The 115343-nt window shown below is 34.8% G+C and carries 114 protein-coding genes, 9 pseudogenes and 2 riboswitches (2 of these 125 only partly in view); of the genes and pseudogenes, 52 read left to right on the top strand and 71 right to left on the bottom strand.

The genetic code is table 11. The features are described 5' to 3' along the window. Positions 1 to 421, bottom strand: the start of a protein-coding gene (locus BLQ56_RS08380; protein WP_090852215.1) for an MFS transporter. The gene continues 836 nt to the left of window position 1, outside the view; the window shows 421 of its 1257 coding nt (coding positions 1–421); it begins with the start codon at positions 419 to 421; its stop codon lies off the left edge, out of view. A 78-nt stretch (positions 422 to 499) separates the two neighbouring features. Beyond that, positions 500 to 1006, bottom strand: coding sequence for a hypothetical protein (locus tag BLQ56_RS08375; RefSeq protein ID WP_090852212.1), 507 nt, complete (start codon positions 1004 to 1006; stop codon positions 500 to 502). A gap of 103 nt (positions 1007 to 1109) precedes the next feature. On the opposite strand from BLQ56_RS08375, the gene BLQ56_RS08370 reads away from it, so the two are divergent. Then, a complete protein-coding gene (locus BLQ56_RS08370) occupies positions 1110 to 1694 on the top strand; it encodes a vWA domain-containing protein (protein ID WP_090852208.1) in 585 nt (194 codons plus the stop codon). 90 nt (positions 1695 to 1784) lie between these two features. On the opposite strand, the gene BLQ56_RS08365 is transcribed toward BLQ56_RS08370, so the two are convergent. Then, entirely contained in the window at positions 1785 to 2039 is a 255-nt protein-coding gene (locus BLQ56_RS08365) for a transcriptional regulator SplA domain-containing protein (protein ID WP_090852205.1), read from the bottom strand. 163 nt (positions 2040 to 2202) lie between these two features. On the opposite strand from BLQ56_RS08365, the gene BLQ56_RS08360 reads away from it, so the two are divergent. The 3 genes from BLQ56_RS08360 (at position 2203) to BLQ56_RS08350 (ending at position 9152) form a co-directional block, all read left to right on the top strand. Continuing rightward, positions 2203 to 5187: a PD-(D/E)XK nuclease family protein gene (locus tag BLQ56_RS08360; protein ID WP_090852202.1), complete on the top strand. Its 2985-nt coding sequence runs from the start codon at positions 2203 to 2205 to the stop codon at positions 5185 to 5187. Beyond that, positions 5180 to 8389 carry a UvrD-helicase domain-containing protein gene (locus BLQ56_RS08355; RefSeq protein ID WP_090852200.1) on the top strand — a complete coding sequence of 1070 codons (3210 nt, stop codon included), beginning with the start codon at positions 5180 to 5182 and terminating at the stop codon, positions 8387 to 8389. Before BLQ56_RS08360 ends, BLQ56_RS08355 begins: the two co-directional genes overlap by 8 nt. A gap of 442 nt (positions 8390 to 8831) precedes the next feature. After that, positions 8832 to 9152: a hypothetical protein gene (locus BLQ56_RS08350; protein WP_090852197.1), complete on the top strand. Its 321-nt coding sequence runs from the start codon at positions 8832 to 8834 to the stop codon at positions 9150 to 9152. 501 nt (positions 9153 to 9653) lie between these two features. Here BLQ56_RS08350 and BLQ56_RS08340 read toward each other — a convergent pair. Continuing rightward, positions 9654 to 10583: an FkbM family methyltransferase gene (locus tag BLQ56_RS08340; RefSeq protein ID WP_090852191.1), complete on the bottom strand. Its 930-nt coding sequence runs from the start codon at positions 10581 to 10583 to the stop codon at positions 9654 to 9656. Between the two features lie 197 nt (positions 10584 to 10780). Between BLQ56_RS08340 and BLQ56_RS08335 the strand changes: the two genes are divergently transcribed. The 10 genes from BLQ56_RS08335 (at position 10781) to BLQ56_RS08290 (ending at position 22097) form a co-directional block, all read left to right on the top strand. Continuing rightward, positions 10781 to 11629 carry an EAL domain-containing protein gene (locus BLQ56_RS08335; RefSeq protein WP_090852189.1) on the top strand — a complete coding sequence of 283 codons (849 nt, stop codon included), beginning with the start codon at positions 10781 to 10783 and terminating at the stop codon, positions 11627 to 11629. Positions 11630 to 11680: 51 nt separating this feature from the next. Then, a complete protein-coding gene (locus tag BLQ56_RS08330) occupies positions 11681 to 12631 on the top strand; it encodes a GGDEF domain-containing protein (RefSeq protein ID WP_090852186.1) in 951 nt (316 codons plus the stop codon). Positions 12632 to 12742: 111 nt separating this feature from the next. Continuing rightward, complete coding sequence (locus tag BLQ56_RS08325; protein ID WP_090852183.1) at positions 12743 to 13516, top strand: sporulation protein; 774 nt, start codon at positions 12743 to 12745, stop codon at positions 13514 to 13516. A gap of 232 nt (positions 13517 to 13748) precedes the next feature. Continuing rightward, positions 13749 to 15290 carry an ABC transporter ATP-binding protein gene (locus tag BLQ56_RS08320; RefSeq protein ID WP_090852180.1) on the top strand — a complete coding sequence of 514 codons (1542 nt, stop codon included), beginning with the start codon at positions 13749 to 13751 and terminating at the stop codon, positions 15288 to 15290. Next, positions 15287 to 16414, top strand: a complete 1128-nt coding sequence (locus BLQ56_RS08315) for an ABC transporter permease (protein WP_090852177.1) — start codon at positions 15287 to 15289, stop codon at positions 16412 to 16414. Before BLQ56_RS08320 ends, BLQ56_RS08315 begins: the two co-directional genes overlap by 4 nt. A gap of 34 nt (positions 16415 to 16448) precedes the next feature. Further along, complete coding sequence (locus BLQ56_RS08310) at positions 16449 to 17378, top strand: ABC transporter permease (RefSeq protein ID WP_090852174.1); 930 nt, start codon at positions 16449 to 16451, stop codon at positions 17376 to 17378. A gap of 77 nt (positions 17379 to 17455) precedes the next feature. Continuing rightward, a complete protein-coding gene (locus BLQ56_RS08305; protein ID WP_090852172.1) occupies positions 17456 to 18604 on the top strand; it encodes a BMP family ABC transporter substrate-binding protein in 1149 nt (382 codons plus the stop codon). Between the two features lie 21 nt (positions 18605 to 18625). Beyond that, positions 18626 to 19609 (top strand): aromatic ring-hydroxylating oxygenase subunit alpha, encoded by a 984-nt coding sequence (locus BLQ56_RS08300; RefSeq protein ID WP_175490235.1) that lies wholly within the window; start codon positions 18626 to 18628, stop codon positions 19607 to 19609. A 189-nt stretch (positions 19610 to 19798) separates the two neighbouring features. Then, positions 19799 to 21373 (top strand): alkaline phosphatase family protein, encoded by a 1575-nt coding sequence (locus BLQ56_RS08295; RefSeq protein WP_238457219.1) that lies wholly within the window; start codon positions 19799 to 19801, stop codon positions 21371 to 21373. Beyond that, entirely contained in the window at positions 21366 to 22097 is a 732-nt protein-coding gene (locus tag BLQ56_RS08290) for an endonuclease/exonuclease/phosphatase family protein (protein WP_090852169.1), read from the top strand. The genes BLQ56_RS08295 and BLQ56_RS08290 overlap by 8 nt, the downstream gene beginning before the upstream one ends. 33 nt (positions 22098 to 22130) lie before the next feature. On the opposite strand, the gene BLQ56_RS08285 is transcribed toward BLQ56_RS08290, so the two are convergent. Then, positions 22131 to 22919 (bottom strand): hypothetical protein, encoded by a 789-nt coding sequence (locus tag BLQ56_RS08285; protein ID WP_090852167.1) that lies wholly within the window; start codon positions 22917 to 22919, stop codon positions 22131 to 22133. Positions 22920 to 23088: 169 nt separating this feature from the next. Between BLQ56_RS08285 and pepF the strand changes: the two genes are divergently transcribed. The 11 genes from pepF to BLQ56_RS23415 all read left to right on the top strand — a co-directional run bounded on the left by pepF (position 23089) and on the right by BLQ56_RS23415 (position 35407). Then, complete coding sequence (gene pepF, locus BLQ56_RS08280) at positions 23089 to 24876, top strand: oligoendopeptidase F (RefSeq protein ID WP_090852164.1); 1788 nt, start codon at positions 23089 to 23091, stop codon at positions 24874 to 24876. A gap of 139 nt (positions 24877 to 25015) precedes the next feature. Next, positions 25016 to 25095, top strand: a riboswitch (glycine riboswitch). Positions 25096 to 25205: 110 nt separating this feature from the next. Beyond that, the gene (locus BLQ56_RS08275; RefSeq protein WP_090852162.1) at positions 25206 to 25481 is read left to right on the top strand and encodes an ACT domain-containing protein; all 276 of its coding nucleotides are present in this window, start codon (positions 25206 to 25208) and stop codon (positions 25479 to 25481) included. 18 nt (positions 25482 to 25499) lie between these two features. Next, on the top strand, positions 25500 to 26861 hold the full coding sequence (locus BLQ56_RS08270; protein ID WP_090852156.1) for a PFL family protein: 1362 nt from the start codon (positions 25500 to 25502) through the stop codon (positions 26859 to 26861). Between the two features lie 158 nt (positions 26862 to 27019). Next, positions 27020 to 28015 (top strand): DUF3231 family protein, encoded by a 996-nt coding sequence (locus tag BLQ56_RS08265; RefSeq protein ID WP_090852153.1) that lies wholly within the window; start codon positions 27020 to 27022, stop codon positions 28013 to 28015. 146 nt (positions 28016 to 28161) lie between these two features. Continuing rightward, a complete protein-coding gene (ybaK, locus tag BLQ56_RS08260; RefSeq protein WP_090852150.1) occupies positions 28162 to 28632 on the top strand; it encodes a Cys-tRNA(Pro) deacylase in 471 nt (156 codons plus the stop codon). Positions 28633 to 28792: 160 nt separating this feature from the next. Next, positions 28793 to 30670 (top strand): molecular chaperone HtpG, encoded by a 1878-nt coding sequence (gene htpG, locus BLQ56_RS08255; RefSeq protein WP_090852146.1) that lies wholly within the window; start codon positions 28793 to 28795, stop codon positions 30668 to 30670. Positions 30671 to 30880: 210 nt separating this feature from the next. Beyond that, positions 30881 to 31594, top strand: coding sequence for a glucosaminidase domain-containing protein (locus tag BLQ56_RS08250; RefSeq protein ID WP_090852143.1), 714 nt, complete (start codon positions 30881 to 30883; stop codon positions 31592 to 31594). Between the two features lie 100 nt (positions 31595 to 31694). Then, a complete protein-coding gene (locus BLQ56_RS08245; RefSeq protein WP_090852140.1) occupies positions 31695 to 32450 on the top strand; it encodes an AAA family ATPase in 756 nt (251 codons plus the stop codon). Positions 32451 to 32804: 354 nt separating this feature from the next. Beyond that, the gene (locus BLQ56_RS08240) at positions 32805 to 34016 is read left to right on the top strand and encodes a sensor histidine kinase (protein WP_090852138.1); all 1212 of its coding nucleotides are present in this window, start codon (positions 32805 to 32807) and stop codon (positions 34014 to 34016) included. A 31-nt stretch (positions 34017 to 34047) separates the two neighbouring features. After that, positions 34048 to 35244: a hypothetical protein gene (locus BLQ56_RS08235; RefSeq protein ID WP_090852135.1), complete on the top strand. Its 1197-nt coding sequence runs from the start codon at positions 34048 to 34050 to the stop codon at positions 35242 to 35244. Further along, positions 35237 to 35407 carry a hypothetical protein gene (locus tag BLQ56_RS23415; protein ID WP_175490234.1) on the top strand — a complete coding sequence of 57 codons (171 nt, stop codon included), beginning with the start codon at positions 35237 to 35239 and terminating at the stop codon, positions 35405 to 35407. The genes BLQ56_RS08235 and BLQ56_RS23415 overlap by 8 nt, the downstream gene beginning before the upstream one ends. Before the next feature lie 39 nt (positions 35408 to 35446). On the opposite strand, the gene BLQ56_RS23410 is transcribed toward BLQ56_RS23415, so the two are convergent. Then, a complete protein-coding gene (locus tag BLQ56_RS23410) occupies positions 35447 to 35590 on the bottom strand; it encodes a hypothetical protein (RefSeq protein WP_175490233.1) in 144 nt (47 codons plus the stop codon). A gap of 278 nt (positions 35591 to 35868) precedes the next feature. On the opposite strand from BLQ56_RS23410, the gene BLQ56_RS08230 reads away from it, so the two are divergent. The 4 genes from BLQ56_RS08230 (at position 35869) to BLQ56_RS08215 (ending at position 39959) form a co-directional block, all read left to right on the top strand. Then, on the top strand, positions 35869 to 36252 hold the full coding sequence (locus BLQ56_RS08230) for a hypothetical protein (protein ID WP_338011845.1): 384 nt from the start codon (positions 35869 to 35871) through the stop codon (positions 36250 to 36252). Next, complete coding sequence (locus BLQ56_RS08225) at positions 36242 to 36718, top strand: hypothetical protein (RefSeq protein WP_090852133.1); 477 nt, start codon at positions 36242 to 36244, stop codon at positions 36716 to 36718. The genes BLQ56_RS08230 and BLQ56_RS08225 overlap by 11 nt, the downstream gene beginning before the upstream one ends. A 299-nt stretch (positions 36719 to 37017) precedes the next feature. Further along, positions 37018 to 38457 (top strand): MDR family MFS transporter, encoded by a 1440-nt coding sequence (locus tag BLQ56_RS08220; protein ID WP_090852130.1) that lies wholly within the window; start codon positions 37018 to 37020, stop codon positions 38455 to 38457. A gap of 200 nt (positions 38458 to 38657) precedes the next feature. Beyond that, complete coding sequence (locus tag BLQ56_RS08215; protein WP_090852127.1) at positions 38658 to 39959, top strand: voltage-gated chloride channel family protein; 1302 nt, start codon at positions 38658 to 38660, stop codon at positions 39957 to 39959. A 2-nt stretch (positions 39960 to 39961) separates the two neighbouring features. On the opposite strand, the gene BLQ56_RS08210 is transcribed toward BLQ56_RS08215, so the two are convergent. Both BLQ56_RS08210 and BLQ56_RS08205 read right to left on the bottom strand, forming a co-directional pair. Beyond that, the gene (locus tag BLQ56_RS08210) at positions 39962 to 40780 is read right to left on the bottom strand and encodes a DUF2935 domain-containing protein (RefSeq protein ID WP_090852125.1); all 819 of its coding nucleotides are present in this window, start codon (positions 40778 to 40780) and stop codon (positions 39962 to 39964) included. Between the two features lie 140 nt (positions 40781 to 40920). Beyond that, positions 40921 to 41403 (bottom strand): hypothetical protein, encoded by a 483-nt coding sequence (locus BLQ56_RS08205; protein WP_090852122.1) that lies wholly within the window; start codon positions 41401 to 41403, stop codon positions 40921 to 40923. A 142-nt stretch (positions 41404 to 41545) separates the two neighbouring features. Here BLQ56_RS08205 and BLQ56_RS08200 point away from each other — a divergent pair, with 142 nt between their 5' ends. The 3 genes from BLQ56_RS08200 to BLQ56_RS08190 all read left to right on the top strand — a co-directional run bounded on the left by BLQ56_RS08200 (position 41546) and on the right by BLQ56_RS08190 (position 44016). Continuing rightward, on the top strand, positions 41546 to 41860 hold the full coding sequence (locus BLQ56_RS08200; protein ID WP_090852119.1) for a DUF3892 domain-containing protein: 315 nt from the start codon (positions 41546 to 41548) through the stop codon (positions 41858 to 41860). A gap of 97 nt (positions 41861 to 41957) precedes the next feature. Continuing rightward, positions 41958 to 42923 (top strand): DMT family transporter, encoded by a 966-nt coding sequence (locus tag BLQ56_RS08195; protein WP_175490232.1) that lies wholly within the window; start codon positions 41958 to 41960, stop codon positions 42921 to 42923. Positions 42924 to 43047: 124 nt separating this feature from the next. Next, a complete protein-coding gene (locus BLQ56_RS08190; protein ID WP_238457218.1) occupies positions 43048 to 44016 on the top strand; it encodes a CAP domain-containing protein in 969 nt (322 codons plus the stop codon). A gap of 130 nt (positions 44017 to 44146) precedes the next feature. Here BLQ56_RS08190 and gdhA read toward each other — a convergent pair whose 3' ends face one another. Beyond that, positions 44147 to 45529, bottom strand: coding sequence for an NADP-specific glutamate dehydrogenase (gene gdhA, locus BLQ56_RS08185; protein ID WP_090852113.1), 1383 nt, complete (start codon positions 45527 to 45529; stop codon positions 44147 to 44149). Positions 45530 to 45706: 177 nt separating this feature from the next. On the opposite strand from gdhA, the gene gltC reads away from it, so the two are divergent. The 6 genes from gltC (at position 45707) to xerS (ending at position 50566) form a co-directional block, all read left to right on the top strand. Then, complete coding sequence (gene gltC, locus BLQ56_RS08180; RefSeq protein ID WP_090852110.1) at positions 45707 to 46612, top strand: glutamate biosynthesis transcriptional regulator GltC; 906 nt, start codon at positions 45707 to 45709, stop codon at positions 46610 to 46612. 45 nt (positions 46613 to 46657) lie between these two features. Continuing rightward, entirely contained in the window at positions 46658 to 47554 is an 897-nt protein-coding gene (locus BLQ56_RS08175) for a PhzF family phenazine biosynthesis protein (protein WP_090852108.1), read from the top strand. Between the two features lie 194 nt (positions 47555 to 47748). Next, the gene (locus tag BLQ56_RS08170; protein ID WP_090852105.1) at positions 47749 to 48180 is read left to right on the top strand and encodes a terpene synthase; all 432 of its coding nucleotides are present in this window, start codon (positions 47749 to 47751) and stop codon (positions 48178 to 48180) included. Between the two features lie 182 nt (positions 48181 to 48362). Beyond that, positions 48363 to 48536 carry a hypothetical protein gene (locus tag BLQ56_RS23405; protein WP_175490231.1) on the top strand — a complete coding sequence of 58 codons (174 nt, stop codon included), beginning with the start codon at positions 48363 to 48365 and terminating at the stop codon, positions 48534 to 48536. Between the two features lie 565 nt (positions 48537 to 49101). Then, a complete protein-coding gene (locus tag BLQ56_RS08165) occupies positions 49102 to 49266 on the top strand; it encodes an NUDIX hydrolase (RefSeq protein ID WP_175490230.1) in 165 nt (54 codons plus the stop codon). A 220-nt stretch (positions 49267 to 49486) separates the two neighbouring features. Next, positions 49487 to 50566 (top strand): tyrosine recombinase XerS, encoded by a 1080-nt coding sequence (gene xerS, locus BLQ56_RS08160; RefSeq protein ID WP_090852103.1) that lies wholly within the window; start codon positions 49487 to 49489, stop codon positions 50564 to 50566. Between the two features lie 9 nt (positions 50567 to 50575). Here the strand turns inward: xerS and BLQ56_RS08155 are convergent, their stop codons facing one another. The 7 genes and pseudogenes from BLQ56_RS08155 to BLQ56_RS08120 all read right to left on the bottom strand — a co-directional run bounded on the left by BLQ56_RS08155 (position 50576) and on the right by BLQ56_RS08120 (position 55499). Then, positions 50576 to 50794: a hypothetical protein gene (locus BLQ56_RS08155; protein ID WP_090852100.1), complete on the bottom strand. Its 219-nt coding sequence runs from the start codon at positions 50792 to 50794 to the stop codon at positions 50576 to 50578. A gap of 416 nt (positions 50795 to 51210) precedes the next feature. Next, complete coding sequence (locus tag BLQ56_RS08150; protein ID WP_090852097.1) at positions 51211 to 51408, bottom strand: hypothetical protein; 198 nt, start codon at positions 51406 to 51408, stop codon at positions 51211 to 51213. A gap of 389 nt (positions 51409 to 51797) precedes the next feature. Continuing rightward, positions 51798 to 52144 (bottom strand): annotated as a pseudogene (locus BLQ56_RS08145) (lysine 2,3-aminomutase); the annotation flags it as partial. Positions 52145 to 52851: 707 nt separating this feature from the next. Further along, on the bottom strand, positions 52852 to 53292 hold the full coding sequence (locus tag BLQ56_RS08135; RefSeq protein WP_090852091.1) for an OsmC family protein: 441 nt from the start codon (positions 53290 to 53292) through the stop codon (positions 52852 to 52854). A gap of 40 nt (positions 53293 to 53332) precedes the next feature. Then, entirely contained in the window at positions 53333 to 54463 is a 1131-nt protein-coding gene (locus BLQ56_RS08130) for an NADH:flavin oxidoreductase (RefSeq protein ID WP_090852088.1), read from the bottom strand. Positions 54464 to 54565: 102 nt separating this feature from the next. Then, positions 54566 to 55219: pseudogene (locus BLQ56_RS08125) on the bottom strand (DsbA family oxidoreductase). 1 nt (position 55220) lies between these two features. Continuing rightward, complete coding sequence (locus BLQ56_RS08120) at positions 55221 to 55499, bottom strand: hypothetical protein (RefSeq protein ID WP_090852085.1); 279 nt, start codon at positions 55497 to 55499, stop codon at positions 55221 to 55223. Positions 55500 to 55959: 460 nt separating this feature from the next. Between BLQ56_RS08120 and BLQ56_RS24245 the strand changes: the two are divergent. Further along, positions 55960 to 56061, top strand: a pseudogene (locus BLQ56_RS24245) (hypothetical protein); the annotation flags it as partial. Between the two features lie 195 nt (positions 56062 to 56256). After that, positions 56257 to 56874 carry a nitroreductase family protein gene (locus BLQ56_RS08110; protein WP_090852083.1) on the top strand — a complete coding sequence of 206 codons (618 nt, stop codon included), beginning with the start codon at positions 56257 to 56259 and terminating at the stop codon, positions 56872 to 56874. Between the two features lie 43 nt (positions 56875 to 56917). Here the strand turns inward: BLQ56_RS08110 and BLQ56_RS08105 are convergent, their stop codons facing one another. The 3 genes from BLQ56_RS08105 to BLQ56_RS23845 form a co-directional block, all read right to left on the bottom strand. Further along, complete coding sequence (locus tag BLQ56_RS08105) at positions 56918 to 57898, bottom strand: oxidoreductase (RefSeq protein WP_090852080.1); 981 nt, start codon at positions 57896 to 57898, stop codon at positions 56918 to 56920. 37 nt (positions 57899 to 57935) lie between these two features. Further along, positions 57936 to 58097 (bottom strand): hypothetical protein, encoded by a 162-nt coding sequence (locus tag BLQ56_RS23850; protein ID WP_238457217.1) that lies wholly within the window; start codon positions 58095 to 58097, stop codon positions 57936 to 57938. 131 nt (positions 58098 to 58228) lie between these two features. Next, the gene (locus tag BLQ56_RS23845; RefSeq protein ID WP_238457216.1) at positions 58229 to 58582 is read right to left on the bottom strand and encodes a pirin family protein; all 354 of its coding nucleotides are present in this window, start codon (positions 58580 to 58582) and stop codon (positions 58229 to 58231) included. A gap of 226 nt (positions 58583 to 58808) precedes the next feature. Here BLQ56_RS23845 and cysK point away from each other — a divergent pair. The 3 genes and pseudogenes from cysK to BLQ56_RS08085 form a co-directional block, all read left to right on the top strand. After that, positions 58809 to 59761, top strand: a pseudogene (cysK, locus tag BLQ56_RS08095) (cysteine synthase A). Between the two features lie 140 nt (positions 59762 to 59901). Then, positions 59902 to 60096 carry a hypothetical protein gene (locus BLQ56_RS08090; RefSeq protein WP_090852077.1) on the top strand — a complete coding sequence of 65 codons (195 nt, stop codon included), beginning with the start codon at positions 59902 to 59904 and terminating at the stop codon, positions 60094 to 60096. 21 nt (positions 60097 to 60117) lie between these two features. Continuing rightward, positions 60118 to 60369: pseudogene (locus BLQ56_RS08085) on the top strand (OsmC family protein); the annotation flags it as partial. A 650-nt stretch (positions 60370 to 61019) separates the two neighbouring features. Here the strand turns inward: BLQ56_RS08085 and BLQ56_RS24040 are convergent. The 14 genes and pseudogenes from BLQ56_RS24040 to BLQ56_RS08020 all read right to left on the bottom strand — a co-directional run bounded on the left by BLQ56_RS24040 (position 61020) and on the right by BLQ56_RS08020 (position 67912). Continuing rightward, entirely contained in the window at positions 61020 to 61142 is a 123-nt protein-coding gene (locus BLQ56_RS24040; protein WP_274380213.1) for a hypothetical protein, read from the bottom strand. 252 nt (positions 61143 to 61394) lie between these two features. Continuing rightward, positions 61395 to 62174, bottom strand: a complete 780-nt coding sequence (locus tag BLQ56_RS08075; RefSeq protein ID WP_090852070.1) for a sulfite exporter TauE/SafE family protein — start codon at positions 62172 to 62174, stop codon at positions 61395 to 61397. A 56-nt stretch (positions 62175 to 62230) separates the two neighbouring features. Beyond that, a complete protein-coding gene (locus tag BLQ56_RS08070; protein ID WP_090852067.1) occupies positions 62231 to 62458 on the bottom strand; it encodes a sulfurtransferase TusA family protein in 228 nt (75 codons plus the stop codon). A gap of 112 nt (positions 62459 to 62570) precedes the next feature. Then, positions 62571 to 63683 carry an MBL fold metallo-hydrolase gene (locus BLQ56_RS08065; RefSeq protein WP_175490253.1) on the bottom strand — a complete coding sequence of 371 codons (1113 nt, stop codon included), beginning with the start codon at positions 63681 to 63683 and terminating at the stop codon, positions 62571 to 62573. 66 nt (positions 63684 to 63749) lie between these two features. Next, a pseudogene (locus BLQ56_RS08060) lies at positions 63750 to 63863 on the bottom strand (DsrE/DsrF/DrsH-like family protein); the annotation flags it as partial. A 6-nt stretch (positions 63864 to 63869) separates the two neighbouring features. After that, on the bottom strand, positions 63870 to 64445 hold the full coding sequence (locus BLQ56_RS08055; protein ID WP_090852061.1) for a sulfurtransferase TusA family protein: 576 nt from the start codon (positions 64443 to 64445) through the stop codon (positions 63870 to 63872). Between the two features lie 56 nt (positions 64446 to 64501). After that, positions 64502 to 64792, bottom strand: a complete 291-nt coding sequence (locus BLQ56_RS08050) for a rhodanese-like domain-containing protein (RefSeq protein ID WP_090852058.1) — start codon at positions 64790 to 64792, stop codon at positions 64502 to 64504. 12 nt (positions 64793 to 64804) lie between these two features. Next, positions 64805 to 65170 carry a rhodanese-like domain-containing protein gene (locus tag BLQ56_RS08045; RefSeq protein ID WP_090852055.1) on the bottom strand — a complete coding sequence of 122 codons (366 nt, stop codon included), beginning with the start codon at positions 65168 to 65170 and terminating at the stop codon, positions 64805 to 64807. A gap of 32 nt (positions 65171 to 65202) precedes the next feature. Beyond that, positions 65203 to 65682 (bottom strand): DsrE/DsrF/DrsH-like family protein, encoded by a 480-nt coding sequence (locus tag BLQ56_RS08040; RefSeq protein ID WP_090852052.1) that lies wholly within the window; start codon positions 65680 to 65682, stop codon positions 65203 to 65205. Positions 65683 to 65736: 54 nt separating this feature from the next. Further along, positions 65737 to 65964 (bottom strand): sulfurtransferase TusA family protein, encoded by a 228-nt coding sequence (locus BLQ56_RS08035; protein ID WP_090852049.1) that lies wholly within the window; start codon positions 65962 to 65964, stop codon positions 65737 to 65739. A gap of 90 nt (positions 65965 to 66054) precedes the next feature. After that, complete coding sequence (locus BLQ56_RS08030; RefSeq protein ID WP_090852047.1) at positions 66055 to 66315, bottom strand: metal-sensitive transcriptional regulator; 261 nt, start codon at positions 66313 to 66315, stop codon at positions 66055 to 66057. Between the two features lie 629 nt (positions 66316 to 66944). Continuing rightward, positions 66945 to 67334: a DUF302 domain-containing protein gene (locus tag BLQ56_RS08025; RefSeq protein ID WP_090852044.1), complete on the bottom strand. Its 390-nt coding sequence runs from the start codon at positions 67332 to 67334 to the stop codon at positions 66945 to 66947. 12 nt (positions 67335 to 67346) lie between these two features. Beyond that, complete coding sequence (locus tag BLQ56_RS24035; RefSeq protein WP_274380212.1) at positions 67347 to 67478, bottom strand: hypothetical protein; 132 nt, start codon at positions 67476 to 67478, stop codon at positions 67347 to 67349. Positions 67479 to 67522: 44 nt separating this feature from the next. Further along, the gene (locus BLQ56_RS08020; protein ID WP_175490228.1) at positions 67523 to 67912 is read right to left on the bottom strand and encodes a class I SAM-dependent methyltransferase; all 390 of its coding nucleotides are present in this window, start codon (positions 67910 to 67912) and stop codon (positions 67523 to 67525) included. 116 nt (positions 67913 to 68028) lie between these two features. Here BLQ56_RS08020 and BLQ56_RS23395 point away from each other — a divergent pair, with 116 nt between their 5' ends. Further along, positions 68029 to 68205 (top strand): hypothetical protein, encoded by a 177-nt coding sequence (locus BLQ56_RS23395; RefSeq protein ID WP_175490227.1) that lies wholly within the window; start codon positions 68029 to 68031, stop codon positions 68203 to 68205. Here BLQ56_RS23395 and BLQ56_RS08015 read toward each other — a convergent pair. From BLQ56_RS08015 to BLQ56_RS24205, 3 genes and pseudogenes are all read right to left on the bottom strand, one after another. Beyond that, positions 68202 to 68977, bottom strand: a pseudogene (locus BLQ56_RS08015) (sulfite exporter TauE/SafE family protein). The gene BLQ56_RS23395 and the pseudogene BLQ56_RS08015 overlap by 4 nt on opposite strands. A gap of 40 nt (positions 68978 to 69017) precedes the next feature. Then, the gene (locus BLQ56_RS08010; RefSeq protein ID WP_090852038.1) at positions 69018 to 70142 is read right to left on the bottom strand and encodes an MBL fold metallo-hydrolase; all 1125 of its coding nucleotides are present in this window, start codon (positions 70140 to 70142) and stop codon (positions 69018 to 69020) included. A 30-nt stretch (positions 70143 to 70172) separates the two neighbouring features. Then, the gene (locus BLQ56_RS24205; RefSeq protein ID WP_338011849.1) at positions 70173 to 70370 is read right to left on the bottom strand and encodes a rhodanese-like domain-containing protein; all 198 of its coding nucleotides are present in this window, start codon (positions 70368 to 70370) and stop codon (positions 70173 to 70175) included. A gap of 229 nt (positions 70371 to 70599) precedes the next feature. Here BLQ56_RS24205 and BLQ56_RS08000 point away from each other — a divergent pair, with 229 nt between their 5' ends. Together BLQ56_RS08000 and BLQ56_RS07995 are read left to right on the top strand one after the other, a co-directional pair. After that, a complete protein-coding gene (locus BLQ56_RS08000) occupies positions 70600 to 70815 on the top strand; it encodes a hypothetical protein (RefSeq protein ID WP_090852035.1) in 216 nt (71 codons plus the stop codon). 260 nt (positions 70816 to 71075) lie between these two features. After that, complete coding sequence (locus tag BLQ56_RS07995; protein ID WP_090852032.1) at positions 71076 to 72095, top strand: zinc-binding alcohol dehydrogenase family protein; 1020 nt, start codon at positions 71076 to 71078, stop codon at positions 72093 to 72095. Between the two features lie 747 nt (positions 72096 to 72842). Here BLQ56_RS07995 and BLQ56_RS07990 read toward each other — a convergent pair. The 12 genes from BLQ56_RS07990 to BLQ56_RS07935 all read right to left on the bottom strand — a co-directional run bounded on the left by BLQ56_RS07990 (position 72843) and on the right by BLQ56_RS07935 (position 86743). Next, positions 72843 to 74711, bottom strand: a complete 1869-nt coding sequence (locus BLQ56_RS07990; RefSeq protein WP_090852029.1) for an alpha/beta hydrolase family protein — start codon at positions 74709 to 74711, stop codon at positions 72843 to 72845. Positions 74712 to 75170: 459 nt separating this feature from the next. After that, positions 75171 to 76154 carry a glycoside hydrolase family 43 protein gene (locus BLQ56_RS07985; RefSeq protein WP_090852026.1) on the bottom strand — a complete coding sequence of 328 codons (984 nt, stop codon included), beginning with the start codon at positions 76152 to 76154 and terminating at the stop codon, positions 75171 to 75173. Between the two features lie 831 nt (positions 76155 to 76985). Beyond that, a complete protein-coding gene (locus BLQ56_RS07980; RefSeq protein ID WP_090852023.1) occupies positions 76986 to 77792 on the bottom strand; it encodes a methyltransferase domain-containing protein in 807 nt (268 codons plus the stop codon). Between the two features lie 72 nt (positions 77793 to 77864). Then, a complete protein-coding gene (locus tag BLQ56_RS07975; RefSeq protein WP_090852929.1) occupies positions 77865 to 78302 on the bottom strand; it encodes a VOC family protein in 438 nt (145 codons plus the stop codon). A 100-nt stretch (positions 78303 to 78402) separates the two neighbouring features. Next, positions 78403 to 79386: a ketoacyl-ACP synthase III gene (locus BLQ56_RS07970; RefSeq protein ID WP_090852020.1), complete on the bottom strand. Its 984-nt coding sequence runs from the start codon at positions 79384 to 79386 to the stop codon at positions 78403 to 78405. 206 nt (positions 79387 to 79592) lie between these two features. Beyond that, complete coding sequence (locus BLQ56_RS07965; RefSeq protein WP_090852015.1) at positions 79593 to 80375, bottom strand: PhzF family phenazine biosynthesis protein; 783 nt, start codon at positions 80373 to 80375, stop codon at positions 79593 to 79595. Between the two features lie 107 nt (positions 80376 to 80482). Next, entirely contained in the window at positions 80483 to 80932 is a 450-nt protein-coding gene (locus BLQ56_RS07960) for a hypothetical protein (RefSeq protein ID WP_090852012.1), read from the bottom strand. 97 nt (positions 80933 to 81029) lie between these two features. Further along, positions 81030 to 81659, bottom strand: coding sequence for a lysozyme inhibitor LprI family protein (locus tag BLQ56_RS07955; protein WP_090852009.1), 630 nt, complete (start codon positions 81657 to 81659; stop codon positions 81030 to 81032). Between the two features lie 205 nt (positions 81660 to 81864). Further along, positions 81865 to 82317, bottom strand: a complete 453-nt coding sequence (locus BLQ56_RS07950; RefSeq protein WP_090852006.1) for a GNAT family N-acetyltransferase — start codon at positions 82315 to 82317, stop codon at positions 81865 to 81867. Between the two features lie 117 nt (positions 82318 to 82434). Further along, positions 82435 to 82629 (bottom strand): hypothetical protein, encoded by a 195-nt coding sequence (locus BLQ56_RS07945; protein WP_238457215.1) that lies wholly within the window; start codon positions 82627 to 82629, stop codon positions 82435 to 82437. Between the two features lie 279 nt (positions 82630 to 82908). Next, positions 82909 to 84303, bottom strand: coding sequence for an MFS transporter (locus BLQ56_RS07940; RefSeq protein WP_090852001.1), 1395 nt, complete (start codon positions 84301 to 84303; stop codon positions 82909 to 82911). A gap of 139 nt (positions 84304 to 84442) precedes the next feature. Beyond that, positions 84443 to 86743 carry a beta-glucosidase gene (locus BLQ56_RS07935; protein WP_090851998.1) on the bottom strand — a complete coding sequence of 767 codons (2301 nt, stop codon included), beginning with the start codon at positions 86741 to 86743 and terminating at the stop codon, positions 84443 to 84445. 172 nt (positions 86744 to 86915) lie between these two features. On the opposite strand from BLQ56_RS07935, the gene BLQ56_RS07930 reads away from it, so the two are divergent. After that, on the top strand, positions 86916 to 88163 hold the full coding sequence (locus tag BLQ56_RS07930; protein ID WP_090851995.1) for a helix-turn-helix domain-containing protein: 1248 nt from the start codon (positions 86916 to 86918) through the stop codon (positions 88161 to 88163). A gap of 166 nt (positions 88164 to 88329) precedes the next feature. On the opposite strand, the gene BLQ56_RS07925 is transcribed toward BLQ56_RS07930, so the two are convergent. The 6 genes and pseudogenes from BLQ56_RS07925 to BLQ56_RS07900 form a co-directional block, all read right to left on the bottom strand. Continuing rightward, positions 88330 to 88860: a DinB family protein gene (locus tag BLQ56_RS07925; protein ID WP_090852926.1), complete on the bottom strand. Its 531-nt coding sequence runs from the start codon at positions 88858 to 88860 to the stop codon at positions 88330 to 88332. Positions 88861 to 88968: 108 nt separating this feature from the next. Then, entirely contained in the window at positions 88969 to 89559 is a 591-nt protein-coding gene (locus BLQ56_RS07920) for a GNAT family N-acetyltransferase (protein ID WP_090851992.1), read from the bottom strand. A gap of 68 nt (positions 89560 to 89627) precedes the next feature. Further along, a complete protein-coding gene (locus BLQ56_RS07915) occupies positions 89628 to 90398 on the bottom strand; it encodes an acetamidase/formamidase family protein (RefSeq protein WP_338011848.1) in 771 nt (256 codons plus the stop codon). A gap of 188 nt (positions 90399 to 90586) precedes the next feature. After that, positions 90587 to 91194 (bottom strand): annotated as a pseudogene (locus BLQ56_RS07910) (transglutaminase-like domain-containing protein). A 210-nt stretch (positions 91195 to 91404) separates the two neighbouring features. Next, a pseudogene (locus BLQ56_RS07905) lies at positions 91405 to 93034 on the bottom strand (putative polysaccharide biosynthesis protein). Positions 93035 to 93143: 109 nt separating this feature from the next. Then, positions 93144 to 93905, bottom strand: coding sequence for a DUF2087 domain-containing protein (locus BLQ56_RS07900; protein ID WP_090851990.1), 762 nt, complete (start codon positions 93903 to 93905; stop codon positions 93144 to 93146). Between the two features lie 224 nt (positions 93906 to 94129). On the opposite strand from BLQ56_RS07900, the gene BLQ56_RS07895 reads away from it, so the two are divergent. Continuing rightward, positions 94130 to 94384: a hypothetical protein gene (locus tag BLQ56_RS07895; protein ID WP_090851987.1), complete on the top strand. Its 255-nt coding sequence runs from the start codon at positions 94130 to 94132 to the stop codon at positions 94382 to 94384. A 282-nt stretch (positions 94385 to 94666) separates the two neighbouring features. On the opposite strand, the gene BLQ56_RS24200 is transcribed toward BLQ56_RS07895, so the two are convergent. The 16 genes from BLQ56_RS24200 to BLQ56_RS07820 form a co-directional block, all read right to left on the bottom strand. After that, the gene (locus tag BLQ56_RS24200; protein WP_338011844.1) at positions 94667 to 94900 is read right to left on the bottom strand and encodes a GNAT family N-acetyltransferase; all 234 of its coding nucleotides are present in this window, start codon (positions 94898 to 94900) and stop codon (positions 94667 to 94669) included. After that, positions 94849 to 95133 carry a hypothetical protein gene (locus tag BLQ56_RS24195; RefSeq protein ID WP_338011843.1) on the bottom strand — a complete coding sequence of 95 codons (285 nt, stop codon included), beginning with the start codon at positions 95131 to 95133 and terminating at the stop codon, positions 94849 to 94851. The genes BLQ56_RS24200 and BLQ56_RS24195 overlap by 52 nt, the downstream gene beginning before the upstream one ends. Continuing rightward, positions 95133 to 95675, bottom strand: coding sequence for a hypothetical protein (locus BLQ56_RS07885; RefSeq protein ID WP_090851985.1), 543 nt, complete (start codon positions 95673 to 95675; stop codon positions 95133 to 95135). Before BLQ56_RS07885 ends, BLQ56_RS24195 begins: the two co-directional genes overlap by 1 nt. A 126-nt stretch (positions 95676 to 95801) precedes the next feature. Continuing rightward, positions 95802 to 96329 carry a streptothricin N-acetyltransferase SatA gene (satA, locus tag BLQ56_RS07880; RefSeq protein ID WP_090852923.1) on the bottom strand — a complete coding sequence of 176 codons (528 nt, stop codon included), beginning with the start codon at positions 96327 to 96329 and terminating at the stop codon, positions 95802 to 95804. 143 nt (positions 96330 to 96472) lie between these two features. Then, positions 96473 to 96832 (bottom strand): hypothetical protein, encoded by a 360-nt coding sequence (locus BLQ56_RS07875; RefSeq protein WP_090851982.1) that lies wholly within the window; start codon positions 96830 to 96832, stop codon positions 96473 to 96475. A 74-nt stretch (positions 96833 to 96906) separates the two neighbouring features. Continuing rightward, complete coding sequence (locus BLQ56_RS07870) at positions 96907 to 97266, bottom strand: VOC family protein (RefSeq protein ID WP_090851980.1); 360 nt, start codon at positions 97264 to 97266, stop codon at positions 96907 to 96909. 81 nt (positions 97267 to 97347) lie between these two features. After that, complete coding sequence (locus BLQ56_RS07865) at positions 97348 to 97977, bottom strand: histidine phosphatase family protein (RefSeq protein WP_090851977.1); 630 nt, start codon at positions 97975 to 97977, stop codon at positions 97348 to 97350. Between the two features lie 121 nt (positions 97978 to 98098). Further along, the gene (locus BLQ56_RS07860) at positions 98099 to 98533 is read right to left on the bottom strand and encodes an NUDIX hydrolase (protein ID WP_090851974.1); all 435 of its coding nucleotides are present in this window, start codon (positions 98531 to 98533) and stop codon (positions 98099 to 98101) included. A gap of 284 nt (positions 98534 to 98817) precedes the next feature. Then, complete coding sequence (locus BLQ56_RS07855) at positions 98818 to 99225, bottom strand: DUF3888 domain-containing protein (RefSeq protein WP_090851971.1); 408 nt, start codon at positions 99223 to 99225, stop codon at positions 98818 to 98820. 1295 nt (positions 99226 to 100520) lie between these two features. Further along, positions 100521 to 101513 carry a glycoside hydrolase family 43 protein gene (locus BLQ56_RS07850; protein WP_238457214.1) on the bottom strand — a complete coding sequence of 331 codons (993 nt, stop codon included), beginning with the start codon at positions 101511 to 101513 and terminating at the stop codon, positions 100521 to 100523. A gap of 78 nt (positions 101514 to 101591) precedes the next feature. Further along, complete coding sequence (locus BLQ56_RS07845) at positions 101592 to 103961, bottom strand: glycoside hydrolase family 2 TIM barrel-domain containing protein (RefSeq protein WP_090851966.1); 2370 nt, start codon at positions 103959 to 103961, stop codon at positions 101592 to 101594. Between the two features lie 102 nt (positions 103962 to 104063). Next, a complete protein-coding gene (locus BLQ56_RS07840) occupies positions 104064 to 105638 on the bottom strand; it encodes an ABC transporter substrate-binding protein (protein WP_175490226.1) in 1575 nt (524 codons plus the stop codon). Between the two features lie 68 nt (positions 105639 to 105706). Continuing rightward, positions 105707 to 106609, bottom strand: a complete 903-nt coding sequence (locus BLQ56_RS07835) for a carbohydrate ABC transporter permease (RefSeq protein ID WP_090851963.1) — start codon at positions 106607 to 106609, stop codon at positions 105707 to 105709. Between the two features lie 17 nt (positions 106610 to 106626). Continuing rightward, entirely contained in the window at positions 106627 to 107496 is an 870-nt protein-coding gene (locus BLQ56_RS07830) for an ABC transporter permease (RefSeq protein ID WP_386756487.1), read from the bottom strand. Positions 107497 to 108036: 540 nt separating this feature from the next. Then, a complete protein-coding gene (gene lacZ, locus BLQ56_RS07825; protein WP_090851957.1) occupies positions 108037 to 111180 on the bottom strand; it encodes a beta-galactosidase, LacZ type in 3144 nt (1047 codons plus the stop codon). A gap of 177 nt (positions 111181 to 111357) precedes the next feature. Then, positions 111358 to 112395, bottom strand: coding sequence for a LacI family DNA-binding transcriptional regulator (locus BLQ56_RS07820; protein WP_090851954.1), 1038 nt, complete (start codon positions 112393 to 112395; stop codon positions 111358 to 111360). A gap of 162 nt (positions 112396 to 112557) precedes the next feature. On the opposite strand from BLQ56_RS07820, the gene BLQ56_RS07815 reads away from it, so the two are divergent. The 4 genes from BLQ56_RS07815 to BLQ56_RS07800 all read left to right on the top strand — a co-directional run bounded on the left by BLQ56_RS07815 (position 112558) and on the right by BLQ56_RS07800 (position 114436). Further along, positions 112558 to 112962, top strand: coding sequence for a GNAT family N-acetyltransferase (locus tag BLQ56_RS07815; protein WP_090851951.1), 405 nt, complete (start codon positions 112558 to 112560; stop codon positions 112960 to 112962). A 37-nt stretch (positions 112963 to 112999) separates the two neighbouring features. After that, the gene (locus BLQ56_RS07810; protein ID WP_090851948.1) at positions 113000 to 113485 is read left to right on the top strand and encodes a GNAT family N-acetyltransferase; all 486 of its coding nucleotides are present in this window, start codon (positions 113000 to 113002) and stop codon (positions 113483 to 113485) included. Between the two features lie 129 nt (positions 113486 to 113614). Continuing rightward, positions 113615 to 113712, top strand: a riboswitch (guanidine-I (ykkC/yxkD leader). Between the two features lie 68 nt (positions 113713 to 113780). Then, on the top strand, positions 113781 to 114122 hold the full coding sequence (locus BLQ56_RS07805; RefSeq protein ID WP_090851946.1) for a DMT family transporter: 342 nt from the start codon (positions 113781 to 113783) through the stop codon (positions 114120 to 114122). Further along, positions 114122 to 114436: a DMT family transporter gene (locus BLQ56_RS07800; protein ID WP_090851943.1), complete on the top strand. Its 315-nt coding sequence runs from the start codon at positions 114122 to 114124 to the stop codon at positions 114434 to 114436. Before BLQ56_RS07805 ends, BLQ56_RS07800 begins: the two co-directional genes overlap by 1 nt. 111 nt (positions 114437 to 114547) lie before the next feature. Here BLQ56_RS07800 and BLQ56_RS07795 read toward each other — a convergent pair whose 3' ends face one another. Beyond that, positions 114548 to 115343, bottom strand: partial view of a GNAT family N-acetyltransferase gene (locus BLQ56_RS07795; protein ID WP_090851940.1) — the 3' portion only. It continues 86 nt past the right edge of the window; only the last 796 of its 882 coding nucleotides appear in the window; its start codon lies off the right edge, out of view; its stop codon occupies positions 114548 to 114550.

The following is a 115343-nucleotide window of genomic DNA, read 5'->3' as shown; positions in this document are numbered from 1 at the left end:
CAGATGCTGAAGCCATATAGGCTACACGTGAACCCTCAGGATGAAAAGTTGCAGAGCCTAATCCAATAAGAATGACAGAAAGAATGATCATCCAAAAGGAAGGAGCAAGTGCTAAACCAATTACACCTACAAATGTGAAACAAAGACCTATTGGTAAAGCGTAAGGTGATGGCTTTTTATCGGTATATACACCTATCATTGGTTGAATGATGGACGCCGTTAAATTAAGTGCAAAAGCAATCAAACCTAATTGTGTAAAAGAAAGACCCATTGACTGTTCCAATATTGGGAACATAGCAGGAACAACAGCCTGAATTGAGTCGTTAAGTAAATGCACAAATCCAATCATAAATAGAATTTTGTACATCGTTTGTTGTTCTGGAATTTCCTCAGATGCTATCTGTTTTTTTGCAATTCCCATACTCACACTCCTTCCATACTCGAAATAATAGTACATCATAAATCAAAACTTGTTAAGGATTACTTGGCTCCCTACCAATTAAAGAACATTACCTAACGGTTGCAAGCTAAAATACTCTAACGCTTCATTAATGTCTTGAAGACCATAGATCCCTTTATCAATACAAAACTTGATCACTAAATCTGTTGTATCACTTTCCGATAAGGAATATCCTGCAGAACTTAAAAGTAGTTCGGTTTCTGTTTGGTTCAGTTCAAGTGCTAAGGCAAGAGAAATGACTGTGTTTTTTCGAGGGGAGTAGTTTTCACTTGTTCTTATTTTTGAGAAATGTTTTCGGTCAATCCCAGCTTTTTTATAAATTTCTGGATCAGTGGCCCCTTTTTGATCAATGAAGCTAAACAATAACTCTTTAAGAGTGGGCTGACGATTCGTATTTATAAATTCCTCCAACTCATTTTGAAAACGGATGTCTTCCAGAACATACCGCTCTAAAGATTCCGTATACTTTATTTCTTCTAATTCAACAATGTTTAGATGTAGATTGATGTATTCCTGTATCTCATCTAATATCTTTTGATCAATCATAAAATTCCCTCCTAATAAATGTCGCTTTAAAGGCGACCATTACATGGGTTTAAATTGCTACTATTATAACATGAACAATAATCATTAGAGGGGAATGAACATTATGAATAAGAATATTACAGAAATTATTTTTTTACTTGATCGAAGCGGTTCTATGAGTGGGCTTGAAAGAGATACAATTGGTGGATTTAATTCTTTTGTAAATAATCAGAGCAAGTTAGAAGGGGAAACGTTGCTTACAACTGTTCTATTTGATGATGACTATGAGGTACTATGGAATGGTGTGAATGCAAGAAATGTAAAGCTAACTAACAAGGAATACTATGTACGAGGCTGTACTGCACTTCTTGATTCAGTCGGAAAAACCATCTTAGAAGTGGGAAATAGACTAGCTAGGACTATTGAACAGGATAGACCCGGGAAAATAATCTTTGTGATCACTACTGACGGCGAGGAGAATTCTAGTAAAGAATTTACTTATCAAAAAGTAAAAGAACTGATTAAACATCAGCAAGAGAAATACAACTGGGAGTTTATCTTCATGGGAGCCAATATTGATGTTGCGAAAGAAGCTGACAACCTTGGAATAGAAATAGACAATGCATACAGTTTTGAAGCTTCTGAAAAAGGTGTCGATATTATGTATAACGAAATATGCGAGGCCGTGATGGAGAAAAGACATAAGTAAAGTGATTGTATCTAATAATGCCCCGATATAGAAAGAATGCAAGATCGGGGCAAACAAATTTTAATTTATGGAAATGCGGATTATTTCTGCTTAGTGATAAAAATCTTCTCTATCATACATCTCACTATAAGCCCGCTCTGCCGACTCCTCCGAAGAAAAAAATGCATCATCATCCTCAATCGTATGAAATGTTTCATGTAAAAATAGTGCAGATTTGTTTGGATCCTTAGGGTGCTGCACTATTTCTGCCGACATAATGTTGGAAACGGTCGGGGTATGAGGGTTATTATAGATTACATACACTTCATCTCCAGGCTTTACATCTTTTGGATCAATTGTATCCATGCAGGTACCTACTTTCTTTTCAATTTAGTTACTAGTGTTATCCATTTTTCATTCAATTATCAACTATTAGATTTCCTATTATTCCCTTAAGGTTAAAGTAGAATTATAATGAAGGTAAGACAAGAGTATGAAGATTATTGTATCGAGGAGTGACTAAACGAACATGGAATTATTGATTAAAGCGTTACATCAAACTTGTCAAACGAACTTATTAAACGAGAAGATCCTCGTTGTTGATTCTTATTCAATAGGAGAACAAATCATTTCACACTATATGAAGGAAGGTTACAATGCTGTTAACTTGAAGGTGAAAACGGTGCGCGATTTAGCACTGGGATTTATTCATACAAATGATGATTTTTGTAACACTGCAATTGGTTCACATCTTGTCTATTCACTGTTAAAACAGCTTAAGTTTAATAACAGCCTTCGTTATTTTCATAATCTCGAAATCACTCCGAACCTAAGTCATGGTATGTATGAGGTAATCCAAGAACTACGTCTTGCTGGTTATACAAGTAATACCATAAATGATCGTCAATTTGTCATAACTGAAAAAGGACAAGACATTATACATATTCTTAAAAGCTATGAAGAAACATTAAAAGTAAAAAACCTTAAAGATAACTGTAATCTTTATCAAGAAGCCCTCAAAGTAGGGACGAAATTAGATTGTATTTTTTTATTGCAGAGTAATCTAAATCTTAGCCACTTAGAAGAGCAATTCATAGGTAAGATCATATCAGACTATATTGTTCATTTACCATTAACACCCGTATATGGTGTGGTAAAACCTCAAAGTTCAAAATACTCAATGATCATAGAGGGTGAACCAACACCACATAGCTATCTCTATCACCTAGATGCTTCAGAAAATATCAAAGGAAATTTGAGTCTATTTACCACGAAAACAGAAGAGCATGAATTAAAAGAAGTCCTAAAACGAATTGCAAAGAAACAACTTCCTTTTGATCATTGTGCCGTTTACTATAGTCAGAGCAACCCATATATTACGACTATGTATCATCTCTCTGAAGAGCAGAATTTCCCTGTCACTTTTAATGAAGGAATACCTATTCAGTTTACTAAACCTGGCAAACTTATGACAGGTCTACTCAAGTGGATCAAAAGTGCCTACAGTGTGACTGTATTTGTGAATATTCTACAAGAAGGACTGTTGAATATAGAAGGTGATGGCCCTTCAAATTCAACATGGATAACATTATTAAGAAAAGCAAATATTGGCTGGGATGCAACTCGTTATAAGATGATCTTCCAAAACGAAATTAAAAGTGTTGAAACGAAATTAAAGCATGTTGAAGATCAACAAAAACGATTATATCTTAGAGAACTTCGAGAACATCTTTCTTGGTTATCCCATTGGTATCAAACTGTTTTTGAAAAATTACCACCTATCAGCATGCAAAGTAGCATCACTTATGAAACACTTTTACTTGGATTACAAGATATGATACGAAACTATAGTAAGGTTTCTTCTAGCTACGATCTTGCTGCGAAGGAAAGTTTAATTGATACAATAGACAATATCCTGCCATATGTGAATGAAAGCCTTACCGTTCAAGAGGGGATTGAACGACTAGAAGAACTAGTATTACAACTTAAAATAGGTGCTTCGAAACCAAAGCCAGGCTATCTACATTTTTGCTCATTTGAAAATGGGTTATATATTTCTAGAGATCATGTGTTTATTGTTGGTCTAGACAATCAACGTTTTCCTGGGGGAAGTGGAGAAAATCCTTTGCTATTGGATATAGAACGAAAGCGTTTAGGACGATGTATACCACTCTTACAAGAAAAGTCCAAAACCCGATTGTATAAAATGCTTCAAGTTTTAGCTTCATCAAGCAGGAATGTTACTTTAAGCTATTGTCAATTTGATGTAAATGAAAACCGCGCAACGAGCCCAGCACATTTGTTTTTACAGAGCTATCGTCTTCAATCAGGTAATAAAAGTGCAAATTTTAAAGACTTAAAACAATCAATACCCGTAATTGAAGAGAGCATTATCCATTCAAGGGATTGGTGGGCAGATAAATTGAATTCAGCTACTCTTAACCAATTAGAACAACCATTATTAAGTCAATTTGAACACATTTGTCGGGGACTAATAGCAGATGAAGCAAGGCAGAGTGATTCATTTACTGTTTATGATGGAAAAATAATAAGTAATACAAGTAAGTTTGATCCAAGATTAAACAAAAATACAACGATTTCTGCAGGGAAATTAGAAATGTTAGCAACTTGCCCATATTCGTACTTTCTACAGGTAGTCCTAAATATTAAGCCGATTGAGGACACAGTTTATACACAAGAAAGATGGTTAGACCCTGTAGCAAGAGGAACCTTATTACATGAGGTTTTCGAATTATTTTACCGTAAGTTACAAGAACTTAATGAAAAACCATCTTTTGAAAACCATCATTCTCTAATTGTGGAAGTTGCTCAGAATAGTCTTGCTAAAATTAAAGAAATCTTACCACCACCAAGCGAAAATGTAGAATTACAGGAAATTACAGAGGTCTTGGAATCTTGTGAAACGTTTCTGAAACTAGAAGAAGAGAACAGCATCCATGGTTCTCCTAAGTATTTTGAATATTCTTTTGGTGTAGATGGGATTGAACCAGCAATTATTACTTTACCATCAGGAACGTTTCATGTATCAGGGAAAATAGACCGTGTAGATCTACAACCTGATGGAACCTATCATATAATAGATTATAAGACAGGGAGTACATGGGGATACGACGGCAATATTGCCTTTAGAGGTGGTAGACAACTACAACATCTATTGTATACATTAGCAATTGAAAATCACTTATCATTGAATGAGGGAGCTGTTCAAAAAAGCTCTTATCTATTCCCAACGAAAAAAGGTTTAGGACGAGCATATGAACGAAAGCAATTAGAGTCGATTCGGACAAACGGACGAAACATTCTTGAAAATCTATTAACTGTGATTGAACATGGACATTTTACAATGACAGACGACGAAAATGATTGTAAATATTGTCAGTTAAAAGACGTTTGCAGACGTTCTACCTATGACAAAGATCAAGTGGACATCAAACATCAAGATATAGACTCAATTGGTGTGCGAAGCTTTAAGGGGGTAAGAGCTTATGACTAAAAGAGTGGTTGATCAAGAAGCACGAGATAAAATTAAACATTGTTTAAATCAAAACTTTCTAGTCGAAGCTGGAGCAGGCTCGGGTAAGACATCAAGTTTAGTGGATCGAATGGTTAATTTAATATATACGGGAACATGTCAAATCGAAGAAATTGTTGCGATAACCTTTACAAGGAAGGCAGCAGATGAATTAAAGACTCGCTTTCAAAATGAACTTGAGAAAACCTGGAAAAGCGAAAAAAATTTCGAGGTAAAAGAACGACTTGAATTTGCTATCCAAAATATGGAGCAGTGCTTTCTCGGAACGGTTCATTCCTTTTGTGCTCGTTTATTACGTGAACGACCAGTTGAAGCAAAGCTAGATATTTCCTTTAAAGAGCTTGAGGAGGAAGATGATAGACTAATTGCAATAGAAGCTTGGCATAGATATCTTGCAACACTTCAGACACTAGATGTTAAAAGGTTACATACATTAAGAGAGCTTGGTATCGACGATCATATCTTGTTGGATCGGTTTCAGATGCTGAAATCCTATCCTGATGTCGAATGGGCTAAGACCTATACTTCCAAACCAGAGCTTACAGACACATACCAAGCATTTATCAATTTACTTAAGGAAGCAAACCGTTGTATTCCAGAAGAAATAGAGAATGGTCCTGATAACCTACAGAAGTGTATAAGAGAAGCAATACGAATGGATCGTCTGTTACAACTAAATGATCCACTACGAATTTCCGTTTTTGAATTATTTGATAAGAAATCTGCTTATAACATTACACAGAAAAAGTGGACTACGAAAGAGGATAGTAAGGATTACCAAGCAAGAATTCAGGACTTTTTCGAAGGTCGAATTTTACCTTTATTAATGAATTGGCGTCAATTTTGTCATCCAATTATCATTGAATTTTCACAAGGCGCATTAGGTGTTTATGAAGGGATCAAACAGCAACGTTCATTACTCAATTTTCAAGACTTATTAATTAACACCACTCATTTATTGAGGTTTAACCCTGAAGTACGTTCCTATTTTCAAGAAAAATATCGTTTTCTTTTAGTGGATGAATATCAAGATACAGACCCAATCCAAGCAGAGATGATGTTTTATTTAACAAGTGATGATGTAAGTGAAGAAGATTGGAGCAAATGTAAGCCAAGACCTGGTTCATTATTTGTTGTAGGTGATCCTAAACAAGCGATATATCGGTTTCGCCGAGCTGATATTGATATTTACAATAAAGTGAAAGAGTTAATTAAGAACTATGGAGGGGATGTCCTTCAACTTACGATGAACTTTCGAACAGTTGACACGATTACAACTCAATTAAATGATGTATTTCGTTTTCAGTTGCCTGAGGTCGAGACGAGGTATCAAGCTGCATATCGTCCGTTGAACTCCTATCATGAGGAGCAAGAAGAAGGAGTTTCAGGGATTAAAGTTCTTATGGTCCAAGCGGAGTTTACTAAAAATCAAAAAATGATTCTCGAAAAAGACGCTGAAAATATCACATTGTATCTTAAGAAACTGTTACATACAGGCTATGAACCGAAGGAATTTATGATTCTAACTCGATATAATGATGGAATTGATGTATATGCCCGGACATTAGAAGCAGCAGGTATTCCTGTTAGTGTAAGTGGTGAGATGCACATTGGTGCCACTCAACCTTTTAATGAATTGCTCCTATTGTTAAAAACCTTTCTGGATTCAACCGACTCACTCGCTACAGTCGCTACCCTTAGGAGTGTTTGGTTTGGAATAAATGATGAAGAGTTGTTTCAATGGAAGCGAGGAGGAGGCACTTTTTCGATATATGGAGCTAAGATAAAAGAAGTAGATGAACCTGTTACGAATCCAGTACAAAACGCATTAAGTAAACTTAGAATGTATTCAAAATGGGTAGGAACGTATTCACCAGTTGTAGCCATTGTCAAGATTACAGAAGATATTGGTTTTTACCCTTTATTACTAACACTTGGATATGGAAAAAGAGAGTATACTCAATTTTTACAGTTAATTGAAGCAAGTCGTAGGAAAGAAAACGAAGGAACGACATTGTATCATGAAATTGTTACATTTCTTTCTAAAATAATTAAAGAGAAAACGAAGGTCCTCAATCTTGATGAAGATGCTAATTCTGTACAAATTTTAAATGTTCATAAAGCAAAAGGCTTAGAAGCACCGATTGTTTTTTTAGCACATCCTGGTAAGAAGACCGACATCAGTGAACGCATCTTAACTCACATTAGGAGAGAAGATAAGACATCTCAAGGATACTTCAAATTTGTAAAAAAGAATGGTTTCTCATCAAAAACGATTGCAGAACCCATTGAATGGGAGCTTTATAAAGATGAAGAAGAGGCATACCTACTTCAAGAGGAACTCCGAATACTTTATGTTGCTGCTACACGAGCAGAAAAAGCTATGATTATTAGTAGTTGTCAAAAGAAAAATACGAACAATCCATGGAGCATTCTTATTGATGGCTTGAAATATATTGAAGAAATAGTTTTAGAAGAGATTGAGTTAGTCGAAAAACCTCAAATCATTGATACAATCACGCACGAAGAATATCAAAATGAAACTGGTAAACTAACAGATTGGATTGAAATTAGCTCATTGCCTTCATTCGAAAAAATGACTCCTACAGACGATAAAGAAGAAATATACACACTAGAAATTGAACGTGAAAAGGGTGGAGGAAAAGATTGGGGCCTTGTTATTCATGAAGTATTCGAAAAGTTTATTCGAACGCCACTTTCCGGTCATGACATTATGTATATTTTACAAAAGCATGGATTGTCAATCGATAGAGAAAATGAGGTTAAATCTCTAATTCAACAACTCCAACAAACAGAGATCTGGAAAGAAATTCAAGAAGCTGAAAATGTTTTAACGGAAGTTCCTTTCTCAATACCTATTAAGAAAGGGGAGGAATTATATACCCAACTTGAACCTCGAACGATAGCAAATACGATTTTTCTTTCAGGAATCATTGATCTTGTCTATAAGGTCAATGGAAAATGGAAAATCGTAGACTATAAAACTGACCGACCAAAAGATATAGAAGACATCCCTGAACTTACAAACTATTATCGGAAACAAATTGGACTTTATAAAAATGTTTGGAAAAAAATCACTGGTGAAGAGGTTGAAGAAGCAAAACTATACTTTGTTACTCCTGATATTATTAGGTCATGTTGAGTTTAAACAGTAATGATGCATAATACATTCAGAAGAAACATTGTGCGGAAAGTCTTAAAGTTACTGATGCATGACAAGAGCGTTGTACTTATCGGCATGAAGATCAGATTAAGCACCAATTTGATAATTAGACGTAAAAATTCCGCTTAATACAGTAAGGCATGTTAAATAAGCTTGAATAAACGGAGAAACTTCGCCTATTGATTCGAAAAAATCAAAAACGGGAGATTTTGTATTGGATAAACGGAAAATCTCCCGTTATTCACATCAAAACGAATCGCATTCTGCATCTATCCGGAGTATCTCCGCTTATTTTGCTTATCCTAGTTGTTGGATTAAGGACAAGCTACGGTTAGTCTATGTTTAACAATCGTTTCCTATGGTGAGCATGTTAGTATAGGTTTATTCAACTTTTTTTAACAAAGGGGATTACTGTTTCATCATGAGCTTATTTACAGCATTTCTAAATACTTTACTACTTAGCTTTTTTGAATTGATCTATCTTGTTGGTATACTCGTTGCTGTTGGAATGGTGATTGGTGTGATTGAAAGGTATTCTAATCGCTACTTGATTAAGGCATTTGGTCCAAGAGGATTGTATTTAACTGCCTGGATTGGGACACCTATTCATGAAATTGGACATCTAATTCAATGTTTCATATGGGGTCATCGTGTTACAAGAGTGAAATTATTGCAATTTGGTCATCCAAACGGTGTGCTTGGTTATGTTGAACATCAATACAACAAAAATAGCATTTATTAGCAAATAGGGAACTTTTTTATTGGAATCGGGCCAATATTTAGTGGAATTGGTTCTTTAATATTTTTCATGTACTTATTAATACCAGAATCCTATCAAGTAGTTACAATTTATATAAAACAACACGCTTCCTTTGAAACGTTTGGAGTAGATTTCTTAAAAATAGCTATAGGATCTGTTATTACTCTTTGCAAAACTATATTTACAATAAAAAACCTTACTAATCCTCTATTTTTGATGTTTTTAGTGATTGTTATTTGTGTTTCGTCTCATACAGCACTAAGTAAAGAGGATATCAAAGGTTCTGTAAGAGGCCTCATAAACATCTTCTTCCTACTTTTTATGATTAACATCATTTCCGGTATATTCGGTTTTAACAGTCATCAATTCATCGTAAAACTAGCAGAGATTAATACATATGTTCTCGCCTTTTCGAGTATTGCTGTATTTTTTTCTTTATTGACCCTTCTTATAAGTTTTATATTATATATGATAACAGAAGGTTCAACTTAAGAAGTAGGCAATGCTTTCTGACTTTACGAGTATAAGGTCTGTATGAATTTCTCTTGATTTGAACATGTCTTGAAGGCTAGTCATCGTGGGATCTGCGATTAAATGTAGTTCTCCAAAGTTATCAAACATGTAAATCTTAAAGTTAACTGATAACTTCTTCAAAAATAAATCTATATTTGTCCCAGATCTTTTGATATATGTACTATCAAATTCAATAATACCTAGAACTTCTGCACTCTTTTTAATAACACTCTTCATTCCTTCAAGTACAAACGGTTCATACCCCTCAACATCAATTTTAAATAGAATTCTTTCTTTAAATAATTTTTCTTCTTTTAACAAAGAATCCACCGTTATCGTTTTAACTAAATGCTTTTCTACCATTCCTGAATAAATCTCTTTCCCAGAAGAAGTGCCTGACCAGTTTTTATCAACGTAAAAAGCCTGAGTTTTCTGCTCTTTGTTCGAAGCAAAAGCATTTATAATTTTTATTTGTTTTTGATTAGGATGAGTAGATTTCGATTTATTTATAAACGATAGTAGTTGCTTATTAGCCTCAATCCCATATATTTTTGCTTTAGACGGGTACTCCACTGAAAATAAACATTCTCCATAGTTAACCCCAATATCCAACACCGTAGTGGGAGAAAATGCTTTAACTGATTCTTCCCAGAACTTTACGACATGTTTTTGAGTAATACCATTACTAATCAGCAATGCACGACCCCTATTTTCGTTAGGATCAATATGTAAATTAAAAGAAGATCGTAACCTAATATAAGTAGGCAATTCTTCTAATTTGATCGTTTTATACTTCATTAAGAGACCTATATTAAGAATATATTTCCAAGTGCGCGGGTACTTTAACCATAGCTTTGAAATAACAGGACTACTTATTATTGGTCTAGCAAAAGGACTCATTTAATCACTCCTAAAATGAATTGTTTGCCTTAAATGATACATTTTTCATATTAATAGCTTGTTAATCTAAGATAATATTTCGGTAAAATTGGATGGAGAGAGATAGTTTTACATAAAATTAACACTCAATTTACAGTTAAGGAATATAATGAAAAAAAAGTAACATTCTACATAAAAAGACAAGAAGGGACTTAATAATGCAAAATACTTCATATACTTCATTCCTATCAAATTTAAGTATTTTCGACCTCTTTTCATACTTAAATCATGCTCAAGAAAAAAAGATGTCTCATACTAATGACTTTACAAAATTTATAGAACTAAAAAAAATAATGAGAAATAGATCTCTTACTACATTTTTTCAACCCATTTTTAATTTAGAGACTAACAATATAATAGGATATGAGGCTTTAAACCGTCCAACATCATCTAATGCATTTCCAACAACCGAGAATTTTTATGACTACATTGGGCAAACGAATCAAGTATTTCAATTTGAATTATTTAGCAGGAATTTATCCTTTAAACAATTCCACAGTGAGGTCAAAAAATCCCCTCAACAAAAGGATCATTTACTATTTGTTAATATACATCCTCAAGTTTTAGTAGATTCTAACTATAAAAGTGGTGAAACATTGGAATTATTAGAATACTATGAAATATCACCAAAACAAGTGGTTTTTGAATTAACAGAAAAAAAAGCTGTAACAGACTTTAAGATGTTTGAGAGAATTCTGTCCAATTATCGTGACCAAGGATTTAGGATTGCCATTGATGATGCTGGTAGTGGATACAATAGTTTAAAAACTTTAGTACATCTAAAACCTGAGTTTATTAAGTTTGACCGGTCACTCATTCACAATATATCCAGTAATCAGGCACAGCAAAAGATGATCTGTTTGCTTGTAGAATTTGCAAGGGAATCAAATACACAAGTCCTTGCAGAGGGAATAGAGAAGATTGAGGATTTAAATTATTTGAAAGATAAACAAGTTCATTTAGGACAAGGTTATTCTCTAGGGAGGCCAAGTCAATCCTTCTTTTAGAATTTTCCAGAGTTTGTAAATATCTAAATAAAAGATACTAAGGAGCCGACCATGAACCTTCTTATTGGAGAAATATCAGAAGTTGTTCCCGAAGTACAGGCGACAACTAGTAATCAAATAATCAATCAACTATTTACTGAGCTTTCTAAAATACAAGGGATTGTTGTGACTGAAAAAAAGATACCAATTGCAATTGTAACAAAAACTGGCTTTTATCAACAGTTAGGAACATTATACGGATATAATCTATATATTGGCCGATCGGTAGGACTTTTAATGAAAAAAGAAATTCTTTCGGTAGATTATTTTACACCGATTTTGAGTGTTAGTGAGAAAGCAATGAATAGAGAAGAAGAACATTTGTATGACTATGTAATTGTAACGAAGGACGAACAATACTATGGTGTAGTCAGCATACGAACATTAATGATCACATTAGCTACTATCCAATCAAAAATGGCTACCTATATGAACCCACTTACTGAATTACCAGGAAACCAAATTATTTACGAAAAATTAAACCAAGTGTTAGTACGAGAAGCGTACACTCTTTTGTATATTGATTTAGATAATTTCAAAACTTATAACGATGTTTATGGCTTCTCGAAAGGTGATCATGTACTCCAAGAAACAGCCTCTTTGTTAAAAAAGTATATTAATAGTTCTATAGACTTTCTAGGGCATATTGGAGGAGACGATTTTGTTGCCATCTTGTATCATCATGATTATGATCCTATCTGTAGAACGGTAATTAACGAATTTGACCAAAAAATAAAAAAGTTTTACTCGGATAAGCACCACTCACAAGGTTATGTAACTTCAGAAAATCGTTCTGGAATAAAGGAGAAAATCCCTTTAGTGTCTATATCAATTGCAGTTATTACCAATCAAGAGAGAACATTTGATACTGTTGAAGAAATAGTATCACTTGCAACTAAAACAAAAAAAAGTTGTAAGAGTGTTACTTATAGTTGTTATATAAAAAATACATGTTGTTCCTAATCATGAATCTACATAGCTCACCCAATTTTTGAGGTTTTTGAAACTTATTTTCATTATAAACGTACAAATAAATGTGGTCATTGTGTTTAAATTCGAATGGAGGAAAATTAGATGTCGTCGTTTTTTAATAAAGCATTAGCAAGTATTGGGATTGGTGCAGCAAAAGTAGATACGAAACTTTTCCAAGATAAATTTATTCCAGGTGAAATGGTTAAAGGAATAATTGAAATTAAAGGTGGAGCAACAGAACAGAGAATTGATGAAATATATCTAACAATCGCAACTACTTATATTAAGGAATCGAATGATAATAAAGTAAAAAAACAAGGCACGATTGATAAAGTTAAAGTTGTAGATTCTTTCACAATAGGACCGAGTGAATTGAAGGAATTCCCATTTTCCATTACCCTACCTATTAATACACCAATTAGTTTGGGGCAATCAAAAGTATGGATTCAAACTGGCCTAGATATCAAAAACGCTATCGATCCTTCAGATAAGGATTTTATCCATGTTTCGCCAACACCGATTGTCTCTGCAATTATAAATGAAGCATATGACTTGGGGTTTAGCTTACGAAAGGTAGAATGTGAAGAAGCTCCGTATCGTTTTAGGACTCAGTTCCCTTTTATTCAAGAATTTGAGCTTATTCCGACAACAGGTCCGTTTCGCGGTAAATTAGATGAAATAGAATTTATATTCTTGACTCAAACGGAAGATCAGGTAGATGTCCATATGCAAATTGACCGACGTGCAAGAGGGCTAGGAAGCTTATTTGCTGAAGCACTAGACATGGATGAATCATTTGTAAACTTTACGGTTACGAAGAATGACATCCCACAGCTTAAAAAGAAATTAGGAGACATTATTAGTCGGTATTGTTAAATAAGAAACAAGTACTTTATATATTTCCAACATGCTAAAAGCAGCTTTTGCTTTTAGCTTTTTTTATGAAAAAATATTTAATTCTGCTGATATCGCTACTCCTTTCTAAAACTGTATTTGATAATATTATGTTAGCTTATCTAACATGTTTATGGACCGCATATGACAGTTGGTATATAATTTAGAAAATTCATAACCTTATGATTTATTCGTTGAGAGAGGTGAAACACTCGTGTCACAACCACATTATGCAATTGAAGTGGAAGATATTGTAAAAAAGTTCGGAGAAGTACTTGCCAGTAATCATGTGAATTTTTATGTTAAAAAAGGGGAAATACACGCTTTGTTAGGTGAAAATGGAGCAGGGAAAAGTACCATTATGAGTATGCTTTCTGGAATTTACAAAGCAGATTCTGGTGTTATTAGGATTCATGGGAACATTTGTCGATTTCGTTCACCAAAAGAAGCGACGGAATTAGGAATTGGGATGGTTCATCAAAATTTCAGACTTGTACAAACACTCACAGCCATCGAAAACATAATATTAGGTGAAAAAAATAATAGATGGCGAGGTTCTTCTTGGATGAAGAAAAAGAAAGAGGAAATAGAAGAAATTGCAGAACGGTACGGACTTCGATTTCCAACTACTGTTCCCATTTGGCAGCTATCAGTTGGTGAACAACAGAGAGTTGAAATTGTTAAAACCTTATATCGCGGTGCAGATATTATCATCTTCGATGAACCTACATCTGTTCTAACTCCTGGTGAAGCAGTCCAACTGTTTAAAACCATGAAGGAACTTAAGCGAAATGGGAAAACGATGATTATCACTACTCACAAATTAAAGGAAGTTATGTCTGTTGCAGATCATATCTCAGTAATGAGAAAAGGGGAGATGATTGCCCATTTAAAACGAGAAGATACCACTGTACACGAAATAGCTAAGTTAATGGTTGGTCGTGAGTTAACAAATGGGAATGAGGTTATGTCACATAAAAATATAGGAAAACCAATTCTTGAAGTAAACAACCTTTTTGTTCGCTCTAACCATGGGATGAATGCATTAAATAACATTGATTTCGATATTCACGAGCATGAAATTGTCGGGGTAGCGGGGGTGGCAGGAAATGGACAGAAGGAACTAGCCGAAGTGTTAACCGGTCTTATTCCTTGGAACAGTGGGAGCGTTATATATAATCAAGAGTTCTTATCATCACCAACTGTTCAAGAGTTAATTGATAAAGGGATTTCTCACATTCCAGAAGATCGTATGAAAAGCGGTCTTGCAGGAAGTCTTGGGATTGTTGATAACTTACTCATCAAGACATACCGAACGAATAAACGATCAAAATTTGGGTTATTGAATAAGAAATCAAATCAAGAATGGGCAAAAAAGCTAATTGAATTATTTGATGTACGAACAAATGACTTACAAAGTCCTGTAAGGCAACTATCTGGAGGAAATCAACAAAAACTTTTGTTTGCGAGAGAAGTTGAGCAAAATCCCAAATTAATGATTGCTGTACATCCCACACAGGGATTAGATGTTGGAGCCACAGAAGCTGTACATCAAATGGTAGTAACCTTGCGTAATTCTGGAAGTGGAATTCTCTTAATCTCAGAAGACTTGGATGAAATCATGAAATTGTCTGATAAAATCCTTGTTCTATTCAATGGAAGAATTAATGGAGTCGTAACTCGAGAGGAAGCAGATAAAGACTACATTGGGCAATTAATGGCTGGATTAACTGAGAAGGAAGGAGCCGTTTTATGACTCAAAGGACATCGGTGGAACAAACACCTTTAAGGATAAAGAGAGGCTCTAGTAAAAAAGGGTTCTTTCCTTATCGATTTGAATATGATCCACACAAAAGATCGAGTAGCTTTATGGTATCTACCGTTTCGGTTGTAATAGCACTAATCATATGTGCGATTTTTATTGGACTAAACGGCTTGAATCCACTAACAGTGTATTTAAAAATGGTACAAGGAGCGTTTGGCTCAGCCTTTGGAATTAGTGAAACCTTAGTGAAAGCTACTCCACTTTTACTTTGTGGTCTTGGTGTAGCAATTGCATATCGTATTTCTATTTGGAATATTGGAGCGGAAGGTCAATTTTTACTTGGCGCAATTGGAGCAACTGCAGTAACTATTTATCTACCAAATTTACCGGGAGCTCTTTTTATTCCGATTATGATGCTGGTTGGAGTTGTCTCTGGAGCTGTTTGGGGCTTATTTACTGCGATACCTCGGACATACTTTCAAGTAAATGAATTGATAACCTCTCTCATGTTGAATTATGTTGCACTTTTACTATTAGATTACTTCGTTTTTGAACCATGGAGAGATCCACAGGGATTTAATTTTCCTGGAACACCCCTCTTTTCACCTTTTCAAATGCTTGCAACGATAGGTAATACAAGACTTAACCACGGATTAATTTATGCCTTAGTTGCAGTCCTAGTATTTGCTTTTTTACTTTCAAAAACGAAATGGGGCTACGAACTCAGAATCCTTGGGGCAAACCCCACTGCTGCCATTTATTCAGGCATAAAAGTAAACAAACATATCCTTCTAGTGATGATGATTAGTGGAGGTCTTGCTGGATTAGCTGGTGCAATTGAAGTCTCTGGTGTTGCACATCGACTCATGTACGGGATTTCACCTGGTTATGGTTACACCGCAATTATTGTTGCATGGCTTGCAAAGCTTAATCCTTGGGCAATGATTTTCACTTCTGTTTTTATAGGTGGATTAATTGTTGGGGGATATAGTGTCCAGACCATCGGATTACCATCTTCTATTTCACTTATGCTACAAGGAGCCATTCTATTATGTTTAATAGGGGGTGAAATGATTAGTAAATATCGAATAAAACGTGTTAGTGAGGAAGCCTAATTGGCTACTTGTTAACAGGGAAGGGGGATAATAGATGGATTTAATGATCTTACTAGTCTCAGCAGCTATATCTTCAGGAACACCTCTACTTTTTGCTGTATTAGGTGGAATTATTAGTGAAAAAGCCGGGGTTATTAATTTAGGGACAGAAGGCATTATGCTAATGGGTGCTGTGATGTCCTGTATTATTTTTTTACAAACAGAGAATTTATTGTTTACGTTGATTATTGCCTTATTAGCAAGTGCTGGTCTCGGGCTCATCCATTCATATGTTTGTATTACCTTAAGAGCGAATCAAATAGTCAGCGGCTTAGCCATCACTTTATTTGGTACAGGTCTTAGTGCATATCTTGGCAAATCAGTAGCAGGGGTTGCTTTACCAGTTTCTATTCCCAAGGTTAACCTATCGTGGATTGAGCCCATTCCTTTCATCGGTAGAGTATTTTCGAATTTGGATATCTTTAGTTGGCTTTGTATAGTGATAGCGTTCGTTTTATATCTATACATGTATAAAACATCTTGGGGACTACATTTGAAAGCAGTCGGAGATAGCCCATCCACTTCTGATGTAATGGGGATATCAGTTATTGGCTTCCGTTACTTTCATGTCATTTTAGGTTCAATGTTAATGGGATTATCAGGCTTTTACTTAATCATGATTTATTCACCAAACTGGATTGAAGGAATGACAGCAGGGAGAGGTTGGATTGCGATTGCACTAATTATTTTTGCACGGTGGAATCCACTATATGCGCTGTTCTGTGCGTACTTCTTTGGTGGTCTAGATGCACTAGGATTCAGGATTCAGTTGCTTAATATCGGCATCCCTTCTTACTTTCTTAAAATGCTTCCCTATGTTGCAACGATTCTAGTATTAATGTTTGTTGGTTGGAAAAATCGAAATAAACCGCCAATAGAGCCAAAAGCTCTAGGAGTTCCTTATTTTCGTGAACAACGATATTAAACAATATCTATTGTATTTAAGGAGGTGAAAATGAAGTATTTTGTATAATCTTAACAGATAAATAAGGGGGAAATAAAATGAAGAAGAAACTATTTGGCTCATTATTTTTACTTATTTTTTTAGCATTAACTGCATGTTCTCAAGCAACATCAGAACCAACTGAACCTGCAAAAGAAGAATCAGAGAATACTAGTGGAGAAACAAAAGATACTGCTGGTAAGGAAGAGTCAACAGAATTACCAAAGGTTGCATTTGTATATATTGGTGTTCCAGGAGATGGAGGCTGGACATATGAGCATGACCAAGCTAGAAAAATGGTAGATGAATCATTTGGTATAGAATCCACAACAGTGGAGAACGTGCCTGAAGGTCCTGATGCAGAGCGTGTCATTGAAGAGCTTGCTCAAGATCATGATATTATTTTCACTACAAGCTTTGGATATATGGATCCCACCTTTAATGTTGCACAGAAGTATCCGGATGTTGTTTTCATGCATGCGACTGGATATAAAACAGCAGAAAATATGGGTACTTATCAGAGTAGAGGATATGAACCTGGATATTTAGCTGGTATAGCAGCTGGAATGTTATCAGAAAACAATAAAATTGGATATGTTGGGGCCTTTCCAATCCCTGAAGTTATTTATACAATCAATGCCTTCACCTTAGGTGCGCAAAGTGTAAATCCTGATGTTGAAGTATCTGTTATTTGGAGTAACACTTGGTTTGATCCTGCAACAGAAAGACAAGCGGCAATCAGTTTGTTAGATGAAGGTGTAGATGTACTAGCAAACTATCAAGATTCTCCTGCGGGAATCCAAGCGGCTGCTGAACGTGGAGTTTGGGGTATGGGAAATGACTCTGATATGAACCGCTTTGCCCCTGAAACCTATGTTACCAATCCTGTATTGAACTGGGGCCCTTATTATGTGGATATCGTTCAAAGCGTGATTGATGGCACTTGGGAAACACAGGCTGTCTTTCATGGTTTTAAAGAAGAAATGACAGAGCTTGCACCATTTGGTAAAAATGTACCACAAGAGGTTCAAGATGCAGTAGAAGCTAAGAAACAAGAAATTATTGCAGGTAGTTTTCATGTATTCTCTGGCCCAATCTATGACCAAGAAGGTGCTTTGAAAGTTGAAGAAGGAAAGAAAATGGAAGATGAGGATATCCTTAGTATGAGCTGGTTTGTTAAAGGAGTAAAAGGAACAATTCCACAATAATAGGAAAGGATGACGCTACCCATGCTAATTCAAGACCATGTATTATTACACCAATGGCATCCCGTCCTATTATCGAGGGATTTGACCGAGGTTCCCAGATCTGTCGAGGTTCTAGGTGAAAAGTTAGTTGTATTCAGAACATCAAAAGGTGTGCATGCCTTTAAAGATTTGTGTATCCATCGAGGAGTACCCCTTTCTTTAGGGAAAATTGTTGAAGATCAAATCGTCTGCCCATATCATGGGTGGACTTACAACTCTTGTGGAACCTGTACACGCATTCCATCAATGCCAAAAGAAAGAGCAATTCCTTCCAAAGCAAAAACGGTTACTTATTCTTGTGCTGAAGAGTTCGGATTCATTTGGGTTTGTATAGGAGAACCTAACCTTACCAACCCTACCATCGGTGATGGAACATTCGATGATCCTAGCTATTCTACAGTAATCATGGGACCTTATGAGATTAATGCTGCAGGTCCAAGATTAATAGAGAACTTTTTAGATGTCTCTCACCTAATGTATGTCCATGAGGGACTATTAGGTGACAGTGAATACTCAGAAATTAGCGATTATCAGGTTCATCAAGTTAATGGGACACTTGTCACTGATGAAATAGAAGTGTACCAGCCAGATCCAGACGGAAGAGGTCATGGTGTAAACTCCTTATATACATATAAAGTGTTTAATCCACTTTGTTGTTCCTTTACAAAGAAAATTATAGGATCTGATGATTACTTTGATTTGTATTTAATTGTATTGCCAGTAAATGAACAACAAAGCAATGCATTTATGATGATGGAACGGAATTATGCACTAAATGATCCAGACAAAATCTTCATAGACTTTCAGGATTTATTAATTGAACAAGACAAAGTCATAGTCGAAAATCAAAAACCAGAGTTATTACCGCTAGATCTTCAAGCAGAATTACATCTTAAATGTGACCGATTAAGTATCGCATACCGGAAGATGTTGCAAGACAAAGGACTCTCGTTTGGGACAGCATAACTAAATACGGTTTAACAAGAAATAGGAGTGTACAAAATGTACACTCCTATTTTATCTGCCTATCATAAAACCCTACCATTGAATTTTATGTGAAGAAGCAACTTCAATAAAAAGAGGATAAATATCAAATGTTAGTGGAAATTAAAAAAGAATAATAATGCCTAAGTAAAAACTAGGAGCTGAAAATGCTTGTATAAATTTCTACTTATTCTTCTCATCATCGTTATTATTATAATTGTTCTATATATGGTTGCCATAAAAAATGAAGGTACTACCAGTCACCAATTAGAACAATCTGTTAGTAATCCATCTAAACGAGTTGTTATGATCATCATAGATTCTTTGATGAATGAGGCACTTCAGGCAAAGATTAATGAGGGAAAAGCCCCTGCTTTTAAATATTTAATAAACAATGGTCGTTATTATCCGCATATGGTGACCAGCTATCCAACAATGTCGGTTGTAATTGACAGTACCTTATTAACAGGCACTTATGCGGATCAACATAAAGTACCTGCACTTGTTTGGTATGATACGAAAGAACAAAAATTCGTAAGCTATGGAAGCGCAGCAAAAGAGATTATGAAATTAGGTGGCAAAAGAGTTCTTCATGAGAGTGTATTCAATTTAAATCAAAAGCATTTAAGTCAAGATGTTAAGACCATCCATGAAGAAGTAACTGGCGAATCTGCCTCTATTAATACATTAGTGTATAGAGGGAACCATACGAAACCATTAAATATTCCAAAACTCTTAAATGTATTTGGCTTATTCGATAAAAATGAAACCGTCCAGGCTCCAACCTACTTTTCTTATGGGCTATTATCCCTGCTCGATCCTAGTAATAAGAATTTTCAGCTTTGGCAAGCGTTCGGTTTCAATGACCAATTTGCTACTCAAGAACTTAGATATTTGATTCAACATAATCGTCTCCCGGCCTTTTCTTTAGTGTATCTATCAGACAACGATAAGGAAGTACACAAGAATGGATCTAATGAAGCGAAAGGAATTGAAGCTGCAGATCGTCAATTACAATCAATTCTGAATATGTATGATTCTTGGGAAGAAGCCATACAAGAAAATGTCTGGATTGTCATGGGAGACAGTGGACAAACCGATATCTCCAGTAAGAAAGAAGAAGCATTAATTGATCTAAGGGAACTTCTTCAGGATTTTAAAATTCACGAAATCAACAAACCTGTTCAGAAAGATGACCAGATTGTCCTTGGATTAAATGAGCGAATGACGTTTATCTATCTGTTAGATGAACAAGTAACAATAGAAAACATTACGAAACGATTAATAAATGATAAACGAATCGATCATTTGGCTTGGAAAGCAGGAGAGTTCATCCATGTTGTATCTGGGAACCACGAAGGATTACTTTCATTCAAGCCTAGTGGATCATATACAGACCAATATGAGCAAACCTGGACGATTGAAGGGAATACGAGTATATTAGATCTTTCCGTTAGTCAGGATAACCAAATCTCGTACGACGATTATCCTGATGGCTTGGCTCGTTTGTATAGCTCTTTTCATTCTCATTCAGGCACTTACATCGTTGCAAATGCAAAGCCAGGATATGAATTCATCGGAGAAGGCTCACCGAGACATGTTGGAGGCGCTAGCCATGGTTCACTCCACAAGCAAGATACGTTTTTCCCAATGATTGTTGTTGGAACAGATGAGCAACTAAAACATGAACGAATGGTTGATTTGAAGGAATGGATTCTTCGAATTTTAGGAGAGAACAATGAATAAAAACAAACAGAATATCAAGGTGATGACATTTAATATTCATCATGGGAAAGGAACAGATAAAAGGGTTGATTTGAAGAGAATATCCGAAGTGATTGCAAAAAGCAATGCTGATATTATTGGTCTTAATGAAGTGGATCGTCACTTTTCAGCTCGGAGTCAGTTCCTTGATCAAATTAAGATACTGGCGAGTGAGATTAATTTTTATTATGTATTCTGTCCTTCTATTACTAAGTATCGAAAAAAGAAGAAAATGGTTTCTCAATATGGAAATGCGTTGCTTTCTCGTTTTCCGATAAGTACATATAAGACTTATTCATTTAACCTAAAATCCAAATTTACTGAAGGACGGTCCATTCTTGATGTCACTCTAGATGTAAAAGGAAAGATGCTATCATGTTTTGTAAGTCATTTGAGCTTACATCCTGTTCTTCATAAAAAGCAAAGTCAGTTCATTTTTAATCAAGCTAATGAACCTGCGATTATTCTCGGGGATTGGAATATGAAATACAGGTCATCTAAATGGAGAAGAATTACTCAAAGATACACAGATGTTTGGGATATGAAGGGTAAAGGGAATGGAAACACATTTCCTTCCACAAATCCACGGACAAGGTTAGATTATATTTTTGTTTCAAAAAGTATTAAAATACATGAGATAATGGTGTTCGACGATATTCCATTAGCATCAGATCATTTACCTGTTGTAGCAACAATAACTATTTAAATTAGAAAAAAGCTAAAGAGCATTATTCGTTCTTTAGCTTTTCTGTATTTTAGATGGATTATTAATTTTATATGGTACAGGGTCTTCAACAATGAATTCATCCTCAACGTCTTTTCCTTTTGGAAGTTTCTTTTTAACGATTTTTCCGTCAAATTCAAGCTTTTCACCAGGTGTAAGCTCATACTTCTTCAATGTTTTGGAGTGTGAACACCAAGCTAGTCCAACTTCCAGTGGTTCCTCTTGATCAACCACGACGTTTTCAAGAACAACTACTTCGTCATGCTCCTCATTAAAGTGGTTCCAACTTAGTGCAAATTGTTTCACCGTAGCTGTAAAATGAACCTTATCTTCAGGCAACTCAAGCTTAGGAGCTTTTTCTTTCGTTGCTTTTTTCTCTTTCTTTGCTGTAACCTTCTGTTCAGAAGTAGGAGATTTTAATTCTTTTGTCGTCACCTTTTTTTCTTCTGATGGTACAGGTGCTTCTGAGGTTTCTGACAGAAGGGCTTTACCAAAGCTTGCAGCCTGCATTTCCTTCAAATAAGCAGGGTGAATACAACTCAAATTTCCATCCTGAAACTCAACAATCACTGTATTGAATTCAGTCGATACTCCGTAAACTTCATAGCCTTTTATCGTTACAAGACGTTGATGAGTTTTGTCTTTATACCAAAATTGAGTTTTAACTTCCTTTGTTGTTGATAATCCCCATTCTCTTACTTTTTCAGCATAGTGGTCTTCATCAACAAATGTTTCATAATCTCCAGCGGGAGTTATATAATTTGTTTGGTTTAGATCTTCCTTATGAGGTAGTGTCACTGCCATACTTCCACATCCTTTCCGTTTTTATTTTACACTATTTGATTGAAACAAAGAATAAAATAGCCTAAAATCTTCATTCTAAGTTAGAAATGGGCAATGATAAGGGCTAATACAGGAAATGAAAGAATATATTTAGTATGATGGTTTTATAAGGAAATAAAGGAGTGTTTTGATGACTACATACAAGACAAGAAATGAAGTTCCTCTACATGAAAAATGGGACCTAACGGATCTTTATACTGATCAAGAAAAATGGGATGAGGATTATCAACATATTCAACAAATAGCGCAGCAACTTAAAGCTTTTGATGGTGAGATTCATGATGGCCATAGCTTATACCAATTTCTTAAGCTAAATGAGGAGCTCTCATTTGTGTTTAACAAGTTATATGCATATGCCATGTTAAGTGTTGATGAAGACACAAGGGAAACGAAGACACAGTCATTAATCGATCGTGCAAAACACTTAAGTGTAAAGGTAAGCTCGTCTACCTCTTTCTTCATGCCATTTCTACTGAGCCTTGAAGAAACAACATTAAACCACTATATTGAATCAGAAAAAGGATTAGATTATTTCAAAGAAGACTTGTTGGAGTCATTCCGTTACAAAGCACATGTACTAAGTAAGGAGCAAGAAGAAGTTCTATCAGAACTAGGTGAGGCTCTCTCTGTTCCAGGTCATACATTCGGGATGATTAACAATGCAGACATCAAATTTGGCGAAGTGACAAACGATAATGGTGAACGTGTTGAACTTACAAGAGGCATGTATTCTAAATTAATTGAAGATGAAAATCGTGACAAACGAAAAGAAGCCTATAAAGCATATTATCAACCTTATGTGCAGTTGAAAAATTCGATTGCATCTACACTATCTGCAGCAATCAAAAATAATGTAACAATGGCTAAAATTCGAAAATATCCTTCTGCATTAGAAAAAGCACTATTTGGTGACCGAGTTCCAAAAGAAGTATACGAAAACTTAATATCAACAACAAAAAACAATATAGAATCCATGCACAAATATACAAGACTTCGTAAAGAAAAACTAAAACTAGACGAGTTGAGACAATATGATTTAAATGTCCCTCTTGTTAGCGGAGTAAAGCAGGAGATTTCTTATGACGAAGCCTATGGTACAATGTGCAAAGCATTAGCACCTCTTGGGGAGGAATATGTCAGCATACTAAAAGAGTTTAAAGAAGCAAGATATATAGATGTTCGTGAAACTCCAGGCAAGAGATCTGGTGCTTATAACCTCGGGGTATATGGCGTTCATCCATTTATTTTGTTAAACCATCAGGATGATTTAGATAGCTTGTTTACCCTTGCTCATGAGTGTGGTCACGGGGCACATAGCAAATTAAGCTCACAACACCAACCACAGATCACTGCAAGATACAGCATCTTTGTTGCTGAGGTAGCGTCAACTGTTAACGAAGTATTGTTGATAAACTATTTATTAAATAATGAAAAGAATACAGAGATTCGCAAACATCTCTTAAATCATTTCATTGATCAATTTAAAGGGACTTTTTTCACTCAAGTTATGTTTGCTGAATTTGAAATGAAAACACATGAGATGGCTGAAAAAGGGATGCCTCTAAATGTAGAAGTGTTCAATGAGATATATGAAACATTATTCAGAGAATACAATGGGGAGGATGTTGTATTTGATGAAGAAGTAAAATATGGATGGTCCCGTATTCCACACTTTTACCGCCCATTCTATGTGTACAAATATGCAACAGGATTTGCTTCAGCCATCCATTTAGCGACAAAAATTCTTGAAGGAGATCAAGAGACCCTGGAATCATATATCGAATTCTTAAAAAGTGGTAGCTCGGATTATCCACTAGAGCTGTTGAAAAAGACAGGTGTCGATTTAACAACACCATATCCTATCGAAAATTCGCTAAACAAGTTTAACGAGCTTGTTAAAGAGCTTTCTGAACTATAAGAGATCAAAGGGCATCAAAGTGATGCTCTTTTTTTCATTGACACATTTTTTTCATTTGACGTACAAGGAATAAATTGCTACTATCACTATTATATCTTTTTTAATACATGCGATGAATGTTATGGATCAAACTATAACAGGAGCTGCTTCTGGAGATACCACAATCCAATGTGGAGCCGAAGGATTCACAATCTCAGGCAAAAGGACAGAAGAGTAACTAATACTTTATTTGTATGCACGTTATTCTACTACCTACCCGAGATTGGATGATACTCCAATCTTTTTTTATTACAATTTTTTAACAACTATTATTAGAGGAGAGATGATTTATGAAACAAAGAAGAGCAGTTGTAAGTGTTGTTGGTAAAGATCAAGTTGGAATTATTGCGAAAGTAACGACGATCCTTTCAGACAACCAAGTCAATATCCTAGATATTAGTCAAACAATCTTACAGGATTTCTTCACAATGATGATGATTGTTGATGTCACATCAATTGAAAATCTTGATGGTTTACAAGCTAAATTTGATGACATTAGTGAAGAACTTGGACTTAAAATTAATGTGCAGCTTGATGAAATCTTCAAAGCAATGCACCGAGTATAAAAAGGGGAGGGACCAAAAATGAAAGTAGCATTAGATGAAATGATGGAAACAGTCCGCATGATTCAGATGGAAAACCTAGATATACGAACGGTTACAATGGGGATTAGCTTGTCTGATTGTGCAGATTCAGATTTTGAAAAAATGAACAAAATGGTTTATGACAAAATAATTCGTTATGCTAGCCGATTAAAGGAAGTAGCAGAAGATGTTGAAAAAGAATATGGAATTCCAATCATAAATAAAAGAGTTTCGATTACTCCGGTTGCAGAAATACTAGGTAAAGCATCCGTTCAACAAGCGGTTGAACTTGCTAAGACATTAGACAAGGCTGCAATTGAACTTGGTATTGATTTTATAGGTGGGTATTCAGCTCTTGTACATAAAGGAATTACAACAGGAGAACAGACCCTACTTGATGCTTTACCGGAGGCATTAAGTGTAACAGAAAGAGTGTGCTCGTCCATTTCTGTCGGTACAACGAGAGCTGGAATTAATATGGACGCCGTACGAAAAGTCGGGGAAATTATTAAAGAAGCTGCAGAAAGAACGAAGAATCAAAACGGAATTGCTTGTGCAAAGCTTGTTGTTTTTTGTAATCCGGTTGAGGACAATCCTTTTATGGCCGGTGCTTTTCATGGTTCTGGAGAGGGAGAGGTTGTTCTAAATGTTGGGGTAAGTGGACCAGGAGTTGTATTAAGTGCACTAAAAAGGCAACCAGAAGCAGACCTTGGTGAGGTCTCTGATATCATTAAAAAAACGGCCTTTAAAATTACCCGAGCAGGTGAATTAATAGGACGAGTTGTGGCAGAACGATTAGATGTCCCTTTTGGTATTCTAGATTTATCACTTGCACCAACAAATGCTATGAACGATAGTGTTGCAGAAATCCTAGAGGAAATTGGACTAGAACGTGTTGGAACACATGGAACGATTGCAGCACTCGCACTCATGAATGATGCAGTTAAAAAAGGCGGTGCTATGGCAAGTTCTTATGTTGGTGGTTTAAGTGGTGCTTTTATCCCAGTTAGTGAAGATAACGGAATGATAAAAGGAATACTTGATGATTCACTTACACTTTCAAAACTTGAGGCAATGACATGTGTTTGTTCAGTAGGTCTTGATATGATTGCTCTCTCTGGGGACGTTACTGCTGCGACATTGTCGGCAATCATTGCGGATGAGGCAGCGATTGGTATGATCAACAAAAAAACAACAGCAGTCCGCGTCATTCCTGTTCCAGGAAAATCTGAAGGAGATATGGTTGAATTCGGAGGACTTCTTGGACGTGCACCTGTCTTAGGTGTAAACTCATTCAGTTCAGATAAGTTAATTAGAAGAGGTGGACGTATACCTGCTCCGCTTCAGTCACTTATTAATTAAGTTTATTAGAGGATGTTACATAGTGGTGCCTAGCGCTCCAATGTAACATCTTTTTTTATATAATAGAAGTGGTTTTGGCTGCTCTAAATAAATAGGGAATAATTTCTCAAGCTTCAATAAACACTATATAGAGCAATTATAAGTATTGGAGGACTTTTATGAATGAAATGAGCCATAATGTGAAATTAACCTCTTCTGAAATAGGCAATCTATGGTCCCAATATATAAATGATAGCATGTCATTATGTATATTAAGTCACTATTTAAAACACGTCCAAGACAATGAAATACGCTCTATACTTGAGTTTGCAGATCAACTCTCAAAAACCCATGTAAATAAGATAAAGACATTTCTAAAAGAAGACGAGTATCCAATTCCAGTTGGCTTTACAAAAGATGATGTCAATTTGGACGCCCCCCCCATATTTACTGATACTTTTATGCTGATTTATATTCGTATCATGACGGTTCATGGGCTAACTGGGTATGCTGGCGCATTAGCTACCTCTATTCGAAGTGACCAGATTGATTATTTTAGTCAGTGTATTTCCGAAACGACCGAACTTTATAGAAGAATTATGGATGTGTTGATTAAGAAAGGGATCGAGAGTAGGCCACCAAACATTAATCCACCATCAGAAATTGATTTCGTACAAAAGCAAAGCTTTTTAACAGGATGGTTTGGAGAACGTAGACCTCTGAATGCCATCGAGGTAAGTGGTATTTTCTTTAATATGAAAAAAAATGTAGTAAAGATTGTTCTAGAAATTGGATTCGCTCAAGTAGCTAAATCAAAGGAAATAAGCGAGTATATTCGAAGAGGAGAAAAAATATGTGATAAGCATTATAGTATTTTTGAATCAATGTTGTCTGAAAATAATTTACCATCACCTCAAAAGCATGGTGATGAAGTTACAAGCTCTAAAATCTCCCCTTTTTCAGATAAGCTAATGCTCTTTCATATTGTCACATTAATATCAACTGCTTCTGGCTACTATGGGGCTGCATTTTCCTTATCTCAAAGACGAGATTTAGCCTTGAAATATCCTCTACTTATTGCTGAAATCGTAAAATATGCTGAAGATGGAGTTAACATTCTAATAGATAGAGGATGGCTTGAACAACCACCAACATTTGATGATCGTGGAGAATGAATTACAAAATAAATAGTTGTTGAAATAGAGATCGAGTGTAAGGAAAATTACACTCGATTTTTATACGTAATGATTTTTGAAATTCTAATTCATTGTTATAATAGAAGAGAATAAATTAGGCTTTAAGACTTAAGGATGGATGACAAATGAAAAAGAATAAAACAAACGCAATGCGCATCTTAGACAAAGAAAAAATCAAATATAGTATCCATACATACCCTTTTGAAGATGACAAAATTGATGGACTTTCGGTTGCTAATAAAATCGGCCGAGCTCCTGCAGAGGTTTATAAAACTCTAGTGTCACAAGGAAACAGCAACTCTTATTTTGTATTTGTTGTTCCTGTCGATGTAGAACTAGACTTAAAGAAGGCTGCAAAGGCAGTAGGTGAAAAACGAATAGAAATGATACCAGTAAAAGATATACAAAAAGTTACTGGCTATATTCGTGGAGGCTGTTCTCCTATCGGGATGAAAAAACCACTTCCAACTTATATCGCTAACAAGGCCGAGGAATTAGACACTATTATTGTTAGTGGTGGAATGATCGGTATACAAATAGAGATTGAGATACTGGACTTAATTAAGGTGACACATGGAGGATTTGCTAATCTCTAATGTGAATCATTCTCTTTAATGTTGACAATCCACATCAAAATATGATATTTAAAAATAGAGGTTAGCACTCGCAGATCGAGAGTGCTATTAAAGACTAGCCTGCACACTGTGGAGAACCATTATATCATTATTGTATTGCACTGTTAAAGGAGAGAGTGACATGGAGAAAAAAGAATTTAAAGCAGAATCCAAGAGGTTGTTAGAAATGATGATTAACTCTATTTATTCTCAACGCGAGGTATTCTTAAGAGAGTTAATTTCTAATTCTAGCGATGCCATTGACAAAATTTATTACCGAGCACTTACAGATGAGCAATTAGAATTTAAGCAAGAAAATTATTTTATTAAATTAGCTGCTGACAAAGAGAATCGAACTTTAACCATTTCAGATACTGGAATTGGGATGACAAAAGAAGACCTTGAGAACAACCTAGGTATTATTGCAAAAAGTGGTTCTCTAGCATTTAAAAATGAAAATGAATTAAAAGACGATCATAATATCATCGGTCAGTTTGGTGTAGGTTTCTATGCAGCATTTATGGTAGCAGATGTTGTCACAGTTATTAGTAAGGCCTTGGGTAGTGAAGAAGCTTACAAATGGGAATCAACAGGTGCTGATGGGTATACCATAACTTCAGTAAAAAAAGAAACCGTTGGTACTGATATCATCTTAAAAATTAAGGAAAATAATGAAGATGAACAATATGATGAATATTTAGAAGACTACCGATTAAAAGCGATTGTAAAGAAATACTCTGACTTTATTCGCTATCCAATTAAAATGGATCTAACAAGTAGGAAGCCTAAAGAAGGAAACGACAATGAGTTTGAAGAATATACTGAAGAACAAGTTGTCAATAGCATGATACCTATTTGGAAAAAGAACAAAAGTGAATTAACTGATGAAGATTATGAAAATTTCTATGCTGAAAAGCACTATGGATTTGATAAGCCAACAAAACATATACATATTAGTGTAGACGGTACAGTTAGATATAACGCTATTTTATTTATTCCTGAGAAAACTCCTTATGATTATTACTCAAAAGAATTTGAAAAAGGGTTAGAACTTTATTCAAATGGAGTTTTAATTATGAGCAAATGTTCGGATTTACTTCCGGATTATTTTAGCTTTGTCAAAGGAATGGTTGATTCAGAGGATTTATCTCTTAATATATCAAGGGAAATGTTACAACATGACAGACAATTAAAACTTATAGCTAAAAACATTAATAAGAAAATTAAAGGTCAATTGCAAAGTTTACTTAAGGATGAAAGAGAAAAGTATGAGGAGTTTTATAAATCATTTGGCAGACAGCTAAAGTACGGTGTATACAGTGAATATGGGAGCAATAAAGAAGTTTTACAAGACTTGTTAATGTTCCATTCTTCTAAAGAAAAAGCACTTGTTACATTAGATGAATATGTATCAAGAATGCCAGAGGATCAAAAATATATTTATTATGCGTCTGGAGAATCAATTGAAAGAATTGAGAAATTACCACAAGCTGAACTAGTAGCTGAAAAAGGGTATGAAATTCTCTATTTCACAGAGGATATTGATGAGTTTGCAATTAAAATGATTATGAGCTATAAGGAGAAAGAATTTAAATCTGTATCAAGTGGAGACTTGGGTATTGAGGAAGAAAATAATCAAAATGATTCCACTGATCCTTCAGAGCATAAAGAATTGTTCGACTATATGACAAGCATCCTTTCAAGCAAAGTCAAGGAAGTTAGAGCATCCAAAAGATTACGGTCACATCCCGTATGTTTATCAACTGAGGGTGATCTGACCATTGAAATGGAAAAAATACTGAATGCGATGCCTGATAATCAGAATATTAAAGCTGATAAAATTTTAGAAATAAATACAAATCACGAAGTATTTTCTTCATTAAGAGATTCTTTTGAAAAAGATAAGGAAAAACTTCAATTATTTACAAACCTATTATACAATCAAGCTCTTTTAATAGAAGGATTACCAATTCAAGATCCGGTTGAATTTACAAATGATATTTGCAAGGTAATGGTTTAAGCTTAAAAAGTCCCTTTTTCAAGTTGAAAAAGGGACTTTTTAATTGGGAATTATTTGGAATCATTGTATAAAGAAAGATGATTTAACTAAGTTTTTTTCAATGCACAAAAGGAAGAATCATACAGAAATGAGCAGTTGTAATGTTTTTGTCATACTTTTTTGTTAAGATTAGAACTTCAAGCTTTTTAATACAAAAGGAGATGGGATCTGATGAAACACATGAATAGACTAACTCTTTCCTTTCTATTACAATTTGGGCTTCTATTTGTTTTACTAACCAACACAGCTTTTTCAAATATGAATGTAGCTGAAGAAAAGCATGTTCAATTAAATTTTTTAATAGAATTGGAACAAAAGGATATGAATGAATTACAAAAGATGATCAAAAGTAAAAAGACAACATCCAACGATAATATTCAAAAAAAGAAAGAAGAGATTCACCTCTCAGGGAACGACCTTGATCAACATCTTAAAGGTGATTTAAAAGGATTAGGTCGCGAGTTTGTTCAAGCAGGTAAAGAACATGAAATCGATCCTATATTTCTCGCTGCTCTAGCCGCACAAGAGACAGGTTGGGGAGATTCATTGCTGATGGAATCACCATGGAATAATGTTGGTGGAATAACATGTATGCCGGAAAACTATGAAAAAGTGTTTGGAAAGAATTATCCAAACCCAGGTTGTGAGGAAACTGTAACAGGTGGGACAAAGTGGCAAAAGTTCCTATCGATTGAGGATAGCATTAAGTTCAAGGCAGCCTATCTTAAATTAAACTATTTAGAAAACGGTTCAAAGACAATCGAAGAAATTCAGAAAAATTATGCTCCATCAAACGCATCTAATGATCAAACTGGATTAAATGATTACTGGATTGATAATATTGTATCAATCATGAATCATGTAAAGCGTAATATTTATAGTTAGATATCAAGGGGCGGGAACACTAATTTCCATTTATTGTTGTCGATGCTTCTTTTTTCTTTTACTATTAACTTTAACATAATAAACTCTTGTAGGTGATTAAATGACATTGTTAGACCATGATACTCAATATGTTAGGGAGCTTCATCTAAAGAGGGAGAATATTTCTTCCTTCCATGAATTCCCCTTAAATTTGCCAGTCATCCAAAAGTTCCAAGAGATTCTTTTCCATCCTAACATAACTTATATTGTGGGAGAAAATGGGATGGGAAAATCTACACTACTTGAAGGGATATCGATTTCCCTTGGATTTAATCCTGAAGGGGGAACTTTAAATTTCAATTTTTCAAGCTATGACTCTCATTCAACTTTGGATCAATATCTCAAACTGATTAAGGGGGTCTATCGACCAAAGGATAGCTTTTTTTTCAGAGCTGAAACATTCTATAATGTGGCCACAAATATTGAAGATCTTGATTCTGAACTAGGGGGACCAAGAATTATTGATTCCTATGGTGGTAAATCACTTCATGAACAATCTCATGGAGAGTCATTTTTCGCTGCGTTTATGAATCGCTTTCAAGGAAATGGCTTGTATATTTTAGATGAGCCTGAAGCAGCACTTTCACCTTTACGACAATTGTCATTATTATCGAGAATTCACGAGCTCGTAAATGAAGGTTCTCAATTTATCATATCCACTCATTCACCAATTATCATGGCCTATCCTCATTCGAAAATTATTCAACTCTCTGAAGAGGGAGTAAAAGAAGTAACTTTAGAAGAAACAAACCATTATATGATCATGCAACAGTTTTTTGAAGATCGAGATCGATTGTTCCACCATTTATTTCGTTAGAAAACAAATCAATTTATCATTTAGAAAGTAGCCATTTTAATGAGACAAGAACCAGTTTAATCACCTTCCAACTAAAACATGCCACTCTAAGCCCTGAATATATAAAAGAAGGTGTACCCTTGGAAGAAAAAATAGGGTCTGAGACTTTTTAAGCAAGACCACCTATATTCCGACCCAAAAAACGACCGTCGCTAATGAACGGTCGTTTTTCGGGTGGGAAGCATTAATTAATCGATTTACTTTCTAATTTAGCTTTCACAAAATTATCTTCAAATGCAATTGAAATTCCTAATAGCGTAGAGGTATACTAGTAAAATGTGGAATTAGAAATAGATTTAAAATTAAGGAGTAGGCATGAAGGTACTACACTCAACTATTAATAAAAATTTATACTATCTATCATCAAGCTTTGTCGTACTTTTTATGGGACTGGGTTTATTTATTGACAACCCACTCTTAGAAGAAATAACTATAAGCTACTTTTTACATTTAGGCCTTGTACTATTACTAACTATTTGTTTATTTGTTTATCCTAAATACAATTCTCATATACTAAGATTAATAATCATGACGGTTGCAACAGCGTATTTCTATACGCTATTCTTCCTATATCCTGAGACCTGGTCAACCTTTGTTTTTTTATGTTTTGTTCCTGCAACTGCGATTTTATTTTTTGATTCGAAACTTTTCCACTATTCGATATTGTTAAACTTTATCTTAATTACACTTACGTTTAATTACATTTATTTTATCGATCAAGGGCAATTTTACCCTCATATCAGACAAGACGTAATTGGAAATATGGTTAATTTTCTCGGCAGTCAACTAATTTTATATTTAATCTTTCATTTATCTGCTGTTCGTATAAAAAATCAACAAGTCTATTATGAACAAGTGCAACAAGCAGAAAGATTTAAAACAACCAGTCAATTAGCAGCAGCCGTAGCTCATGAAATAAGGAATCCGTTAACTGTGGTTAAGGGTTTTCTACAATTCTATAAAAGTGATAAAGCCTTCAGCAACGATGTGAAGAGGCATTTATCTCTGATGATCGATGAGTTAGATACAGCAGAACAAGTCATTTCTCAATTTCTTTCGACTTCTAAACCGACTTATGATGTGGAAATGGAAACAGTTGATATAAAATCCGGTCTTCAAAGTGTAACAGATTTACTAAGGTCTTACGGGCTATTTCACGATAACCATATTGAGTTAGATGTAGAAGATGGATGTTTTATTTCTGCGAACACAATTGAATTTAAACAACTTATTATTAATCTAATTAAAAATTCAATAGAAGCTTCAAAAGAAGGTGATCCTGTTATTGTCAAAGCCTATAAGACCAAGACTTTTATTGAAATTAGCATTACCGATTATGGATGTGGTATGACTGCTGAGCAAGTTAAGTCTTTAGGCACCCCTTTTTATTCTTTAAAGAGTAAAGGTACAGGTTTAGGCTTGATGATTTGCTATAATATAGTTGAAAAATATAATGGGTCTATCAAATTTAAAAGTTCAATAGATAATGGGACATCTGTGATTATACGCTTCCCAGCAACGATATAAGAAGAATGATAAATAGGAGGATGTGATTCCTTTGATTGATGAAGAGAGAAATTATCATAGCCGTTTACTTACTTTGAGTCATGCTTTTGATGAGTCGATAGAAAGAATGAAAAGTAGTTATCTTGACGAAAAATACACGAACTGGACTGTGTGGTTATTATTAAGTCCATTACGCGACATAGCTCAAATTAATTCAGTCCATAAAGGTCTAAAAACATTTTCTGAAACGAACTTCTTCCTAGCTATTATTCCATTTGTTTCAATGCTCACAGGGACTGTTGCACTTAAACCTACTGATTGGATTGAATACTTAGGCTCTATGACCCTAGGGTTAGTTTTAGGTTATATATTTACACTGACATTTTATTTTCCTAAACTGCTCCAATTTAAAAGCAACCATTTCCACACCGGTGCTTATCGAGTTTTTAGGAAGCAAGAATATGAAATGTTTCGTTCAGCTTTCCTTGACCATAAAGGGGAATATTATTTTCGAGGCTTGTATGATTATATAAATAACATGCGGGTTAATTCCAATGATTTCCAATCACTTTCTACTAACATTAATGAGAGTTTAGCTGATTATTTTCACAAAGAAAAGCATCATCTAGAAACAAAAATTTCATTATTAAAATCCCGCTTAAATAGACAGGATGAAAAGTTTAATATATTGGTTAATACATATGAAGATGCTATAAGTGAGTTGGAAAAAGAAAATGATGAGCTATCAAAAGGTTCAGAATATGTGATTGAATTGATTAAAGACATTAATAAACTTTTATTCCGTATGAAAAACAGAGTATTTTCAACAAAGGATTTAAACATCGTTTCAGGCTTTACTTTGTATGAACGAAGGGAAAAGGAATTGTTCAAGATTGATGATGTTGGTACGACAGGCTCTTCCCCTATGAAAATTTCGCTAGATGACAAAAGTCTATACAAAAAATGGGGCGCTGTGAAGGTTGTAAGAGATCAATTAACACAGCCAGTCATCAATTATCCGTATGAAAACCATACTATTGTATCAGTAAGAATGAACATGGGAATCGAACAAGAGAAGGTATGGGTATTTAATTTCCACTTTGATTCTAACGATCAAAAGGTTTCCCATTTATTAGTAAAGAATGATATAATTGACTCAAGAGAAGTATACCGATTAATTCACGCGCTTTGTTTATTGTCAGATGAATGGAGCGGAACATATTTAAAGGAGGCGGGTAACGATGAATAATTTCAAAGAAAATCAATTAAAAATAGTTGAATTTAAATCTCAGAAACAAATCAGTGATGACCGCCGGAAGAAACGATCAGAAAAGAGAGAAGAACTACGAAAACGTGTTGAGGCCATTAGAAATAATGGGAGCTACGGTGACAAACTATCTACTAAACATTAATGATCAAAAAAGAGGGTAAGCTATATGCTAATCCTTTTTTTATTTTCTAAATAAACTCTTCTTTCTAGCTTCTATTTCTCTAAGATACTTATTAATGTTTTCACGCCGTTTTTGAAGGTTTTGGGTTCGGTCACCAAGCTCTAGCTCTTTTGGTCCAGAATTTAAACGAATCAATTTCCCCATTTGAAGAATCTCCTTAGATTAGATTAAGATAAATCTCATGAATTTATTGTATGTTTTACCTTTAAAAATATGCATGAGGGAGCGTCAAGATGATGATGTGAAATGCTTCGATTCAAATACTAGATACTAAGTGCCTATTTTTGTATAATACATCTCGTTAAATATTGCCAAATCACTCTTACTTTAGAAGTGTTTTCACGAAATAAATCGAAAAATGCCGAATAAGAAGGTATAATAAGAACTTACAAGATTCAGAATGTGTATGGAGGTTTCATAATATGATGGAATGGACGTTGGCCATTTTATTTGGCACAGCAGTTATATTGCTGATTATATCTGTATTAAAAACAAGACAAACATCAAAGGATGAGCAACGAGAGATTGATATGGTTCATATCACGATGATGAACGAGATAACTCAAATTCAAGATCACATCCGTCATATCGAACTAGATGCAGAAATTACAATGAGGGAAGCAGGCTTACAGATCACCCTTAAAGAGCGACAAGTACTTAGAGAAATTCTAGATTTATATAAACGTGGATACTCTCTAGAAAGTATTGCTGCGGAAAAACAATTGTCTGAACAAGAAACCGAACAATTACTTTCTGCTTACTTAACTCCTAAAGATGAAAGGAGAAAAGTGGCAAATGAAAGCTAAATCACTAAGTAGTTTTGCAGCTGGAATCGTTGTTGCCACTAGTATTGTTGCTACCGTCTATTATCTTGATAGCAATACCAACGCCGTGAGCGGCACAGAAGATGAAAGCAAACCTTCTGAATCAGAAATGAAGAAGAGTCTAACTGAAGCGGGCTATGTGATTCACACTGAAGAAGAGTGGAACGAACAAATAGCAGAGGCAGAGGCAGATACTTCGGATAAACAAGAAACTGATCCAGAGGAAATAAAGGAAACAGTTATATATAGAACCATGTTAACAGTCTCAACCGGTATGACAAGTATTGATGTTGGGGATGCTCTTGTGAAAGCCAATGTTATTGAAAATGCAATGGATTTCTTTAATGAAGTCGAACAAAGAGGATTAGCAAATAAATTGCGTCCTGGCACATATGAAGTGGATAGTGAAATGACCGTCGATGAGATTATATCAACGATCTTTAAATGATATGACACCGAACACCCTCGTACAAGCGTGGGTGTTTTTGTAATTTTATAGACATTAAACTTTTTTAATATAGTAATTCTTTTGTCTAACCCCGTAATTTTTATCATTTTAACGATATAAAATTATTCTGGTATAAAAAATAACCAATTAATGTTATTGGAAAATGTTTTTCTGGTATGGAAAAAGATTTATTTCTTTTAATCAGGAGATTAATTGTTTATAATCAATTAGTCTATAAAATATAGGTTTCAATATCCGGGTTGTGTAAGGACAAATCTGGATAGATTGGAGGAAGGAATATGGAATCATCAAGCTATAACAAGTCGACAATTGTTACGCTGCTACTGGCTGGCTCATTTATCGCCATTCTTAATCAAACTTTAATGATTACTGCGATCCCACCGATTATGAATGAAATGAATGTAACAGCAAACAGTGCGCAATGGCTGACTACCGTGTTTATGTGTGTAAATGGAATTATGATTCCTATTAGTGCTTTTTTATTACAGAGGTTTACGACAAGGCAATTATTTATCTCAGCAATGAGCATCTTTGCATTCGGTACTTTAGTAGCAGGCGTTGCACCTAACTTTGCTCTTTTATTACTTGGAAGAGTCATTCAATCAAGTGGGGCGGGTATTATGCTACCTCTTATGACAACAGTCTTTCTTATGATTTTCCCTATTAATAAAAGAGGCGCTGCAATGGGATTAATCGGACTCGTTATCTCTTTTGCACCCGCTATTGGTCCTGCTTTTTCAGGATGGGTAACTGCTCATTATTCTTGGAGACTCTTGTTTTTCATTATTCTACCAATTGCCATTATTGATATAGTTGTTGCTTTCTTTAAACTAAAAAACGTAACAGAGGTTACAAAACCCAAAGTTGATGTGTTATCAATTATTTATTCTTCCTTAGGGTTTGGTGGACTTTTATATGGATTTACAAGTGCCGGAAACTTTGGTTGGTTACATTTAATTACGATTTCAACGATTAGTATCGGGGTACTATCACTTATATTGTTTATTACAAGACAATTACGTTTAAAAGAACCTATGCTTGAATTCAGAGTGTTTCAATATTCGATTTTCCCTTTTGCAGTGATTATTGGAATGATTGCGTTCATGGGTTTAATTGGGGTTGAAACTTTAATTCCATTGTTTATGCAAGAAATGCGGGAATTTACTGCTTTTGAAGCTGGTCTTGCTCTCCTTCCTGGAGCGATTGTTTCCGGATTTATGGCACCGATTATTGGACGTATTTTTGATAAAGTTGGCGCAAGGTGGTTAGTTATCACTGGTCTAACAATTTTAACTGCCTCTTCATTTGCATTTACTAACTTGGGGCTTCAAACATCCTTTACATTTATTACAATCTTATATTCCATTCGAATGTTTGGATTAGTGATGGTCATGATGCCAATCCAAACAGCAGCCCTAAATCAGCTTCCAAAACGGTTGATTCCACATGGTGCTGCGATGGATAACACGATGAGAATGATTGCAGCCTCTGTTGGAACAGCTATTCTTGTCACAGTTATGACGACAAGTGAAAAATTAGCAGAACAAAAGCCAGGAATTGCTTCTCCAGATATTTACGGAGCAAATGTGGCCTTTATCGTTCTTGCTTTGGTGACACTTGCTGCATTAATCATTTCCCTTTTCATACGATATAGTCATGAAGATCAAGAAAAAGTAGAAGTAAAACAAACTGAAAAAATATCAGTTAGTGATCATTAAATATAAAAAAACGCCTTTGTCTAATAATTAGATAAGGGCGTTTTCTAATAAGAAGAGATAAGCAATCTAAAGAAGTATGCAAGTCCATTTTAAAAATGAAAACGCGGTTAACCATTTTAAGCCAGAAACTAATAGAATAATCTTCAACAAAGAGATTAGACTAATCTTATAGTCTAAAATCCTTGAAGCGGGGAAAATAAATGAGTTCAAAAGTAAGATATAGATTTTTATTATTACTATTAAAATGGGTGGTGTTCGGGGGAATCATTGGTGCAATTGTCGGATCTACCACTGCATTTTTGTTACATTTTAATGATTTTCTTGGACACTACAGGGAAAACAATAATGAATGGCTCATCTACTTTCTTCCTTTTGGAGGCATACTTATAGGCTTCATTTATATGAGGATTGGTAAAAGGGACCAAAATGATTCTGCCAAAGGGAATAATCTAGTCATTGAAGGAGTACATGGAAAAGCCCAGGTATTAAGAAGAATGGGACCTATTGTTTATTTTGGAACCTTTATTACGATCCTTTTTGGTGGATCTACAGGAAGAGAAGGGGCTGCCATTCAAATGGGTGGGAGCATAGCTGAAACAATCAATCGATTTTTTAAAGTGCATATCCTAGATAAGAAAATATTCATAATGAGTGGCATAAGCGCTGGATTCGGTGCAGCGTTTGGTACACCAGTTACTGGTGCCATTTTTGGAATGGAAATGAGCTCGGTAGGGAAGTTAAAATACGAAGCTTTAGTGCCTTGTCTTGTAGGGAGCTTTGTAGGGCATTATGTTACCGAAAAAGTGTGGGGAGAACCACATAAGGAATTTATCATAGAATCTGTGCCTAGTATGTCTATAACCGTACTATTAAAAATAATCACGGTTTCCATCATATTTAGTCTTGTAAGCGTATTGTATAGCCTATTAAGACATGGGATCCAAAGGGAGTCCGAGAGATATTTCAAGAAAAACCATATGATCAGAGGCTTTGTTGGTGGAATTATCATTGTTATTCTATTTATGATTGTAGGATCACAGGATTATAATGGACGTGGATTAGAAATGCTTGAACAGTCATTTAAAGGGGATGTCCCACATTTCGCCTTTCTTGCCAAACTTATTTTTACTGCGATTACACTAGGAACTGGTTTTGTAGGAGGAGAGGCCATTCCTTTATTTTTTATTGGGGCAACGTTAGGTAACACTTTATCAGAATTAATAAATCTACCTCTGTCCTTTTTAGCAGCCCTAGGTCTTATCGCAGTATTTTGTGGCGGTACAAACACACCAATTGCAGCCTTTATTATGTCAGTCGAAATGTTTGATGGACAAGGCTTAGAATACTTTTTTATCGCATGTTTAATTAGCTATATGATTTCAGGATATCATGGTATTTGGCCATCACAATCCATTTACCCGCCAAAAAGTCGATTATATATGATTAACGAAGGTACGACTATAAGTCAAGCAAAGAAACAGAAAAAAAGAAAAATTGATTAAAACTAAAAACTAGGCTTAGTTAACGTGCATGGTGGATAAGTGATATCTGGTGCATAGTAAGAAAGCTTCCTTAAGAAATAACATGCTTCAGGAAAATGATGTTCTAAAAATCGCAATGTTGATTGATTTAAAACTTCATCATCCTTATATAAACGAACCATCTTTTCAACATGCTCAGTGAATCCGATAACAGCCTTGACAACATCTCTTGCAAACTGTAGTTGAATTGGGAACCCCTCAGGTGTAAAACGCAAATATCCTTTTATTGCTTCATTCTTGACGATAAATGATTGGAACAGCTGCATATAGTTTCTTGTCTCAGCCACAAGCTGGAATTCCACTCCATCAAGAGCTCGTGCAAGAAGAGCTGCATGACCTGCCTGATCTTCTAACCATAAGTCCATTAAATCCACCAATGGAAGGATTGGTGGTATTTTTCCATTCACATAATAACTTAACATCCTCAAGTATTCCAAATTTTCGCCAAGAGTTCCATTTAAATAAGTAGGGGTTAAATTTAGATTTACTTTGTTTTCAAGTCTTAACCTCTGTAGATATCCTTCAAATTGATAATAACCGTTTGCCACCGGATAAATTTCTCTTGCTATATTCACCATTTCTGGTGAACTTGGTGATAGTGTGGATTCTAAAGCAGCTATTTTGTCACGTAATGCCTGAAATAATTGGATATATTGTTTGGCATATTCTACGTATTTCACTTCACTAGGTGAGAGAAAATCATGAATAAAGTGGGCATGATCTTCTAATACTTCTAACCAAAAGGCATGTTCCTGTACGACTGGTATTGCAACATAACTCATTCAAACTCCCCCTTAATAAGGTACTTTATTTCATTCTTTTAAAGTAAACCTATGAGTATGGATAACTATTAAGAACAATTACTCTTGAACCTAGACACTTTTCGTACAAGTTTTTAACCATAAAAAAAAGCTCCACCTCATTAATTCAAGGTAGAGCTTGATCTTTTTCGTGAAATATACTTCTCATATATAAATTGGAAGCCATACATTAAAAAAGATTTTATTAAAAAAACGAGAGATAACTGAAATTTGTTAAGTCTGACTAAGGATACATAACCTATTTTTTTAAGGAAATTAACTCCAATGAATGTAAACAAAGAATCAATAACTAAATTTAAAACAACATATTTTTTAAAATTTCCAAAAGTGAATTTAAGAATCCACAGTGATCCTACAAAAAATGGTCCGAAAATAAGAGGTAGCTCCATGATAACATTAGGTTTCACATGAAAAGGAAACCACCACCATTTTCTCTTTTCAGCTAAATACCCCTCAGCAGTAACATATAAACTCATAAAAATGGCTCCTGGGAAAAACCTTGTGATCGTTTTTTTACCTAGAAAAGGTAGAGAAAACCAAGGGAGGAGGAACATGAATACAATAAACAGATATGGCTTCTTCATTCAGATCAACATCCTTCATATATTGGTTATTATGGTTATTGTTTCAAGTAATTAGTTTTTTATGTATAGTAGGTATCTCTCCTGACTTTACATACAACGAACACCTCCCGAGCATACTAAACATATGTTCGGAGGTGGAAACATGGAGAATAAAGATTTTCAGGCAGTATATGAGCAATACAAACAAAATGGTGAGTTACAAGCAAAAGCTGAAGGTGTAGATGCAGTGGATTCAGGTGTTGAACAAATTGTAGCTGTTCGAAAAAATGAAGATGAAGATATTATTGCGTTCAAGACAAGTAGTGGAAGAGAACTTGATTATCTGACAGCTCTTGATGAAGCAAAAGCGGGGAAAATTGCACATGTAGATGTGTTTCATAAGTACGGAAGAGATATTATTAGAAGTGAACCTGATGGTATTAAAGAAAATAACCTTGATCATTTACCCACATTTTAATTTGTTTAATAAAGTTATATAAAAAACTTTCTTTAGCATCAGTTTTAGCTGATGCTATTTTTCTGTAGTATTTCGAAAATGGATGGTGGTAAAATGGATGAAGAACTTGATTAAACTAATGAGAGAAGATGACGAGTTGAACGAAACAAAAATGAGATGGATATTGCTATTGGTCATATTCATGTGGGGAAGTAACTTCGTATTTACAAAATTATTACTTGAAATGTTTCCATTTTGGACGTTATTATTCTTCCGAAATCTATTTGCTGCCTTTGGGCTATTATGGATTGTGAGAAAATTTCTTTTTATAACACCAGGAACGAAAAAAATGTGGGTCTATGTTCTTGGAGCATCTATTATTGGTGTTGTGATTAATAATGTACTTTTTCAAATAGGTTTAAAATACACGTTAGCAACAAATGCCTCACTGATTATGGGTTTAACGTCATTGGCTACTGCCTTTATTTCCTTTTTGATCTTTAGTGTTCCTTTACGCTGGAAGCAAATGCTTGGTATTACTCTTGGTTTTTTCGGTGTATTATTAGTTGTGTTGAAAGGTTCGCTCATGAACTTATTTACTTTATCCTTTAACATTGGTGATCTATATATTGTAGGTGCTTTGATTACATTTAGCATCAGTTTCATCTTTATTAAAAAAGCAACTGATCTAAAGTTTCCACCCGCAATTATCAGCCTATACGCTTATGCACTTTCCTCATTCTGTTATTTACCAATGGTAATCTGGGAACAAGCTACTCAAGGTTGGAGTGAATTCCCTTCAAGTGTTTTACTGTGGCTAATGCTGATCTATGTTGGAGTATTTCCTACTGGGGTAGGGAATATGTTATGGAATCAAGGAATTAGTATCCTCGGCCCTGGCCAATGTGCCATTTTCATGAATGGAGTGCCGGTTATAGCAGCTATTACCGCTGTCATTGTTTTGGATGAGCCCATCTTGTTATTACAGATTATAGGGTTTCTATTTATTGGATCTGGAGTTATTCTTGGATCACAAAATAGCAGGCACGGTGTAAAAAAAGAAACGGTTAACCCACCTGTGTAATTTATTAAAAAGTTATGACGTATTTAGTGTGTCTTTCTTTTTCTCGTTTATTACCATAAATAGTTTTCGTTGAATGATGAAAAATAAGAGGGTAATAAAAGTTAAAGAAAAGGGGGCATTACCATTGATAACTAGAAAATTTTATACAATCCTTATAAGTGTATTTTTACTTGCACTTGTGGGTTGTAATGTTGATAATGATCAATCACTCGGAGACCGTGACAATGATTTTGGTACATTAGACAACAGAAATGACAATGATTTAAATCCTTTCAATAATAACAATAACAATGGTGAAATTTTCGATGAACGAGAAGATAGAAATATGAACGAGCTTACAGATGTAGAGCTAAATGATTTAAATGGTGATATTAATAATCCATTTACTGATATTTCTGCTGATAAAACGGATACACCAAGCAAAAAGTATCCACATACTAAAGCCATTCAAATTCAAGAGGCAAAGTTTAAATATGTTAAGTTAGACAAAAACCAAATTAAAGAATTCCAAAACAAATGGAATAAACAAGGAACTACTGCTCAAGAAATACCAGGAGCTAAACAACAAGCTGCACCAGCACCTAACCAGGAGAAACAACAGGCTGCTCCAACACCTAAACAAGAGCCAGCAGCTCCTGCTCCAACAGAACAGCAGGCTGCGCCAGCACCAAAACAAGAAACAAAAGCACCAGCACAAACCCAAGCTGCAGGAACAATTAGTGAATTTGAACGCAAAGTTATTGATTTAACTAATGCTGAAAGAAGCAAGAATGGTTTACCTAATTTACAAGCTGATACTCAACTAAGTGGTGTAGCTAGAGAAAAGTCTAATGATATGCAAAAAAATAACTATTTCTCACATACAAGTCCAACATATGGATCTCCTTTTGATATGATGAGGGATTTCAATGTTACTTACAAGACAGCAGGAGAAAATATTGCCCAAGGTCAACAAACACCTGAACAAGTTGTACAAGCTTGGATGAATAGTGAAGGGCACCGTAAAAATATTTTAAGCAAAGATTTTACCCATATTGGTGTTGGGTACCAACAGTCTGGTCATCACTGGACACAAATGTTTATTGGTAAATAAGAGTAAAGAGTAAAAAAGGATGGCCAAAAGCAGTTTACAATTTGGTCATCTCTTTTTAATTTACTAGTCGTCTTAACAAAAAATAAACCTTCTACTATAGATAGTAAAAGGCTTATTATATGGACTTAATTTAAATAACCCCTTGCATAATCATTGCATCGGCAACTTTTACAAAGCCGGCAATGTTTGCTCCTACTACAAGATTTCCAGGAGCGCCATATTCTTCTGCAGCGTTCATACTTTCACGATAAATATTTTTCATGATCTCATGTAGTTTTGAATCTACCTCTTCAAATGTCCAAGATAACCTTGCACTATTTTGAGCCATTTCTAGAGCTGAAACAGATACCCCACCTGCATTTGCAGCTTTTGCTGGTGCAAATAAGACACCATTACTTAAAAACACATCAATCGCATCTAAAGTAGACGGCATATTAGCACCTTCACCAATTGCTTTTACTCCATTAGAAACTAAAACTTGCGCAGCATTTTCATTGATTTCATTTTGAGTTGCACAAGGAAGTGCAATATCACATGGAATAGACCATATACCTGAAAATCCTTGAACATAAAGTGCTTGCGGATGTTCTTTTACGTACTCACTTATTCGTTTGCCTTCAACTTCTTTTAAACGTTTTACTGTTGAAAGGTCAATTCCATTTTCATCATAAATATAACCACCTGAATCACTGCATGCTACTACTTTAGCACCAAGCTGTTGGGCTTTTTCAATCGCATAGATGGAAACATTTCCGGATCCCGAAACAACAACTGTGCTTCCTTCAAAGCTTAAGTCTTTGTCTTTTAACATTTCTTCCACAAAATAAACGGTTCCATAACCAGTTGCTTCTTTTCTAGCAAGGCTTCCGCCATAATTTATGCCTTTACCAGTTAGAACACCTGACTCAAAACCACCGCGCATACGTTTATATTGCCCAAACATATAACCTATTTCTTTTGCTCCTACGCCAATATCACCAGCCGGAACATCAATATCTGGTCCAATATATTTACTTAATTCAGTCATGAAACTTTGTGTAAATCGCATGATTTCAACATCTGATTTACCTTTAGGATCAAAGTCTGAACCACCTTTTCCTCCTCCAATTGGTTGTCCTGTTAAGGAATTTTTAAATATTTGTTCAAATCCTAAAAACTTAATAATACTTGCATTTACAGATGGGTGAAATCTTAGACCACCTTTATAAGGACCTATTGCACTATTAAATTGAACACGGAACCCTCTGTTTACATTTACATTACCTTGATCGTCTATCCAAGGTACTCGAAAAGAGATCATTCTTTCTGGTTCTACGATTCTTTCAAGAATAGCTTGCTTAATATAATGCGGTTTTTTTGCCAGAACCGGAACTAATGAGTCAAACACCTCTTTAACAGCCTGCTGAAACTCCACTTCGCCAGGGTTTCTACTTTGTACAATTTCAAATACTTTGTCAACATACTGTCTAGCTAGGTCTGTATATGAATCGGAAAGTCTTTCTGAAGTTTTCATATTTCCCATCCTCCTAATTAGCGATTAAAAATTACTTAACCGGTTAAATTTCACTTTTGCTTGATATTATTTCTGATACCTTGTATTTTATAATTAATTAAATAATCTAATCAATATCAAAAATAGATAGAATCCATATCAATTTGAGATGAATTGAAGTAAGAGGGGATTTAACCAATGGAGATTCGTCAACTACAGTATTTTATAGAGGTCGCCACACGGGAACATGTCACAGAAGCTGCAGACGCTCTTCACGTTGCACAATCAGCAATAAGTAGACAAATTTCAAATTTAGAATCTGAATTAGATGTTGACTTGTTTATTAGGGAAGGACGAAGAGTGAAATTAACGCCAATAGGCAAGATCTTTTTGTCAAGAATTCAACAAGCAATGAACGTAATCGAGGATGCAAAAAGAGAAGTTGAGGAATACCTAGATCCAGAAAAGGGAACGATCCGAATTGCATTTCCAATTAGTTTAGCCGCTTATACGTTGCCAACAGTTATTCACGCCTTTCGATTACGTTACCCAGAGGCAAAATTCCAGCTAAAACAAGCCCTTTACCGTGATCTTATTGAAGGTGTTGTAAAAGGGGATTATAACATGGCATTGATTGGTCCTCTCCCAGCAGAAGGGAAGAAGATCAAGAGGAAAATCCTCTTCACGGAGGAGATCGTTGCACTTCTGCCGATTCATCATCCACTTGCAAACAGACCCTATCTAAATCTACGCGAACTTAGGAATGAACCATTTGTGCTATTGCCAGAAGGGTTTGTGTTCCGTCAGCTTGTTCTAGATGCTTGTGCTAAACTAAGTTTTATACCTCATATAGCATTTGAAGGTGATGATATTGATGCATTAAAAGGATTAGTTTCTGCTGGTCTCGGTGTCACATTAATGCCAGAAGTTACTTTAGTCGATTCATTACCAAGAGCCACTGTAAAAATACCTTTAATAGAGCCAAATGTAACAAGAACAGTAGGGGTCATCACACCTACAGACCGTAAAATACTACCGACAGAAGAATTATTTTATCAATTCTTGGTCGAATTCTTTGAAAGACTTAATCAATATAAGGATTAATACTAAGAAGTTACTATATTGTAAAATAGGAGGGAAGAGTTAAGGATGAAATCAGCAAAGGTATATCATTATGACGCATTTAGTCATATTCCGAATAAAGGTAACCCAGCAGGCGTTTGTTTTAACGGAGATGAGCTAACAGAGGATGAAATGCAAGAAATTGCTTTAAAAGTAGGGTTTAATGAGACTGCTTTTCCTGTTAAATCTAACATCGCTGACCTTAGAATTCGTTATTTTACACCAGGACATGAAATGAATTTGTGCGGACATGCGACAATGGCTACAATATACGGACTAAAAACTCAAGGGTTATTCGGTGAAAAAACGGAACTGACAATCGAAACAAGAGCAGGGGTTTTACCGATTAGGATTCAATCTATTGAAAATGAAATATACATAACAATGAAACAGGCTAATCCAAAGTTCCTAGAATTTAGAGGTTCAAAGGAGGATTTAGCTAACTCAATGGGATTAACAAAAGAGGATATAGATCATAATCTACCTATTTTGTATGGAAGTACAGGTAGTTGGACTTTATTAATACCGATAAAGAAACTTGATACCTTCACACGAATGAAACCTAATAATAAGATTTTCCCTTCCATTTTGAAAGAAATGCCAGAATCATCTATTCATCCTTTTTGTTTGGAGACCTATGACTCCCAGGCTGATATGCACGCTAGGCACTTTTCATCACCTTATTCGGGTACGATCGAGGATGCTGTGACAGGAACTGCTTCAGGAGTGATGGGTGCGTATTATGCAAAATATATAAATAATCATTTCAAAGACCCTCTAACTCTTATAGTAGAGCAGGGACAAGAAATTGAAAAAGATGGTAGGGTACTAGTAGCAGTTTCTAAAAGCGGTGAAACTTTCGATATTGAAATTACTGGACATGCAGTTTATGTTAAAGAATTTGATATTATGTTAGAAAAATAATTGACACTCAACGTACGAATGGGCAGATGCAATTAAGTGCTAGTGCCAGCTCGTAGTTCTATTTATTATCTCACTCTTTAATTAACAGGTGCGAAAATCCAAAGAAGGATTATCGCTTATTTTTGTTGATGTTATCTTGTTTTTAAGAACTTTTAAGAAATCAATACCAGAGGATATTGGGGTAGGAGGAAGCTATGATATCACTTCAGAGAATTTTAAAATTGCGGGATTTAGAAATTTTTCTTGGATTAAAGGACGGAAATATTTTAGCATATGTAGTAATAGAGGATACTAGAAATCCTTTCACAGAAGAAGATAAACAATTGGACCCTTTGTGTTATATGGACGAAGAAGACGTTAATGAGATTTTAAATGTTTTCAAAATTTCATTAATTAATGATGAAGCTCTTACAACAGAAGATTCTTTTACTTTGAGAACGTACTTTTCGGATTTTATAAATACTACACATTTGACGAATTTCATTAGTAAGGAATATATCCAAGAAGACTTATATGATTATGAGCATAATATAGAGTCTTTCAATAAGATTTTACAAAATATAGGTTCAAATTATATGATCGAAAAATTTGATGAAAAAAATTGGATTTATTTATCTCAAGATTGAAAAAATAAATGGCAACAAATACACTAAAGGCGCAACATTCCTATACAAGTTTGTGAAGTGTACATAACAAACTGGTGCGTTTTTTTATCAGGGAATGCTTTAAATATCTAGAATTAAGACAAGGATATCTAATATGCAATTTTTAATTTGTGCTATAATATATTAAAATGGAGGCTGGTCAGATGGAAGAATTATTGAGACAGCTTTTAAGCGGGCAAGATGAAATAAAAAATGACATTAAACAAATTAAAAGTGATATAACTGAAATAAAAACTGCTGTTCATCGCATCGAACTAAGCCAGCCACAAGATATAACTGCTTTATTAGAACGGATGAATAAGAATCTTGAAACATAAAATGGACGTCTTAAATAAACGTGTTTTTAATGTTGAGACTGATATTGAAAGATTGAATAGACAGTAATAATTAGAAGTTTACCTCGAGTTAGGGTAAGCTTTTTTTGATTAATTTTTATCATAATTGAAAAGGGAGCTACTCAGATTAAAGAACCTTCGGAAATGCCTTGGGGTCAAACAACCGCTTTTTTTGCAGTAATGGATTGATGATTTTGGATAATGAGATCTTAAGTTTTTTAACAATCTTCAGCAATTTAAGCGCTAATGTTTAATTAAGATTGTTAGTTTCATTAATGTGTGTTTGACTTTATACTGCACAGCAACGAACTTTAACTTATAGATAAGATGATTTGCTTGAAGGGTACCTCATATAACTACATGGTACCTTGTCTTTTTTAAGAAATTATTTCACATTTATGAATAATTAGAACAATTAATTGTAATTTTCTGTTATTATTTTTGTATGAAGATAGGTGGTATTGTGAAGCTTTTCACTTAAACTAACGGTCAGAATAGTTGCATAAGCAAGAAGGTATTAAATAAAAGGATTAGGGAGAGAGATTTTATGATTTCACAAGCAATAATTATAAAGGATAATAAGTTATTAATGGTGAAACAGTATGTGCAAAGAGGGGATATTGTTTGGAATTTTCCAGGTGGGGGAATTGAACGCAATGAAACTCCTGAACAGGCGTATGAGGGAAGACAAGTGCCAAGGAGATTTATTTAAACCAATTTTTTAAAATATTGTTAAAGAATTGGGTAAATAAAAAAATGACACAAAAGTCCTGAATTTTAAGGACTTTTGTGTCACTCGTCATTTGTCTTTCTACAAAACGACAAAAGGGCAACTTGCCCAAAATATACTTTATTACGTAAAATATAAATTTGACGTAATAAAGAAGGATAATTTTAATTTATGTCGAATTTATATACATGAGGTGAATTTTATGGCAAGTGAATTACAGCAACAACTTTATAAGAAATTACAAATAATCGTCAAAGAATTACCATGGTATGTTGAGGAATATATTGATCATAAGCGACGAAAACTTTCTGCAGCATCATTATTGAATTATTGTCATGACTATAGAATCTTTTTTAACTGGATCATATCTGAGCAGCTTACTGAAGGTTCAATTAAAGATGTTTCCTTGGATTTTCTAGAAACATTAACCGTGCAGCAAGTTGAAGGATTTTTACACGCACTTCAATACCAATTAAATAACAAAGAAATCACAGTCAATCGAAAATTATCAGCGTTGAAATCACTTTTTAACTATCTACAAAATATTGCAGAAACCAGAGATTTAAAGCCTTACCTCCATCGAAATGTGATGGCCAAGATTGAATTTAATGAACTAAAAGAAAGTATGGAAACCATTGCAAACAAAATGGAAGGAAAAATCTTACTAGGAGATGAATACGAGAAATTCAGGCGCTTTATTGCGAATGATTATGGAGAATTAGTGAAAGACAATAAAAAGCTAGTGAATTTTCACAAGCTAAATCAAGAACGTGATACTGCGATTGTATCTCTCATTTTAGGTTCTGGTTTACGTCTCTCAGAGGTCGTTAACCTTGATTTAGATGATATTGACTTTAGTAAATATTCTGCACGCGTCATCCGTAAAGGAAATAAAGAACAATATGTATTCTTCAGTCGAATTGCAATGGATGACCTTAAGGAATACCTGAAGATAAGAGACAAACGTTATCATGTGGAAAAAAACAACAAAGCTTTGTTTGTGGCAGCTTCAATGGGACCAAAAGGAAAAACTAGAAGGTTAACCGCGCGATCAATCGAGAAATTAATTGAAAAATATGCGGCTGCATTTGGTAAACCCTCTTTATCAGTACATAAACTAAGACATTCTTTTGCAACTAGGTATCATTCAGAAATAAACGATGTTCCTAAATTAAGAAGACAATTAGGACATTCATCTATTCAAACAACGATGATCTACACCCATATTAGAAATGATGATTTAAGGAGTGCTGTTGATAAAATGGATATTCCCAAAGAATAGATGTTGCTGCTACCGTTTTTTCTTTTTAGCATCTTTTGAGATTGGTTGAATTTTAAGACTCGGCTCCAGAAAAACATGTACATGAAAATGGTTTTCTTCAACCTCTTTCACACTCAAAACTTTGCCTTTCTTTCCTTTGATTTTAATATTCTCATCAACGGTAGGAATGTTTGTAAGGTACTGACTTAATACAATGGACCTTTCTTCAATAAAATGTACAACAGCCATCTTTTTGTCTCCTTATATTGAATTTTTTGATGCAAAGAGCATCCTATTGTATAAAATATTGAAGAAAGGTTGGATTTAGACCATATGTGGTTATATTTTGTTGAAAAACGGTGTCGTAATTGGATACCGTAAAACCCTTAAAGTTGAGAAACTAAATGAAAAATTTAACCATATAGACTAATGAAGCGAGTTTCAATAGAAAGTTACCTAATTACACGAGACATAGGTAAGATGAAATTAATGAAATAATTGAAACCATTAATGATAAAATATTTTTTGTTAGTTTACATAATATATATTATGAGAAGTTATTTCAATAAATTTGAGTTATGTCTCATTAACCTAGAATACTCGTGATATTGAGACGAAATTGATTTTTTAAAAATTATGTACGGTTCCTATAATAATCATTATGATTAAGTTCTTGCTATTAACTTAACCATAATAGTCTGGACTGTCCCGATAACTTGTTGGATGGGTCTCATAATTACTGGGTACGGGATATAAATGGTTGGTACGTCCAAATAACTCAAACATTGGAGGTCTTTTCTTGGAATTTCAACAAGCTCTAGACGATTATTTACTGTATTTGGAAGTCGAACGGAATTCTTCATTAAGGCTACCTTCTAATCAAGTATTTGTGATATTTCTTCAATCTCAAACCGACAACAACTTATTCAAAATAAGGCCTGTTTGTTGAAAAGTGATTATTCTACTCTAGATCTCTTTTTAGTAGATAAACTGATTATCACCATTACAGTGATAACTATCGTAACAGACAAAGAGTAAATAAAATAATTCATAAACAATTCCTGGACCATAGGGTTCCATAGCCGCTCCTCAACCTCCTCGCTAATCTCTTCTTCCTGATATGTCATTCCATAGACCTCATAAATAAATACATGGGGTCCCTGCAATTTCAATCGCTCTCGTACCGTCGAGTAGTCCCATTATAAAGTAGTTGTTTCTTTCATTACATTTTCAGACAGGCACCATTCACAACTCATGTTAGTTCTACTCCCCTTCTTCTGTTACGCTCCCATTTCTTCATTTCTGCTTTACATTTTTTATTCTGTAATTCATCCCGTTTTTCACGTTTATCTTTCAGCGAAAACTGTTTATCATGCATTAGTCCTATTAGACCAATATCAGAATCCTTTTTTTACTTCTGGGTAGATTCCATTGAAATAACCATCTGCTCACCCAGGCACATAACTTTCTAGTTCAGGGTATGTTTTAATTACCCCTTCAAAGTTTCGCAATACCACTTTATCCGGACTTTACGAAAATTATATAAATCGGCTGAAGCGCACTCTTCCCTCCTCTACCTGGAGCATCGCAAACGAAAGTAGTTGGTACTTCGTTTTTTTTATAAGTACCTTTCCAATACAAAAAACAGCAAATAAGAAGATTACCTTGACTGCTATTCTATGAACATATTGTTAATTAAATAAAGAATCTTGATTTTCTCTTCCTAAATATGGAGATTTTTAGTCTAAGTAATAACATCTGCTACTAAAAAAATTATTGCTTTATTAAAATACACTGAGTTTTCTCCATTTAATCCTAAATAGAAAACTGTAGAATTGTAACTTCTCTGCTATTTGTAATTTATTTAAGCTTGCTGTACTAAATGTTTTTCTTATTTTTTCTGAATACTTGAACTTTAATGTATTCAACTGTAAGATCGATTTCCTGAACCAGTTCTTGCAACTCTTCCGCATGGTACATCAAGACCTTTTCATTATACCCTCTGTTAAATCTAAATTGTTTAAAGCACCTTTTATTTGAAAAGACAAATATAAACGTTTCATCACAGGCATCCATTATAAAATTCATGTCAGTCATTTCATCAAATATATTTTTTAACCAGTGGGACAAATTTCCAAATATCGCCTTGGGACAGTCCTTCTAGAAATTGTTTCATCCCGTCATTCCTTTTCATGTATCTATCTTATTTTAATCCTAGATTAATGACTCATTTGTCAGTATAACCCAAGACTGTGAATGTCTAATAAAAAACCTCCTAGATTTCTAGGAGGATTGATCTATTAAAATTAGTCCTTTATCCATGTGGAATCAAGTTCAATACCTGCACCTTTTAGAGCAGTAAATATAGGACATCGTGAATCTGTTTTCTTTTGTAATTCAAGGATTCGGTCATGTGTTTCACTTGTTTTAACCTTCGCATTAACTATGACCTTCTCAAAATAAGGTTTTATATTTGGGTCTCCCATTAATCCTTTTGGATCCAATATACCTTTTACATCAAATACAATACCTTGTAGGTCAAAATTTAATTCTTTTGCAACTAAATTAGCAACAACATTTTCACAACCAGCGAGAGCGCCTAAAAATGTTGAAAGTGGATTAGGACCTTTATCTTGCCCTCCCATATTTGGTGGCTCATCAATTGTAAAAGTATGTTGATCCGCCGTTACTATTGTTTGCATACCATTTCCGTTTCCTGATACTTGAAAAGTCATCTTATCCGCCATAATGATCTCCTTTATAGGATTACTATTTTACTTTCATTTGTCATTTTGTTTCAAAGTCTTTAATTTTAGCATTTGGACTTAATATCTTTTCTGGATTAAACTCTGCCAATGATTCACCATTTTTCACTTTATTAACCCAATCTCCGTTAGCAAGTGCACCCTTTCCTAGAGTAACTATATCCGCCTCTCCTTTGTCGATGATTTCTTTTGCTTTTTCTGGATCTTCTAAACCTCCATTGGCAATGACAGGTAAGTTCCCATACTTTTTTGCTAAGGCAGCAAGTGAAGGCCCACCGTCACCAAAAGCAGAGTCAGTTGCTTGAGTTCCTTCGCCCTCGGGGAATGCAGGTTGCCATGCTTCATATTCTGTTACATGAATGTAATCAAGACCTGCTTGTCTTAATTGTCCAAAAATAATCTCCGCATCTTTCTCTTTATCAGCCCACTTATGTGTATAATCATTGACTTTCCCTTGCGAGATTCGAATGCCCACTGTAAAGTCCTCACCGACAGTCTCACGAACTGCTTTGGATACTTCAACTAATAGTCTTACACGATTTTCAGTTGAACCGCCATACTCGTCCGTACGTTTGTTTGTGTAATCTGTTAGGAATTGATCCAAAATATATCCATTGGCACCGTGAATTTCAATACCATCAAAGCCAGCATCCTTCGCACGTTTTGCGGATTCAACAAAGGCTTTTATCACATCTGTAATATCTTTTTTTGTTGCTTCTTTGGGCACTTGGAATGGTCCGTCTCCACCGTAAAACTTCATTTGCTCCCCTTTAGGTTGAACAGCAGATGGGCCTAATGTATCTTTTACAAAACGGTTTCCTTGAGATAAAGCACCGGCATGCATCAATTGCACAAATATTTTCCCACCTTCTTCATGAACAGCATCCGTTACCTTCTTCCATGCTTGTACTTGTTGATTATCGATAATTCCTGGTTGATCAAAATACCCTTGACTATACGTATTGTCAGGATATATTCCCTCAGTAATGATTAAACTAAATCCCCCACGAGCAAATTTCGCATAGTAATCGACCATCTGTTCCGTTGCCACTCCTTCTCGTGTAGCACTTGTACGTGTCATAGGAGCAACTCCTACACGGTTACTTAATGTTGTATTTCCTATGTTAATTTTATTAAATAAACTAGATGTCATTTTAATGTCTCCTTCATTTGTAAGTTACTTTATGTATTTTCTACATGAACTTCTTAATAAATTCGTTAAATCGTTAAAGTAATAGAGCAGGATTTTCCTGCTCTACGAACAACCATCTGGTCCGCAAACCATACCTTCAAAATTCATATCAACAAAATTTTTCTTTTTAGCCAGTTCATCTTCAATTATTTGTTCTAGTTCTTCCTTTGAACGCATACCCTGAACCTTTGTATCCCCAATGATAAACGTAACGGCCTGTATGTTTGCTTCGGAATAAGCATGTTGTAATGCCTTCTGATGTACTTCTTTATATTTCCTTGTTTCTAATACTTGACGATATTCCTTCTTATCAAGTCCCAATTCTCTTGCCAGACTTGTTAGTGTGTCAATATTTCCAATATCCTGCTCTTCCTGAAAAAATGCTTTAAGCATACGATGGTTATATTCATTTGCTTTTCCTTTTTCCTTCGCATATTGATACCCTTCAAACGCCAAATGCGTATAAGGCTGAGGTGAAACCCTTGGCAATACTATTCTTACACCAAAGTGTTCTGCCATCGGGTACACAGAATTCTTCCATGTAGTTTGGAGATAATTTCCCTCAGGTTTTAATGTTTCTGTTGGATAAGGACGTAATTCAAAAGGCATTCATTCTACTTCAACATGTTTCCCTTTTATTGCCTCTTCTAGCGGGGCCTCCGCTTTAAAACAGAATGGTCAAACATAATTAGAGTAAATTTTGATTTTAACTGACATTTTACTGGGTCCTCCTCACTACTGTTTCCTTAGTATTGAAATTAGTGTAAAAAAAGTGGGATAAAACCCACCTCTTTGTTAGAAGAATTATTCCCCTTATGTTCTTAGAGAGTATTCCCAAAACTAATCCGTAAACAACATGACCAAGGAATGTAAAAGCACCTGCAATTGGTCCGAAACCTAGAGCAAAGAACCCAGGATTCGGAATCACTTCTGCCTTTACTAATGGGTGCACCGCTCCTGTAATGGGCATTATAATTAAACCTGCAACAATCATCATCGCAAAAACGACACCATATAAGATACCTGTAACCATATTCTTTTTTGGAACAAAATTTTAGACAAAGAAAAGCAAATGCGATTCCTCCAAAAATAAAAATGAGGTAGCCAACAATAAGCGTTGATAATGCCGCTGGATCTAACCCTAGTGAGGTACCGTTTAACTAAGCAAAGTTTACATTGTGATTAAAAATACCCCCATTTACTCTTAGGAAAACCTCCATTGCCAATGTGGCCAAAAAGCCAATCTTTATGGCTGATACCAATTGTTTCATCTATAATCACTTTCCTTACAACTTTATCTTCAATTACAGTATCTTTATTTCGAGATAAATCTAACCTGGATATTCATACAAGTCAACACATTAGGTTTTGTAAAATTCATTGGTGATTGGTTACCGGGGTGTAAACAACTGGCTCCAGTTATAAGCGCAGTATCTGAATAACTCACAAATCAAGTTGAATTTTATAGTGTTGATGTTGATCACCAGCCGGGTTTGGCTCAGCAATTTGGTGTGCATGGCATCCCAACGATTGTTTATTTAAGAATGGTAACGAATTAGACCGATGAGTTGGAGCTGTTCCTGAAGAGAGAGTAAAAGAATTTTCAACTCCGTAAATGAAAAGCAGGCAATCATTATTGCCTGCTTTTAAAGTTCTCCCTCATTTCTAACTTTCTTTACCAAAAAATGTTTTAAATGTTTATCCATCAAAAATATTGGGTAACCTACAAAGCGAATACATAAAGGAGGATCATCATGGAATTAAATAAAATTATAGAAGGCCGTCGCTCAGTAAATGATTTCGAACCTAATGGTGAGATTAGCAAACAAGATATAGAGACAATCATTGAGAAAGCAACTCTATCACCATCCTCATACAATTTACAACATTGGCATTTCCTTGTCGTTCACGACCCTGATCGTAAAAAAGTGTTAAAAGAAGTGGCCTATGGTCAACAAAAGGTGGAGGATGCCGCAGCAGCCATTGTAGTACTAGGTAACCTTCAGGCTCACGAACGTGCAAAAAGTATTGCTGATGATTTATCTGAAAAAGGATATCTTCCAGAAGAGTACAAGGAAAATGTCATCAACCAAATACAAGGTTTGTATGGCAACAATGAAACCATGCAACGTGATGAGGCTATTCGTGGTGCTTCTTTGGCCGCTATGACTCTAATGTATGTGGCTCAAGACATGGGGTACGGAACATGCCCAATGATTGGATTTGACCCAGAAGGTGTACGTAAAGAATTTAATCTACCAGCACATTTAATCCCAGCCATGATGATTACTATTGGTCCAGCAAAAGAAGAAAATAACCCAAGAAAATCACGCCTATCAGTTAATGAAGTAACAACATTCAATGGTTTTTAAAAAACAAGTAGTCTCTCCTAAAAATAAGGAGAGACTTTTTCATTTAATTCCCTTTCCATCTTCTTACAAAGTAAGGGTCATCAAGTAGTGGGCGTCCAATCGCAACACAATCTGCTTTGTTTGACTCAATGATTTCTTCGGCCAATTCTATTGAATGAATTAAACCAACTGCCATAATTGGTGCGTCTGTAAATTTTTTTACTATATCCGCGTACTCCACTTGATAGCCTGGATAAACCTCAGGCGGTCTGACAGGTAACAACCCACCTGAAGAAATATGCACAGCATCAACACCGTATGGGTCGAGAGTTTTCACGATTTCACCTACCGTATCTGCCGTTAATCCTTGCTCATGATAATCACTCGCTGAATATCGAATTTGGATAGGAAAATCGTTTCCAACTTCTTTCCTTACCGCTATTAACACTTCTTTTAGAAAACGTAACCGATTTTCAAATGTTTCCCCGTACTCATCGTTTCTTTGATTAGATAAAGGTGATAAAAACTGGTGAATCAGGTAACCGTGTGCAGCGTGTAATTCAATTCCATCAAACCCCGCTTCGACAGAACGTTTTGCCGCCTCAACAAATTGCTCGATTACCTCTTGAATATCCTGTTGCGACATTTCAGCTGGCACACCATAATAATCATCGAAAGCAAGAGAACTTGGAGCCATGAATGGTCCATTATTTTCAGGTGACGACTTTCTTCCACCATGGCATAACTGAATAAACACAGGAGTATTGTGCTCGTGAATAGCATCAACAATTTTTCTTAGTGGAGCAATATGGTTATCTGAAAAAATTCCAATATCATCTTGAAAAAGTCGTCCACTTTCCGCTATGGATGTCGATTCAATAATGATTAAACCAACCTCTCCTTTTGCCCGTTCACTATAATACTTAGCATGATAATCAGTCGCATAAGCCTCTTTTGTCCCTTGACGTTGTTGCATAGGTGCCATTGCTATCCTATTTTTTAACGTTACAGTTCCAATGTTTACTGATGAAAATAATTTTGACATAATAAATCCACCTCTAATGTTGTTTTTTTGTAATATACTATTTTGGATAAACTTGTGTTGGAACCTCAATCATAATTAGCCGAAGTTCATTGTCTTTTGCCTCTATTAGAAATTCTATCTCTTCATCTGATGTGATGAGCATAAAGTCTTTATGCTTAAATTCTTTCTCCTGAATGGCTCCATCCTCACAAATAGCCAAAATTCAATCGTTCTATTAGGAAAAACAGTTTTTATTGAATAATGATCAGTTTCTTGAATTGGAAAGTTTTCATGATGGTATTGATGATAAGAAGGCTCACGTTTAATGGCTTCATTTAGAAAAGGCTCAAATCAAATTTGGAATCCTTCCATATTTGGACCTACAAAGCCCTCTTCATGCCATACTCCTGACCCGGTTTGCATAACCTGAATTCCACCTGGGCCCACGACACTTTTTGTTCCTAGTGAATCCCCATGTTCTGCTTTTCCACTTACAACGTATGTGATGATTTCAAATCCTTGGTGTGGATGCTTTGGAATATATCCTACCTTGTCTGCCTTTGCCCACGCCCAATAAAAAAGTGGGCCTACACGCATAACTTCCGATCCTTCCCCTGGGAAACCAATTGGCTTTTGTTCAGTTATCTTCCCGTTATCAAATTGACCAGTCCCCTGTTTATTAGGGGGGTATAACTTTATCTCCATATGTATTCCCTCCTTTCTTTTTACTTCTATAAAGTATCCTTCCCTGTGGATCCAAGTATTAGAGCAATTGAATAAATAATTTAGATTTTCTTTGGGAATATATCTCGAATCAAAGATAATATCTTGAATACTTTTGGACAACAAATAAGGACTATTGCCAGATGACTTTTAATGCGACGGGAAGATTAAAAGAAGGAATGTTAATTAACCAGAGAGGAATCATTTTATAAAAGTTTTCAAACCTTTAACGAATACACAAAAAATTTCCAACAACATTTTAGATCTTATTGGTAATACACCAATCGTAAAATTAAACAGTATTCAACAAGGAAATGCAGAGGTTTTGCAAAGTTAGAAATGTTTAACCCATCTTCTAGTGTTAAAGATAGAGTAGCATTATCCATGGTTGAAGATGCTGAAAGAAGGGGAGTTCTTATCCCAGGAAAGAGCACAATCATTGAACCTACTTCTGGAAACACGGGGATTGGACTCGCACTTGTTTCTGCTGTAAAAGGGTATTCTTGTATCGTTATGATCCCTGATTCAATGAGTATTGAAAGACGTAAAATTGTAAGTGGATACGGTGCAAAAGTTGAATTAACACCGGATGAAGAAGGATTTGAAGGAACCATCAAAAGAGCAATGCAATTGGTAGATAAAATTCCTCATTCATGGATTCCTTTGCAGTTTGATAATATGGCAAACCCTTCGATTCATAAGTTACTGGAAAAGAGATATGGGAGGATATGAATCGAGAGATTGACTTTTTCGTATGTGGGGTAGGTACTGGTGGAACAGTTTCAGGAATTGCCGAATATCTAAAATCCAAAAACTCAAGAATTCAAGTTATTGCTGTAGAACCTGAGAAATCCCCATTACTTTCAGGTGGAGAACCTGGAAGACACAAAATACAGGGGTCTTAACGCGGGTTTTATCGCAAATACCACGAATATCAATGTGATAGATGAAGTAATAATTGTGAAGGATGAAGATGCTTTTCAAACAGCAAGACTACTAGCAAGAAAAGAAGGAATATTTGTAGGAATATCCTCTGGTGCTGCTGCATTGGCAGCCTCCCAAGTAAGTGAAAAGATGCAAAGGGAGGACAAGAAAATTGTTACCTTATTTCCAGATACAGGGGAAAGGTATTTAAGCACCGAGTTATGGTCTGATATTTAGGGAGTTAATGGAGAAACTTCAGTATATAGTTTTATGCTTTCCTAAAGGGTATCTCCTTTAGGATTAAATCTAAAAAGAATGATTTCGGTCTAAATTGGAATATTAGAAATGTTGTTAAATTTTGAAAAGGAGGCGGAAGTATGAGTGAAGCAATTGAAATTTCCAATATTACTGTCGAACTAGATAAAAGCGGAGACCGAAGAGCCTACATTTCTGACTTTGAAGAACCTGTTTATTATGGCATGCACGGTGGTGTAAAAGACTTTTATAAATCAATACCGGAAATTGAACGTCCATCAACACTTGACCATATTGTTGCAGCAGCAGGAGGCTGACTAACCGGTACATTATCAGGTGCGCTGGCAGCGCGCAAAATCCCAACATATCCCGATAAGTTAAAAGGTTCTTTTAAAGGTACAATTGAGGCACCCGAAGGCGTGCCAAAAATCACGAAAATTGCTTGTCATTATGATTTGACGATACCAAAAGGCACACGTGAAAAAGCAGAACGTGCACTTAACGTATTTGATCGGAATTGCCCTGTTTCACAAACGCTAAAGGGCAGTGTAGAATTTGAGCATAGTTGGACAATCCTAGAAGAAGAGTAACCGTAGGGAAAAAGACAAAGTGGAGTTTGTCAGACTTTATTGTCGATGAATGATTTATAGCACTTAACTCCCAGTGCTAATACCAGTGAAGCAATAGTTTTGGAGAGAATAAAAAAGGGGAGGAGCCTGGTCTTCTTCTCTTTTGAGTACACCCTTGATACCATCACTTTTACTATCAGAATAAATTGGATTATATCCCCATCCAATTCGGTATAGCAATGAATCACCATGATTTTCTTTTCCATCTACCAAGCCATCTTTACCTGAATTAGTATTTTTCAGATTTATTCCAACGAAACTCTTCTTTTGTAGTCAACTTATCAAGTTCATTAACTTCTTTACTATTTAGTTACCATGATACGAAACCACAAAGAAAAAACCGTAAGTATTCTAGTTAAGATCCAAATGAAACATAAAAAGCCCCATCATGATGGATAAGGCTTTCTTTTTAGACTATATTTATTTCTTACTATTTATCTTCCTCTTCTTCATGCCCTTCTTCTTTTATAGGCTCTTCCTTTTTAGGGGCCTCTCGTTTTATTTCTTCACGCTTGGTTTTCTTGCGACTTTCTTACTCTTCCTCGTCATCTTTCACCTGTGCTTTTTCAGCTTCATTTTTCATAGTTTTTTCAAACTCTCTTGATATTCTTTCATTTCCTCTTGAAATGTTCTAGTTCATCTTCAAGGTCTTCTACATCATCCAATTCACCTTTAGCAATCTTTTCTAGGGTTTTTGATTTAATTTTACCTGGTTCTTCAAGTTTCTTAGACATTCATTCAAAGAATTTTTCCACGTTATTCACAAGTCTTCTTTGGCTGCTGGATTGTCAACTTTCTCCATTGCTAGAAACAGGAAATGTACCTCATTTCTTGCTCATGGATTCTAAGTTGTGCAGGTTCATCTTCATTGGAAAGGTATTTTTCTATATACATCCTTTTTCTCAAAAACGTATTTCTATAAAATACAAAGAAAAATTGCAAAGAGCATGTATCGTTTCCGCTTTTTACAACCTAGTCATACACCTTTATAGAAGAATATCCAACCAAATCTTAATTGAAGTACCCAAAATTAACAACGCTAATATCCACTGTAGTAGTTTTGTATTTACTTTCTGACCCATTTTCGCTCCCAATGGAGAAGCAATTAAACTTGCTATAACCATAATGAACGCAGGAAGAAATTCTACTTGGCCAGTTGATATTTTCCCAACTGTAGCACCAATTGATGAGATAAACGTAATGGCTAAAGAGGATGCAATTGTCACACGTGTTGGTAACTTTAAAATCACTAACATAATCGGTACCAATAGAAAGGCCCCTGCTGCACCAACGATACCTGCCCCTATACCTACAATAAAGGCAAATAATGCTGCCAACCATTTATTGAATGTAACTTGATCAGGTGGTATATCCTCTCTTCCTTTTTTCGGTAGGAACATCATAATGGCTGCAAGCAATGCTAAAATACCATAAACAAGGTTTATGATTTCTCCAGACATCATCTGCGAACCATAACTTCCTATAAAACTACCAATTAAAATACTTACTCCCATAAAGGTGATAAGTGTCTTATTTAAATAGCCACCTTTACGGTAAGCCCATACCCCACCAAGTGTTGCAAAAAATACTTGTACAGCACTAATACCTGAAACTTCATGTGGACTAAACGCTACTAATCCAAATAATGGAGGGATATAGAGTAACATTGGATATTTTATGATGGATCCACCTATACCAACCATGCCGGATATATATGAACCAATGAACCCTATCAGAAAGATCGTTATGATAAATAGTAAATCCATTTCGTTTTACCTCCTATACTATAAAAGGGAACCGTATTGGTCCCCTTCATTATTTTTTAGCCTTTTTTAATCCAGAACTTGAGTACACCATCATCTTCTGAATCTTTTAGTAACTCATGACCACCTGACTTTGCCCATGCTGAAAGATCACTTTTTGCCCCTTTATCTGTTGCATGAATTTCTAAAACTTCCCCTGCTTCTAATTCATTGATTGCTTTTTTAGTTTTTACAATTGGCATTGGACATGCTAGATTTTTTGCGTCTAATACTTTTGTTACGTTCATCCTAATATTCCTCCTAATAAATTTAGTTTATTTTCACTCTCAAAAACTATATAAGTTAAGGTAATAGAGATAATAAAAGTCCAACTATACCCTTACTTTCGGAAATTTCTTTTTATCGAACAGCACAACGGTTTGGACCAATTTCCATCTCACGTTGTTTTTCATCATCTGGACTGATTTTCCCCATGTTCGTTTCACGGATTTCTTGGTAAGCATTTGGTTGGGGTGGTAAATTTTCCGTCACTAATTTTCTAAACTCGTTTTCGTCTTCAATATTTAACCCATGGTTTTGTGCAAACAAAGTACATAATTTTGCAGAAACACTACCGTCTTCATTTAATTCGTCAATAATCATAAAGTGGGCTGGAAGAACAATAAGTTCCTCAGATAATTCTCTGTAACGTGTGTAAAGACTTTCTCGTAAATCGGCTACCCAATCTTCTGCCATGCCTGCTAAGTCTGGTCTACCGATAGAATCGATGAATAAAATATCACCTGAAAGTAAGAACTTTTCATCGACAACAAAAGACGTAGAACCAATCGTATGACCTGGAGAATATAAAGCATGAATATTGATCGTGGTGTTACCGATGGTTACATCCGTACCACCTTCTAACGGTTGATACTTAAATGTAACTTCTGTTGCGTCCTTTGGTGGTAACCAGTATGTTGCATTTGTTTTTTCGGTTATTGCTCTACCACCTGAAATGTGGTCTGCATGTAAATGTGTATCAAATACATGTGTAATCGTTGCGCCAACCTTTTCAGCAAACTCAGTATAAACATTTGTCATTCTTGTTGCATCGATAATTGCAGCCTCACCATTTGAAACGACCATATAAGATAAACAACCTTTTCCAATACGAACGAATTGATAAATCTCTCCACCGTCTTTTAAGTCCCCTACCTTAACAGGCTCTAAGTGCTCACTCCATGCTTTCATACCACCTTTTAGATAGGCAACATTTAACCCCTCTTCAGAAAGCATGTCAGCAACCATGACAGATGAACCTTCTTTAGCACAAACAACTAAAATTTCTTTGTCTGATGGAAGTTGATCTAAGATTCCCTCCACGCCATCTAATAAATCGAAATAAGGTACATTTAAATAATCAAAGTTTGCTCCTTCAATTTTCCAATCACTAAAAGCATCTTCATTTCTGACATCTAAAATAAATAGTATCTCTTGATTAATCACCTTCTGTGTTACCTCTTTTGAAGTCATTTCTCTTAAACTCACCTTAAATACCCCCTATAGTATTATTTAAGTTAAAAAAATATAAGATAATCGTTAAAATGTTAAAGTTACATCAGCGCCTTTTGCAAACTCAAGGAATGTCGCGGCTCCACCGACCTCAATACCACCTATAAAAGTATCTCTTTCTAATCCGATAATCTTCATCGTAAACTACTAATCTATTGCTTTTACAGTTTGTCCTTCCCATTCGCTCATACCTGGAACAACATTTATTACTTGTTTAAATCCTTTTTCCGTTAGTTTTTGTGCTGCTAAATCACTACGATTACCAGTTCTACATACGATATAAATTGGAGTTTCAGAATTTAATTCGTTTAACCGATTCTCCATCTCACCAAGAGGAATTGATTTTGCCTTTGGAATGTGACTAAATACGTATTCAGCATTTTCTCTTACATCTAGCACAATTAAATCTTCATTGGCTGAAAGTTTTTGTCCTAACTCATCGTTGCTAACGACAAAAGGATGTTTCTTTTCTAACTTTTCTTCTCCACTTGCTTTACGAAGATAATGCTTTAATACATCACCTTCTTCGAGTGTTCCTAAATATTGATGCCCTGAACTTTCTGACCATGCTTTAATATCTGCCTTTGATCCTTTGTCCGTTGCTTGAACTTCTATGACTTGTCCAGCCTCTAGGTTATTCATGGCCTTCTTCGTCTTTACAATCGGCATTGGGCATGCTAAATTTTTCGCGTCTAAGATAACATCTGTTTTTATCATTTCCATGTGATACAACCTCCAATTTTAATTACCCAACAGGGTATATATTCATCTAAAAAAATTTATTCGATTGGCCCTTCCCATGCAAGCATTCCACCAGTCATGTTAATCACATTGAAACCGTGGCTTTCGAGAAATTTTAATGCTTGTGCACTTCTTCCACCTGAACGACACACCATAATATATTCTTTTGCTTTATCTAGTTCCTGCATACGAAATTCCAATAAGCCTAGTGGAATGTTGATTGCACCAGGGATTTTTCCTTGTGCTACCTCTTCAACTTCACGAACATCAATTAAATTCAATTCCTCACCAAGTAAACTTTCAACTTGTGTTGTTGTGAATTCTCTCATTCTATTAACCTCCTAGCCTTTCCAGGTGCTTACGCCACCTTTTACATTTGTTATTTGTTTAAACCCTTGTTTTTTTAATACTTTACTTGCTTTCTTACTTCTCATTCCACTTTGGCAAATAACGACTACTTCTTTATCCTTTTTCAAAGTGTTTGCTTTTTGTGAAAGTTGATGTAACGGGATATTTTTAAAGCCGGGAATATGGTATTGACCAAATTCACCTTGTGTACGCACATCAACAAATTGAAACCCCTTCTCTTTCAATAAACCCTTTAGTTGAGTTGTATTGACCTGTTTTACCCCCTTCACAGGTATTAAACGTAGGGCAATAAAAAGTATAACGAGAGAAAAAATTATCGTATCAACAAAAACATTCAAGGAATGACCTCCTGTTCTCTTCTATTAGGCTACTAGATAAATAAGTTTACATTTCCTTCTTCTGCATCACCAATGTATGCAGCAACTCCGGCGTAATCAAGCCCATCAATTAACTCTTCTTTTTGCAATCCAAGAAGATCCATTGTCATTGTACATGCAATTAACTTCACATCTTGTTCTTGTGCCATTTCTATAAGTTGTGGAAGTGGCATAGCATTATGCTTTTTCATCACATGCTTAATCATTTTAGGTCCCATTCCAGCAAAGTTCATGTTAGAAAGGCCCATATTATCAGCACCGCGAGGCATCATTTTGCCGAACATTTTTTCTAGGAATCCTTTCTTCACTGGTACTTGTGCGTCTTTTCTAAGAGTGTTTAATCCCCAAAATGTATGAAAAATAGTTACCTCATGATCGTAAGCAGCCGCTCCATTTGCAATAATATAGGCTGCCATTGCTTTATCATAATCTCCGCTAAATAGAACAATCGTTGTTTTCTTTTTCTCTGACATTCTAATTCCTCCTCATTTTATACCATACAGGGTATGTTTGTTTGTAAAATTTTTTTAACCTTTCTTAATTTGGAATATAAATACATCGTTCTCTTCTTTATATTCAAGTAATTCATGTCCAGTTGATTTTGCCCAAGCAGTTAAGTCACTCTTAGCACCTTTATCTGTTGTATGAACTTCTAGGACTTGACCTGTTTCAATTTCATTTATGGCCTTCTTTGTTTTAACAATCGGCATTGGGCATGCTAAATTTTTCGCGTCTAATACTTTTTCCACTTTCATTTATATCCTCCTCAAATCTTCGTCTTCAAAAATTACTTATACCCGTATGGGTATATATTATTCTAAATAAAAAAGGATGTCAACCCTTTATTATCTGCTCTTTACAAGCATGTTAACAGCCTCTTTTACTAATTCATCGCTGCTTTCCCCATTTTCTTCTGCTTTCCTAACACATTCTATTAAATTGGTACTCACTAAAACACCAATTGTACGATCAATCGCTGTTCTACTAGCAGACAATTGGGTAATGATGTCCTTGCAATCTTTGCCCTCTTCCATCATTCTCAAAATGCCTCTGATTTGACCTTCAATACGTTTTAAACGATTCTTTGTCTGAACATCATATTCCATAGTAGCACCTCCATATAAAATAAAAGATTTCCTGACTCAAGTAAAATAATGAACTCAGGTTTTTGTGATTCGATAAACCGATTATATACCCTGGTGGGTATATTGTCAACTCAGTTTAGATTATTTTTTTCTAGTCACTCACACATAAATTCTCTATACCTTTTCGCTTTGACTTGTAACTCTCATAACATGCTTCTTGAGAAGATAGCGAGTAACTGACTACTTTAAACCCTTTTTTTGTAATATTCGGGTTCCGACGTTTTTTTTCCAATGAACATATTAGGTGTACTGCTTGATAAGGTATTTCCTTGTGAAATCTATTCATATAAGCCACTGGAATGTTAATTACTTCTTTTATTTGGTGTTTATAACGTCCTAATATCTAATACAACCTTTTCACTTTCCTTATTTATATCATTTTTTTCAAAATAGGACATACATAGAACAGGAACATATCTTTTATAAATGCCTACTAAGATAGGCATACATAATAAAATAAAAACAAAATCTAGCAATATCTTTCACTCTCCTTAGTACCCAGGAGCAACTAATAACCCATATTTTATACCCCCTATAGTATATTGTCAACAGAAGGAGACATAAACTGTTTACATCTCCTTCTTCTCTTTTCATACTATACTTTTGTTGATGCAATCAATAAGACGTTGTTCAATATCTTCAGCAAGTTCCTTTATCTTTGGATCATCCACCATACTTACTAAAGCCGTAGGTCTTGGCATCCCTATTTTTGTTTTACCTTGATCATCATAAACAACGATTTTACAAGGAAGAAAATAACCGACCATTTGATTTTCACTAAGTATCCGCTGGGCTTCATGAGGGTTACAGACTTCTAAGACCTTGTATTCCTGGTTAAAGTCTAAACCCTTTTCTTGTAACTTACCTTTAATATCAAACTCCCATAGGACACCAAACTTCTCTTCCTTTAGTGTATCCTCTAATGAAGATATCGCAGTTTTGATATCGTCTTTTGTTTCAACGGTGTATTCAAATTGCATTACAGTCCCTCCTTATATATTGATAATTGCACCATAAACGGCCTCACTGAACTTAATGATTGACGATGATAAGTTATTTTCATTTAGTATTTCTTTCATTTTTTCTGAAGGAATCCTTTCATGTAATGGTGGTCCTATTTCCATTTCAATGGCCTCCCATTCAAGAATAAGTAGGGTTCCGTTTTGCTTTAATATTCTTTAAATTCACTCAATGCTTTCTTTAGATTCGGAATTTCATGTACTACAAAAGCTACAAGGACCTTATCTACGAGATCATCATTCAAATGTATATCCTCTAGGTTACTAAGTGTATAGTGAATATTATTGATATCTTCCGAAAGTGCATTCTCTTTTAAAAGATTTAGCATTTTTTCCTCAATATCAACGGCATAAACATTCTGATTCGTTTCCCTTGCTAATGGAAGCGTAAAAAATCCATTACCTGCCCCTAAATCAGCAATAACATTTTCCTTGTTAATGTTTAATTCTTTTATAACTTGTTCTGGTGAAACATGTTGTAATCGCTCTGGATCTAATAACTTATCTGCTTTAACGGGGTTACACCGGTGTCCTGCCAAATCCATCACACCTTTCCAAAATTATTACAAAACAATATATACAAAGATAAGTGCATCCATGTTATAATCCATACTAATCTAATAGGTTTTAACGAGATTATCTAGGGAGTGATAAAATGAATTTACTTAAACTCTTTATAAATGAAAAATGTCCAAAATGTAACAAAACTTTAGAAACAAAGCATTCAAGCATACTAAGTGCATTTGTTATAAAATACTGCTCTGAAGGTCATTATCAAAAAGAGTTTCATCCATCATTAGAAACATATATTGAAACCAATAAAGTTTCTTAAAAGAGAATATCTGACCAAATCTTTATTGAAGTACCACCAATCAGTAATGCCAAAATCCATTTCAGGACTTTGGCATTTACTTTTTTACCTACCTGCGCACCAAGTGGCGCAGCAATTAGACTAGAGATTACCATGATAGAAGCAGGAAAAAAATGAACTTGCCCCGTGGCTACCTTCCCTACCGTTGCTCCAATTGATGAAATAAGTGTTATTGCCAATGAAGATGCAATTGTTATACGTGTTGGTATCTTTAATATAACCAACATGATTGGAACAAGAAGAAATGCTCCGCCAGCCCCCACAATTCCTGCTCCAATGCCTACAATAAAAGCCAAAGAAGATGCTAACCACTTGTTAAAATGAATTTCTTCTACCTTACCCTCTATACCTTTAGTTGGAATAAACATCAAAACAACTGCAATGAATGCTAAGATTCCATATATGATATTGATTGTTTCTTCTTCCATCATTCTTGATCCAAAGCCACCAATTAAACTGCCGATTAGTACACTAAAACCCATAAATATAATTAAAGGTACATGTAAGTATCCACTTTTCCGATAGGCTAAAACACCACCAATGGTGGCAAATAATACTTGCACTCCTGTTATACCTGTTACTTCATGGGCACTGAATATACCAGTACCTAAAATTGGTGGGAAATACAGTAACATTGGATAATTGATATTGATCCTCCAATACCTGCAACGCCAGATATGAATGAACCTATAAACCCTATTAGAAAAAGTGTAATGATCAATTGAATATCCATTCATCTATACTCCAATTTATTTTGTATAAAATCACTCCCTCTAGCGTATTGCACAGCGATTTGGTCCTATTTCCATCTCACTCTGTTCCTCTTCTTGACGGTTTAATTTCCCCATATTAAGTAGCCGTATTTCTTCATAAGAGTTTGGTTGTGGTGGTAAATTATCCGTTACTGCTTTTCTAAATTCTGTTTCATCATGAATATTTAACCCATGGTTTTCTTTATAAAGAACACCTAGTTTTTCAAATACACTACCATCATCATTCATTTCTTTTATCCCCATATAATGAGCCGGAAGAACAAGCAAATCATCTGCAAGTTCTTTATAACGTTTATAAAGCGTATTCCTCAAATCCCCTACCCAATCTTCTGCCTTCCCTGCAAGATCAGGTCTTCCAATAGAATCTACAAATAAAATATCTCCTGTCATTAAATATTGATCATCGACAATAAAGGACGTACTCCCTATTGTATGTCCTGGAGAATAAATTGCTTTGATTGTTGAGTGACCAACTATCATTTCATTGCTATCTTCAATAGGTTGATGTTGAAATGTTACCTCACCTGCATCTTTTGGAGGGAGATAATAAGTTGCCCCTAATTTTTCTGCTATCCGTCTTCCTCCTGAAATATGATCAGCGTGAAGGTGGGTATCAAAAACATGTGTTAATTCTATAGAATGATTCGTTAGAAATTCTTCATAAGGTTCTAGCATTCGATTTGTATCAATTATCGCACCCTTGCCATTAGAAATAATAAAATATGAAAGACATCCCTTCCCAATCCGTACAAATTGATATAGGACTCCACCATTTTTTAAATCCCCTACTTTAATGGGCTCTAAATGTTCACTCCATGCCCTCATACCACCATCTATGGAATAAATATTGTTATATCCTTCTTGAACAATTTTCTCCACTGCCTTCAAAGAGGATTTACCCTTTGCACAAATAACATATAAATTTTCACCTTTCGGTACTTTTTCCATAACAGTATCAATTTTTCCCAACAACTCATTGGAAGGTGAGTTTATAACTTCAACGCTCTTCCCCTCTACTTTCCAATCATCAAAACTTTCCTTGGGTCGTACATCGAGGATGTATAATCGTTCGTCTTGTAGAATTTTTTTTACTACATCCTTAACACTAATCATCTTAATACTCATATATCTGTACTCCTTTTTTAAATAGGATTATTAAGAGTCAAAATCACCTTTCCATTCAGTCATTCCGCCTGCCATATTCTTTATTTTAAATCCACGATCTTGTAACCATTCACTAGCGAGCCCACTACGATTACCTGATCGACAAACGATAATATGCTCCTTCTCTTTTTCAATCTCATTAGTTCGTTGCAATATCTCCCCTAATGGTATATGACGAGCACCCGGGATACGACCTCCTTCAACCTCATTATGTTCGCGAACATCAATGATACTCTCAGCCTTCCCCTGCTACTAGTTCATTAACTTCCTCAGGTGATATTTCTTCTATAGAATCAGACATAAACCAGTACCTCATTTCTTAAAGTAAGATCACGCTGTTATTATGTGTAAAAATCTATATAATATCTTCTAAAAAAGGAAATAGGAATACTGATTAGTGATAAGAAGAAGACTAAAAATGAAAAAGAATAATGATCGTTTCTTCAATTATATTATTGTTTCTAGTTGGCTGTGGATGAACATGAATAATAGTGAAATGATGGATGGAAACATCACACCTAATATGGTTGCAAATATGGTGAATAGACCTGAAATGCAAGAGGCAATGATTGATATGATGAAAAATTCGAGGTACAGCAGGCAATGTTTGATAATATGCAAAGACCCGAAATAAAAGAGACTATGATTGAACTTATGCGAACTCCTGAAATGCAACAGGTTTTAAAGGAAGTAATTAAAGAGTTAAATGGTCTGTTCATATAGTAAAGAAAGATGAGACACATAGTTTTAAAATCTATATTTCTCCGTCTTCTCTCAACCTGAGCTAGCACTATAACTATACATATACTTCCAAATCAAGCGCATACTAACTTTTGTTATTAAAGAGTATTTTTCGAGTAAATTTTCAAAAAAATTGAAGGAGTTACAAAGCATATGACAACAATGAAAGCAGTGGGTTTATATCGTTATCTCCCTATTTCTGACTCAGAAAGCTTATTAGATATTGAAATGCCAAAACCAACGCCACAAGACCATGACCTATGTGTCCGTGTTCTGTCTATTTCGGTGAATCCTGTTGATACAAAAGTAAGACGCCCGAAGGATCGTGTGGAGAAGGAACCTAGAATACTTGGCTGGGATGTTGCTGGCATTGTTGAAGAAACTGGACCCGACACAACGCTGTTTAAGAAAGGTGATCCAGTTTATTATGCAGGAAGCGTTACTCGACAAGGGGCCAACAGCGAGTATCATCTTGTAGATGAACGAATAGTGGGACGTAAACCTAAAAATTTATCATATCCAGAAGCAGCCGCTTTACCACTTACTTCCCTTACTGCCTGGGAAGCATTATTTGATCGATTAGGTATCCCAGAGACTGGAAACGAGAAAACGAATCTATTAATTATTGGAGCCGCTGGAGGAGTTGGTTCAATAGCGATTCAATTAGCAAAAAGGGCTGGTCTAACTGTCATAGGGACAGCTTCTCGCCCAGAGTCAACCAAGTGGATAAAAGAACGCGGTGCAGATTATGTCATTAACCACTACCAGGAGTTTGTTGCTCAACTAAAACAACTAGGATTGGAACATGTAGACTATATACTATGTCTGAATCGTACCGACATGCATTGGGATAATATGGCCCAAGCAATTAAACCTCAAGGGAAAATTTGCTCCATTTATGAGACCGATGAGAAATTAAACTTATATCCTCTATTTAATAAAAGTGTTACGTTTGTATGGGAACTTATGTTTACTCGAGCCATGTTTGGCACACCGGATATGATTAGACAACATGAAATTTTAAATAAGATATCAGATATGATTGACTCCAGCGTACTTGAAACGACAGTGAACGAAGTTCTTTCTCCAATAAATGCGGAAAATGTACGAAAAGCACATGCTATTTTAGAGGAAGGGAAAACGATAGGGAAAATCGTCCTAGAAGGGTTTTAATCTTTTATGAACCTAAAAATTAATGACGGAGCAAAACAGACACGATACTTAGGTGGTATTGGCAACTAGGGAGATGAGTTCGTCTGTTTTGTGTGTTGTTTTTTGTTCATTTTCTTTATATGTTGATAACTAAATGCTCCTGGATAGATATATGGAGCCTCACACATTGCGGACCATGTGAGGTGTTTCCCATTTACTCCTCTTGTTGTTTCTGGTGCCAATCTCCATTCTCTTTTGTATAATATGCTAATAAAGATTTGGTGTCCTCGTAGAATTATTTTCTGTGAAAATAACTTAGTATCCTCTGTTTTAACTATATTTTGGTCTTAAAGAAGGGAATAAGTATAATTCACACCTTCTCTATATTCTGTTTTTCAATTTCTTTCATATCTTTTGGAAAAACTCCTCAAATGTCTGTTTGTTTGACGACCCATTAAAAGCCATAATAAAATAATAAGCATTAGTTAACAACTAACCTCAAAATATAACACTAAAATTTCTTAATTAAATGAATGTTTATCGGGTTCTTTGTTATGACTTTATCCAACTTTTTATTGTCTTTCTCGAATAAACAACTTTATCTTCATTAATTTCGAACTACCCCTAGTGTTATATTTCTTCTAATACATGATTAACCAAAGATAATACATAGGTACGATCCTTTTAAACTCTTTCTCCGAAAAAATGATGAATTGAAAAAAATCATCCAAAGCCTCATACTCTTTGGATGATTTTCACCATGATTATTTAAAACTGTGTCAAAGTATTTGTCACCATCATAACCGTTACAATAATGGCATAAATGATTCCACCAAGGTAAGGGTTATTTGTTACCTTATAAATCTTACGTGTTATTATTGCTGCAAGTGGGATAATTATTATGATTGGGAACAACCAAATTCCAACGATATTTGATACATCTGTAAAGTAAACATCACCTGTTACAAAGAAGTGTGTGTATTGAATGGCTACAATAACTGCAGCGCTGATTCCATTAAATACAGCAAGTAATGCTGTGTTTAACCATTCTCTTTTTCCATTTGAAACATAGTTGAAACTGTTAACGGCTACAGAATTTGCTACATAAAATAGTAGGAAAAATGGTAAATATTTTAGTGCGATAACTATTTTATCCGGTGTAAATGACTTTATAGCGATGACCCATAATCGAAAATCAACTTTAAAGAAGTAGTCTGCAATAAATACCAATCCAAAAGCAGCAACGGAAACGATGCATGATAAAAGAATCGTTTTCCAAAGTGTTTTCAAGCTGATTATGACACCTGATTTACGCAGGTCCATCCCTTGAGCTTTCGAGTAGAATATATACGACAAGAAAAGAACGATGATCGTGACTATTCCCATTACAACTGACCATACACCTATATAGAATACTGGTGCTTGGGAAAAGAACGCTGGACGATTTTCATTACTCCAATTAAATAGTGCTAGGTATGAATACCCAGAAATATAAGCACTAACAATTAGTCCACCCCAGAACCAAATTTGACCTCGACCTGTAGGTACTGGTCCTGCTGCTACTTTTTCTGTTGCTTTTAATGATTCGAATATTTGTGTGTTTAACATTACTTTTGTAAAGCTTACTAGAAACATAAAGAATCCGATTAAACCTAGGAAGTTAAAAAACACTTTCCATTGCCAGATTTGTTTTGTGGAGTCTATTGGTTTAGGTGCTCCAATTGATTCTTCAAAATAATCTACTAAACTAGTTACAACAGATGCAGAAAAATGATTCCATGGATGAATTTCATTTGGATTATAAATCACTCGTATCGCTTCAGCACCTTCAAATTCTTTCTTATAAACCTTGTAGATGCCACGTGGTTCCCCATCCACTCTTGGATCTACACCAAAGTTTAAAAATGATTGTGCATATTCTGTATCTATATATTCACGTGGAGGTGTGACCGTACCTTCCTCAGTTATACTGCGGAAGAAGAACTCGTCATACTTTGCAGCAATTATTCCTACATCTCGTGTACCATACATGTTTGCATATTGTTGCTCATCATTTCGGAATGCCCAGTAAAGTGGTTCCCCTGGATCATTCGTATACATTGCATCGTTTGCTACAAGAAGTACCGAGGAAATTAGTCTCTCTTCTTCTGGTAGCTGATTATCTTCTAATACTGACCAATTTGCAGCCCTAGCCCCGTTAGAATGTCCTGTTACAGCAATGTTCTCTTTATCAACATAAGGAAGATCTGCTATTAACTTTACAGCATCATACATCCCTGTTCCGTGATGTGCCCATTCTGTTGCTGCAATAGCTTCAGAATTCCCATGACCATACATATCAATCGAAATCACAACATAGCCTCGACGTGAAAGTTCAACAGAGTTTAAATCTTGCATTTCACGATTATTATACCAACCATGGCTCGTTACGATAGCAGGTGCTGGTTTATCTTTTGTAGCATTTTCAGGAATATATAATAGTGCACTAAGCATATGACCGGATGGAGTTTCCCATCGTAGATCTTTAATGGTTACTTTTCCACCAGAAGTTTGGACCAATGAAGCACCAAGCATACTAATTAAAATGAGTACAATTGCAATAATAAAATAGTTTGAGACTCCTTTTACTTTTCTCATCTATTTTCCCTCCTACATCATTATCTTTCATAAGGACGTCAATTATCGGGAATAAGTAACTATCCTCCCCCCTATCTAAAGTTTTTTTGGACAAAAAAGAGACCACATAATTCCACCAGAACAAGTATCTCTAGTAGGAATAGTCTGTGATCTCTATATCTCCAAAAAGGGTTTTAAGTTATATTTACACTGTAATTATATTGTAATATTGAAAGCGTTGTTAACACTTCTAATGGTTGTTGTTTTTATAGATAAAACAATTTGCATTAATTTATATAAGAGATTGTGATAATAGTAAAAATTATCTACTTCAATGCCTCCTTACTAAAAGTTAATGAATTAGAAAAACTATTAATCTAAACATGACACAACGTAGTTAAAGATTTGTCTAGAAGGATATAGAAAAAAGGTGATTCAAAAGTGCTTTATAAATACCTTTTGAATCATCCTATTTCTTTTTTAGTAACTTGGCCATCCTTGATTGTCAATGTATAAGTCGTTAATTCGCAGTTTAGGTATGCCGTTATCCCAGCTATCATAGGCATGGCGTACCATAATCCATTGGCCTGGACTGTGTTCGTAAACATCTTGGCCTCCAGGACCCTTCCAACGGCCTGCTCCCATGTCACTTTGCTCTAGGATAGTACCACCACTATTCATCATGTTTTTACCCTGTTTATCTAAGTACGGCCCTGTAACATCCTTTGAGCGCCCATATTTAATTTTATAAGTACTGTTAGATCCACTACAACATTTGTCAAAAGAGGCGAACAAATAATAGTAGCCATCTTTGTACATAAGAGTTGGTGCTTCAATGGCACCACCATTTCTAGATGCAAGCGAATAAATAGGTCCTGTTGGCTTCATCGTTGTCGAATCAACTTCATACATCTTGATACCATCCCAATGTGAACCAAAAGTAAGCCACAACTTTCCTCCGTTCGGATCGATAAATAAATCAGGATCAATTGCATTATAGTTGTTAGCAGAAGTAGAACGAACGACTAATCCTTCATCTACCCAACTACTCGCATCCTCTGGTGTTGATGTTGACAGAAGTCCGATTAGTGATTCATTTGACCCGAATCGAGACACAGAATAATAGAGCCAATATTTATTATTATAGAAGGTTATGTCTGGTGCCCATTGATTTGTTTCATATTCTGCTAGGTAATTGGACCACCAAGCCAGTGGCTGAACCAAAATTCTCTCACCGAGAGACCAATTTAAACCATCTGATGAAATAATTTGACGAAGACCATTTTCTTCAGTTAGTCCCGTAGCATAAGTGCGCCAAGTCGAGTCTGTTTTAATGGTTGTGGTGTCATGAATTAAAATATCGTTTACATTCCATTGTGCAGCAAATACAGGTAGCGCTAAAGCAGTAGATATAGCTAAGGAAAGTCCTAATAAAAGCCATTTTTTAGATATTTTTATTTTCATTAAAGTTCTCCTCCAATCTAATCGTAAACAATTTAGTATTACAGAAAACGTTTTAAATAACAGGTTGTAGGGAAGCGTTTTCATTTTACAGAGCTTTTACTAAGAGTAAATTTTGCTTTTAGAACTTAAAAATCATGATTAAGATAATTGTTAATGACTAATGATTTTAGGAATGAAAGGGAAAATTTCTAAGAATATGAGAGTATCTCTTATGACAAAGATTGATAAGGATGAGGAATTAATTACATGGTCTGATTAATTGTTATATTTTAATAATCAATTTATTCTATTCTTCACTACAATAATGCATAGCTAATTTCTACCCTCCCTCGAATTAAAGTTAGCATTTACATAAACATATTAACGATATAACTAATTAAGTGTAAAGCGTTTCGACAAAACTAGTGAAAAATTTTTAGAATTATTTATAGAACTAAAGTTAAATATACAATGTTTTCTAATTCTTTAATATTTATGTTATTTTTTATATAAATTTGTTGCTAATATATCTATTATCTCTTCAGTGGACTTTATTTAAAGTCAAGCGGGAGTGGAGAAACCTAGTTTCAATGTTTTTTAAAATTGGATTACTATGAAATCTTGAGAAAAGACGTGAATTCGAGAGATTTACCTTTCTATGTAGAGGGAAAATAGTTAAAGTTGAAAAAAAGTTTTGTCTTATGTGGAGGATAAATGAGAGACGTTACATCACTTACAAACATACTTTCGTTATTTCTTGCGTTGATTTATTAATTGGTCTGTAAAAATAGTATTATTATTTTTGTATAAAAAGCATTACTCTTAATTGAGCAATGCTCACGTTTTACAAATTCAATTCCTTTCTTTCGTTCCCTCAACTGCTAATAAATACATAATTTGAGATTCTGCACGTTGAATTATCCATTTCCTAAAATCATCTTCAGCTTTTGCCCTTTGAAGCTCAGTAATAAATCCGTCTTTAACCATTTGGCTGCCCTTAAACGCAGCAACTCCAGCCCAAATTGTAATATGTGTTTGAAAGTCATCATCAGAACGTTTTGTCTTTTCATTTTGAAGACTAACTTTTACATCTGTAAGCCCTGACTCTTGAAACAAATCCTGAAGATGGTCAGCGATTTCATTGTCCATACCTGCATCTGAACGCCATTTTAAGAAACAATCGTAAAAGTACTGCATCGTTTCTGGAGCCTCTGGTTTCCAAGATATTTTTGTATGATTATAATCAAGCACCAAAACTTTTCCGTTAATCTTGGTCGCTTTAACCATTTGATTTAAAGCCTCTTGTGGACTTGCAAGCCATTGAAGAACCCTTGCGGATGTTACTATATCAAACTCGTTTTGAAATGGTAGATTATAAATATCATCAACTTTAAAAGTTAATCCTGGAATATCTTTATAGTTTTCACGTGCTTTCTCTATTAATTCTGGATTGTTATCAATCCCGATTACACATCCATTTGGACCTACAAATTCTGCAATCCCTGAAGTAATCGCTCCTGTTCCACATCCTACATCAAGTACAGTCATTCCAGGTTGTAAGATATCTGCCAACCTTTTATGTGATTTCTTTAATGATCGAGCATCAATAATGCCTGATTCCTTTAAAGTTGCTCTTTCCTTTGCTACTTCTGTTTCCATAAAAAATCCCCCTATTTTTTAGTGATAATTCTGATAATTAATGATAGATATTAGAACCATAAACAATACTCCTCATTGCACCGAATCACTTTTACTAAATAATATCGAATGCTCTTTGAAACGTGGACTTAATTCACTCCAAACATCGAATTTGTTTCCATCTAAATCATAGAATACAAAGTTCCTTCCTGAGTGTCCTCTGTCTTCAAGTTCTCCAACTCTCATTTCTCTTGAAATAAAGTCTTTATGTAAGTTTTCTAACGCACTTAATCCATTAACTTCAAAAGTCATCGAGAAATGTTCCTGACCATAAATATCAAAGAAGTTTGAGGTTTGTTCCTTGTTTGATTTAACTAAGAAGATGCTTTGATATGCAAGATTTAGAATAGCCTTATCATCATCCTTATAACTTAACTCTGCACCTAAATTACTTACATACCATTTTGTAGAAAGATCTACATCTGTAACTGGGATATAAGTTGTTCCTACTCTTATTAGTTTTTCACTCATTATATTTCTCCCCTCAATAACTTTCAATATTATTTTCGACATATATACATATTTTTCCTTTAAATTTCTCTCTATATGAACAATATTGGGAGAAGAATGATTAAAGCTCCCACTTAATAAGTAATCCCGCATGTGCTAATCCTCCTCCATACCCATATAACAACACTTTATCACCATTATTGAGTAACCCTTCTTTTACTCCTTTGTCTAAAGATAAAGGTATTGTTGCTGCCGAGGTATTTCCATAATCAACCAAACTATATAGTGTTTTTTCAATAGGAAAGCCACTTCTTTGACATATTGACTCAATCATCCTTAAATTAGCACTATGAGGGACAAACCAATCTACATCATTTAATGAAACCGATGTATTAATCAATACGCTTTGCATTCCTTTTGGAACTGTAGTAACAGCCCACTTATATACCTCACGCCCATTTTGAACAATTTTATCACTTTCTACTAATTCTTCTTCAAACATACGCTTTGAGAGATTTGAACAATATAAATTCTTACCACCTTCTCCTTCAGATCCCAAATGTGATGAAAGAAAGCTTGGGTGCTCTTCATCATATTCAACTAGAACAGCTCCTCCCCCATCACCGAACAAAATGCAGGTGGTCCTATCCCCATAATCCGTAATTTTAGATAATGTTTCAGCACCGATTACAAGAATTTTCTTATTTAAACCAGAAGTTATTAATCCGTTAGCAATATGTAGTCCATAAGTAAATCCCGCACAAGCCACATTTAAATCAATTGCTCCAGTATTTTTTACCCCTAATTTCGCCTGAATAATAGAGGCTACACTTGGGGTTTTGAAATCTGGAGTCATTGTACAAACAATAATCATATCCACATCTTCAAGAGACTTATCGTACCGTTCCATTAAATTCCTAACGGCTTTATAACCTATATCACTTGTAAATTCATCTATGTTTGAGATTCTTCGCTCTTTAATTCCAGTACGTTGAACAATCCATTCATCATTCGTTTCAATCAATTTTTCTAATTCATTATTTGTTAATCTCTTTTCAGGAACATAAGTGCCTATCGCAGTAATTCGAGCTTTAGATTTAATCATAACAATTACCTCCATTATTTGATTATCACTATTCTAACACTTACTATTATGACTTGGTACTAAATTTTAGTTATAAAATTTCCATTGAATTTTTTATCCCATTTTACTTTAAATTACTTATATTTCGCATTGGGATCTTAAAAAAGAGATCGCCATGGCGTCCCTTTCTTTAACTCTAGTATCGTATTGTTTTAAATATTTTAATATTAAATTTCGATATTCAATTCAGCTACTGAGTATAAAACTGCTCCTCCAGCCATCTTTACCCGTGTACCTTCATGTTTACAATAAAGTGTTCCTCCTCTGCTTGATACTTGTCTAGCGACCATTTCCTTCTTATCTAGTCTATTTGCCCAAAAGGGAATTAATCCACAATGTAAGGAACCTGTTACAGGGTCTTCATTTACTTTCAACTTAGGGAAAAACGCTCTTGAAACAAAGTCATATTCACTACCTTGGGCCGTAACACAAACACCTAATCCGTCTCGAAGTCTTTCTAATTGGGCAAAGTCAGGACTTACTTTTTTGACATCCTCTTCTGACTCTAGGATAAATACAAGATCTCTATTTAAATATGACTCTTTTGGCACGATTCCCAATGCATTAATCATTTCATCAGTAACAGTAATTTCTGTTAAAGGAACAGATGGGAAATCCAGCTCATATAAATCATCTTGTTTTTTCACGGTTAACTCACCACTAATTGTATCGAACGTGACATAATCCGATTGCTTCTCATAATAATTCAGAATAACAAATGCAGTTGCTAATGTTGCATGTCCACAAAGATTAATCTCTCCTCCTGGTGTAAACCATCTTAGAAAATAATGATCTTCTTCTTTTACTGCAAAAGCCGTTTCCGACAGGTTGTTTTCAATGGCAATCTTCTGCATGAGATCATCTGAAATCCAATCGTTCATGATACATACTCCTGCTGGATTACCTTCAAAAACCTTCTCTGCAAAAGCATCAACTACAAAATATTTCATCACAATTCCTCCAATTTTATAATGGTTGGTAGTTTCAAATGGTTATCTAGATATGTGTCAGACTCATTTAAAGAAAATTGGGTTATTTTTGCTGTGCCCTTACCCTATCATAAGACATTAGAACAGGTAATTAAGATATGTGTTAACCCAAAAACAACACTAGGTATGATCGCAACATAATTTTTCAGCCATAGTTCAGCGGAGATGAAATAAATAGAAGGTAATACAGCCAAACCAACATATATCCAAGGTGATAGAATACCTGCATAATAACTAATCCACAAAGCATAGTATCCTGCCAGACAAAAAGATGCCAATCCAATATACACCCTTATATATTTTTTATTTTTACTTTCTTTGCGAATGACACTAATTAGCAACAAAATCATTATAAATTGACTAACGTGTACAACTATATCAAATATCGGTATAGAAGCACTATTTCCAGCAATAGGATTATTTGTTGGGGGTACTATCACCCATATTATATTAGGAACGATTGCCAACAAAAAAACAATAAAACCATTAAGCGAAAAGCCGAATCTATACTTTTTCATAAATTCACCTCATGGATTCCATCATTTAAAAACTTTCACGATTCTTAATAACTAGTTCAAATGATGACTTAAGCGTTGTGTGCTCAATGAAGAGTTTTTATTTCATATAATCCTCAACTAATTCATAGCATCTCGCTTCTGTAAGGTTTGCTAGTACAATGACATATTCTAAGTGTTCCTGTGTACCACCTTCATATTTTTTTGATGCTTCAAGTGCACTTTTATCTCTAGATTTGATCCAATTCCTCTGTTCTTCTTTTAGCTGGTCCATTTTTTCTTGTGACAGCTGTTCTTTTAAAACACCATAAATATCATTCAACAATCTATCCCAAATTTCCCATCTGTCGTTCTCCACTTTTTTCAATGCGTAAGTAGATGAATCAGTGGCTTCCAATTTTTCTGTTTCTTTTTTAGTATCATTTAATTTTTTCACATACTCTTCTTTCAAACCCGCTTCATCTTCATTAGAAACTGGGGGTTCTTCCTTTGCAGAAACGTTGCTTGAAGTATCCACTTTTTCACTTGTTTCAACTGTGTCTGTATCAGTGTTACCAGTATTTGAATTATTCTCTGTAGAGTCTGCGTTTTGAGAATCATCATTTGTGTTTTGTGTTGAGTTTGTATTTAGTATATTAGTTGATTCTTCATGTGAGGTTCCACAAGCGGTTAAAAAAAAGACTAATACGACAGTCAGCAATACCATTAACATTTCTCTCTTGTTGGACATCATATATCTCCTTTTGTAAAAAATCTCCTATGTCGGTTACAGCAAAAATCTTCCATAAAAATCCTACGTATGTATCTTACCACAAGTTATTTCCTAAATTATACATTTTAAGTAAAGAAACCTCTGTTATTATGTAAATATAAAGGGTACAACATTTCTTTATTAATCAACATGAAAATCTTATTAACTGGTGGAAACTGTTGTCTTATAAATCTTGTGCTAATCGAATCATATCCCTACACTGTATACCATTTTCAACTATTTTTTCTGGATAGTGTTTGAGGAAAAAATCTAAATCAACACCAATTATTCTAAAGCCGCATTTTTGGTATAGCGCAAGCTGTCCTATACTTGAATTTCCAGTACCAATTTCTATTGTTTTGTAGCCTTTATTCTTCGCGGTTTTAATTGCTTCCATCACTAACAGTTTACCTATTCCTCTACCATGCAGGTCTTCTGCAACTGCAATGTTAACTAACTCAACTGTTTCGGGTCTTGTCGGGAGTAGTATATAGACGCCAACAACTTTTTCTCTGATATAAGCAATAAAACATTCTCCCCTTTGTAAATAATCCTCAACGATTAACTGAGAAGGATCAGCTAATAACAGCAAATCCATAGGTGCTTTTTCATCTAACTTTAATTTCCTAATATCCATATTGCCCTCCATTTAAAAAAGGATATCCAATCATTCCGATTCAAGATAGAGACTGTGTATTTAAATGTCTCTAAACCAGATTTGAGCAGTAATCGCCCTTTCCTATTTTTAAAATAACTAGTTTGCTTTCTTCCTCACATCAAGTTTTCTTGAACAGTACAAACATAGTAAACCAGTACCTAGTGAAATAAGAAAAGGAATTATTGCAAGTATAGGCATAATAATAGCCCAATAGAGTAAATATGCACTTATAGCTAATACAAACCAACCTACTATAAACAAAAGACTCGACATAAACTCTTTTAATGCCACCAAAGTATCCTCCTCCTTTAGTAATCAATTTTAGCACGATTCTTTTACAAAAAAATGATGTATTCTCTTAATAAATCATTCATCATTCCCATCTAACTCAAATACGAACATAGTAAGAAACAGTTTCATAAAAGACATTAACCGTTTAAACAAGGAAAAAGCATCCCTATAAAAGGGATGCTACGATAATTCAATATAATCAAATTTACTTCCCATTACCTTTGATGGAGACACTAGTCTTCGATCTTTTTTACGGTAGCGTAACATAAACCATAAAAATTACGATTCTTTTCTTGCTTGTAGATCGGCTAAGATTTGTGGATAGATTTTGTCTAGTTTATAGAAATATAGAATGGCAATCTGTAATAATCCAATGATGGCTGGTGCCCAAACGAACAGGAAGATAATCATAGAAATCGCACTATCTGATTGCTCTGCTAAGCCTCCTACATAACCTCCTAACGAAAGGAACCATCCTATCATTGCTGCCCCCAGTCCCATACCAACCTTTGTACCAAAACTACCAGCACTATATACTAGCCCTTCTGTCCTTACTCCTGTTTTCCATTCACCATACTCGATTGTATCTGCAAGTATTGCAAAGAAGGACGCTGCAACTGGAACGCCGCCAATACCACGGATAATGGATCCAACCAATACTAACGTAAAGTTTGCTGGATTAACAAGAATGACAGCGGTTCCAATTAATCCGAAAATTAATCCAAACAACATAGAATTACGTTTTCCAAATTTCTTAATGATTGGTGCCACAAACAGTAAACCAATCATTACTGGAAACAAACCTGCTAAACCAAGTGGTCCAACTAATGCTGCATTTTCAAGAATATACTGTGCATAGTAAATACCAAGCCCTCCACCAAGTCCTGCTCCAGTGTAGGAAACCAAAGCGAATAATACCATCAGAGCCCAGTATTTGTTTTTAAATAGGGCTTTTACTCCCAACTTTACTGGAACACTTGTTTGTTCAACATTAACAGCAGTTACTCGTTCTTTCGTCGTTAAAAATGTAATTAGAAATAATATACCTGCAAGAATACCGAAAATAGTGAAAGTTAATGTCCAACCAGTTTTTCCACCCCCAAACGCTTCTACAAGTGGCATAGTAAAGTAAATAATAAGAACAGTCGCAATGAGTGCTGATAACATCCGGAAAATATTTAAAGTAGCACGTTGATAACTGTCCTGCGTCATCCGGGCATTTAATACACCATAAGGAATATTAATAGCAGTGTAGATCAAGTGAACCAAGTTATAAGTAATCGCGATATACACTAAGATACCTACTGGACCTAAATCTGGAACGGTAAAAAGCATGATTGCTGAGATTGTATAGGGTATTGCCATCCATAACAACCACGGCCGTGCTTTTCCATGCTTTGATTTTGTCTTATCAACAATAGCCCCCATACCGATGTCTGAAATACCATCTAATAGTCTCGATAGTAAAATAATTGTACCAACGGCAGCTGCTGAGGCTCCAGCAACGTCAGTATAGTAGAATATGAGGAATGAAGATACTGCAGCAAACACAAGATTACTAGCAAAGTCACCAAGTCCATAACCTAACTTCTCTGTAAAAGCTATTTTCGCTCCTACTGGTGTAACGCCTCCTGATGATAAACCCTCAATCTCCTCTTTTTTAATAGCTCCCATGATATCAACCTCTTTCGTTTAATATTGGAGAATTAATAACTCTAGTTATACGAGTTAGACTAAATATTAAAACCAAATCAATACCTATATTTGGCCTCAAAATCAACTAGTTCAGTTGATTTTGAGCTTGTAAAAATAACTAATTTGATACCACTTGTAAAGTTGAATCATTTAATTTCTTTAGTAACTCTGTTAGGTTATTCTCTGTAAAATGCTCATTGAATGAAACCATCGTTCGAAGTGGAAGATATTTCATCATAGCAACCATCATCTCAGATTGATTCCCTTCGTCCTCCATTGCCTCCATCATTGGACTATTTTTTTTGATTTCTGCTAGCTCAGCCTGTAATACTGGCCCCGCTTGTGGGTGAGCCATAATGTCCCCCATAATTGTAGTTCTTGAAAAATGAACTGGTAAAGCTACAGAGGACTCTACCTTTAGTGTTTCTGTTAGCATAATGTCGGAAGAAGATTTTCCAACTAGAATCTCAAATTCTCCTGTTTCCACAACCCAATCTTTTAATTGGACGTGATAGTAAGCGAAGGAACGATGATCAAGGCTAAAAGTAACCGTAGTTTCTTCTCCTGGTTCCAGAGCAACCTTTTCAAAACCTTTTAATTCTTTTATGGGACGGATTACGCTAGAATCCACATCCCGTACATAAAGCTGAATCACTTCCTTACCAGAAACGTTTCCTGTATTTTTAACCGTTACATGGATATCGACTTCTTCTTTATCCGTTATTTCCTTTTTATCTACTGAAATTTGTGTATAGTCAAAAGTCGTGTAACTTAAGCCGTAACCGAATGGAAATAACGGTTCAATTTCCTTTGTATCATAGTAGCGATAACCAACGAAAATACCCTCTTTGTATTCCACTCTATCTCCTTCTCCTGGAAAATTAAGATGGGACGGATTATGACTCAGTTTTTTAGGAAATGTTTCTGCCAATTTACCTGATGGGTTCACTTTGCCAAATAACAAATCTGCAACTGCTCCACCAAATGCTTGACCTCCTAAATAAGCTTCTAGTAAACCTTTTACATTTTCTAACCAAGGCATCTCGATTGGCGCACCATTACTTAGGACAACGACTACATTTGGTTGTACTTCAGCAATAGATTCGATGAGTTGTTGATGATTCTCAGGAATACGTAAATGTGTACGGTCGTATCCTTCTGATTCATATCGCTCTGGAAGACCGGCGAAAACTACAGCTACATCTGACTGAAGTGCTAGCTCCTTCGCTTCTAAAATGAGCTGTTCATCTACTTCATCTGAGTCTAGTCTATAGCCTTCTGCATAACTTACTTTCCCTTTCCTGGACATTTTTTCCATTTCCTCAAACACACTATCTAGTTTTGTAGGAACAACGTGGGAACTCCCTCCACCTTGGAATCTTGAATGCTTTGCAAAGGCACCTAGCACTGCAATCTTCCCTTCCTGTTTCAGTGGCAGAATTTGTTCATCATTCTTTAGAAGCACCATACTTTCACTAGCTACTTGTCTTGCAAGTGCATGATGTTCCTCTTGGTCATACACTGCGTTTTCTTTCTTCTCATCAACGGCTTTAAAAATAACGGTTAATAATCTTTCAACTGCGTCATTTAGTACATCTTCTGATAGATTGCCATTTTTCACTGCTTCTACAATTTTTTTATCCCCTTCTCCATTACTAGATGGCATTTCTAGCTCTAACCCTGCTTCTAGGGCATCTGCACGTTCATTTACAGCACCCCAGTCAGAAACCACAAACCCATCATGTCCCCACTGTTTTTTCAAAATGTCCGTTAATAATGTTTTGTTTTCTGAAGCGAAATCACCGTTTACTTTGTTATAAGAGCACATCACCGTCCAAGGTTGAGCCTTCTTCACTGCCCCTTCAAAGCTTGCAAGGTATATTTCATGAAGTGTTCGCTCGTCAACCACCGCATCTGTTGACATTCTACGGTGTTCTTGATTGTTTGCTGCAAAGTGTTTTAAAGAAGTCCCTACACCTTGACTCTGCACCCCGTTGATATGACTTGTTGCTAGTTCAGAGGATAAATAAGGGTCTTCGGAAAAATATTCGAAATTGCGTCCACATAATGGAGAGCGTTTAATATTAGCTCCTGGTCCAAGAAGGACAGCTACGTCTTCTGCTTGGCATTCTTCTCCTAATGCCACACCTACTTTATTAATAAGATCTCTGTCCCAAGACACTGCCAAACCGGCTGCAGAAGGAAAACACGTTGCAGGGACACTATTAAAAAGACCAAGATTATCTGCACCTTGCTTTTGCTTTCGCAAACCATGTGGTCCATCTGTTACCATGATAGATGGAATACCTAGTCGTTCCACTGGCTTTGTTTGCCAAAAGTCTAACCCAGAGCATAATCCAGCTTTTTCTTCTAAAGTTAATTCTTTTATAAGTTGTTGAATAGCCTCTTTACGTTTCATAATAACCTCCTATTAATTACTTTTTTTCTTTCTATAGTTGCATTTTAGTCGTTTTCATTGTAAATTTTTAGTAACTATATAATATTATTTGTAAAATAATCATCAGTTTTAAAGCGTTTTCAAAACGAGCAGTAAACTTATAATTTCTATCTATAGCGGGAGGGTTTATGTAATGGACATGGTAATGCTACGAGACAAAGAAGACATCGCATATTTTAGTAAACTTATTTATGAAACCATTCATATCCCAGTTTTTTATATAAATAGCCACTTGGAAGTGATTATAGGACACCCTGCTACTTATACTGCCAATCCAATTTACCCTCAAACCCATGAATTGTTCACACAGCTAGACTTTTTCAATGACCCTATTAATATTCCAGTTTTTAGAACAACAAACTTTCTAGAAAATTTTATTTCTATTAAAGTTGAGAGTAATGGTAACTTCCAAGGGGCCTGGGTTTTGGGACCATCCGTTTACATAGATGTAGCAGATGAGACCATTCAAGGCTTAATTAATGATTTTCAAGTTAAAGTATCACAGGAAGATATCAAAAGGTACTATCAATCTTTACCTACAGTTAATAAACTGACATTGCTTCATGCAGGACTTTTGGCTAACTATCTCCTGTTTTCAAAAAGAATATCAGTAACGGACGTCATTCAAAAGGAAAATACGCTCAAAATTGATTTTACAATGGAAGATAGCCCGGAATTACTTATATCTAAAAGCAGACAAGAAATTTCTTTTCACACTTCTTACAAATTGGAAAAAGATTTTTTTAAATATGTTAAAGAGGGACGAAAGGAAGAGTTATTAAGAAAGATGGGAGTACCTGATACACAAGGGAAGCTAGGAGTTCTTTCAAAAAAGAGCCATCTGAGAAGTGAAAAGAACTTGGTCATATCAGCGATCACTTTGGCTACCCGTTATGCCATTGATGGAGGACTACACCCTGAAATGGCTTTTACCATGAGTGATCTTTACATACAAGGACTAGAGGAAATAAACGATGCGCTAGAGGTTCAAACCTATTTGAGAAAAGCTCTATGTGATTTTGCTGAACGGGTATTACAAGAAAGGAATCATCAGTATACTAACACAATTATAGATTGTCAGTCTTATATCTTTAAAAACCTTTATGAAGAAATTACCTTAGGACAACTAGCATATCTCGTCAATATGCACCCCAACTATTTATCTACTTTGTTTAAAAAGGAAGTAGGTATATCTATAACTGAGTACATTCTTAAACAAAAAGTGGAAGAAGCAAAGAAACTCCTTACCTACTCTAACTATCCATTATCAGAAATTTATAGTTGGCTAAACTTTCACGATCAAAGTCATTTCACTAAAGTGTTTAAGAGGTATACAGGAACAACCCCGAAGAAGTACAAAAAACATCAGTTAGGGAATTAAATTACATCATAGTAAAATTGATTTATCCACTTTTACCGTTTTTAAAATTGGAGGATTCTTAATTGCACTTGCCTACTGATTAGTTATTAATTAGGCAATTCACGCTAAGAAACCATATAGTCTAATAAAAAAATACAAGATAAACCTCTTTTTCTTATTGGAGGACTTAATTTGAACTAGGATATTCTCTATACCACTTTCTTAGTAGATTGATATGAGCCTGATGGTAGCGGTTATGGTCAGCCATATGCCATAGCCCCCATCGAATGGTTGCTTGTTTTTCATTTTCATGTCCAAAAGTAACAACTGTATCTAAATCATCATCTTTTAATTGTGTACAAGTATCTTTTAGCATTTTAAATATACTTTCATATTCAGAAATAAAACTGTTCAAAGACTTCCCCTTTACCATTGGAAGCTTATTATTTACATCTATCATGGGACCGTATTGCTCTCTTAAAGACATAGGAAGTTGTTGTCCTTTTATTCTATAAACCCAATTAAGGTCAACATACATGATATGTTTTATTAACTGAGCGGTACTATTACGGTTGTTATTTGGACCCTTGTAATCTAACTCTTCTTGAGCCATACCATTAGTAATAGATTTTAGTCGTTTACAATTTTCTTTCACAGCGGAATATAAGATTCCCACAAGTAATTGCATATTTTCTTCACCTTTTAAATCGTAGACCACTCCTGAACCACCTCCAAAAATATGTTTATTTTTATCCACTCAGTTCCATCCCGTTATTCTACTAAACTACTACTAATGGCAACTTAATGAACCAGCTAATAACCTATATTATTTCTGAGAATAGATAGCATTCTCTAATTCATTTTTCACCTTTGCCCAATCACTATCAATTATGCTGTAAAATACCGAATTTCGGTAAGTTCCATCTTTTCGGATCATATGATTTCTTAGAACACCTTCTTTTACACCACCGATCCGTTCAATTGCTTTTTGTGATCTAATGTTTTTCTCGTCTGTTTTAAACTGGACACGAATCATCTTTAAAGTTTCAAAACAATGCTTTAATAAAAGATATTTACATTCAATATTAGTTTGAGTTCCCCATACAGATGGAGTAAACCACGTCCATCCTATCTCTAGCGTTTTATTAGTGTTAGAGATTTCTAGAAATCGAGTACTTCCAACAATTTTGTTGCTTTCTCTATGTAAAACGATAAACGGAAGTTCTGTTCCAACCTCTTTTTTAGATAGTGCTTCTGCCACAAAAGATTCCATTTCATCATATGTTTCTATGATTTTAGGTAAGTGTGTCCAAATAGATTTACTATTCCCGATTTCATATAATTCCTTTATATGCTTCCTTTGCATTGGTACAATTTTCACAAAATCGCCTGTTAATTCATTAAGAGATATATCCATTAGATCAACCTCCTTGTTGAAAATTTAATTTTTCAATAAGTATACGAAATAAGTTTGTGCTTTTCTCTTTAGTTTATAAACGAATCATGAGGCAATATTGCGTGTACGCCTTTGGTACCATTAACAATTTGAGTAACCCTCATATTTACTATTAAACTAGATAGAGTATAAGCTTCTTTTCGGCTAAATCCGTATAGTTCTTGCATAAGGTCAAGCATTCCTTCAAGTGCAATTAAACAAGCTTCATCAAGGTCTTCATGAAAGCCAAAAGTAATCCAACCTGTAGGTGTATTTGCACGAGGCATTGATATGTTCAGATCATCTATAAGTGTAAACGTTAAATCTACAACATTCATTGGGCATTCAATAGCTTGAGTGCTAACTTCACCATCACCTTGTAATGCATGTCCATCTCCAACAGAAAACAATCCACCAGAGACAGGAATTGGGAGATATAAGATACTTCCTTCCACTAACTCTTTACAATCGATGTTTCCACCACAAAATCTTGGAGGGATAGTAGAATGAATACCTCGCTCATTTGGAGGCATCCCCATAGTTCCCATAAATGGAGATAAAGCAACTTTATGATTATATTGACTTACTCCTATCATATTTTTTGTATCTAACTCCCAATTTAAGTGGTATGTATCCTTTTCTTCTAACCCTAGTCGTTTTTTAAGTGTATTTGTCCCACCTGCAAAACTCCAACCCCAACTAGCTGGACGAATTTCATTCATTTTTATCATAAGAACCATTCCAGGCTTAGCACCGTTAATCTCTATTGGTCCACAAAGGGCGTGACCACTATTTTCTTTTAATCCTTTAGTTTCAAAAATACTTCGATTCCCTGACGAATTAAAAGGTTCTAATCCCTATAATGCGTCAAGAGTAGAGTAACGAACAGAATCTCCAGATTTTATTGATAATATTGGTTTGTAGCTCTTGGAAAAAGAGCCATGAAGTGTCTTTTTTTCTGGTTTTATATAGTGTGTAGTCATAGAAACTCCTTTTTAAATGGTTTGATCTAAATCCTTTCAGGCAATTTATGTTTATACATTTCTAATACATCACTATGCTCTTTTAACACCTTTATTGTTTTGGGGTTTGGGTTAACATAAATAACAGGATAGTCCTTTTCATCCAATGTTTCGTTAACTGTAAAAGCTAATTTTTCTTTATCTAACGAAAATTGAGCTTCAACACCAGCTTTATTACCACGTGCATCTAGTCGTATCCATTTATTAAGCGATTTTAAATAAACAGCATTTAAAGCGTGAAGTGAGTATCCTTTTTCTGGTGTATCAAACAACATCAATCGCTGATAACAGAAGCCTGTTGGAATTTGTTGAGAGCGTAATAGGGCTGCTAATAGATTTGATTTTGCATAGCATATACCTTCTTTATAACTTAAAACATCTGAAGCATTGCAAGTCACAAGTTCCCTTGAATATCCCAAGAATGAGATATTTTATCACGTACAAATTCGAAGGCTACTTTGGCTTTTTCAACTTCTGTTTGTGTGGAGTTGAAAAGCTCTTTACTCTTTTCGTTTATTATTGGATTCGAATAATTAACTTCTTCTAGTTCAAGTAAATAATCTTCTAATTTATCTGACTCACATATTAATTTCATAAAATACTACCCCCTAATGATGAAAATTAAAATCGACTTTATCATTATTTTACATAACTTCAATAAAGCAATAGCGATCCTGTTTTTCTTCAGGAATCGCCATCAATAGTTCAATATGAAAGAGACTGCACTTCCCTCCTGATTTTCCAATATTTAAACATTCCAACACCCATTATAGTGTCCTCTACTCTAGATTTAAGTTAATAACCATCAATTTTGTCCTTTTGACTTTTTATTAATTTGGGTTATCAATGATAATTTTTTCACTAGAGTTAGTCTAGACCCTATCCCTATATAAACTAATAAACCAGCAAAAATGGAGACTATTGAAGTTAATAAGGCTCGAGAATATAAGCCTAGTGATACTGGTAACCAAAGCTCAGTTAAAAATTTAACACACCAAACAGTCATTGACATTGCCACGACTAATAAGAATACTTCCTTTAATGTATGAATTAAGGGCAAAAACTTGTATTGAATGGTATTCCTAATGATGTATATGTTATATATAATTGAAACGATAAAACCAGAGTAGGTAGCTAATATTGGACCTAATTCCTTTAAACTTGGAATTAGTATAGGGTTTAAAACTAGCTTCAAAATGACCCCGGCTATGATTCCTATCATTAATTTCTTTTGTTCGTTAATTCCTTGCATAATAGCAGCTGTTACTGTAAACAAAGCAAATAAAATTGCAGCTAAAGAGTACCATTGCAAAATACCTCCACCTAACTCAGGACTGTTTTTCAACCCAAACACCATCATATAAATGGGGTCTCCAAGAATACATAAGCCCATTGCAGCCGGAAGAGTAAAAAGCACAAGAATTTGCATGGTTTGAGTTATCTTACTTTTTACATCTAGCATTCTATTATTAGTAAAAGCGGAAGTTAAACCTGGTATTAAAGACATACCAAATGCCGTAGCCAATGACACTGGTACCATTACGAGAATTTGTGCTAATCCAATTACCGAATTAATGGTCTCTGCTTCTACCTTCTTGTAGCCAATAGACTGAAATAACCTATTAATCGTATAGGTATCAATGTTCTGGTGTATAGGGATTGCAAGCCCTGTAATAACAAAAGGAATTGCATATCCAATTAGTTCCTTAAACATTGATAAAACTCTTAAGTTTTCGTTATGTGGACTACTATCTCTCTGTTCCTTTATTAATACTCTACGCTTAAAGAAAACGAATAATAAAACAATAAATCCAGCTATTCCACCTATAAAGGCACCAAAGGTTGCAACCCCTACTGCATTCGTAAGAGAACTGTTAAATAAATGAATGGCAACATATGCACCAACCAAGATAAAGACAATTCTAACTACCTGCTCAATCACTGTACTTAAAGCCGAAGGTCCCATAGATTGGCTTCCTTGGAAATATCCCCTGAATATACTCATAACTGGAACAACTAACAAAAGCAAAGCTAACAAGACGAATGACAAACTCAACATCCTCTATAGAATTACCTGTTTGATCATCAGAATCTATCACTAGTTCTGCTAAGAATGGTGCTGATAAATACATAGCAACAAATGAAACGATTCCACTTAATAGCATCAAATACATTCCGTATCTTAATAGAGTCAAACCCACTCTATAGTTACCAAGTTCATTATATTTCGAAACAAACTTGGAAACGGCAAGTGGAAGACCTATCGTTGAGATACTTTATAGAATCGTATATGGACCATATGCGTATTTATACAAAACATATCCCTGTGTTCCGACAAGCGCCGTGAATGGAATAATATAAATGAAGCTCAAAACCTTAGATAGTAGACTCGCTGACGTTAAAAAGAATGTCCCTCTCAATAATTTACTTTCCACTAAAACACCTCATAAATCAAAAAAAGCTAAGTTAGCTACTCTATTTATTAAATTTCATTGATTATCAATCAATATTAACATATTTATCCATTAAGTATAAGAATACCTTTTAATTTTTTAACCAGTATTCCGCACAATCCTTACTTCGTTCCATGAATCCATACTCAATAAGATATCTTCTAATTGTTGCAAAATCACTGTATATAGTCTTTAATATTTCGTTTACCTCTTTTTCAGAGTATTTTTTACTATGATCAAAACGTTTTACAATATTTTGTAATACAATCAGCTTTCTTTTTTCCTTACTAGGAAAAGTATCTAATTTTCCATCTTCACCTTGCTTAAAATACGTTAATAAAACCTTTCGCTTCTCTTCTTCTGTCGTTGCATAACGTTCGTCCACCATCTTCGCCCCCTTATGAAATTTAACAAAATGATCTTCAGTTTGTTTATCTCCCTTTTTATTCAAAAGGTTCATCACAGCAAGAAAAACTTTAGCTTGTTTCTCTTTTTCTTTAAGCTTAAATCGATGATTTCTAACAGTAGATGGGCTACCCCCATTTAACTCCTTAACAATTTCTTTGTCACTTAATCCATTATTAAAGAAATGAAGTAATTCCTTTTGGTGATCTGATAATCCAGTGTATCTTTTATCCATATTAAGTAAAAAGTCAAAAACTGATTCATGTGCTTCTTTTATATGTATTGCAACTGCTTTTTTTGCTTCGTACAAGGTTCCATCCATCGGATAGATAATTCCATCTACAAACGACTCGCTACATAGTAGACATACATATTCATCATCTGATTGAATGTACCCATTTGAGAGTTCTTCAACTGTTGCATTCCAAAAACGTTCGTCATTAGACAATTATAAACACTTCCTTGTTTTGTTTATATTTATGTAAACATTATAGTTTTTCGTTTACTAAAAATCAATAAAAAGAAGTGTTTATTAGCTAAAAAATTGCTTATTTCTATTGGACAATCACACCATTAAACCAATTAAAAAGATACTAAGACAACTATCGCCTATACACGTTCGCCCTTTGTTGCATAGGCTACTATAGAATAGAAAAAGGGAGGTGTGTACCTTTGCCTAAGTATAGAAAAAAGCCCATTGTTGTTGAAGCTATTAAACTTAAAAGATCGATTACAATTGAGACGTCTAATGGGACAATGAAAGGACTACCAGGAGATTATCTAATCACTGATAAGAACGGGGAACAATACGTTTGTGAGAGAGATCAATTTGAGAGCGAATATGAGCTTGTTAAAGGACAAATTCATTTAAAAGAATTTGTTAAAAATTCCTTTAGCTTTATTAAAATGAAGCTTTATAAAACATAAATAGAAAAAAGCAATATGAATCTTTTCTTCATATTGCTTTCCTTATTTGTCTAATAATAGAGTTTAAGAATTAATTATATGTCATCGTTTCTTGATCACTTTAAATACTTAGTATAATACAAAGTATCCACAAGAAATATACTCCCTATAGTCTTGGACTAATTAATCAAATCCCAACCAGAAAAACATCACCAAGATAATTTAAAATATAAGCAATGAAAATAATGATATCTCTGACTTTCATTACTTTAATCATAAAAATACGATTCTTTTTTTTAAGAACTAAAGTTTTTTCTGCATGGAAACAACTTTAATGTGTAAACCGTTGGGTTTGTGTACAACCTCTTCATCATAAACATAATATCCTATTGAACTATATAGTTTGATATTCTTTGCAACCGTCATACGGACTTTACATATCATTTTAGTTACATTAGCTTTTTTTGCATAATTCTCTAAGAAATTTAATATCTTTTTTGCAATACCTTGTCCTTGTTTTTCAGGAATAACTGACAACCGATAAAAAATAATCCCTCATCTAGTATTCGGTATCTGACTATGCCTATTGGATTATTTCCTTCAAAGGCAATTAATGCTTTTTCCCCATTTTGTAAATCATCTGAAACAGACTGAACAGTTTCTTCTAAAGCACTTGATGGTGGTATCTCATTTTTATATTCCGTAAATGCCTTAATCATTAACGCATGAATTACTGGTGCATCAGAAGTAGTAGCAGATCGAATTGTCATTAATCTTTACCAACAAATGAAAGGTTATATTCAGTCAGTTTCTCTTGAAACTTATAATACTTCGAATTAAAGACAGCATCTCTGGTAAACGTAACATCGTTTCCGTCTTTAAATGTAATGACTATGTTATAACCCTTACCTTCCGTTTTAGGAACTGACTGAATTTCTTTTATTTCACTCCAAGCATATGACTGTTTTTCCAATGATGATAAATCACTCCAAGTAATCCCTTCCTCAGACATTAACTGAAAATGATTAAATGCAAATACAAACATAACAATAGCCCCAACTGTTAACAGGATACTTGGAATAATCCCTTTTTTCCAAAAAAAGAATACGAGTAAAAATGCAACAGTAAGACACGCGAGCGCAGCAAGATATAATTTAATTACTGCAGATGGTGTTTGGATGAAAAAAGTATTTGTCGTATGAAGCATCATATTTTGGACTGTCATTGGTAGAAAAAAGAAGCTTATAATACCCCCAATAGCAATTATAATGGCTCCCGTCAAAAATATAGTTCTCTTCTCGTAACTAATCATCATATTACCCCCAGTTTATTCTAATTCTATTAACTAGGTGTAAAAAAGCTCAATATAACATTCTAGTAAGCATTGCGAATTGATCGCCTTTATGAATATCGTTCCTATTAGTTCATTAAGATAGTATTACGACTTAAATTTACAATACCAAAAAACAGCAATTTCATTTACAGTTGAAAAATTAGAATAAAGCATAGTAACGACTCCACCTATTACAAAGTGATTTTTTGCATAAAAACGACAAGCTGACACATTGATATCTTGTGTTTCAAGCATAAGACCACTAGAGTTATTCTCCTTAGCCCAATCAATAGCTTTATTCAATAATGCAGTTCCAACACCATTTTTTCTATGATCTATTGCAACAGCGATGTCGTCTATTCGTGCATATCCATTCCAATTACTCCGAATCTTAATCCGACCAATGCAGTTGTTTTCAACATAATACAAAAAAACCACTTTTCCGCCTTCTTCAATATAACTGACATCAATTTCATCATCATCGTATTTCTTGAAATAAGGTTTAGAAAATTGCTCCTCTGTATACTTCCATGCATTGTTTTCTAATGTAGGAATAATTCTTCCTGAAACAACGAAAGATTCGTTTGGTTTATTGTAATCCTTCATATTAAATCGTGTCATTTTAACAATTATATCAATCACCTTCTAATTTAACTTGGATTAAAAATAACCCACTTAGATTGTATTTTATTTTTTAAATATGATAACTAATGGATAACTTGTTCTTGTAGAATGATAAGATTAAGTCTCTATCCAAACCCAGACATCCAAAAAACTTACTGGTCTAAATTATCCTCAAACTCACTATAACTTGAAATGTAAAATGGATTTCCTTCATTCTTTAATACTATAAATCCACTAGAATTATTAATTTTATATTTTTCTAAAATTGAATTAGACTTCTCATCCACTTTATAAAACATAGTAACACCTACTACTCTCTCATCTTCAACAAACAACTCTAAATTGCTATTAATTAATTCCATTTCACTTTGATCACTTTGAAATCCAATTATGTAAAATTTATTACTTTCAGTAGGCCGTAAATCTTTGAATTCAGCGGGTATTTCCGTTCTTGAACATGATGCTAAAATTGCTATTAAAATTATAGCTATTAAAAAGTGTCTATATCTCATTAAAGCACCCCCTTTAGTACAGTAAGAGATTCCTCGTTCTTAAAGAATCCCAAGTTATTGGATAAATGTAAAAATTAGTTCCCCACTAAAACAAAAACATTACCATCCGGAGCTTTCATTACTGCAACATGTCCTCCTAAAGAATTAGGAAACGGAGAGCGAATCCACTCTACCTCAGGATTAGTTTTTAATCTTTCATAAAACTCCCTAACATTTTCAACAACAATTTCAATTTCAGCAAAATTTAAATTTGGATTGTTTTTTAATACTAACTCTGAATTGCCATCGGGAAATCTCATTCCAACAAGACTCCATTCTTTTCCCTCATCTTGATAGGTTTCCCATGCCTTTGTTAAACCAAGTGATTGATAGAATAACACTGACTTATCGATATCATCCGTATAAATTGCAAGACATTCGATTTTTTTCCACATTGTTTTTCCCCCGGATCAAATTATAACTTTTACTACATCACTGTACGATTGCAGACTTATTTCCGATTTTTTTCATTATGGTCACTTCTCTTTCTGGATCTCCTTATTTCGATGAGACAAGTCACCCTCAACTACAATGTGTTTGTCATTACCATTTATTTCGACGATTGTTAGACTTGTATCATGAATAAAAGGGGGTTCCCATAATTTCTCTAACGGATAATCTTTAAAGAATGCCATTAATGTCTTAATAACAACAGCATGAGTCACGATTAAGATATTTCCAGTACTATATTTCTCTTGGATAGAAATAATACTGTTCAATACTCTATGTCTAAGTTCATCAAAACTTTCTCCGTTTATTGAATGATATAGATGTGGAGTATTCCAGAAAGAATAAAATTCCTTTGAATAGTTCTCCTCAATATCAGACGAAGTTTGTCCTTCCCAATCTCCCATATTAATTTCTTTTAAGTTATGATCAATTATTATAGGAATCTCTCTTTCTCCTATTATTAAGTTAGCAGTTGATACAGTTCTTTGACTTGGGCTTGTATAGATTGCGTCAAATTCCACCTCTTGAACCCTATTTCCTAAGGCTATTGCGTTATTTATTCCATTCTCAGTTAATTCCGAATCGCTCCAACCTTGCAATCTTTTTTGCGTATTCCATACAGTCTCACCATGTCTCGTAATATATAAAGTTAGCAAAAAGACACCACCTTTTTCTAATCTAGTGTTTCGAATGTTTTGCTTATTCTAATGTTCTGCAAATATAAGATGAATGACTTCTCAGTAAACACTTCTCCAGCGTAGAGATTCACCCTTTTGATTAAAAAGTTTTTAATTTGAGGAGTTCCTCAGCTTCCTTAATACTATCAATTAACCAAATGGGACTCTTAGGATGCCTAGTTATTTCATCTGTAGTCATCCAATATACAGCATCTACTTCATCAGGACTTTTAACAAAAGGGGCACCATCTTCAAACTCACAAAGGAAAACAATATCAACAACTTCATTACCATTTTCTAATGAAAATGAGGTATTTCTTACATAATCAATTTTTTCTTTTATTTTCACTCCAACTTCCTCAAATAATTCTCTTCGTAATGTTCTTTCTAATATATTTTTTGAATTCCCTTCATTTTCAACTGTCCCTCCTACAAGGGAAAGCAACCCTCCAGCGTGCTCTTCTTTTAAACTCCGTCCAATAATCAACCATTTATCTTCTTTATAAACGGCTCCTTCAACATTAATACAAAACATGTAAAAGCCTCCTTACATTCCTTTAATCACCATCATTTTTAGTTTTAAGACCTAAGATAAGTTTACCATAATTTCTCAATTTCAATCTAAAACAAACTGACAAATTTTTAAAAGTACTATGTGGTAAGTCAGGAACATAAAGGGGTACTTCTCTCGTTAACCTTAATTCGGATAATGGTATAAAATTTTCCGTTCTAATGTTTTCAAAAAATGTCTAAAAAGAGTTGCTGCAGCAACTCTCAATTAAACTTAAGTTAACTTTACTTATAAAAGATTTTATGATTTCATGGAGAAACATGTTCATAATCCAAAATATCAACTTTGAATTCATGATTACATTTCAATTTGTTAATCTTATCGCTATCACAGGAAGGAGATATTCTTACTGTTACCAAATCTTCACTATAATCACCATTTTCTACAGGGACTTCAATTCTTACAACAACATCATAGGAATGATTATCATTGTAAGTGATACCAACAATCCTTTTCCATTGCCAGCTAACAAAAGTTTCTTTCCCGTACTCTTTGGTAACTCTTTGATCAATAGTTGGAAAAATAATTTCAAAAATAATATCCTCTGTCGTAACATACATTCCGTCCACATTTGAAATGGTTTCTGCTTTTACAATCTGCGTAGGAAAAGATAAAAAGAATAATAATCCTACTAATAGGATGTAACGAATTGTCATCAAGTTTCACCTCTAAGGTTTGTTATTCCATTTATTCTGCTCATAATATGTTTCTTTATTAAGCTTAAGTGCTCAGATAGCTAAATAATTTCATTTCAAATACCTTTAATGTCACGTTAACCCCCCGAAAACAAAAAAGATCGATTTCATTTAAGAAACGACCTTTCAATAATTAAGCTTAACAGTAAGGCTATGCTAAAAAATGCACCAATTAATCACAAGGAAAAACTGTTCTTTTTTATCATTGACTCTTATTAATGTTCCAAAATGAACAAAACAATATAATCTGGATAGCTAATTAATTGTTAATCACTATAAATCTCTTTAGAATACCGATTGATTTACTATCAAAAGCTACTTTTTCGTCTTCATAAGCATAGATTGTGTGATTTAGTGAGAATAGGAGAAAACCATCTTTAATTGATTGCTCCTTAAAATAGAGCGTTTTTCCTTGGTTATCAACACACTTTAAATAAGATTCTAGACATTCGATACTTTTTTCATTATAAAGCCATGCGTTATACTCAGTTTCTGTAGGGCGCAAAGCAATGAATAAAAAAAATAGTAAGACCAAGACTGGATAGAACTATTAAACTGTATGTTTGTATAGATTTTCTATTCAATTCATATCAGCTCTTTGTTTTCATTTTGTTATTTACTATCATTATTAAATAAATTAGTACCAGTTGCAAAAAAAAGTTGAAATTTCACTGCTAGTCACAAGATATAGTAGTTGGCATTTTTTGTCAACAAAAATTCTAATCAAATCTATTATCCGTAAGCTTTATAACACTAGTGATTGACTCAACCAACATATTTTTGAGATTCTTTAGTTCTCTCTAACAGAGAAATTATTGGGTTGGGTATAGTACCGGCCGTCGAAAAATGCTTTCCTAGTTTAATATTTAACGCTCGCTTAGAATGAAAGGCTCTCGCTTTTGATAATGAAGTAGCACTACGTTTAAACTCATAAAAAGATCGTTTATTAAATAGGAGTCTTTTAATAGATAAAAAACACGGTCCAAGGAATACTTTTGTTCGATAGAAGGATTTCTATTAGACAAAACACATGCTCCAAGTAATGCTTTTGTTCAATAGAAGGCCTCTATTAGACAAAACACATGCTCAGAGGAAGGCTTTTGTTCAATAGGAGGCCTCTAATAAAAACACAAGCACCAAACATTGATATTATTCCTTAGCGGGTATCTAAACGGTTTTTAACTATAACCGATTACTCTTTTGGAAAAAAGTAAAAAAGGGGCACAAGGTACTCTTCCCTCTTGCCCCAATTCCTTCTAACCATCTAAATCAACTCTATGTTTAATAATCTTAAAGCTATCCTCCGTTTCCTCTACTTCATATATCTTCGCTCGGGATTCTGGGGTACTAAATGGATGATGAAGAATAAGCATCCAAGCACCTTCAAATGTCCGAAACAGCATGCCATGTCCACTATCCCCATCAACTAATGGGTCCAGCTGTTCCCAAGGTCCCTCCAACTTTCCCGATTTAGATCGAGCCATCGTTTGGACATATCCTTCATTGTTATAGCTTGACCATAGCATAACAAGGTGACCGCCTTTTGTACGATATAATTGACATCCATCTGATACATAAACGGAATGCTTCACATCAGGCTTCCGTTCAGCATTGATCCATGGGGCATCTGAAGCTTTAAAAAGATGTAGGGGTTCTCCATTAGCATCAGACAAATCGTCCTTTAATGGAATCGCCTCAAATGTACCATCTATTACCTGTATCCACTCATGGCAATATACCATCCATGGCTTTCTATCCTCATCCACATACAGTGTTCCATCTAGAGTCATGAAGTCTCTAGGTGGCACAGGTCCATCCTTTTTTAACAACTCAAACGGGCCTTCGGGAGAATGAGAACATGCAATACTAGTACCACGGAGGTGATTGGTTTTCCAAACATCTGGTGGTTCAGCGAGGATTGCGTCTCTATTATGAAGAGTAACGAATAAGTAATAGTTCCCATTATACTGATGGACCTCTGGTGCCCATGTACCATGCGTTGGATTTGCCCACGTTCCATCAGGAATCTCAAAAACTACATAAGGACCTTCCCACTCAAGTAAATCCTTACTTTTATAAGTGAGTACTCCATTTCTCTCTAAATCTGTTAATTCTGGAATTCCAGTTGTATATAAATAATAAGTATTTGTTTCTTCATGTGTCAGGACAAAAGGGTCATGTGCAGGAATATCTTTAAGTCGGTGTCCCTTTCTAGGTTTAGAAGCATCAGAGGCACTATTATATGGCATTAAATCATCTCCTGTCTTTCTTGTGCCCCGGGTTCCTTCAATTAGCATGAACCCGGGGATTTATCATTCTGAACAAACTTACTTAACCTCTATTTCAACAAACGAACTTTCCAAGTGCCCAGAAGTTGTCTTTAATGTAATAGTACCCGGTTGATCAGTGGCTTTTACATAGATTAATAATTTGCCATGATAAGCTTTTCTACTCTTTGCTTTGTAATCCTGGTGACTTTCTGGGTTACTGCATTCCAGCCCAATAATCTCCCCAGGTCCGTCGATTGTACAATATATTTCATTATCAGCTTCATAGACTAAGTTATTGTCTTGGTCAAGAATATTTACTTCTACATGTGCAACATCCTGTCTGTCAGCTTTAAGAGATTTCGTATCCACAAGTAAGTGTAATTTTGTTGGCTCACCGGCTGTCTTTAATTCATGTGTACAAGTAATGTTTCCGTTTCTTTTTCCGACTGCTTTTAATGTACCGTTAGAGTATGGAATATCCCAATAAATTGTTCCACCTGGGTAGTCTTCTTGTTTTTTAACTCCAACCGATTCTCCATTTAATAGTAAGTCTACTTCAGGGCAATTTGTACAACACGCTACCCTTTCTGTTTCGCCTTCATTTCCATTCCACCTGCAGAAAACCTCATGATCCCAGTTAACTTCGTCGTGATTATCTTCCTTTATCGATGTCAAGCCTATGTGAACCATATCAGTGTCAGACCATTGACTTTGTTTGAAGTAATACAAAGGCTTCTTAAACCCTGCAAGATCTAGCATTCCAGGGGTTGCATGACGAAGTGGCCAACCACGCGCTTCCCCTAAATAGTCAATCCCAGTCCAGATAAATTGTCCTGATATAAAATCATTATTTTCTACTGCCAACCAAACATTATGATTCCTTCCATTTTCACTTCCGTAAATCACTCGATTTGGATATTTTTCATGGTCTTCATGATAAAGAAATTCTTGATAGTTATACCCAACAACGTCCAATGCATCTGGAAATTCTGTTTCGTTTGACATGATAACACTTGCTAGAGCAGCGGTAACAGGCCTTGTTGGATCATATTGTTTTACAACCTTTACTAGCCTCTTTGCAATCTCACCCATTCCCTTTGCTTCTGGTTTATCTGCTTTGTAGCGTTCTCCGAGTATAGGGTGTGAATAAGGATCATTTGGATAATCAATTTCATTCCCAATGCTCCAAAAGACAATAGAAGGATGGTTTCGATCTCTTAAGATCATATCTCTCAAATCAATTTCAGCCCACTCAGTAAAGTCTGAAGCATAGCCATCTAAAGAGGGTTCTCCTTTATTCCAGCCTTCTACCCACTTGTTCTTAGGATACTCCCATTCATCAAAAGCCTCATCTTGGACTAAAAAGCCATAAGAATCACACATATCTAACAACTCTGGTGAAGGTGGATTGTGACTCATTCTAATCGCATTAACACCAGCTTGTTTTAAGAGCTGTAATCGTCTATGCCAGACTTTATCAGGTACTGCTGCCCCAAGACAACCTGCATCATGATGGATACATACACCTTTCATCTTGAGATTTTCTCCATTAAGATAAAATCCTGAGTTCACATCGAAATGGAACGATCTAATACCAAGTGTTGTAATCTCTGTATCAATCACTTCACCTTCCTTTATTACCCTTGTTTCAACTTTATATAAATAGGGAGTCTCCGTTGACCAAAGAATTGGCTGATTTAGAATGATAGAATTCGAGAATTCCTTTTCATCTTTACCTTGGATAACTTGCTCAGATAAAGTAGAAATTATCTCTTTACCGGTAGCATCCCTAACTTGATGTTCGATTTGGATTTCAGCTTTATGATTATGATCATTTCTTATAATAGTTTGGATATGGATTTCTGCTTCTGATGATGAAATGGTTGGAGTTGTAACAAAGATGCCATATGGCTTGATATGTACTTTATCAGTTATATTGATAAATACATTTCGATAAATACCAGATCCCGGATACCAGCGGGAATCAGCAAAATCAGAGTGATCTACTTTTACAGCAATTACATTTTCTCTACTGTCGAAATTCAAATATGGGGTTATATCATAATTAAAAGAACTATAGCCATAAGGCCTTTTCCCAAGGAATTGTTCATTGATCCATACTTCACTGTTTTTATAAACTCCATCAAATTGAATGGATACTTTTTTTCCTTTTACATGGTCTGGTATCAAAAAGCTCTTACGATACCAACCAACTCCCCCAGGTAAATATCCGGTTGAACTTGCATATTCCTCCTTAAAGGGGCCCTCAATACTCCAATCATGAGGCAAATCTAGTATTCTCCAGTCTGAATCATCAGTATCAATTTTAAATGCATCAGAACGATCTTCTTTTAAGAACTTCCAATCAAAGTTAAACTTTCTACTCTTTACAGACAAATCCCATCCTTGATTTAGTACATTTACCATATTCAACACCCCTTATCATAATCATAAAACTTTACACTAGACTTATTTATAGATAGAGGGCTATCAATCATGCATGATAGCCCCACTATACCTAAATTACTCTTAGTTTCCTTCTACAAGCTTTTTATAATCATCGATCTGTTTTTGAAGTTCCTTTAGTACCTTCTCATAACCTGCTGCCTCTAGTCTCTTACGGAAATCCTTAACCGCTTTTTCCGGATCACCCGCTTTACCAAAGGCAATCGCAGGTACCATTTGTGATGTCACTTGTGATAAGGCTGCAATTTCAGCATCTACTGGTGTACTATCAAATACAAATCTTCCATATGGGAATGGTTTTTTAATTTTATCGTACTCTGCATAAATTTCAGTCATTCCTTCCCACTTATCAGCGCTTGGAATCTCAAATTTATCTACACGTCCTCCCCAGAAGTTAGAAGAGAATGCATCTTTTGTTTCATCATATCCTTCCGGACGAACACGTTTACCATCAACAATCTCGTATTGTACACCTTCAATACCATAGTTAAATAATTTATAGATTTCCTCATCATTACGTATTAAATCATAGACCATAAGGGCACGCTCTGGATTTTTACTATGAGCACCTACAGCTGTTGCACCATGCGTAATTGACATAGAAATTAAGTTATCACGAGTATCAGCCCATGCAAAAATATCAATCTCTGAACCTGGTTGTTTCAAATCCATTTGTGGACGTAGCCCTGAAAATGTTTCTGAGTGATGCTGATCTGCACCAGTTTTACCAGCTTGGAATAAGGCACGAGTGTCTCCTTTATAATTCAATACATCAGTACGCCAATACCCTTTATCTGCCCAGTCCTTCATAAGCTTCGCATAATCTATAAAAAGATCATCGAACACAGGACTAGTAATTGTATACGGATCCTCAAAAGATTTAGCCCAGTAAATAGGGAATACTCCTGTAGCAATTGGAAGTTCAATTTGATCTGAATAAGAAGTTGTATACCCCCATGCTGATGTAACGTTTGTTCCAGGTGTATCCCAAGGAATAACACCAGGTTTATTATCAACAATACCTTGGAAGTACTCTCCTAATGTCTCAAAATCTTCAATCGGCTCATTAATTCCAAATTCCTTTGCCCAGTCTGTCCGATAGAAGAAACCGTGATTAACCCACTGAGTAAAAGAGTCCTCAGGAATCATAACAATCTTGTCATTGTACTTAGTTTGTTCCCAGCTTTCATCAGATACCTCAGCCCATGTTTGTGGTGCATAGGTTGGTAAAAGTTCAGTAATATCCTTGAAAGCTCCCTTTTGTGCATTCCCCCATGCGTCTAACCAGTCAGTAGCAGTAATAATTAGATCTACTGGCTCACCAGAAGCTAAAGTTAAATTATATTTTGTCATATAGTCAGCCCATTCAATCCATTTCAACTCAAGGTGCGCATTCACTTTGTCTTTTAATTTGGCATTTACTTGTTCCATTACTTTTTCTAATTGTCCATTAGTTGGTTTATCCCCAAGCATCATATAGGTTACTGTCACAAATTCTGAAGTATCAATCTCTCCATTTTCGTCTACCTTTGTTTTCGGCTCTTCTTTACTTGTCTTGCTTGATCCATTGCACGCAACAAGGCTAAAAGCCAACAACATGACCATAAACAGGATTAAGACTTTTTTGATCTTCAACATATTTTCCTCCCCTTTGTTTTTAATCTTACTTTCTATGACATGAGGATTATCCTCAAAGCATATTCTTTTTACCCTTTAACAGCCCCAATCGTAATCCCTTTAATAAAGTACCGTTGCACAAACGGATAAAATAGAATAACCGGTCCAGTAGCAACTACGGCTGTTGCCATTTTCATCGTTTCTAATGGGATATCCTGTGGCGGTACATTGGAAGCAGCGGCTGAATTCCTTATGAAATCAGCACTTGTGATTACATTATAGAGAAATAACTGTAGTGGTCTATATTCCATGTTAGGTGATAGAAAAAGCATCGAATTATACCATTCATTCCAATACCCTAGAGCAATAAAAAGTCCTATTGTCGCCAAAGCGGGTGTTGACATAGGTAGAATTAATCTTAAAAATATAGTGAAATCACCCGCACCATCCATTTTCGCAGATTCAGTAATTTCTACAGGTATAGATTTCGTAAAGGCTTTCATCATGATGATAAGAAAAGGACTAAGCAATCCTGGTAGGAGTACAGCAAGGTAGTTATCTTTAAGATGTAGGTACTGCGTTACTAGGAGATAGAACGGGACAAGTCCACCTGAGAAAAGGGTTGTAAAGTAAATATAGAATGAGATTTTATTACGAAACAAAAAGTCCTGACGTTGTAAGGCATAACCAGTCATCGCTACAATAAATAAGCCGATCGCAGTTCCAACCACTGTAATACCCATTGTTACGACATAAGATCCAATGACTAGTCTTGGATTCTGAAAAACAATCTCGTAAGCAAATGTCGAAAACTCCTTTGGCCATAAAGAAAAGCCATGTTCCATAATTGCACTCTCAGATGTGAAGGAAGACGACACGATTAATACAAAGGGTAAAAGGCAGCATAGAGCAAAAAAGCCAATAAAACCGTAACCAATCATACGAACGACAATTGTAGAAAAATCAATATTTCGTCTAACAGTGTTTTCCATAAAATTCTCTTCCCTCCTTAAAACAACGAATTTTCTGGTGAAACCTTTTTAACAATCCAGTTTGCAGTAATGACAATGAAGAATCCGAAAATAGATTGATACAAGCTTACAGCGCTTCCTAAAGAGAAGTTAAAATTCGTCATCAATGTCCGGAATACGTAAGTTTCAATAATATCTGTCGTTGGATAAAGCATCGTATTATTAGCCCCAACTAAGTTATAAAATAGACCAAAGTTACCGCGTAATACTCCTCCTAGCGAGAACAATAATAAGATGATAAATGTAGGTTTGAGCCATGGAATAATGATATATCTGATCCGTTGAAAGGCATTTGCTCCGTCAATTTCAGCAGCTTCTATAATCGATTTATCAAGACCCATAATAGCCGCAAAATAAACGATTGAACCATAGCCTGTAGATTGCCATAGAAAAGTAATGACAATTATATATGGCCAAATTGACGGATTTGAATAGGTCTGTACAGGGTCTAAACCAACCATTTTCAAAAACGAATTAAGTACACCATAATCGTAACTAAGTATGTTATAAGCTAAAAGTCCAACTAGAACGGCAGAAATAAAATGTGGTAAAAACATAATGGTTTGTGAAACCTTTTTAAACCATTTACTTGTCAGTTCATTAAGCATAATCGCTACACCTATTTGTAGGAAATTTCCTAAAATGATGAAAGCTAGATTATAAGCAATTGTATTAAAGGTTAACTTCCATAGGTCACCGGTCATGACTAAAAAACGAAAATTCTCAAATCCAACGAAGGCACTATTGAAGATTCCTAACGAATAGTCATAATTGACAAATGCAAGATAAAGCCCCGGCATTGGTAAATAAGCAAAAATAGCAAAGAAAATGATGGCAGGCATACACATAAGAAGTAGGGTTCGGTTTTTCCAGATTTTTTTAAACAAAGATAATTTATGTTTTTCTACAATGGGCGTCTGTGATTGCACAATCACTGTTTTCATTTCAATCCCCCTTTAGACTACTGATCTTTTGAAGCAAATTACAGAAACAGATTAATTCGCCATATCCCGACAAAATCACCGATAAATGAAACGGGTTTCATTTTTAAAATGTAGAAATTCCACACATTCTCTTATAGTGCCTCCTTTTCTTGAAACGGGTTTCAAAATACTCAATTAGAGTTCTACACATCTTTTATAAAGCCTACTATTCTATTGTTTGCTCTTGATGTAAGCGGTTACTTATGTTTCCATTATATTCCTTGTGTATTTAAAAGTAAATATAATTATTTTTACTTCTTTAAATTTTCTGATAGTGATTCCGGAGTTGCTTCCTATACTTCACTCATTATGTGAAATCGGTTTCATTTATAATAAAAAACATCCCCTGGCTAAAGGGATAACCAAGGGAAGAAATACTAGATTATGAAAATAAGGTAATAGAGTTTATAAATCCCTTACATGAATCCCTTTAAGTTTAAATGAATAGGAGTAGCTTCGATTCGCATATAGCGTGTATTCAGGATGTGTCCTTTGTCCCCAGCTATCGTCTCCCCCAACACCCATTTGTTTATAATTTATACGCACTACAGTTTTATCACTCGTTGGTAATTTATATCCATGATCATGTTCTTCAAGCTCAATTGGAGTATATGGTAAAGCATTTACCTCAATTATCGGGCTCCCTGATAATTTCATTCCAATTCCTTCTTGATTGGATAACACAGCCCATCTTACACCTGTTTTATTCCCGCATTCCTGTGGTTTTAAGTACGGAACATATTGATCCTTTACTTTCCCAGTATAGATTCCAATTTTTGCACCTTTCTCTTTATCCCAATAGTTCTCATATGGACCTTTTCCGTACCATGTGATTGTATCAAATGAATCCTCCAATAATGCCATCATACCAATCTCAGGGATTTCAGGAAGTCCCTCACCTGGTTGTAACATATAATCAACTTTTATCTCCCCATCTCCTGTAATCGTATAGATCATTTGGCAGGAAGACATAGTAGATTTCAGACTGTATTCGGATGTGATCACAGTTGTTGATTTGTTTTTCACATCAACTAAAAAGGAAGTTAGGACTTTGTTCATCCACGCATCTCTCCAAACAGAGCTGCGTTCATGCAATTTATTACCACGGTCATTATCGGTCATCGCTCGCCAGAAATTAAGACCTAATTCATCCTTTAATAGAGAGACACCATTGAATCGATACGAATCCAACGTTCCGTTATTTTTATTAAAAACCACTTCAAAGTCAGTTCCATTAATACTCACATAGGATGGATCTTCCGATACATTTGTCTCTAATGATGTGACAGCTCTAGATTCTGATCTGGTTATTACAGTAGGCATCACAAACTGTCCAAACGCAACTTCATGCCCCTTCTGAGCCCATAAAGTGTTGTTTTTCAATTGTAGGCTAACAGTTAAAATGTATTCACCCTCCTGTTCGAAATCTTCAGGGAGAGAGTATTCTAGTTTAATGGTTTTGGCAATCCCTGGTTCTACATCAATATCAAGCGTACCCACTTGAATTTGCACACCATTTTCAGCTAACTCCCAACCTAACTCGAACTCTTGTAGATTAGTAAATAAGTAATTATTTATTACATCAATAAGCCCCTCTTTAAGGTTATTTACCGTAAAACGTACATTCTGATAACACTTTTTCACCTCAATAATCTTTGGTGTAATCGTTCCGTCAGCAAAGATTAAGCCATTTCCAGAAAAGTTGCCATCATGAGGGCTCTCTCCAAAATCACCGCCATAAGCTAAATACGGTAACCCATCGTCCGTCACAGTTTCCAACGCTTGATCCTTCCAGTCCCAAATAAATCCACCTTGAATAATAGGGTATTTATCAAATAAATCCGTATACTTGTATAGGTTTCCACAGGAATTCCCCATTGCATGACTATATTCACATAAAATGTACGGCTTCGGATTCTCTGTTCTTTCAGCATACTGTGCATATTTCTCTACACCCTCAGGACTTATATACATGGTGCTTTCAATATCTGAAGCCGCTTCAGATTTACGGTAATGGAAAATACCTTCATAATGTACGATACGGGAAGGATCTTTCTCTCTTAGGAAATCATGCATTTTGATAAAATTATCTCCACCAAACGATTCATTTCCAAGTGACCAGATGACAATCGAAGGGTGATTTTTATCTCTTTGAAACATTGAATTACATCGATCAAGAACGTTTTCCTGCCATTCAAACTTGCTTCCTGGCACTGCATCCCCTTCACCTTTTTGCCCATATTTCCAAGTCCCATGTGTTTCAAGATTTGTTTCATCAATAACATACAAACCATATTGATCACATAATTCGTACCATAAAGGATGATTTGGATAGTGAGAGGTACGGACAGAATTGATATTATGTAACTTCATTAACTTAATATCATTAACCATATCCTCGTAACTAACTGCTCGCCCTTTATCTGATGAGAATTCATGACGGTTCACACCTTTAAAGACAATACGCTTTCCATTTATTTTCATAATGCCGTCTTTTATTTCAAACTTCCGGAATCCTACTTTACAACTTTCTGTTTCTATAATCACTCCGTCCTCATCCTTCAATGTTAAAACAAGTGTATAGAGGTATGGATTCTCCGCACTCCATTTATGAGGATTCTTCACATAAGTTGAAGTATTAACTGAGCAATTTAATTGATTATTCATTTCAACCTTCAGCTCTAGTGGATTCTCTAAGACCGGTTGATTGGAATGATCATATAGAATCGCTTCAACCATATAACCATTTCCCGCTTGTTCAAATACATTTTTGATTTTGGCTTCGATTTTTAGTTCAGCATCTCTGTATTCATGATCAAGCTCAGTATTCACAAAGAAATCATTAATATGAATTTGAGGAGTTGAATACAAATACACATCACGGAAAATTCCGCTCATTCTCCAAAAATCTTGATCCTCTAACCAGCTTGCATCACACCACCTATATACTTCTACCACTACTTTATTTTCTCCGGCCTTTAAATAAGGTGTTAAATCAAATTCTGCTGGTGTAAAGGTATCCTCACTATATCCGACAATATAACCATTCACCCACAGATAAAAAGCTGATTCTACACCTTGAAAGTTGATATAAACCGGTTGCTCTAACCAATCATCTGAAACAGTAAATGTTCGTATGTACTGACCGACAGGATTATAGTTAACCGGTGCAAACGGTGGCTTTATATCCTCGTTTCCTTCCCAAGGGTACCTGACGTTCGTATATTGTGGATAATCATATCCTTGCAGTTGCCAGTGGGAAGGTACTTTTATCTCATCCCATTCACTGAAATCATAATCTTGTTTAAAAAATTCTCTATTTCTCATATCAGGATTTTCATAGAATGCAAACTTCCATTTTCCATTTAAAGATTGATAGAAGTCAGATAGGGTTCGATCACCTTTTAATGCTTCTTCAACAGTCTTATAAGGCATTAATGTTGCATGAGCATCTAATCGATTTAATTGAAAAATCTCAGGGTTGTTATTCCATTCAGGGTAGCCATTCTTTGGCGGACTGTACTTAAATTTAGTAAGTTGCTTTAGCATAAAGTATACCTCGCTTTCTTATAATCACATTACAATGAAACCGATTACATTTTTATTGATAAAAAAGGAATCTCAATAAAGTTTATTACCGAAGATTGTTTATATTCCTTTTATTCAGATAATGAAACCCATTTCAATACCATCCTACTTCTACTCCGAAAAGATGTCAAACAATAATTACGAATCTGATAATAATTTACAAGAATCTCTCAAAATAAGTGAAGTAGGAACGACGATTTCTTTCTCCGCTTCTTTTTCATTAATCAAATCTACTAATACTTTAATTGCTGTTTGACCTAACTGATCGTAGTTCTGACTTACCGTAGTTATACCTGGTGGAAAATGCTTTGCCAAATAAATATCATCAAACCCAACAACTGAAACCTCCTCTGGAACCTTTAATCCAAATTTAGTAAGAACCTTTATTACCCCAATTGCCACTAAATCGTTCGCACATAGTAAGGCTGTAGGCCTTTCATTTAAATTGAGTAATTGTGTAGCAACCTCTTCACCAGATTCAATATTAAAGCCAGTACCTATAACCCAGTCTTTATTAATACTTAATCCTCTGGTTTTCATAGCGTTAATAAAAGAGTTCTTTTTTACGTCAGTAGAACTTATTCCATCCAATCCACCAAGAAACCCAATCTTCAAATGATTTAGATTGATTAACAATTCAACAAGCTTATCAATTCCTGATTCTTCATCTGCCCTAACCACATGAGCATCTACCCCTGTCATTCGACCATTTACAAAAACAATAGGAATTCTTTCCATGACTTTCTTAATTTCTTCAGCATATTCTTTATCTGTATCGGTATCATTAATTCTTCCACCAATATAAATAATTCCATCAACTTGTTTTTCGACTAAACTTTGTAAGTATTTTGATTCATTTTCAGAGTTATTCATCGTATTTCCAAGAAACACTGTATATCCCAATTCCATTGCATATGCTTCACTTTTTTGAAACAATGTTGAAAAGAAAGGATGACTTATGTCAGGTAGGATAAATCCAATTGTTTTCGATTGCTTATGTAATAAACTTCTTGCTAGACTGTTAGGTTTGAAATTATATTTCTCTATAACATCCATTATTTTACGCATTGTCTGTGGACGTACTTTTGCATTTCCTGTTAATACTCGGGAAACTGTTGCTGGTGATACATTAGCTTCTTTAGCAATGTCATATATGGTTATATTTCCTTTTTTCATCGTTTCCCTCCAATTTATTAAATCATTTCCACATTATTGAAATCGGTTTCATTTAATTTTAAAACGATACTAACTTTTAGTCAATACATTTGCTTTAAACGTACTACATTACATTTCCATATGTTAGAATTTTATTAGAATTATATAAGGGGGTTATTTGGAATGACTACTAATTTAACTTACGAAATAAATAAAAAAGTGAACGCTGAAGAACTTTCGCACGTCTTCATAGCATCTGGTATTAAAAGACCGAGTAATGATTTAGATCGATTACAAAGTATGATTGAAAATTCTAATATCCTAATTACAGCTTGGGATCATGACCAATTAATTGGCGTTGCTAGAGGATTAACTGATTATAGTTATAGTTGCTATTTATCCGATTTAGCTGTGAATAACGAGTACCAACACAAAGGTATTGGGAAAGAACTGGTAAGATTAGTTCAACAACATATTGGAGAAGAAGTTGCATTATTACTGCTTTCTTCCCCTACTGCAATGGACTACTATCCTAAAATTGGTTTCGAGAAGGTTGAGAATGGATTTAGAATTTCTCGAAAAAGATAGCTTAGGTTTAAATAAAAAGTAGAAGGGTCGAGGAAATATGGAATTTGTTATTCGCAGAATGATAAAGGAAGATATTAAGCAAGTGCAACAAGTTGCCAAGACGAGTTGGAATTTCACTTACGATGGAATTATTCCATTTGAGATCCAGGAAAATTTCTTAAAATATGCTTATAACGATGAAATGCTGCAGAAACGGATAAATCAATCAATCATATTTGTTGCAGAAGTTGATGGCCAAATAGTTGGGTTTGCAAACTACTCTCCTATAAAAGAAGATGGAAAAGTTGAACTCGCTGCTATTTATTTAAATCCAGAATATCAAGGAAAAGGATTAGGGACATCTTTATTGAAAGAAGGAATTAATTACTTAGATGGTGTCAAAGAAATATTTATAAACGTGGAGAAAGACAATGAAATCGGAACAACATTCTATAAAGCAAAAGGCTTCAAAGTGTTATCGGAATTTGATGATGATTTTGATGGACACATTTTAAAGACAGTAAGAATGGTATTGAAAGTTTAAAAGGCCCAGTCTCATCATTTAATAAGCAGAACAAACACATATCATTGTGATTCAACTACAGTTCATGTTTTTATTTTAAAATGCTGGATTAGTTTGTTATAGTTTTGTGTATAATTTAATTAGATTGAATAAAATGTTTTCTAGGGTTCCGTAATTTTATTGTTGGTCTGGTCCGAGAGAAAACTCACAGATTTACTGTGCCACGGAAGGATAAAAGCCTGGGAGGTTACTGTTAACAGTTGCTCAAAGGCTTTTTTATATTTTTCGTACGTATAAAGTTGAAGGTGGTAATTAAATGAACGCGAATTGGATGAAGGTATTTATTGCGGCTCTATTTGAAGTGTGTTGGGTGATTGGTTTGAAACACGCAGATGACTTGTTTTCTTGGGTTGGAACCGTTATATCTATCGTTATCAGCTTCTATTTAATGATTATGGCAACAAAAAAACTTCCCGTAGGAACTGTATATGCAGTGTTTGTGGGATTGGGTACTGCTGGTACTGTTGTTTCAGAAATCATATTTTTTGGTGAACCATTCAAATTGAGTAAGATCCTTTTGATTTTGCTGTTGCTTATAGGAGTTGTAGGCTTGAAATTAGTAACAAAGGATCAGGTTCAGGAAGGGGCTGATTCGTAATGGATTGGTTTTCTCTAATCTTAGCAGGAATATTTGAAATGTTTGGTGTTACTATGATCAATAAACTTCATAAGGACCGGAATAGGAAGTCCCTTATTCTCTTATTTTTTGGATTCGGAGCAAGCTTCATATGTCTATCTTATGCAATGAAAACCCTCCCTATGGGGACGGCATATGCAATATGGACGGGAATTGGTGCGTCTGGTGGAGCAATACTAGGAATGCTTTTATATGGAGAATCAAAGGATTGGAAAAGGTTGGTTTTTATCACAATGGTATTAAGTGCTGCAGTAGGGCTGAAACTGGTTTCATAAATATGAAAAAGGAAAAACCAAATTTTATCAAATCTATTCAAACATATAATAATTAAGATGCTTAAGCCTAATTTTATCTGAATTAGGCTTTTTTATTATAATACTATAAGTTTATGCTTGAGAAGTGATAGGATGTTTAACTCTTAACGGAAAATGATTATTACCTTTCGCTTTTATGAATAACACATCGTCACTATTCAAAACTTCATTATGAACATTCATGCCCTTATAATTAGGAGTGTAGTGAAAAACAATTTTTTTAGTGGTAGCACTAGTAATCTCTGAAAGAACATTCTCTATGATTACTTCTTTTTGACTAATAATATCAAAAATATCAACTTGGTTTTCATTTGCCTTAAAAATGACGATCGCATCTTCATTTTCTAAAAAGTAAATATCACTCTTAAACACATATATACAATAGAACATTAAAATCCCTTGAGTATCTTGCGTTCCAAATAGATTGGAAACAGGTACTCTTTCTGACGCGACATTATAAATGAACTCAAGGTCTTCTATATTGCCACCATCGAGTTTTCGAATATTTGATGTACCGGACGTTTTTGGTGAATATGATAATGAATATCTATACTCATTAACTGGATGAAATCCAAACTTCGGGTAAAATTCCAAAACATTTGGATTGGCAACTAAGTATATGAAGTCATAACTATCCTCGTATTCCTCCATCACCATATTCATTAAACTTGAGGACAATCCCTTACCTCGATAATCTGGATGTGTCATAACAGTACCTATCTGAATGGCCTTTTTTATTTCCCCATTTATAACCAATTTTAATATATTTACAGAAACATTTGCTATTACTTTTGTTCCGGCTACATAGGAAAAGGGTATATAACGATCATTCCAATATCCTTTTTTATACCATTCTTCAAAATTCAAG

This window comes from Litchfieldia salsa (genome assembly GCF_900104555.1).
In the GTDB taxonomy this organism is placed as follows: Bacteria; Bacillota; Bacilli; order Bacillales; family Bacillaceae_L; genus Litchfieldia; species Litchfieldia salsa.
The sequence above is the reverse complement of the archived record's forward strand: the minus strand, read 5'-3'. Positions and strand labels throughout refer to the sequence as shown.

Coding starts and splice junctions, on each gene's coding strand:
- BLQ56_RS08230 (WP_338011845.1), top strand. CDS start 35,869: ATGATGGAATGGACGTTGGCCATTTTATTTGGCACAGCAGTTATATTG.
- lacZ (WP_090851957.1), bottom strand. CDS start 111,180: ATGCTAAAGCAACTTACTAAATTTAAGTACAGTCCGCCAAAGAATGGC.
- BLQ56_RS07870 (WP_090851980.1), bottom strand. CDS start 97,266: ATGTGGAAAAAAATCGAATGTCTTGCAATTTATACGGATGATATCGAT.
- BLQ56_RS08065 (WP_175490253.1), bottom strand. CDS start 63,683: ATGACTTCAAAAGAGGTAACACAGAAGGTGATTAATCAAGAGATACTA.
- BLQ56_RS08135 (WP_090852091.1), bottom strand. CDS start 53,292: ATGGCGGATAAGATGACTTTTCAAGTATCAGGAAACGGAAATGGTATG.
- BLQ56_RS08130 (WP_090852088.1), bottom strand. CDS start 54,463: ATGACATCTAGTTTATTTAATAAAATTAACATAGGAAATACAACATTA.
- BLQ56_RS08350 (WP_090852197.1), top strand. CDS start 8,832: ATGAGCTTATTTACAGCATTTCTAAATACTTTACTACTTAGCTTTTTT.
- BLQ56_RS07980 (WP_090852023.1), bottom strand. CDS start 77,792: ATGGAAACAGAAGTAGCAAAGGAAAGAGCAACTTTAAAGGAATCAGGC.
- BLQ56_RS08110 (WP_090852083.1), top strand. CDS start 56,257: ATGGAATTAAATAAAATTATAGAAGGCCGTCGCTCAGTAAATGATTTC.
- BLQ56_RS08370 (WP_090852208.1), top strand. CDS start 1,110: ATGAATAAGAATATTACAGAAATTATTTTTTTACTTGATCGAAGCGGT.
- BLQ56_RS07835 (WP_090851963.1), bottom strand. CDS start 106,609: ATGGAAAACACTGTTAGACGAAATATTGATTTTTCTACAATTGTCGTT.
- BLQ56_RS07995 (WP_090852032.1), top strand. CDS start 71,076: ATGACAACAATGAAAGCAGTGGGTTTATATCGTTATCTCCCTATTTCT.
- gdhA (WP_090852113.1), bottom strand. CDS start 45,529: ATGAAAACTTCAGAAAGACTTTCCGATTCATATACAGACCTAGCTAGA.
- BLQ56_RS08285 (WP_090852167.1), bottom strand. CDS start 22,919: ATGGCAGTGACACTACCTCATAAGGAAGATCTAAACCAAACAAATTAT.
- BLQ56_RS08010 (WP_090852038.1), bottom strand. CDS start 70,142: ATGAGTATTAAGATGATTAGTGTTAAGGATGTAGTAAAAAAAATTCTA.
- BLQ56_RS08155 (WP_090852100.1), bottom strand. CDS start 50,794: ATGGCTGTTGTACATTTTATTGAAGAAAGGTCCATTGTATTAAGTCAG.
- BLQ56_RS08150 (WP_090852097.1), bottom strand. CDS start 51,408: ATGAAGAATTCCGTTCGACTTCCAAATACAGTAAATAATCGTCTAGAG.
- BLQ56_RS08195 (WP_175490232.1), top strand. CDS start 41,958: ATGAAGAACTTGATTAAACTAATGAGAGAAGATGACGAGTTGAACGAA.
- BLQ56_RS07940 (WP_090852001.1), bottom strand. CDS start 84,303: ATGGGAGCTATTAAAAAAGAGGAGATTGAGGGTTTATCATCAGGAGGC.
- BLQ56_RS07965 (WP_090852015.1), bottom strand. CDS start 80,375: ATGAAATATTTTGTAGTTGATGCTTTTGCAGAGAAGGTTTTTGAAGGT.
- BLQ56_RS08315 (WP_090852177.1), top strand. CDS start 15,287: ATGACTCAAAGGACATCGGTGGAACAAACACCTTTAAGGATAAAGAGA.
- BLQ56_RS07990 (WP_090852029.1), bottom strand. CDS start 74,711: ATGAGAAAAGTAAAAGGAGTCTCAAACTATTTTATTATTGCAATTGTA.
- BLQ56_RS07850 (WP_238457214.1), bottom strand. CDS start 101,513: ATGCCATATAATAGTGCCTCTGATGCTTCTAAACCTAGAAAGGGACAC.
- BLQ56_RS08290 (WP_090852169.1), top strand. CDS start 21,366: ATGAATAAAAACAAACAGAATATCAAGGTGATGACATTTAATATTCAT.
- BLQ56_RS08035 (WP_090852049.1), bottom strand. CDS start 65,964: ATGAAAGTGGAAAAAGTATTAGACGCGAAAAATTTAGCATGCCCAATG.
- BLQ56_RS08215 (WP_090852127.1), top strand. CDS start 38,658: ATGAGTTCAAAAGTAAGATATAGATTTTTATTATTACTATTAAAATGG.
- BLQ56_RS08365 (WP_090852205.1), bottom strand. CDS start 2,039: ATGGATACAATTGATCCAAAAGATGTAAAGCCTGGAGATGAAGTGTAT.
- BLQ56_RS24035 (WP_274380212.1), bottom strand. CDS start 67,478: ATGGAAATAGGACCACCATTACATGAAAGGATTCCTTCAGAAAAAATG.
- BLQ56_RS08030 (WP_090852047.1), bottom strand. CDS start 66,315: ATGGAATATGATGTTCAGACAAAGAATCGTTTAAAACGTATTGAAGGT.
- gltC (WP_090852110.1), top strand. CDS start 45,707: ATGGAGATTCGTCAACTACAGTATTTTATAGAGGTCGCCACACGGGAA.
- BLQ56_RS08090 (WP_090852077.1), top strand. CDS start 59,902: ATGAGTGAAGCAATTGAAATTTCCAATATTACTGTCGAACTAGATAAA.
- BLQ56_RS08050 (WP_090852058.1), bottom strand. CDS start 64,792: ATGAGAGAATTCACAACAACACAAGTTGAAAGTTTACTTGGTGAGGAA.
- BLQ56_RS08225 (WP_090852133.1), top strand. CDS start 36,242: ATGAAAGCTAAATCACTAAGTAGTTTTGCAGCTGGAATCGTTGTTGCC.
- BLQ56_RS08220 (WP_090852130.1), top strand. CDS start 37,018: ATGGAATCATCAAGCTATAACAAGTCGACAATTGTTACGCTGCTACTG.
- BLQ56_RS08200 (WP_090852119.1), top strand. CDS start 41,546: ATGGAGAATAAAGATTTTCAGGCAGTATATGAGCAATACAAACAAAAT.
- BLQ56_RS08210 (WP_090852125.1), bottom strand. CDS start 40,780: ATGAGTTATGTTGCAATACCAGTCGTACAGGAACATGCCTTTTGGTTA.
- BLQ56_RS24195 (WP_338011843.1), bottom strand. CDS start 95,133: ATGACAATTCGATCTGCTACTACTTCTGATGCACCAGTAATTCATGCG.
- BLQ56_RS23415 (WP_175490234.1), top strand. CDS start 35,237: ATGAATAATTTCAAAGAAAATCAATTAAAAATAGTTGAATTTAAATCT.
- BLQ56_RS07830 (WP_386756487.1), bottom strand. CDS start 107,496: ATGTGTATGCCTGCCATCATTTTCTTTGCTATTTTTGCTTATTTACCA.
- BLQ56_RS07860 (WP_090851974.1), bottom strand. CDS start 98,533: ATGTTTTGTATTAATGTTGAAGGAGCCGTTTATAAAGAAGATAAATGG.
- BLQ56_RS07805 (WP_090851946.1), top strand. CDS start 113,781: ATGAACGCGAATTGGATGAAGGTATTTATTGCGGCTCTATTTGAAGTG.
- BLQ56_RS08240 (WP_090852138.1), top strand. CDS start 32,805: ATGAAGGTACTACACTCAACTATTAATAAAAATTTATACTATCTATCA.
- BLQ56_RS08000 (WP_090852035.1), top strand. CDS start 70,600: ATGAAAAAGAATAATGATCGTTTCTTCAATTATATTATTGTTTCTAGT.
- BLQ56_RS07930 (WP_090851995.1), top strand. CDS start 86,916: ATGGACATGGTAATGCTACGAGACAAAGAAGACATCGCATATTTTAGT.
- BLQ56_RS07815 (WP_090851951.1), top strand. CDS start 112,558: ATGACTACTAATTTAACTTACGAAATAAATAAAAAAGTGAACGCTGAA.
- BLQ56_RS23410 (WP_175490233.1), bottom strand. CDS start 35,590: ATGGGGAAATTGATTCGTTTAAATTCTGGACCAAAAGAGCTAGAGCTT.
- BLQ56_RS07820 (WP_090851954.1), bottom strand. CDS start 112,395: ATGAAAAAAGGAAATATAACCATATATGACATTGCTAAAGAAGCTAAT.
- BLQ56_RS08250 (WP_090852143.1), top strand. CDS start 30,881: ATGAAACACATGAATAGACTAACTCTTTCCTTTCTATTACAATTTGGG.
- BLQ56_RS24040 (WP_274380213.1), bottom strand. CDS start 61,142: ATGTCTAAGAAACTTGAAGAACCAGGTAAAATTAAATCAAAAACCCTA.
- BLQ56_RS07985 (WP_090852026.1), bottom strand. CDS start 76,154: ATGAAAATAAAAATATCTAAAAAATGGCTTTTATTAGGACTTTCCTTA.
- BLQ56_RS07975 (WP_090852929.1), bottom strand. CDS start 78,302: ATGAGTGAAAAACTAATAAGAGTAGGAACAACTTATATCCCAGTTACA.
- BLQ56_RS08165 (WP_175490230.1), top strand. CDS start 49,102: ATGATTTCACAAGCAATAATTATAAAGGATAATAAGTTATTAATGGTG.
- htpG (WP_090852146.1), top strand. CDS start 28,793: ATGGAGAAAAAAGAATTTAAAGCAGAATCCAAGAGGTTGTTAGAAATG.
- BLQ56_RS23405 (WP_175490231.1), top strand. CDS start 48,363: ATGGAAGAATTATTGAGACAGCTTTTAAGCGGGCAAGATGAAATAAAA.
- BLQ56_RS08265 (WP_090852153.1), top strand. CDS start 27,020: ATGAATGAAATGAGCCATAATGTGAAATTAACCTCTTCTGAAATAGGC.
- BLQ56_RS08330 (WP_090852186.1), top strand. CDS start 11,681: ATGAACCTTCTTATTGGAGAAATATCAGAAGTTGTTCCCGAAGTACAG.
- BLQ56_RS08270 (WP_090852156.1), top strand. CDS start 25,500: ATGAAAGTAGCATTAGATGAAATGATGGAAACAGTCCGCATGATTCAG.
- BLQ56_RS07970 (WP_090852020.1), bottom strand. CDS start 79,386: ATGATTAAATCTAAAGCTCGAATTACTGCGATAGGCACTTATGTTCCT.
- BLQ56_RS07950 (WP_090852006.1), bottom strand. CDS start 82,317: ATGGATATTAGGAAATTAAAGTTAGATGAAAAAGCACCTATGGATTTG.
- ybaK (WP_090852150.1), top strand. CDS start 28,162: ATGAAAAAGAATAAAACAAACGCAATGCGCATCTTAGACAAAGAAAAA.
- xerS (WP_090852103.1), top strand. CDS start 49,487: ATGGCAAGTGAATTACAGCAACAACTTTATAAGAAATTACAAATAATC.
- BLQ56_RS08245 (WP_090852140.1), top strand. CDS start 31,695: ATGACATTGTTAGACCATGATACTCAATATGTTAGGGAGCTTCATCTA.
- BLQ56_RS07960 (WP_090852012.1), bottom strand. CDS start 80,932: ATGAAAAAGTATAGATTCGGCTTTTCGCTTAATGGTTTTATTGTTTTT.
- BLQ56_RS08305 (WP_090852172.1), top strand. CDS start 17,456: ATGAAGAAGAAACTATTTGGCTCATTATTTTTACTTATTTTTTTAGCA.
- BLQ56_RS08105 (WP_090852080.1), bottom strand. CDS start 57,898: ATGTCAAAATTATTTTCATCAGTAAACATTGGAACTGTAACGTTAAAA.
- BLQ56_RS08355 (WP_090852200.1), top strand. CDS start 5,180: ATGACTAAAAGAGTGGTTGATCAAGAAGCACGAGATAAAATTAAACAT.
- BLQ56_RS08205 (WP_090852122.1), bottom strand. CDS start 41,403: ATGAAGAAGCCATATCTGTTTATTGTATTCATGTTCCTCCTCCCTTGG.
- BLQ56_RS08120 (WP_090852085.1), bottom strand. CDS start 55,499: ATGATGATTGTTGCAGGTTTAATTATAATGCCCATTACAGGAGCGGTG.
- BLQ56_RS07885 (WP_090851985.1), bottom strand. CDS start 95,675: ATGATTAGTTACGAGAAGAGAACTATATTTTTGACGGGAGCCATTATA.
- BLQ56_RS08275 (WP_090852162.1), top strand. CDS start 25,206: ATGAAACAAAGAAGAGCAGTTGTAAGTGTTGTTGGTAAAGATCAAGTT.
- BLQ56_RS07935 (WP_090851998.1), bottom strand. CDS start 86,743: ATGAAACGTAAAGAGGCTATTCAACAACTTATAAAAGAATTAACTTTA.
- BLQ56_RS08340 (WP_090852191.1), bottom strand. CDS start 10,583: ATGAGTCCTTTTGCTAGACCAATAATAAGTAGTCCTGTTATTTCAAAG.
- BLQ56_RS08335 (WP_090852189.1), top strand. CDS start 10,781: ATGCAAAATACTTCATATACTTCATTCCTATCAAATTTAAGTATTTTC.
- BLQ56_RS07875 (WP_090851982.1), bottom strand. CDS start 96,832: ATGAGATATAGACACTTTTTAATAGCTATAATTTTAATAGCAATTTTA.
- BLQ56_RS07800 (WP_090851943.1), top strand. CDS start 114,122: ATGGATTGGTTTTCTCTAATCTTAGCAGGAATATTTGAAATGTTTGGT.
- BLQ56_RS08075 (WP_090852070.1), bottom strand. CDS start 62,174: ATGGATTTACTATTTATCATAACGATCTTTCTGATAGGGTTCATTGGT.
- BLQ56_RS08360 (WP_090852202.1), top strand. CDS start 2,203: ATGGAATTATTGATTAAAGCGTTACATCAAACTTGTCAAACGAACTTA.
- BLQ56_RS08310 (WP_090852174.1), top strand. CDS start 16,449: ATGGATTTAATGATCTTACTAGTCTCAGCAGCTATATCTTCAGGAACA.
- BLQ56_RS07810 (WP_090851948.1), top strand. CDS start 113,000: ATGGAATTTGTTATTCGCAGAATGATAAAGGAAGATATTAAGCAAGTG.
- BLQ56_RS08175 (WP_090852108.1), top strand. CDS start 46,658: ATGAAATCAGCAAAGGTATATCATTATGACGCATTTAGTCATATTCCG.
- BLQ56_RS08300 (WP_175490235.1), top strand. CDS start 18,626: ATGCTAATTCAAGACCATGTATTATTACACCAATGGCATCCCGTCCTA.
- BLQ56_RS08375 (WP_090852212.1), bottom strand. CDS start 1,006: ATGATTGATCAAAAGATATTAGATGAGATACAGGAATACATCAATCTA.
- BLQ56_RS08325 (WP_090852183.1), top strand. CDS start 12,743: ATGTCGTCGTTTTTTAATAAAGCATTAGCAAGTATTGGGATTGGTGCA.
- BLQ56_RS08040 (WP_090852052.1), bottom strand. CDS start 65,682: ATGTCAGAGAAAAAGAAAACAACGATTGTTCTATTTAGCGGAGATTAT.
- BLQ56_RS07955 (WP_090852009.1), bottom strand. CDS start 81,659: ATGTCCAACAAGAGAGAAATGTTAATGGTATTGCTGACTGTCGTATTA.
- BLQ56_RS08025 (WP_090852044.1), bottom strand. CDS start 67,334: ATGCAATTTGAATACACCGTTGAAACAAAAGACGATATCAAAACTGCG.
- BLQ56_RS07840 (WP_175490226.1), bottom strand. CDS start 105,638: ATGTTGAAGATCAAAAAAGTCTTAATCCTGTTTATGGTCATGTTGTTG.
- BLQ56_RS23845 (WP_238457216.1), bottom strand. CDS start 58,582: ATGGAGATAAAGTTATACCCCCCTAATAAACAGGGGACTGGTCAATTT.
- BLQ56_RS08055 (WP_090852061.1), bottom strand. CDS start 64,445: ATGGAAATGATAAAAACAGATGTTATCTTAGACGCGAAAAATTTAGCA.
- BLQ56_RS08170 (WP_090852105.1), top strand. CDS start 47,749: ATGATATCACTTCAGAGAATTTTAAAATTGCGGGATTTAGAAATTTTT.
- BLQ56_RS23395 (WP_175490227.1), top strand. CDS start 68,029: ATGAATTTACTTAAACTCTTTATAAATGAAAAATGTCCAAAATGTAAC.
- pepF (WP_090852164.1), top strand. CDS start 23,089: ATGACTACATACAAGACAAGAAATGAAGTTCCTCTACATGAAAAATGG.
- BLQ56_RS07845 (WP_090851966.1), bottom strand. CDS start 103,961: ATGGTAAATGTACTAAATCAAGGATGGGATTTGTCTGTAAAGAGTAGA.
- BLQ56_RS08070 (WP_090852067.1), bottom strand. CDS start 62,458: ATGAACGTAACAAAAGTATTAGACGCAAAAAATCTAGCATGTCCAATG.
- BLQ56_RS07920 (WP_090851992.1), bottom strand. CDS start 89,559: ATGGATATATCTCTTAATGAATTAACAGGCGATTTTGTGAAAATTGTA.
- BLQ56_RS07855 (WP_090851971.1), bottom strand. CDS start 99,225: ATGACAATTCGTTACATCCTATTAGTAGGATTATTATTCTTTTTATCT.